General features: G+C 58.3%; 103 protein-coding genes (1 of these 103 running past the window's edge). 19 read left to right on the plus strand and 84 right to left on the minus strand.

Annotated features, from left to right (window positions below):
• Positions 1-76 precede the first annotated feature (76 nt).
• The 5 genes from HMPREF2651_RS01760 to HMPREF2651_RS01780 all read right to left on the minus strand — a co-directional run bounded on the left by HMPREF2651_RS01760 (position 77) and on the right by HMPREF2651_RS01780 (position 4,766).
• Positions 77-826, minus strand: a complete 750-nt coding sequence (locus tag HMPREF2651_RS01760; protein ID WP_224786671.1) for an Rv2732c family membrane protein — start codon at positions 824-826, stop codon at positions 77-79.
• The gene (miaB, locus tag HMPREF2651_RS01765; protein ID WP_049181215.1) at positions 819-2,366 is read right to left on the minus strand and encodes a tRNA (N6-isopentenyl adenosine(37)-C2)-methylthiotransferase MiaB; all 1,548 of its coding nucleotides are present in this window, start codon (positions 2,364-2,366) and stop codon (positions 819-821) included. The genes HMPREF2651_RS01760 and miaB overlap by 8 nt, the downstream gene beginning before the upstream one ends.
• Before the next feature lie 106 nt (positions 2,367-2,472).
• A complete protein-coding gene (locus HMPREF2651_RS01770) occupies positions 2,473-3,081 on the minus strand; it encodes a regulatory protein RecX (protein ID WP_038628760.1) in 609 nt (202 codons plus the stop codon).
• A 43-nt stretch (positions 3,082-3,124) separates the two neighbouring features.
• A complete protein-coding gene (gene recA / locus HMPREF2651_RS01775; RefSeq protein WP_038628758.1) occupies positions 3,125-4,228 on the minus strand; it encodes a recombinase RecA in 1,104 nt (367 codons plus the stop codon).
• A gap of 304 nt (positions 4,229-4,532) precedes the next feature.
• Complete coding sequence (locus HMPREF2651_RS01780; RefSeq protein ID WP_080972864.1) at positions 4,533-4,766, minus strand: DUF3046 domain-containing protein; 234 nt, start codon at positions 4,764-4,766, stop codon at positions 4,533-4,535.
• 79 nt (positions 4,767-4,845) lie between these two features.
• Here HMPREF2651_RS01780 and HMPREF2651_RS01785 point away from each other — a divergent pair, with 79 nt between their 5' ends.
• From HMPREF2651_RS01785 to HMPREF2651_RS01795, 3 genes are read left to right on the plus strand one after another with little or no spacing between them, the layout of a single operon-like run.
• Positions 4,846-5,463 (plus strand): biotin transporter BioY, encoded by a 618-nt coding sequence (locus HMPREF2651_RS01785; protein ID WP_038628756.1) that lies wholly within the window; start codon positions 4,846-4,848, stop codon positions 5,461-5,463.
• Between the two features lie 33 nt (positions 5,464-5,496).
• A complete protein-coding gene (locus tag HMPREF2651_RS01790) occupies positions 5,497-6,198 on the plus strand; it encodes an energy-coupling factor ABC transporter ATP-binding protein (RefSeq protein ID WP_049181214.1) in 702 nt (233 codons plus the stop codon).
• Positions 6,195-6,815 (plus strand): energy-coupling factor transporter transmembrane component T family protein, encoded by a 621-nt coding sequence (locus HMPREF2651_RS01795; protein ID WP_038628752.1) that lies wholly within the window; start codon positions 6,195-6,197, stop codon positions 6,813-6,815. The genes HMPREF2651_RS01790 and HMPREF2651_RS01795 overlap by 4 nt, the downstream gene beginning before the upstream one ends.
• A gap of 5 nt (positions 6,816-6,820) precedes the next feature.
• Here HMPREF2651_RS01795 and HMPREF2651_RS01800 read toward each other — a convergent pair whose 3' ends face one another.
• The 11 genes from HMPREF2651_RS01800 to dapB form a co-directional block, all read right to left on the minus strand.
• A complete protein-coding gene (locus HMPREF2651_RS01800; protein WP_038628750.1) occupies positions 6,821-7,648 on the minus strand; it encodes a PspA/IM30 family protein in 828 nt (275 codons plus the stop codon).
• A gap of 141 nt (positions 7,649-7,789) precedes the next feature.
• A complete protein-coding gene (locus HMPREF2651_RS01805) occupies positions 7,790-8,224 on the minus strand; it encodes a helix-turn-helix domain-containing protein (protein WP_049181213.1) in 435 nt (144 codons plus the stop codon).
• Between the two features lie 51 nt (positions 8,225-8,275).
• Entirely contained in the window at positions 8,276-8,818 is a 543-nt protein-coding gene (locus HMPREF2651_RS01810; RefSeq protein WP_049181212.1) for a CinA family protein, read from the minus strand.
• Positions 8,819-8,842: 24 nt separating this feature from the next.
• Entirely contained in the window at positions 8,843-9,409 is a 567-nt protein-coding gene (pgsA, locus tag HMPREF2651_RS01815; protein WP_016422605.1) for a CDP-diacylglycerol--glycerol-3-phosphate 3-phosphatidyltransferase, read from the minus strand.
• A gap of 31 nt (positions 9,410-9,440) precedes the next feature.
• Positions 9,441-10,574 carry a TerC family protein gene (locus HMPREF2651_RS01820; protein WP_070585958.1) on the minus strand — a complete coding sequence of 378 codons (1,134 nt, stop codon included), beginning with the start codon at positions 10,572-10,574 and terminating at the stop codon, positions 9,441-9,443.
• 236 nt (positions 10,575-10,810) lie between these two features.
• Positions 10,811-14,107 carry a DNA translocase FtsK gene (locus tag HMPREF2651_RS01825; protein WP_070585976.1) on the minus strand — a complete coding sequence of 1,099 codons (3,297 nt, stop codon included), beginning with the start codon at positions 14,105-14,107 and terminating at the stop codon, positions 10,811-10,813.
• Between the two features lie 105 nt (positions 14,108-14,212).
• Complete coding sequence (locus tag HMPREF2651_RS01830) at positions 14,213-14,830, minus strand: TIGR03085 family metal-binding protein (protein ID WP_049181211.1); 618 nt, start codon at positions 14,828-14,830, stop codon at positions 14,213-14,215.
• An 89-nt stretch (positions 14,831-14,919) separates the two neighbouring features.
• Complete coding sequence (locus HMPREF2651_RS01835) at positions 14,920-17,019, minus strand: ribonuclease J (protein ID WP_049181210.1); 2,100 nt, start codon at positions 17,017-17,019, stop codon at positions 14,920-14,922.
• Positions 17,019-17,924 carry a 4-hydroxy-tetrahydrodipicolinate synthase gene (gene dapA / locus HMPREF2651_RS01840; protein ID WP_038628744.1) on the minus strand — a complete coding sequence of 302 codons (906 nt, stop codon included), beginning with the start codon at positions 17,922-17,924 and terminating at the stop codon, positions 17,019-17,021. The genes HMPREF2651_RS01835 and dapA overlap by 1 nt, the downstream gene beginning before the upstream one ends.
• Positions 17,925-17,982: 58 nt before the next feature.
• A complete protein-coding gene (thyX, locus tag HMPREF2651_RS01845) occupies positions 17,983-18,735 on the minus strand; it encodes an FAD-dependent thymidylate synthase (protein WP_038628740.1) in 753 nt (250 codons plus the stop codon).
• Between the two features lie 20 nt (positions 18,736-18,755).
• Entirely contained in the window at positions 18,756-19,508 is a 753-nt protein-coding gene (gene dapB / locus HMPREF2651_RS01850) for a 4-hydroxy-tetrahydrodipicolinate reductase (RefSeq protein WP_080972862.1), read from the minus strand.
• Between the two features lie 266 nt (positions 19,509-19,774).
• Between dapB and HMPREF2651_RS01855 the strand changes: the two genes are divergently transcribed.
• Entirely contained in the window at positions 19,775-21,163 is a 1,389-nt protein-coding gene (locus HMPREF2651_RS01855; RefSeq protein ID WP_235191250.1) for a DHA2 family efflux MFS transporter permease subunit, read from the plus strand.
• Between the two features lie 27 nt (positions 21,164-21,190).
• Here the strand turns inward: HMPREF2651_RS01855 and galK are convergent, their stop codons facing one another.
• From galK to HMPREF2651_RS01890, 7 genes are all read right to left on the minus strand, one after another.
• Positions 21,191-23,602: a galactokinase gene (galK, locus tag HMPREF2651_RS11195; RefSeq protein ID WP_080972861.1), complete on the minus strand. Its 2,412-nt coding sequence runs from the start codon at positions 23,600-23,602 to the stop codon at positions 21,191-21,193.
• A gap of 9 nt (positions 23,603-23,611) precedes the next feature.
• Positions 23,612-23,893, minus strand: coding sequence for a hypothetical protein (locus HMPREF2651_RS01865; RefSeq protein ID WP_038628733.1), 282 nt, complete (start codon positions 23,891-23,893; stop codon positions 23,612-23,614).
• A gap of 16 nt (positions 23,894-23,909) precedes the next feature.
• Positions 23,910-25,571: a sodium:solute symporter family protein gene (locus HMPREF2651_RS01870; protein ID WP_187402601.1), complete on the minus strand. Its 1,662-nt coding sequence runs from the start codon at positions 25,569-25,571 to the stop codon at positions 23,910-23,912.
• A 281-nt stretch (positions 25,572-25,852) separates the two neighbouring features.
• Entirely contained in the window at positions 25,853-26,809 is a 957-nt protein-coding gene (locus tag HMPREF2651_RS01875) for an aldose 1-epimerase family protein (RefSeq protein WP_049181206.1), read from the minus strand.
• Positions 26,810-26,967: 158 nt separating this feature from the next.
• Positions 26,968-29,235: a polyribonucleotide nucleotidyltransferase gene (locus HMPREF2651_RS01880; protein ID WP_049181205.1), complete on the minus strand. Its 2,268-nt coding sequence runs from the start codon at positions 29,233-29,235 to the stop codon at positions 26,968-26,970.
• 505 nt (positions 29,236-29,740) lie between these two features.
• On the minus strand, positions 29,741-30,010 hold the full coding sequence (gene rpsO, locus HMPREF2651_RS01885) for a 30S ribosomal protein S15 (protein WP_016422594.1): 270 nt from the start codon (positions 30,008-30,010) through the stop codon (positions 29,741-29,743).
• A gap of 141 nt (positions 30,011-30,151) precedes the next feature.
• Entirely contained in the window at positions 30,152-31,147 is a 996-nt protein-coding gene (locus tag HMPREF2651_RS01890; RefSeq protein WP_038628719.1) for a bifunctional riboflavin kinase/FAD synthetase, read from the minus strand.
• 64 nt (positions 31,148-31,211) lie between these two features.
• On the opposite strand from HMPREF2651_RS01890, the gene truB reads away from it, so the two are divergent.
• Positions 31,212-32,198 (plus strand): tRNA pseudouridine(55) synthase TruB, encoded by a 987-nt coding sequence (truB, locus tag HMPREF2651_RS01895; RefSeq protein ID WP_049181204.1) that lies wholly within the window; start codon positions 31,212-31,214, stop codon positions 32,196-32,198.
• 16 nt (positions 32,199-32,214) lie between these two features.
• Here truB and HMPREF2651_RS01900 read toward each other — a convergent pair whose 3' ends face one another.
• The 9 genes from HMPREF2651_RS01900 to rimP all read right to left on the minus strand — a co-directional run bounded on the left by HMPREF2651_RS01900 (position 32,215) and on the right by rimP (position 41,994).
• Positions 32,215-32,928 carry a 4'-phosphopantetheinyl transferase family protein gene (locus HMPREF2651_RS01900; protein ID WP_038628715.1) on the minus strand — a complete coding sequence of 238 codons (714 nt, stop codon included), beginning with the start codon at positions 32,926-32,928 and terminating at the stop codon, positions 32,215-32,217.
• A complete protein-coding gene (locus tag HMPREF2651_RS01905) occupies positions 32,907-34,283 on the minus strand; it encodes an MATE family efflux transporter (protein ID WP_080972860.1) in 1,377 nt (458 codons plus the stop codon). Before HMPREF2651_RS01905 ends, HMPREF2651_RS01900 begins: the two co-directional genes overlap by 22 nt.
• Before the next feature lie 4 nt (positions 34,284-34,287).
• The gene (locus HMPREF2651_RS01910) at positions 34,288-35,349 is read right to left on the minus strand and encodes a DHH family phosphoesterase (protein ID WP_038628714.1); all 1,062 of its coding nucleotides are present in this window, start codon (positions 35,347-35,349) and stop codon (positions 34,288-34,290) included.
• A gap of 42 nt (positions 35,350-35,391) precedes the next feature.
• Positions 35,392-35,823, minus strand: coding sequence for a 30S ribosome-binding factor RbfA (rbfA, locus tag HMPREF2651_RS01915; protein WP_049181203.1), 432 nt, complete (start codon positions 35,821-35,823; stop codon positions 35,392-35,394).
• 455 nt (positions 35,824-36,278) lie between these two features.
• Positions 36,279-37,007, minus strand: coding sequence for a hypothetical protein (locus HMPREF2651_RS01920; protein ID WP_049181202.1), 729 nt, complete (start codon positions 37,005-37,007; stop codon positions 36,279-36,281).
• Positions 37,008-37,027: 20 nt separating this feature from the next.
• Positions 37,028-39,745 carry a translation initiation factor IF-2 gene (gene infB, locus HMPREF2651_RS01925; RefSeq protein ID WP_070560375.1) on the minus strand — a complete coding sequence of 906 codons (2,718 nt, stop codon included), beginning with the start codon at positions 39,743-39,745 and terminating at the stop codon, positions 37,028-37,030.
• A gap of 129 nt (positions 39,746-39,874) precedes the next feature.
• Complete coding sequence (locus HMPREF2651_RS01930) at positions 39,875-40,267, minus strand: YlxR family protein (RefSeq protein WP_038628710.1); 393 nt, start codon at positions 40,265-40,267, stop codon at positions 39,875-39,877.
• Between the two features lie 171 nt (positions 40,268-40,438).
• Positions 40,439-41,425 carry a transcription termination factor NusA gene (gene nusA / locus HMPREF2651_RS01935; RefSeq protein WP_049181451.1) on the minus strand — a complete coding sequence of 329 codons (987 nt, stop codon included), beginning with the start codon at positions 41,423-41,425 and terminating at the stop codon, positions 40,439-40,441.
• Entirely contained in the window at positions 41,422-41,994 is a 573-nt protein-coding gene (gene rimP / locus HMPREF2651_RS01940) for a ribosome maturation factor RimP (RefSeq protein WP_038628707.1), read from the minus strand. The genes nusA and rimP overlap by 4 nt, the downstream gene beginning before the upstream one ends.
• A 101-nt stretch (positions 41,995-42,095) precedes the next feature.
• On the opposite strand from rimP, the gene HMPREF2651_RS01945 reads away from it, so the two are divergent.
• Entirely contained in the window at positions 42,096-43,061 is a 966-nt protein-coding gene (locus HMPREF2651_RS01945; protein ID WP_049181505.1) for a DUF4439 domain-containing protein, read from the plus strand.
• On the opposite strand, the gene HMPREF2651_RS01950 is transcribed toward HMPREF2651_RS01945, so the two are convergent.
• Positions 43,058-44,830 carry a proline--tRNA ligase gene (locus HMPREF2651_RS01950; RefSeq protein ID WP_049181452.1) on the minus strand — a complete coding sequence of 591 codons (1,773 nt, stop codon included), beginning with the start codon at positions 44,828-44,830 and terminating at the stop codon, positions 43,058-43,060. The two genes, HMPREF2651_RS01945 and HMPREF2651_RS01950, sit on opposite strands and share 4 nt — an antisense overlap.
• 60 nt (positions 44,831-44,890) lie before the next feature.
• Between HMPREF2651_RS01950 and HMPREF2651_RS01955 the strand changes: the two genes are divergently transcribed.
• On the plus strand, positions 44,891-45,628 hold the full coding sequence (locus tag HMPREF2651_RS01955; RefSeq protein WP_070585977.1) for a YaaA family protein: 738 nt from the start codon (positions 44,891-44,893) through the stop codon (positions 45,626-45,628).
• Here the strand turns inward: HMPREF2651_RS01955 and HMPREF2651_RS01960 are convergent.
• The 7 genes from HMPREF2651_RS01960 to mqo form a co-directional block, all read right to left on the minus strand.
• Entirely contained in the window at positions 45,625-45,906 is a 282-nt protein-coding gene (locus tag HMPREF2651_RS01960; protein WP_224786668.1) for a hypothetical protein, read from the minus strand. The genes HMPREF2651_RS01955 and HMPREF2651_RS01960 overlap by 4 nt on opposite strands.
• The gene (cobA, locus tag HMPREF2651_RS01965; protein ID WP_049181454.1) at positions 45,899-46,990 is read right to left on the minus strand and encodes a uroporphyrinogen-III C-methyltransferase; all 1,092 of its coding nucleotides are present in this window, start codon (positions 46,988-46,990) and stop codon (positions 45,899-45,901) included. The genes HMPREF2651_RS01960 and cobA overlap by 8 nt, the downstream gene beginning before the upstream one ends.
• A gap of 10 nt (positions 46,991-47,000) precedes the next feature.
• Positions 47,001-48,377: a cobyrinic acid a,c-diamide synthase CobB gene (locus tag HMPREF2651_RS01970; protein WP_070585959.1), complete on the minus strand. Its 1,377-nt coding sequence runs from the start codon at positions 48,375-48,377 to the stop codon at positions 47,001-47,003.
• Positions 48,371-48,991, minus strand: a complete 621-nt coding sequence (gene cobO, locus HMPREF2651_RS01975) for a cob(I)yrinic acid a,c-diamide adenosyltransferase (protein ID WP_070585978.1) — start codon at positions 48,989-48,991, stop codon at positions 48,371-48,373. The genes HMPREF2651_RS01970 and cobO overlap by 7 nt, the downstream gene beginning before the upstream one ends.
• Positions 48,972-49,607, minus strand: a complete 636-nt coding sequence (locus HMPREF2651_RS01980) for a vWA domain-containing protein (protein WP_239663068.1) — start codon at positions 49,605-49,607, stop codon at positions 48,972-48,974. The genes cobO and HMPREF2651_RS01980 overlap by 20 nt, the downstream gene beginning before the upstream one ends.
• Positions 49,608-49,755: 148 nt before the next feature.
• Positions 49,756-50,907 (minus strand): magnesium chelatase ATPase subunit I, encoded by a 1,152-nt coding sequence (locus tag HMPREF2651_RS01985; RefSeq protein WP_049181457.1) that lies wholly within the window; start codon positions 50,905-50,907, stop codon positions 49,756-49,758.
• 93 nt (positions 50,908-51,000) lie between these two features.
• Positions 51,001-52,497 (minus strand): malate dehydrogenase (quinone), encoded by a 1,497-nt coding sequence (mqo, locus tag HMPREF2651_RS01990; RefSeq protein ID WP_049181460.1) that lies wholly within the window; start codon positions 52,495-52,497, stop codon positions 51,001-51,003.
• A 165-nt stretch (positions 52,498-52,662) separates the two neighbouring features.
• On the opposite strand from mqo, the gene HMPREF2651_RS01995 reads away from it, so the two are divergent.
• Together HMPREF2651_RS01995 and mtr are read left to right on the plus strand one after the other, a co-directional pair.
• On the plus strand, positions 52,663-53,703 hold the full coding sequence (locus HMPREF2651_RS01995; RefSeq protein WP_038628690.1) for an alpha/beta hydrolase: 1,041 nt from the start codon (positions 52,663-52,665) through the stop codon (positions 53,701-53,703).
• A gap of 54 nt (positions 53,704-53,757) precedes the next feature.
• The gene (gene mtr / locus HMPREF2651_RS02000; protein WP_049181461.1) at positions 53,758-55,197 is read left to right on the plus strand and encodes a mycothione reductase; all 1,440 of its coding nucleotides are present in this window, start codon (positions 53,758-53,760) and stop codon (positions 55,195-55,197) included.
• On the opposite strand, the gene HMPREF2651_RS02005 is transcribed toward mtr, so the two are convergent.
• The 4 genes from HMPREF2651_RS02005 to HMPREF2651_RS02020 all read right to left on the minus strand — a co-directional run bounded on the left by HMPREF2651_RS02005 (position 55,194) and on the right by HMPREF2651_RS02020 (position 60,783).
• Positions 55,194-56,660: a cobyric acid synthase gene (locus tag HMPREF2651_RS02005; RefSeq protein ID WP_049181462.1), complete on the minus strand. Its 1,467-nt coding sequence runs from the start codon at positions 56,658-56,660 to the stop codon at positions 55,194-55,196. The genes mtr and HMPREF2651_RS02005 overlap by 4 nt on opposite strands.
• A 3-nt stretch (positions 56,661-56,663) precedes the next feature.
• Positions 56,664-57,575 (minus strand): type I methionyl aminopeptidase, encoded by a 912-nt coding sequence (gene map, locus HMPREF2651_RS02010; RefSeq protein WP_049181464.1) that lies wholly within the window; start codon positions 57,573-57,575, stop codon positions 56,664-56,666.
• A 68-nt stretch (positions 57,576-57,643) separates the two neighbouring features.
• Positions 57,644-59,491: a penicillin-binding transpeptidase domain-containing protein gene (locus HMPREF2651_RS02015; RefSeq protein ID WP_049181465.1), complete on the minus strand. Its 1,848-nt coding sequence runs from the start codon at positions 59,489-59,491 to the stop codon at positions 57,644-57,646.
• A 59-nt stretch (positions 59,492-59,550) separates the two neighbouring features.
• On the minus strand, positions 59,551-60,783 hold the full coding sequence (locus tag HMPREF2651_RS02020; protein ID WP_049181467.1) for a M50 family metallopeptidase: 1,233 nt from the start codon (positions 60,781-60,783) through the stop codon (positions 59,551-59,553).
• 215 nt (positions 60,784-60,998) lie between these two features.
• Between HMPREF2651_RS02020 and HMPREF2651_RS02025 the strand changes: the two genes are divergently transcribed.
• Complete coding sequence (locus HMPREF2651_RS02025) at positions 60,999-61,400, plus strand: DUF2631 domain-containing protein (RefSeq protein WP_038628682.1); 402 nt, start codon at positions 60,999-61,001, stop codon at positions 61,398-61,400.
• A gap of 129 nt (positions 61,401-61,529) precedes the next feature.
• Here the strand turns inward: HMPREF2651_RS02025 and rlmN are convergent, their stop codons facing one another.
• Positions 61,530-62,627 (minus strand): dual-specificity RNA methyltransferase RlmN, encoded by a 1,098-nt coding sequence (rlmN, locus tag HMPREF2651_RS02030; RefSeq protein WP_038628681.1) that lies wholly within the window; start codon positions 62,625-62,627, stop codon positions 61,530-61,532.
• 117 nt (positions 62,628-62,744) lie between these two features.
• Here rlmN and HMPREF2651_RS02035 point away from each other — a divergent pair, with 117 nt between their 5' ends.
• Positions 62,745-63,173, plus strand: coding sequence for a lipopolysaccharide assembly protein LapA domain-containing protein (locus tag HMPREF2651_RS02035; RefSeq protein ID WP_038628679.1), 429 nt, complete (start codon positions 62,745-62,747; stop codon positions 63,171-63,173).
• Between the two features lie 21 nt (positions 63,174-63,194).
• On the opposite strand, the gene HMPREF2651_RS02040 is transcribed toward HMPREF2651_RS02035, so the two are convergent.
• From HMPREF2651_RS02040 to rpsB, 5 genes are all read right to left on the minus strand, one after another.
• Positions 63,195-64,100: a phosphatidate cytidylyltransferase gene (locus tag HMPREF2651_RS02040; RefSeq protein WP_038628677.1), complete on the minus strand. Its 906-nt coding sequence runs from the start codon at positions 64,098-64,100 to the stop codon at positions 63,195-63,197.
• 39 nt (positions 64,101-64,139) lie between these two features.
• On the minus strand, positions 64,140-64,697 hold the full coding sequence (gene frr / locus HMPREF2651_RS02045; protein ID WP_038628675.1) for a ribosome recycling factor: 558 nt from the start codon (positions 64,695-64,697) through the stop codon (positions 64,140-64,142).
• A gap of 83 nt (positions 64,698-64,780) precedes the next feature.
• Positions 64,781-65,506, minus strand: a complete 726-nt coding sequence (gene pyrH, locus HMPREF2651_RS02050; protein ID WP_005509726.1) for a UMP kinase — start codon at positions 65,504-65,506, stop codon at positions 64,781-64,783.
• A gap of 182 nt (positions 65,507-65,688) precedes the next feature.
• Entirely contained in the window at positions 65,689-66,516 is an 828-nt protein-coding gene (gene tsf, locus HMPREF2651_RS02055) for a translation elongation factor Ts (RefSeq protein WP_038628673.1), read from the minus strand.
• Positions 66,517-66,571: 55 nt separating this feature from the next.
• The gene (rpsB, locus tag HMPREF2651_RS02060; protein WP_038628671.1) at positions 66,572-67,393 is read right to left on the minus strand and encodes a 30S ribosomal protein S2; all 822 of its coding nucleotides are present in this window, start codon (positions 67,391-67,393) and stop codon (positions 66,572-66,574) included.
• Positions 67,394-67,769: 376 nt separating this feature from the next.
• On the opposite strand from rpsB, the gene HMPREF2651_RS02065 reads away from it, so the two are divergent.
• Positions 67,770-68,291 (plus strand): murein hydrolase activator EnvC family protein, encoded by a 522-nt coding sequence (locus HMPREF2651_RS02065; protein WP_038629559.1) that lies wholly within the window; start codon positions 67,770-67,772, stop codon positions 68,289-68,291.
• Here the strand turns inward: HMPREF2651_RS02065 and HMPREF2651_RS02070 are convergent.
• The 9 genes from HMPREF2651_RS02070 to HMPREF2651_RS02110 all read right to left on the minus strand — a co-directional run bounded on the left by HMPREF2651_RS02070 (position 68,288) and on the right by HMPREF2651_RS02110 (position 76,573).
• Positions 68,288-69,202 (minus strand): tyrosine recombinase XerC, encoded by a 915-nt coding sequence (locus tag HMPREF2651_RS02070; protein ID WP_038629556.1) that lies wholly within the window; start codon positions 69,200-69,202, stop codon positions 68,288-68,290. The two genes, HMPREF2651_RS02065 and HMPREF2651_RS02070, sit on opposite strands and share 4 nt — an antisense overlap.
• Before the next feature lie 230 nt (positions 69,203-69,432).
• The gene (dprA, locus tag HMPREF2651_RS02075; protein ID WP_038628669.1) at positions 69,433-70,569 is read right to left on the minus strand and encodes a DNA-processing protein DprA; all 1,137 of its coding nucleotides are present in this window, start codon (positions 70,567-70,569) and stop codon (positions 69,433-69,435) included.
• A gap of 30 nt (positions 70,570-70,599) precedes the next feature.
• On the minus strand, positions 70,600-72,132 hold the full coding sequence (locus HMPREF2651_RS02080) for a YifB family Mg chelatase-like AAA ATPase (RefSeq protein ID WP_038628667.1): 1,533 nt from the start codon (positions 72,130-72,132) through the stop codon (positions 70,600-70,602).
• Positions 72,133-72,555, minus strand: coding sequence for a YraN family protein (locus HMPREF2651_RS02085; protein ID WP_053088413.1), 423 nt, complete (start codon positions 72,553-72,555; stop codon positions 72,133-72,135).
• Between the two features lie 210 nt (positions 72,556-72,765).
• Entirely contained in the window at positions 72,766-73,068 is a 303-nt protein-coding gene (locus HMPREF2651_RS02090) for a DUF2469 domain-containing protein (RefSeq protein WP_005509529.1), read from the minus strand.
• A gap of 54 nt (positions 73,069-73,122) precedes the next feature.
• Positions 73,123-73,842, minus strand: a complete 720-nt coding sequence (locus HMPREF2651_RS02095) for a ribonuclease HII (RefSeq protein WP_080972877.1) — start codon at positions 73,840-73,842, stop codon at positions 73,123-73,125.
• On the minus strand, positions 73,817-74,614 hold the full coding sequence (lepB, locus tag HMPREF2651_RS02100) for a signal peptidase I (protein ID WP_038628662.1): 798 nt from the start codon (positions 74,612-74,614) through the stop codon (positions 73,817-73,819). The genes HMPREF2651_RS02095 and lepB overlap by 26 nt, the downstream gene beginning before the upstream one ends.
• A 74-nt stretch (positions 74,615-74,688) precedes the next feature.
• A complete protein-coding gene (rplS, locus tag HMPREF2651_RS02105; protein ID WP_038628660.1) occupies positions 74,689-75,030 on the minus strand; it encodes a 50S ribosomal protein L19 in 342 nt (113 codons plus the stop codon).
• A 139-nt stretch (positions 75,031-75,169) separates the two neighbouring features.
• Entirely contained in the window at positions 75,170-76,573 is a 1,404-nt protein-coding gene (locus HMPREF2651_RS02110; RefSeq protein ID WP_049181482.1) for an HNH endonuclease signature motif containing protein, read from the minus strand.
• A gap of 228 nt (positions 76,574-76,801) precedes the next feature.
• On the opposite strand from HMPREF2651_RS02110, the gene HMPREF2651_RS02115 reads away from it, so the two are divergent.
• The gene (locus tag HMPREF2651_RS02115; RefSeq protein ID WP_049181485.1) at positions 76,802-77,785 is read left to right on the plus strand and encodes a DUF1648 domain-containing protein; all 984 of its coding nucleotides are present in this window, start codon (positions 76,802-76,804) and stop codon (positions 77,783-77,785) included.
• A 23-nt stretch (positions 77,786-77,808) separates the two neighbouring features.
• On the opposite strand, the gene HMPREF2651_RS02120 is transcribed toward HMPREF2651_RS02115, so the two are convergent.
• Positions 77,809-80,127, minus strand: a complete 2,319-nt coding sequence (locus HMPREF2651_RS02120; RefSeq protein ID WP_049181488.1) for a Tex family protein — start codon at positions 80,125-80,127, stop codon at positions 77,809-77,811.
• Positions 80,128-80,209: 82 nt separating this feature from the next.
• Between HMPREF2651_RS02120 and HMPREF2651_RS02125 the strand changes: the two genes are divergently transcribed.
• Positions 80,210-80,704: a DUF1877 family protein gene (locus HMPREF2651_RS02125; RefSeq protein ID WP_049181492.1), complete on the plus strand. Its 495-nt coding sequence runs from the start codon at positions 80,210-80,212 to the stop codon at positions 80,702-80,704.
• On the opposite strand, the gene HMPREF2651_RS02130 is transcribed toward HMPREF2651_RS02125, so the two are convergent.
• The 4 genes from HMPREF2651_RS02130 to rpsP form a co-directional block, all read right to left on the minus strand.
• On the minus strand, positions 80,664-81,311 hold the full coding sequence (locus tag HMPREF2651_RS02130; RefSeq protein WP_049181494.1) for a phosphatase PAP2 family protein: 648 nt from the start codon (positions 81,309-81,311) through the stop codon (positions 80,664-80,666). The genes HMPREF2651_RS02125 and HMPREF2651_RS02130 overlap by 41 nt on opposite strands.
• Positions 81,311-82,198, minus strand: a complete 888-nt coding sequence (trmD, locus tag HMPREF2651_RS02135; RefSeq protein ID WP_038628650.1) for a tRNA (guanosine(37)-N1)-methyltransferase TrmD — start codon at positions 82,196-82,198, stop codon at positions 81,311-81,313. Before trmD ends, HMPREF2651_RS02130 begins: the two co-directional genes overlap by 1 nt.
• Positions 82,195-82,689, minus strand: coding sequence for a ribosome maturation factor RimM (gene rimM / locus HMPREF2651_RS02140; RefSeq protein ID WP_049181515.1), 495 nt, complete (start codon positions 82,687-82,689; stop codon positions 82,195-82,197). Before rimM ends, trmD begins: the two co-directional genes overlap by 4 nt.
• Before the next feature lie 144 nt (positions 82,690-82,833).
• Positions 82,834-83,316: a 30S ribosomal protein S16 gene (gene rpsP / locus HMPREF2651_RS02145; RefSeq protein ID WP_038628648.1), complete on the minus strand. Its 483-nt coding sequence runs from the start codon at positions 83,314-83,316 to the stop codon at positions 82,834-82,836.
• Positions 83,317-83,614: 298 nt separating this feature from the next.
• Here rpsP and HMPREF2651_RS02150 point away from each other — a divergent pair, with 298 nt between their 5' ends.
• Positions 83,615-85,765: an acyltransferase family protein gene (locus HMPREF2651_RS02150; protein ID WP_049181498.1), complete on the plus strand. Its 2,151-nt coding sequence runs from the start codon at positions 83,615-83,617 to the stop codon at positions 85,763-85,765.
• A 16-nt stretch (positions 85,766-85,781) separates the two neighbouring features.
• Here the strand turns inward: HMPREF2651_RS02150 and ffh are convergent, their stop codons facing one another.
• Positions 85,782-87,377: a signal recognition particle protein gene (gene ffh / locus HMPREF2651_RS02155; protein ID WP_070585960.1), complete on the minus strand. Its 1,596-nt coding sequence runs from the start codon at positions 87,375-87,377 to the stop codon at positions 85,782-85,784.
• A 605-nt stretch (positions 87,378-87,982) separates the two neighbouring features.
• Here ffh and HMPREF2651_RS02160 point away from each other — a divergent pair.
• A complete protein-coding gene (locus HMPREF2651_RS02160; protein ID WP_049181500.1) occupies positions 87,983-88,867 on the plus strand; it encodes a hypothetical protein in 885 nt (294 codons plus the stop codon).
• Between the two features lie 523 nt (positions 88,868-89,390).
• Positions 89,391-90,122 carry a hypothetical protein gene (locus tag HMPREF2651_RS02165; RefSeq protein WP_038628640.1) on the plus strand — a complete coding sequence of 244 codons (732 nt, stop codon included), beginning with the start codon at positions 89,391-89,393 and terminating at the stop codon, positions 90,120-90,122.
• Between the two features lie 172 nt (positions 90,123-90,294).
• Here HMPREF2651_RS02165 and ftsY read toward each other — a convergent pair whose 3' ends face one another.
• The 16 genes from ftsY to HMPREF2651_RS02240 form a co-directional block, all read right to left on the minus strand.
• A complete protein-coding gene (ftsY, locus tag HMPREF2651_RS02170; RefSeq protein WP_049181501.1) occupies positions 90,295-91,875 on the minus strand; it encodes a signal recognition particle-docking protein FtsY in 1,581 nt (526 codons plus the stop codon).
• A gap of 47 nt (positions 91,876-91,922) precedes the next feature.
• Positions 91,923-95,417 (minus strand): chromosome segregation protein SMC, encoded by a 3,495-nt coding sequence (gene smc / locus HMPREF2651_RS02175; protein WP_038628636.1) that lies wholly within the window; start codon positions 95,415-95,417, stop codon positions 91,923-91,925.
• Between the two features lie 107 nt (positions 95,418-95,524).
• A complete protein-coding gene (locus HMPREF2651_RS02180; RefSeq protein ID WP_049181503.1) occupies positions 95,525-96,841 on the minus strand; it encodes an ammonium transporter in 1,317 nt (438 codons plus the stop codon).
• A gap of 259 nt (positions 96,842-97,100) precedes the next feature.
• Positions 97,101-97,382 (minus strand): acylphosphatase, encoded by a 282-nt coding sequence (locus HMPREF2651_RS10745; RefSeq protein ID WP_080972868.1) that lies wholly within the window; start codon positions 97,380-97,382, stop codon positions 97,101-97,103.
• Complete coding sequence (locus HMPREF2651_RS02185; protein WP_049181285.1) at positions 97,372-98,832, minus strand: alanine/glycine:cation symporter family protein; 1,461 nt, start codon at positions 98,830-98,832, stop codon at positions 97,372-97,374. Before HMPREF2651_RS02185 ends, HMPREF2651_RS10745 begins: the two co-directional genes overlap by 11 nt.
• Before the next feature lie 18 nt (positions 98,833-98,850).
• Positions 98,851-99,714 (minus strand): bifunctional DNA-formamidopyrimidine glycosylase/DNA-(apurinic or apyrimidinic site) lyase, encoded by an 864-nt coding sequence (gene mutM, locus HMPREF2651_RS02190; RefSeq protein WP_038628632.1) that lies wholly within the window; start codon positions 99,712-99,714, stop codon positions 98,851-98,853.
• On the minus strand, positions 99,714-100,442 hold the full coding sequence (gene rnc / locus HMPREF2651_RS02195; RefSeq protein ID WP_038628630.1) for a ribonuclease III: 729 nt from the start codon (positions 100,440-100,442) through the stop codon (positions 99,714-99,716). Before rnc ends, mutM begins: the two co-directional genes overlap by 1 nt.
• Positions 100,443-100,484: 42 nt before the next feature.
• Positions 100,485-101,045, minus strand: a complete 561-nt coding sequence (locus tag HMPREF2651_RS02200) for a YceD family protein (protein ID WP_038628628.1) — start codon at positions 101,043-101,045, stop codon at positions 100,485-100,487.
• 29 nt (positions 101,046-101,074) lie between these two features.
• The gene (locus tag HMPREF2651_RS02205) at positions 101,075-101,836 is read right to left on the minus strand and encodes an SPFH domain-containing protein (RefSeq protein ID WP_038628626.1); all 762 of its coding nucleotides are present in this window, start codon (positions 101,834-101,836) and stop codon (positions 101,075-101,077) included.
• Positions 101,837-101,846: 10 nt separating this feature from the next.
• Complete coding sequence (gene coaD / locus HMPREF2651_RS02210) at positions 101,847-102,320, minus strand: pantetheine-phosphate adenylyltransferase (protein WP_049181283.1); 474 nt, start codon at positions 102,318-102,320, stop codon at positions 101,847-101,849.
• Positions 102,321-102,365: 45 nt separating this feature from the next.
• Positions 102,366-102,932, minus strand: a complete 567-nt coding sequence (gene rsmD / locus HMPREF2651_RS02215; protein WP_038628622.1) for a 16S rRNA (guanine(966)-N(2))-methyltransferase RsmD — start codon at positions 102,930-102,932, stop codon at positions 102,366-102,368.
• On the minus strand, positions 102,933-103,205 hold the full coding sequence (locus HMPREF2651_RS02220) for an acyl-CoA carboxylase biotin carboxyl carrier protein subunit (protein ID WP_005509454.1): 273 nt from the start codon (positions 103,203-103,205) through the stop codon (positions 102,933-102,935). It lies immediately after the preceding gene.
• 24 nt (positions 103,206-103,229) lie between these two features.
• The gene (locus HMPREF2651_RS02225; protein WP_070585961.1) at positions 103,230-105,380 is read right to left on the minus strand and encodes an ATP-dependent DNA helicase RecG; all 2,151 of its coding nucleotides are present in this window, start codon (positions 105,378-105,380) and stop codon (positions 103,230-103,232) included.
• 4 nt (positions 105,381-105,384) lie between these two features.
• A complete protein-coding gene (locus HMPREF2651_RS02230) occupies positions 105,385-106,911 on the minus strand; it encodes a DAK2 domain-containing protein (protein WP_049181278.1) in 1,527 nt (508 codons plus the stop codon).
• Positions 106,912-106,917: 6 nt separating this feature from the next.
• Positions 106,918-107,583: a uracil-DNA glycosylase gene (locus HMPREF2651_RS02235; protein WP_038628617.1), complete on the minus strand. Its 666-nt coding sequence runs from the start codon at positions 107,581-107,583 to the stop codon at positions 106,918-106,920.
• A gap of 37 nt (positions 107,584-107,620) precedes the next feature.
• On the minus strand, positions 107,621-108,577 hold the full coding sequence (locus tag HMPREF2651_RS02240) for a thiamine-phosphate kinase (protein ID WP_038628615.1): 957 nt from the start codon (positions 108,575-108,577) through the stop codon (positions 107,621-107,623).
• Between the two features lie 112 nt (positions 108,578-108,689).
• Here HMPREF2651_RS02240 and HMPREF2651_RS02245 point away from each other — a divergent pair, with 112 nt between their 5' ends.
• Positions 108,690-109,670, plus strand: coding sequence for a DUF3515 domain-containing protein (locus HMPREF2651_RS02245; RefSeq protein WP_049181277.1), 981 nt, complete (start codon positions 108,690-108,692; stop codon positions 109,668-109,670).
• Positions 109,671-109,680: 10 nt separating this feature from the next.
• Here the strand turns inward: HMPREF2651_RS02245 and HMPREF2651_RS02250 are convergent, their stop codons facing one another.
• Together HMPREF2651_RS02250 and HMPREF2651_RS02255 are read right to left on the minus strand one after the other, a co-directional pair.
• Positions 109,681-110,784 carry a D-alanine--D-alanine ligase family protein gene (locus tag HMPREF2651_RS02250; RefSeq protein WP_038628611.1) on the minus strand — a complete coding sequence of 368 codons (1,104 nt, stop codon included), beginning with the start codon at positions 110,782-110,784 and terminating at the stop codon, positions 109,681-109,683.
• Positions 110,785-110,819: 35 nt separating this feature from the next.
• Positions 110,820-111,818, minus strand: a complete 999-nt coding sequence (locus tag HMPREF2651_RS02255; RefSeq protein WP_038628610.1) for an NAD(P)H-dependent glycerol-3-phosphate dehydrogenase — start codon at positions 111,816-111,818, stop codon at positions 110,820-110,822.
• 112 nt (positions 111,819-111,930) lie between these two features.
• Here HMPREF2651_RS02255 and HMPREF2651_RS02260 point away from each other — a divergent pair, with 112 nt between their 5' ends.
• Positions 111,931-112,911: an NUDIX hydrolase gene (locus HMPREF2651_RS02260; protein WP_191622296.1), complete on the plus strand. Its 981-nt coding sequence runs from the start codon at positions 111,931-111,933 to the stop codon at positions 112,909-112,911.
• A 4-nt stretch (positions 112,912-112,915) separates the two neighbouring features.
• Here HMPREF2651_RS02260 and HMPREF2651_RS02265 read toward each other — a convergent pair whose 3' ends face one another.
• Positions 112,916-115,343, minus strand: the 3' portion of a protein-coding gene (locus tag HMPREF2651_RS02265) for a polynucleotide kinase-phosphatase (RefSeq protein WP_070585962.1). 41 nt of this gene lie beyond the right edge of the window; the window shows 2,428 of its 2,469 coding nt (coding positions 42-2,469); the start codon falls outside the window, past its right edge; it ends in the stop codon at positions 112,916-112,918.

The following is a 115,343-nucleotide window of genomic DNA, read 5'->3' on the forward strand; positions in this document are numbered from 1 at the left end:
TGATTTCTCAGTCCAACTAATGGGGAGCAGTTCAGGAAGAGAGCCCCTTTCTTACTGCGCTAGTTAAAGAATCTCACTACTCGTCGCTGATCTGCTCGTCCTGTTCGCCAGCCCGTTGAGAGACATTGTCCGCGCTACTGCCCTGCTGGCCACGATTGCGTCGGCGTGCGCGTTCACGGCGGTCGTCGACGACCTCTACATCAGTAGTTGTATTCGGTGTCAGGCCCGCACGCAGGTAAACCTGCTGCGCTCGCAGTACCGGATCGGTGTCAGCGTGCTTGCGACGTTTCGTCGCGATTGCGAGCTGCTCCTTACTGCGTCGGAAAGCGATGAAAGTCACGGAAATGGCCAGTAGAAAACTGCAGAAAATGCCGAGCATCAGGCCAAAGGAAATACCCTCGCCGGCCAGTTCCTGTGGACGAGACTGGCGCATCCAGCCAGCGAAGACTGAGTAGACCATCTGAATGCAGGCAAAAAACCAGGTGACAAACGCGAGAATCGTCGTCCGCGTAATCAGCGTGGCAATAGCCAGCAGTACGCCTACCACCACAAGAATGGAGTAAATTCGTTCCGGGCGCGTCGTGAAGTACTGATGTGCAACATCCGTATCCAGCAGCACATCAAAGCCCAAAACGACGCCCGAATGTGGAAGGAAGAAGCTCGTAATAAGGCCGATGACGGCAACCATCATCGGAATCACCGCACGGCCGAGATCCAGCTCGCCGGCGGCCTTGCGCTCCTGAACCCGCAATGCCTGCGCGGATTCCACGGACTGCTCGCTAGTAGATTCCATATCACTTTCCGGCGAAGCCTTGTCACTACTCACAACCGCATCCCTCACTTACCTTCGTTTTCTCCGGGCGCCCAATCTTTGGCAAGCCCAGACCAACTCCAATCGGAGCGGTCGTCGGAATCTGACCGACCTCCACATTATCCCCCGCTTTAGTGCGACGGTGCGTCAGCACGCCGGAGTCGGCAATCAGGAAGTGGGGTGCAGAGTCGGTCACGCACACTGTCACGTAGTCACCTGGGCGAATCTTTCGGTCAACGACACCAGGTTCGCTTTCCGACGGGCTGAAGTGCACCAGGCGACCATCCCGACTCCGACCTGACATGCGATGAGTCTCCGCATTCTTACGGCCATCGGACTGGCTGACCAGCAGCTCGACTTCCCGGCCGACTAGCTTGGCGTTTTCTTCCTCGGAAATACGCTCCTGAAGCGCTAGCAGCCGACCATAGCGTTCCTTCACTACCTCTGGTGGAACCTGCTCAGTCATGGTCGCCGCCGGAGTTCCCGGGCGGGGCGAGTATTGGAAGGTGAAAGCCGAGCTAAAGCGAGCCTTTTCCACCACGTCGAGAGTTTGCTGGAAGTCCTCTTCAGTCTCGCCAGGGAAACCGACAATGATGTCAGTGGTAATAGCCGCATCCGGCATTTTTTCCCTAACCTTCTCCAGAATTCCCAGGAATTTCTTGGTGCGGTAGGAACGGCGCATGTCTTTCAGCACTCGGTCGGAACCGGACTGTAGCGGCATGTGCAACTGATGAACCACGTTCGGTGTCTCCGCCATGGCGTCGATGACATCATCGGTGAACTCAGCTGGGTGCGGAGATGTAAAGCGCACCCGCTCCAGCCCCTCAATCTGGCCGCAGGCGCGCAGCAACTTGGAAAAAGCCGAGCGGTCGCGTTCCATGTCAGGGTCGGCGAAGTTAACACCATAGGCGTTGACATTCTGGCCGAGGAGGGTGACGTCAGTAACGCCCTGCTCCACGAGTGCCTGGACCTCAGCGAGAATCTCGCCTGGCCGACGATCGCGTTCCTTACCCCGCAAACTGGGGACGATGCAGAAGGTGCACGTGTTGTTGCAGCCTACGGAGATACTCACCCAACCTGCGTAAGTGGATTCACGCTTGGCCGGCAGCACCGAGGGAAATTCTTCCAGCGCGTCCTTAATCTCGACTTCAGCCCGGTCATTATGAGCGGCGCGTTCCAACAATGCTGGCAACGAACCCAAGTTATGCGTACCGAAGACGACGTCCACCCATGGGGCTTTCTTTACAACGACGTCCTTATCCTTCTGGGCCAAGCAGCCACCGACGGCAATCTGCATGCCTGGGTGAGCATCCTTGACCGGTTTGAGCTGTCCCAATGTGCCATAGAGTCGGTTGTCCGCATTCTCTCGAACGGCACAGGTGTTGAAAACGACCAGATCGGGATTCTCGCCTTCTGCAGCCGCTACATAACCGTTTTCTTCCAGCAAGCCAGACAGTCGTTCCGAGTCATGGACGTTCATCTGACAACCGAACGTACGCACCTCATATGTGCGAGGCGAAGACTGCTGCTGAGGGTTCAAAGAAGGGGTAGTCACGGCAGTTTAGGTTAGCTGTTTATGGCCCATTTCCCCAATCAGCGATTCCTTTAAACCTGACCGGTCCGCAGCCGGCGTGCTAATCCAGCGTGAAATGGTACCGGCGCTAATCTGTGTCCTCTTCGAGTTTCCGGTATCGCTCTTCTAACTGATCCCGAGCAATGCTCATGGACAATTCAGAGGGGAAACCGCGCCGCGCCAGCACACCGACAACTTTGCGTAAATCCTTTTGCTTGGAGTTGAAGTCAGGCGCTACTGATTTAATAGTGGCCGCCTTCTTCGCCGCTAGCTTCCGTGCGACTTCTTCTTCCGCGTTGTGCGTGATCTGCTCCAACGCATCAGCACGAAGCGAAGCATCAATACCCTTTTCCTGCAGCTCCCGGTTCAAAACCATCTTCGACTTGCCGCGACTGGCAAAGCGCTGCCGCACCCATTCGGATGCGAAAAGCTCGTCATTAACCAAACCACTTCGGGTCAGGTCATCAACGACTTCTTCAATCATCGAGGTTGGAAACTCCTCGACTGCCTCGAGCCTTTCTACGAGTTCCTTGCGGGAGCGCATTCGCTGATCGAGCAAGCGCAGCGCCTTAGCACGAATCGGAGCCTTGGATTCCTCACGACCCGCATCGTAGAGCGAACTACCGTCAGCTTCCGCAATCTGCTGAGCAAGCTTTTCGATAGTCTCCCGCACATCGCGGCCGTTACGATCCTCCACGGTCCTCACTTTTCATGTGTCCCGGCACTACGCCTCGAGCCAGCTAGTCTTCCAAATCATCGAAGTCGATGTCCGGCACGACATCGACAGGGGCATCGATATCGGTCTCGTCCTCGACCTCAGCGAATTCCCCGACCCCGAGTTTCTTCTTAATCTTGACTTCGATTTCCTGGGCAATTTCTGGATTCTCGCGCAGGTGCATACGAGCCTTTTCCTTGCCCTGGCCCAACTGATCGCCCTCGTAGGTAAACCACGAACCCGACTTCTTGACGATGCCGTTATCAACGCCCATGTCAATCAACGAGCCCTCACGCGAAATGCCCTCGCCGTAGATGATGTCAAACTCTGCCTGCTTGAACGGCGGCGACACCTTGTTCTTGACTACCTTCAAGCGCGTGCGGTTACCCACGGCATCCTGGCCGTCCTTCAACGTCTGAATTCGGCGTACGTCGCAGCGAACGGAAGCGTAGAACTTCAGTGCTTTACCACCCGTGGTGGTCTCAGGAGAGCCGAACATGACGCCAATCTTTTCACGCAGCTGGTTAATGAAGATGGCAGTGGTGCCGGTGTTAGACAGGGCGCCCGTCATCTTTCGCAGCGCCTGACTCATCAACCGCGCCTGCAGACCAACGTGGGAATCGCCCATTTCACCGTCGATTTCAGCCTTCGGAGTCAACGCGGCCACCGAGTCAACCACAATGATGTCAATAGCACCGGAACGCACCAACATATCTGTGATCTCAAGTGCCTGCTCACCGGTATCTGGTTGGGATACCAGAAGGTTGTCCGTATCTACTCCAAGCTTGCGCGCATAAACCGGATCCAGCGCATGCTCCGCATCAATAAATGCGGCAATACCGCCCTGCCGCTGTGCCTCTGCAATAGCATGCAGTGCGACTGTGGTCTTACCTGAGGATTCTGGACCATAGATCTCTACGATACGACCACGTGGGAACCCACCCAGGCCCAAAGCCACGTCGATAGCGATATTGCCGGAGGGAATAACCTGAATTGGAGGACGATTGTCATCCCCCAGGCGCATAACTGCACCTTTACCAAAGTCCTTCTCAATATTCGCCAGAGCTACATCGAGCGCCTTCAGGCGATCATTGCCCTGGTTCGAAGCCGTAGCCTTCTTACGAGCCATAGTTCGTTGTTCTTCCTCATTGTCATTGTCGCGTACGGTATCGGGTTCTGGAGCCGTACTCAGAGAATGTGTGTCCCGATTTTCATCCAAAACAGAAACTTCGCTCACACTTAATTAGGCGCGAAACTAGCCGTTCCGGTTCCAAATTGGTCCGCGACATCTCTACTGCCGGTTACACCCGGAAGTTATACCGAATCAGACGGATTGACTTCATCAGCACTTTCGATAATATGCGAAACCCTGTTCGAATGGCAACGACACGCAAGTGCCGTCGGCAAGCATTCGCCGTTGTCTACGCCGGAACCTATTCGTCAGGGCCGTACCAGCGGTCTTCAGGAATATCGTGTTCCCTACACAGCGCCCACCAGATATCTCGAGGTTCGACCCCGTCCTCAAGCAATTCCGCGGGAGTCTTTCCATATTCCATCAGCACGTGGGAATGCAACAGCCACGGGCCGTGCTGAGGCCCAAATTCGTAATTGACGAAGTTGTGAAAATCGGCCAATCGCATGAGACCAACGTACAAGATACCTGTCACTGATACCTACCTGGCCCCCTCTGTTCATAACCTAATCCCCGCTCCCCTGCCTGAACAGTGCTCAACCCAGGGGATTAAGATGAGAGCTGTGAATAATTCCAAGGTGTATGACCTCACTATTATCGCTGCTTTCGCAGCACTGATCATCGTACTCGGCGGGATTGCCATTCCCGTTGGCGGTCTCGGCGTGCCAATCGTGCTACAGAACATGGGCATCGCACTGGCAGGGATGATTCTCGGATTCAAACGCGGCGGCCTCGCCACTACCCTGTTCCTGGCTGTTGGGCTCGTGGGTGTCCCAAACATGGCGGGCTGGAAACCACTTCTCGCCGCACTCCCCGGCCCTACCGTGGGTTACATTGTCGGCTACTTAATTGCCGGTTTCGCAATCGGCGCGATTGCCCAGCAAGCACCGCGGGCGAAGGTTTCACGAATCAGCGTCTTCATCGGCGCGGGCCTCGTCGGAGTTCTACTGCAGTACTTCTTCGGATCTGTCGGCTTGGCATGGCGTATGGGACTTAGCTTCACCGACGCACTGATTACCAACGTCCCGTTTATCCCGGGCGACGTTGCAAAGGTTGTCGTAGCCGCGCTTATTGCTACTGCCGTACTGCAGGCTTTCCCTGATTTGCTTCCCGACGCTGCCAACCGTAAGCAAAGTCGTTTGGTTAAGGAAGCAGCCACCTCGGGCAATTAACCCACAGACTTAGAAAGGTCCTCGAGTCGCACTATGCCCACCATCGCTTTTGACCGCGCTTCCGCAACCTATTCGGGACGCCAGATATTGAGGCCAACCACGCTAACTCTCACAGAGAACCGTATCGGCATTATCGGCGAAAACGGTGGCGGTAAGTCCACGCTGGTGCGACTTATTAACGGCCTGGGCCCGGTCACTGGCGGCACGGTCACGTATGAGGGCATGAATGTCGCAAAGCAGGCAAAGGCAATTCGCAAGAAGGTCGGCTTCATCTTTTCTGATGCGGATAACCAAATTGTGATGCCGACAGTCGCAGAGGACATTGCCTTTTCACTACGCAAGCGAAAGCTAACAAAGGATGAGCGCAACCAGCTGGTGCAGGAAGCCCTCGAGCGATTTGGGCTCGCCGATCATGCTGACGCCTCGCCGCACGTGCTCTCGGGTGGACAAAAACAGCTTCTGGCGCTGGCGGCAGTGTTAATTCTTAATCCCACGACCATTATTGCCGATGAGCCCACTACGCTCCTCGACTTGCGTAATCGTCTCCACATTCGGAAAATTTTCGCCCAGCTTGAGCAGCAAATTATCGTGGTCACTCATGATCTGGATTTTCTTATGGACTTCGACCGGGTTATCCGTGTAAGCACAGGAGAAATCGTCGACGACGGTGCGCCCAAGGAAGTTATTGACCGATACGTCAGCGATATGACTCGTGCGGGAGAAGGCCGCTCATGATTCATCCAGCCGATGTCCCGTTAGGGCTTTACCTCAACCATAAGTCGCCTGCGCACAGGCTCCCGACGGCCCCCAAGCTCATCATTGTCATCGCATTTCTATTGCTCACCGGGATCCTCGTGGATACCTGGCTAGGCGGGGCGATTGCCCTGGCAATTGTCACCCTCGCTTATGCGGTGGCCAAGGTGCCACCCATGGTTGCTTTCCGACAGCTCCGTGGAGCCGTAATCATTTTGGCGCTGCTTTCGCTTCTCCTATGGTGGCGCGCCGGGGGTGAGCAAGCGCTGACGACCTTCCTCGCGCTTCTCGCCGCAATCGCAGCGGCAATATTGCTAACGCTGACGACCCGCGTCAGCGACATCATGGATACTTTGACCACCGCGATGCAACCGTTCGCTCGTTTCGGCCTACCAGTCGACACCATCGCGCTCGCACTATCGCTGACGCTGCGTATGATTCCGCTTCAAGTTATGGCCGCTGCCGAGGTACTGGAGGCTCGAAAAGCCCGAGGGGCTGCCGGCTCAATCATCGCCTTCGGCGTACCTGTGGTCATCCGAACCATTAACCGCTCGAAGGCAATGGGTGATTCGCTAATCGCACGTGGCGAAGGGGAGTAGCAGAATTAATTGCCCTCACGCAGCTGGCGCATGCGCTCAGCAACAGCAGGGTCAACGTTGGAGGCAGCATTTCCCTCGATGGACTTCTGAGCCTCGCCACCAGAGAGCTCGTTGCCGCCGTTCATTTCTGCGCGAATCTGCTCCAGGCGAGAGTGCCCAGCAAGCTGAACGCCTGCGGCCTCTACCTCAGCCATACGCCCCTGAACCGAGTTCTGAGCCAGCTCAGCCTGGCCAAGAGCGTTAGCGTAACGACGCTCAATCTTGTCACGAACCTGATCCAGGTTAGGTGTAGCCCCCGAAGAAATCTGATTCATCGACTGCAAGGACTCAGAGACCTTCTCCTGCATCTTTGCTTGCTCCAGCTGGCTGAGGAGCTTTGCGCGCTCCGCGACCTTCTGCTGCAACTGCATGGAATTACGCTCGACGGCCTTCTTAGCCTGAGTTGCCTGCTGCAGCGACTGATCGTGCAGAGCCTTCAAATCTTCTACCGACTGCTCAGCAGTAACCAACTGAGCTGCGAAAGCCTCAGCTGCGTTCTCATACTCCGTAGCCTTGGCGGTATCCCCCTCAGCACGAGCCTTGTCAGCGAGCTGCAATGCCTGACGAGTGTTCCCCTGCAGCTTTTCAATTTCAGCGAGCTGGCGGTTAAGGCGCATTTCCAGCTGGCGCTGATTACCAATCACCGCCGCTGCCTGCTGCGATAGTTCCTGGTGCTGCCGCTGGGCATCCTCGATAGCCTGCTGAATCTGCACCTTCGGATCAGCGTTTTCCTCAATCTTGGAATCAAAAGCGGCCATCAAGTAATTCCACAGCTTTACAAATGGATTAGCCATAGCGTCCCATACACCTTTCTTATTGCAACTACCCCAAAGCAGGTCTGTGCTTATCGCGCACCCAATCTTAACTAAAGCCAAGCATCTTCGGGTGCTAAGTGCCGGAGCAGTGGAGTGAAATTCCACCGCCGCAACCAATTTCTACATCGCTGCCAATTCCGGGCTCGCCGAATGCAGAGCCATCGCTGTGGCCGCCTCCATCATCAAATCTGACACCGTCACACCAAGCGCCGCACATACGGACGCCAGCAGCTCAGATGAGACTTCTTTCCGTCCACGCTCAAGCTCGGACAAATAACCAGGGCTAATAGCCGCATTTTCAGAAAGCTCACGCAGCGTCTGTCCACTGCGCGAACGAATATCACGCAGCGTTTCCCCCAGTGCCTCTCGCAGGAGTGGCTCACGAGATTCTCCCCGTTCCGCCAAATCCTGTGCCGTTAACTTTGCAACCGATTCAGGCTGCTCCGCTACAGCCACCCGTGCCGACGGCGCTGTGGCATCCATGGAAGCCTGCAAAGCAGCAGCGCTATCTACCTCTGGGTAGCGAATGGTCATAAGTGCAGTATTGTTGGTCATCACTTTCTCTAACGCTTTAGAGGGCCGACCTGTTCCCAATTTTCAAAAATTCTACTCACCCTCGAGATTCTGCAACAACAGTTCTAACGCCAATACCACTGCTTGACGACGAATCTCCGCGCGCGCCCCCTCTTTATTCACCGGCAACCTAACAGCAGTTACCCCATCAAGGTACGAAACTCCCGGCGGTTTCAGACCACACCAGACTTCACCTACTGGGTGCCCATCCTGCATCGCTGGACCAGCAACGCCAGTTAGCGAAATCCCCCAGTCCGCCACTGCTTTATTTGCCACTCCAAGTGCCATATACCGGGCCGTCAACTCGGACACGGGGCCATATGCGGCCAAAGCATCCTTTGGCACGTCGGCAAGCAACGCCTTCGTGTCAGTGGCGTAAGTGACCACGCCACCGCGGAGAACGGCGGAGGCTCCCGGTACGGAGGCAACTGTAGCGCAGAGAAGACCTGCGGTAAGTGATTCTGCGGCTGCAAAAGTCTCGCCACGAGCCGTAAGCGTTTGGACGAGTTGAAGCGAAACGCCATCGACACCGTCAGCGTTTTCGTCGCTCTGGGCGAGGCGTTCGACTGTGTTCACAGCTTTACCCTCCACTTAATTTCTCTACGAGACCTTTCGCGCATCCACAATGTACTGGATACCGGTACCGACGGTGACGACAATGGCGGCAACCATCACAATCCAGGACGGCCAGAACAACCAGTCCACTGGCATCAGGAAGAGCCCCACTGCTACAGACTGCAGGACCGTCTTTATCTTGCCGCCCCGAGAAGCCGGAACAACACGCCCCTGACGCAGGGCGAACATACGCCAGATGGTGATGCCACCTTCGCGAATCACGATGATGACAGTCACCCACCACGGCAGAATGTCGATGATGTTCATACCAATCAGCGCAGCCAGCATTAGAGCCTTATCGGCAATCGGATCGGCAATCTTGCCAAAGTCGGTAATGAGGTTACGGCTACGTGCGAGGTGCCCGTCCAACTTGTCAGTCGCCATCAGAAGCGCGAATACGACAAACGACCACCAGCGCCAATTGGTGGCTTCGCCGCCCTCCTGAAGAAGTACCCACAGGAACACCGGTACTCCGAGGATGCGAAGCACGGTCAGGAAATTGGGCAAGTTCCAGTTGGAAACACGGCTTGTATCAGCACTTGGAGCAGTCACAGTTGTTACCTTATCTCACAATCGTGTTCGATTAACGCCCAGGCTCGTTCTTACCGGTGTGTGAACCGTTAGTTTCGCTTCCGGCCGACGTTGACCCCTCACTGACAGAAGTAGAGGAGGCGTGAGAGCCGAGGCCATCGCGGCTTCCATCATCATCGTGGTGAACACGCGGAAGGGCAATCGCACCTATGTTTTCATCACGCTTGCTCTTGAGCCACGATGCCAGGACAGTCACCACCAGAACGATGACGATGACCGCCAGCGACGCCCAGGTCGATACTTCAGGCACCGACACGTTCTCACCGCTGTTGATAAACGGCAGGTTGTTTTCATGCAGTGCGTGCAACAGCAACTTCACACCAATAAAGGCCAGGATGACACCCAGGCCATAAGCCAGGTACACCAAGCGATCCAGCAGACCGTCGAGCAGGAAGTACATCTGTCGCAAACCCATGAGAGCAAGGGCATTTGCAGTAAAGACGATGTATGCCTCATCCGTCAGACCGTAGATAGCCGGGATAGAGTCAAACGCAAACATCACATCGATAAAACCGATGGACACCAGCGCGATGGCAAGTGGAGTCAAGTAACGCTTGCCGTTTTCCTTAACGGTCAACTTGTCCTTGTTGTAATGGTCCGAAATTGGGACGATTCGACGCAGCCATTGAATCAGCTTCATATCCGACGGATCGGGTTCCGGCTTATCGACGGCTTCGTCGTACACCGTCTTGATAGCCGTGTAAATCAGGAAGATTGCAAACAGGTAGAAAACGTCAGACCACTTGGCAATAACTGCCGCACCAGCCCAAATGAACAGGCCTCGGAATACCAGCGCCATCGCAATACCAAACAGCAAAACCTTTTGTTGGTACTGGCGCGGAATCTTGAATGCGCCGATGATGAGTGCAAAGACAAATAGGTTGTCTACGCTGAGCGCCTTTTCGGTGATATAGCCCGATAGAAACTCAATGCCTCGGTGGTGATCCCATAACAACCACACCATTCCGCCGAAAATTAATGCCAAGACTACGTAGAAAGCGGTCCAGATGCCGGCTTCCTTCATAGTTGGGTTATGCGGCGTGCGAACGTGTGCATAGAAGTCAAAGGCGATAAAACCCATGACGACCACAATGGTGATAATCCATACCAATGCGGGGACATGCATATTAAAAAAAGACCTCCGGTCGTGCGAACATGAACCGGAGGTCTCTCCTGCTTCTGCCATAGTGGCAAAAGTGACGGTACCGGGATTCGATGTGCACAAGACGAGTCTGTGCGTCCAATCCGTGCTGACGATAACCGTCACGGGCTAGCGGAAAACATCCGCTTTTACCGGGGATACTCCCCTCCACGTGTGCCGACTATACACGCAATCAGAAACGGCGGTAAGGCTGGGTCGTCCTACGCCATAGATTGATTCGGATCCGCGTCGACTACGTTTACTTCTTCCTTAGGAGCATCCTCCGGGTTTGCGCCCTTGAGCATCCACTTAATGGTTTCGAGCTCCTCTGGCTTGACCAGCACCTCACGTGCCTTAGATCCCTCTGACGGTCCAACCACTCCGCGAGTTTCCATCAGATCCATCAGTCGACCGGCCTTGGCGAAACCGACTCGCATCTTGCGCTGCAACATCGAGGTCGACCCGTGCTGTGCGGTGACCACCAGCTCGACTGCCTGAAGCAAATCTTCCAGGTCATCTCCGATATCAGGGTCAATGTTGCGCTCAGCCTCAGCGCTCTTATCCTCCGTGACTCCCTCGGTGTAATCCGGCTCGGCCTGCGCCTTAGCTGCATCGACTACTGCCTGAATCTCTTCGTCTGTGACGAAGGCGCCCTGAAGACGTCGCGGCTTGCCTGCACCCTGTGGGATGAACAGGCCATCGCCCATACCAATGAGCTTTTCAGCACCGCCCTGGTCAAGAATGACGCGGGAGTCCGTGAGCGACGAGGTAGCGAATGCCAGTCTCGATGGCACGTTCGTCTTAATCAAGCCGGTGACCACATCCACAGACGGACGCTGCGTAGCCAGCACCAAGTGGATACCGGCGGCACGGGCCTTTTGCGTGATGCGCACAATCGCATCTTCGATATCGCGGGGTGCGGTCATCATCAGGTCTGCCAACTCGTCAACGACACAGACAATGTACGGGTACGGACGGTACTCGCGCTCCGAGCCAAGTGGGGTCGTAATCTCACCGGACTTGACCTTACGGTTGAAGTCCTTGATGTGACGGACGCGGGCGGCCTTCATGTCCATGTAGCGCTGTTCCATCTCTTCAACCAGCCACTGCAGAGCCGCCGCGGCCTTCTTCGGCTGAGTAATGATTGGCGTAATGAGGTGAGGAATCCCCTCATATGGAGTCAGCTCGACCATCTTCGGGTCCACCAGAATCAGGCGGACATCCTCCGGGGTCGCACGAGTCAGCAGTGACACCAACATCGAGTTTACGAATGCGGACTTACCCGAACCGGTCGAACCGGCAACGAGAAGGTGCGGCATTTTCTGGATGGAGTGCGAGATAAACTCGCCCTCAATATCCTTACCGAGACCAATCAGCATCGGGTCATCGTTCGCAACGGTCTTGGGCGCGTTGAGTACGTCGGCAAGCCGAACCATCTCACGGTCGTTGTTCGGCACCTCGATACCAACGGCCGACTTCCCCGGAATCGGAGTCAGTAAGCGGACATTGTCGGTCGCTACCGCGTAGGCAATGTTGGACTGCAGGTTCGTGATCTTCGAGACCTTCACGCCCGGGCCAAGCTCGACCTCGTAGCGAGTCACCGTCGGACCGCGAGAGAAACCAGTCACCGCAGCATCGACCTTGAATTCTGCGAATACTTCAGTAATCGCCTCGATCATGCGGTCGTTCGTCGCCGTACGTGTCTTGGGACGCTCACCTGGAATCAACAAGTTAGTCGATGGCAGGTGATAGTCAGATTCCGGCGTGCGTGCCGACGAACCGGAAGTACCCTCGGCATCCTTTTCCAATTCAGACTTCGGAGTTGTGGCCGGAATCTTAGAGGCATCGATACCAGAACGAGCGGCAATGGCATCCATTGTGCGGCGGGTAGCCTCAGACACTGCATCCCGCGAATCATCGACAGACGACTCGCCCTGCGGCGCGCTCGCCGGCTCTACGACCTCAGGTTGAACAGCGGGCTGTTTCGGAGCTCGGGAATCGGAAACACAATTCCGTTCGCTGTTACTAGCTGCAGCAGCCTCCTGCGTCGGGTACTCGGAGTACTCGTCATAATCCTCGTCGACAGCGTGGTAGTTCGTGCCCCCGACAGCTGGAATAGTCGATTCTGTCTCAGCGGTGTCGCGATGTACTGCATCCGACTGAGTTTCCTCCACGTACTCAGCTGCCGGAAACGCCGGCTCCACTGGGGAAACTCGATTGGAGTGCGGTGCCCCATTCCGGACATCGAACACTGTGGTCTTTGCCGAGTCGTAGTCGACATCCTCAACCTGACGGGCACGTCGCGGAGCCTGTCGGTTCCTCTGCGGCTCTTCGTTCAAAAGATCGTAGAGGTTACCGTCAGTATCCGGTTCGTCGTAAGGCGCGGGTTCGGGTGCGGACATACGGCTATCCGCGCCACGACGAGGCGCTCGGTAAGCAGAGCGATCGGTCGAACGAGACGAGGAATGTTGCGTGCGGCTGCTGTGGCTTGGCCGACGCTCAATTAGCTGCGTCGGCTGGTCAAAGTCCTCATCGGCATATGCGGTATCGGAATCCCAGCTCGCACGACGTTCCAGCATGTCATCGACATTGCCGTAAGGATCGTCCGATTCCGCCTCGTCGCCGGCACGACGCGAAGACCATTCGGAAAAATTGAAGTATTCCTTAGTGGCATCGATAAGCTGGCGCACCGTCGCGCCAGAGAGCACCAGAGCGCCGTAAAAAACGATACCCAGCAACAAAACCACGGCGACCCACGAGGTAAACCCGGCTGCTAGCGGCGAACCGATATAGCCACCAATTGCGCCACCGGCTGCACGTCGCCCCTGCCAGTCCGCAGGACGACCCGAGCCGATATGCACAATTGCGAGCAGCCCCACCACGATCAGCGAAGCTCCAGTGATGGTAGGTGTCAGACGTTCACGGCGTGGCATAGCATCCAGCATCATTAATACGGAAACAACACCGAGCAGCACCGGAAGTACAAAAGCGCCGATACCAATGAGCGTGCGCACTGCCGTTTCAATGAACTCCCCCACTGGCCCTGCCAGGTGGAACCATGTCGAGCCAGCGAGCACAATCGCCAACGCCAGCACGAGTAGTGCGAGGCCATCCTTCGATCCCGGATCGCCACCCTCATCGAAGTCTGCGTCGAACTCGTCAGCTGGCACGGAGGCCTGTGCCGGCGGTTCAATTACATCGTCATAGCCGCTAGCAGCTTTACGACGCTTCCTACGGGGCTTCGTCGAAAAATCGGCGTCACTTTCGCGCCGCGACATATTCTCCTCTTCATCTCGCTTATTTTTGCGACCGCCTACCCGACGGGCAAGACCGGCCACGCCGCGGGCAGTTTCAGTCCAGGCGCTGGCCAAGCTATTGCCCACGAACGACATGGCGCTAGGAGTGCGCTCGAATTCCTCCGTGGCACTGTGCACGGGGTATCGCCGCGTGGCATCTGTCTCCGCAGAGCGGGAAGATCCACGACGATTGTCAGTTCTGGTTCGGCTGGTCGCAGACATGACCATTACCTTACAGCTAACACCGGATCGTTTTCACATTAGTCACACGCATGTCATTGTTTAACAGGTGGGCTGCCACGACCGTCCAGAACTGAGAACGCGATCTTAAAGGCTGTTGCGCTTGATGCCCGATTCGTCGCCGTCGATGGTGACGCGTACCTCGTCACGGCCATAGAGCCACAACACCAGTTCCCCGACGCTACCGCGGACAGTCACAACCGGAGCACCTTTAGCGCTGTTGTCGATTAGGGTCACCGCAACCCCGTCGTCGCGCATTAGCACCACGGTCGAGGTCGACCCGCGCAACATCATACGGCCGGCAGTAGTGACCAGGCGCCACAGGTCTGAAACTCCGGAGGGTGGTAGCTGACGAACGGTCCAACCTTCCTGGGCACGACGGACATCCTCGTGGTGAACGAAGTTCTCCGCAGTGTTGACGTAGCGGTCTGCCCAGTTCATTGGATTCCATCGCGGAGCACCACTGCCCCACTTCCCCACCACTTCGACGTAGGGCATTCGATTGACCTCAGCGGTAACAGCATCGAGGCGTTCCGAAAGCACCTTGACGAACATCCCGCCAGCGGCATCCAGACGGTTTTCGCGAATGTAAAGGTGGTTGGCCAAATCCCGGGTTGTCCAGCCCTCGCACAAGGTCGGTGCGTCGGGACCGACGCTGAGCAGTAGATTAGCTAGGTCTTCACGTTCCCGTTCAGCAAAAGTCATAGCTCCAGACTAGACCAGGCACGGAGAAGCCCGCATCCACACGGCTTTAGGTGGATGCGGGCTCTTACGCTAAAAGACCCTCTAGAAACTTAGATGCTTTCGCGCGACTCCTTGATTTCCTCATCGGTGACCTCTTCGGCTGCCTCTGAGGACATCGGCACGATGGTCGGAACAACCATCGGGCTGCGACGCCATTTCTGGTTAATGACGCGCTCGGTGCGGCGACGAACTTCCTGAGCCATACGGTATGGATTGTTCTCGCCACTGCCAGCCAGGTCAAAGAGAGTATCGTCAACTACCTGCTCGACGGTTGCGAGCACTTCCTTGGCGTCGTCCGAGTAACCGCGAGCCTGAGCCCGTGGCTTCTCCAACGGACGACCAGTGCGGTTATCAATGACGGCTGTGACGGTGATAAGACCACCTTCACGCATTTCAGCACGGTCTGCCAGCACGTCAGCGTCGACGTCACCCATGGTGACGCCATCAACGTAGAGGTTACCAACCGGAACCTGGCCAACTACACGAGCGCGGCCGTCAACGAGGTCGACAACCACACCGTTCTGAGCGAGGACAACGTTTTCTGGCTTCACACCAGTGGACACAGCCAGTTCCTTGTTGGCACGAATGTGGCGCCACTCACCGTGAATTGGCATGACATTCGACGGACGGGCTGCGTTGTAGAGGAACAGCAGCTCGCCGGCAAACCCGTGACCGGAGGTGTGAACCTTGGCATCCTTGCCAGTGATAACCGTGGCACCAATCTGGGCCAACATGTTAATAACGCCGAAGACCGCCTCTTCATTACCCGGTACCAGCGAAGAACTGAGGATAATCAGGTCGCCATCACGGACGGTAATCTGACGGTGCTCACGACGGGCCATGCGAGACAGCGCAGCCATTGGCTCACCCTGCGTACCGGTAGTCACCAGCACGACCTTGTGGGGCGCCATGCGAGCGGCCTCGTTCATCTCCACGATGGTGTTCTCTGGCGCGGTCAGCAGACCCAACTCCTGCGCGATACGCATGTTGCGAATCATGGAGCGGCCGTTGAACGCGACCTTTCGTCCAGACTGGACAGCTGCATCGATAACAGCCTGAACGCGGTAGACATTCGACGCGAAGGCCGCGACGATAACGCGCTGCTTTGCGTCCATAATCAGACGACGCAGGGTCGGAGCCAACTCCGCCTCGGAACCGGAGAAGCCCGGGATTGTGGCGTTGGTGGACTCACACAAGAAGAGGTCGATTCCCTCATCACCGTAGCGGCTCAGCGCCGGCAGGTCAGTCGGCTTTCCGTCCGGCGGGGTCTGGTCCATCTTCACGTCACCGGTGTGGACAACCATGCCAGCTCCGGTCTTAATGACGATGCCAAGGCACTCCGGAATCGAGTGGTTGACATTGAAGAAACGCAGATCGAACGGACCACGCTGAATGTGGCTGGTATCGTTGACCTCGATGACCTTCGGGCGCTGACGGTGCTCCTGTGTCTTGGCCTGAATCAGTGCCAAGGTAAAGCGGGAAGCAATAATCGGGATGTCCGCGCGCTGCTTGAGCAACCAAGGGATAGCACCGATGTGATCCTCGTGACCGTGGGTGACCACGAGAGCTTCCACGCGATCCCACTTGTCTTCCATGTAGGAGAAGTCAGGCAGAATCAGGTCAACACCCGGCTCATCCGAGCTCGGGAACAGCACGCCACAGTCGACGATAATCAGTCGGTTTTTGTACTCCAACACGGTCATATTGCGACCGATTTCGGAAATACCACCCAGCGCGACCACGCGCAGACCGTCCTTGGGGGCCTTTGGCGGCGCGGGCAGACGTTGCGTCAAGTCTGCACCCTGCATCGACTGCACTACGTTACGACGGTTACCGCCACGCCCGCCACGGCCACCCCGCGAATTATTTCCGCGGTTACCGCCACGGCCACCGCGACCACCACGAGAACCGCGGTTGGAAGAATTCGACGAACCTTGGGACTTCTTAGCGTTGCCGGCGTTCTTACGATCACCGGAACGCTCAGAGCGCTCGGAACGCTGCGAGGACTTCGAGCCGTTGGAATTAGCTCCACCCTTGTCGGAGCCCTTGGATGCAGAGTTCTTGGACTGCTCTGCTGCAGCCACGTCAGACTCGGAAGGCGGACCGGCCTTACGAGTTACCTTGCGGGCGCGATTGCGTCCTTCAGCCACTACAGAACACCTGCCTTCCGCATAGCTTCTTCAAGCACCTCAAGCTGCTGGTCATTTGCTGCAATTTGCGGCAAGCGTGGATCTCCTATCTCAATGCCCTGCAGACGCAGAGCGGACTTAGCAAAACTTACACCGCCAAGTGCAGCCTGAGCGGCAAACAGCGGAGTCATCTTCGCGTGGGCAGCCTGCGCACCAGCAAGGTCTCCCTTGTCAAAGCAAGAGCGCACCTCAGCCAGCAGCTGCGGGGCTGCATGTCCAATAACGGAAATGAACCCGGTGGCGCCAATCGACAGCCACGGAAGGTTCAGCACATCGTCACCGGAGTACCACGCCAAATCAGTATTAGCGATAATGCCGGCGGCAGCTCCCAAGTCCCCCTTGGCGTCCTTAACAGCCTGGATTCTCGGGTGCTCCGCCAACCGGTAAATGGTATCAACTTCAATCGGAATAACCGAACGCGGCGGAATGTCATACAGGCACACCGGAGCCTCGGTTGCGTCGGCCACCGCCGTAAAGTGGCGGTACAGGCCCTCCTGGGACGGCTTGGAGTAATACGGCGTGACGACGAGCAGCGCATCCGCGCCCGCCTCCACAGAAGCCTTTGCCAGCTCAATGGACCCGGCCGTGTCATTGGTGCCGGCACCGGCCACAAGCTTGACCTTATCGCCCATCTCTGCGCGGACAGCTCGGAGAAGCTCAAGCTTTTCCTCAACGGTCGTAGTAGGCGACTCGCCAGTAGTACCGGCCAGAATGAGTGCATCGCAGCCGCCGTCTACAAGATGCCCAGCGAGCTGCACACCTGCCTTGACATCGAGGTTTCCGTCCTTATCAAAAGGGGTCACCATAGCTACGGCGACAGTGCCGAAAATGTCAGCACCGCGAGTTGACGCAATTCCTGTGCTCATTGTTGACTACCTTTTCTTAAAAATCTCAATCGACTATATCTTCACACTGTACGTGCGATTACCCCTCGAAGGCGTAAGGACTCGACGCGACGACCGACCCATCCTTCAGAGTGTTGATCTCAAAATCCCCAAAAGCAACAGGAGCGCAGCGCTGCAGCTCCCGCAGACAAGCCACCGCCAACTCCCGAATTTCAGCATCGGCATGCTCGGTCGCACGCATCGAAATGAAGTGGCGCCAAGACCGGAAATTACCAGTAATCACGATTCGAGTTTCGGTGGCATTGGGCAAAACCGCCCGGGCTGCCTGGCGTGCCTGCTTTCGCCGCAAGATAGCGTTGGGCTCATCGGCCCACTTCTCTTCCAGTGCGTCTAATAACTCACCATAGGCGAAACGGGACTGATCAACCGCGCTTTCGAAAACTCGCAATAGATCCGGGTCCTCCGCAATTGCGGGAGGAACCACAACATTGTTGGAACTAGCCGGCACAAACCGCTGCGACAACTGCGAAAAGGAAAAGTGACGGTGCCGTGTGAGTTCATGTGCACACGAGCGCGACAGCCCACGGACATAGATGCTTGCACTTGCGTGTTCAAAAAGTGAGGTGTGGCCTACCTCGAGCACATGCCGCAGATATCCCCTATTCGTCGCAGTTCGCGGATTGGGCTTGTCCCACGTTTCATAACAAGCCCGGCCAGAGAACTCAATTAATGCTTCCCCACCGTCGGCATCGGTATCAAAGTCGATGTCCTCAGGTGGGAAGAAATTGGTCGAGGCAATCAGTTGCGCCTTGAGAGTGACGTTTTCAGACATTTTCAGTGAACTCCTGGCAATTACAGTCCCAGGAACGGCTCCAGCCCCACAGTCAGGCCCGGAAAATCCTCAATTTTACGCACGCCCAGCAGCACACCCGGCACAAAGCTGGTGCGCGAGTAGGAGTCCTGCTTGATCGTGAGCGACTGTCCTTCAGCGCCGAAGATAACGGTCTCGTGAGCCACCGAACCGGTCATGCGTACTGCGTGTACCGGAATGCCCTCCACATCAGAACCGCGAGCGCCCTCGAGCGTCTGTTCAGTGGCATCGGGCTGCTCCCCCATGCCTGCTTCCTTGCGAGCACGGGCAATAGCCTCAGCAGTGTGGATAGCGGTGCCCGAGGGGGCATCCTTTTTAAAAGGATGGTGCATTTCGATAACTTCAGCGGACTCGAAGTACGGAGCGGCTAGCTCTGCCATCTTCATGGTCAATACTGCAGAGATTGCGAAGTTCGGTGCAACAAGGACATTGGCGGCACCGTCGGCGTCGTCAAGCCAGCGCTGCACCTGATCGAGGCGCTCCTTGGTAAAGCCCGTGGTACCCACGACGGCGTTGATGCCATTCTTAATACAGAACTCAAGATTGCCCATCACAGCGTCGGGCTGAGTAAAGTCAACAATGGTCTGCACACCAGCGGTGACAAGTTCATTCAGGTCATCGCCCGAGTCGAGACCCGCTGCCAGCTCCAAATCTTCGGCGGCATCAACTGCCTCGCAGATGGTGGACCCTACCTTGCCCTTGGCGCCAAGTACGCCGACCTTGATATTGCTCACAGCTCTCTTGTCCTTTCCCAACGGGTTCATCTCTATCCCTTACCTTAGAATGTGTTGGGCAACATGTGTGCCAATGCCCCCCGTCGGCTTTGCCGTTTTGTCGGCTTACGATGGGGATTTTCTTGCGCTAAGCCGCAACATCTTTGAAAATTACTTTTTCAGTACCTATATCTAGAAAGTGACTTCTCTTGGTTTCTGAATCTGAAGATTCCGAATTGAGCCCAAGTTCGGAAGCAGCACAGGCCAAAGCGCCGAAAAACGCTTACATGGCCATTTATGTGCTACTAGCTGCGGCATTTATGGCTATCTTGAACGAGACGGTCATGAGTGTCGCAATTCCCGTCGTTAAGGCGGACCTTAACATCAGCGCAGCGACTGCCGGATGGCTGACAACGGCATTCCTGCTGACCATGGCTGTTGTCATTCCAGTCACTGGATTTCTCATTGCCTCAGTGCGCTTCCGCACTCTTTTCGCCATCAGCCAGGGGCTATTTGTCGTAGGCACTCTCATTGGTGCCTTCGCGCCAGGTTTTGCAATCGTGCTGCTCGCACGCGTTGTTCAAGCCTCCGGCACCGCAGTGTTGCTGCCACTACTGATGACCACGGTTCTCAATGTGGTACCGGAACATGAGCGCGGTCGCATGATGGGACGCATGAGCATAGTCATCGCCGTCGCACCTGCTATCGGCCCCACTTTCTCCGGTTTAATTCTGGAGATTGCAAACAACAATTGGCATGCGCTCTTCGACACGATGCTGCCGCTCGGCCTGATTGTGCTCGTGGTCGGTGTCATCCTCGTGCCCAACATCGAGGAAAACTCCGCCAAGCCCATCGATATTCTCTCGGTGTTCCTCAGCGCAGGCGCATTCGGTCCGCTCGTGTATGCGCTCAGCCGTGTGGGTGCCGAATTTTCGCTTATCGACGGAATCCTCTGCGCAGCCGGAATCGTGCTACTGGTGCTCTTCATCATGCGTCAGCGCCGCTTGGCACCACGAAACCGAGCTCTGCTGGACCTTCGGACCTTCCGTACCAAGAGCTTCACACTGTCCACAACCATCCTGACTTTCGGCTTTATGCTGATGTTCGGTGTGATCATCATTCTGCCGCTCTACCTCAACCTGCGCGGTGTTGATGTCAAGACCATTGGACTAATTGTGATGCCCGGCCCGCTGATTATGGGGCTTATGGGTCCGACTGTTGGCCGCCTTTTCGACACCTACGGTCCGCGTCCGCTGGCAATCCCTGGTTCTATTGTTCTCGCCCTCGGTCTCTTCGGGCTCGGCTTTATCTCGGCGTCCACTCCGCTGTGGTGGATTGTCGCCTGCCACATCGTCTTTGAGATCGGTCTGGGCCTGCTGTTTACTCCACTGTTCACATTCGGCCTTGGCGATCTTCCCAAGAACCTCTACCCGGATGGCTCAGCGATCCTGAACACGCTGCAGCAGGTTGCAGGCGCGGTTGGTACTGCACTTTTTGTCGCACTGTCGACTGTCATTGCCGCGGGTCTTTCCGGCGCTGGTGCAGCAGCTCCTGCAACCGCCGACCTGATTCGTGGCTATAGCATTGCGATGTTTACCGCCGCGGGGCTTGGCGTGGTGCTGATATTCCTGACCACGCTGCTCAAGCCGCAGCGGAAGAAGATCGCATTGCAGTAGCCCCCCCGAGACCGGGAGTAATACCGCCTAGACTAGGCGGCTTGCTCCCGGCCCCGGATTTCCAACGAAAAACTCCGGTTCCGGCATTCCTCGGTCACGGAAAGCCGACGCAACTGCATTCGCTGCAGCATTGACACGGTCGTGTGGCAGCAGCGCAATGGCACTGCCACCAAAGCCACCGCCAGTCATTCGGGCACCGAGCGCGCCCTGCTCAAGCGCTACGTCTACAGCAATATCCAGCTCTGGACAGGAAACTTCGTAGTCATCCCTCAGCGAAAGATGGCTTGCCACCATCAAAGTGCCAAAAGCCTCGAAGTCCCCCTCGGAAAGCTTTTCAATCGCCTGTGCCGTCCGGTCAATTTCGGTAACAACGTGACGCACTCGGCGCGCCACCGTATCAACCCACTGATCCCTATCTGCCTCAGCTGGGACGTTCTCCTTCGCCCAATTGATAGCAGCACCAACTGCATCATCCAGGCCGCGGAAATCAGATGCCCCAACACCATTTTTCACGGCATCAATGATTCCGCGACGCGTCGCATACTGACCATCCGAGAGACTATGTCGAACATTGGTGTTGATCACCAAAATTTCTAGATCCTCGTCTGCGAAAGCAGCCTTGACAAGCTGGTCAGAACTCTTCGCAAAGTCAATGGCCAGTGCATGTTTTTCCTTGCCCTTGATGGATATACGCTGATCCAGACCGCCGGTAGAGGCACCAACGACCTCATTTTCTGCGCGGATAGCCGCCTCAACAATTCCCTGCTGCTCTTCATCGTTTGGTGCACGACCGTGGACGAGTTCAAAGGCTGCAACGCCGACAGAACACTCCAGAGCGGCGGAGCTAGACAACCCAGAGCCGACCGGCACATCGGAAGAAATCGCAATGTCAAGGCTTGGGCAAATTGCAGGCAACAGCCCTGCCTCACGCATAGCCCAGATAGTGCCAACTGCGTATCCCGTCCAATTTGCAGGAGAGTTCGGACCGACATCGGACATTGCGATATTAACCGGCCTGTCACCGTCTGCGGCATCGTCCTTGTCCATCAAGTCCGAAACGATTCGCACTGTCCACGAGTCCCTGGCATTCTGAGCACCCACCGCTGCAAAAGTACTCTGCGCCAACGCGAATGGCAGACAGATGCCATCGGCATAATCGACATGTTCGCCAACTAGGTTGACTCTGCCTGGGGCGCGAAAGACACCCTGTGGTTCCGAACCGAAGCTGCGCCGAAATTGCTCTGTTACATCAGATACGGCCTGCTTATGGGGACGAGTGCGCAGCCAGCGAGTCTGGCCAAGCTCCCGGAAGCGGTCAGCGATTGCCTCTGGTGTTGTATCCGAAATCCAGGCTCCTTGCCCGGACTCTGAACCAGCGAGGAATTTCATGCGTCCTGCAGAGCGCATCATGGAATAGAGCTGCAAATGGAGGCGCCCAAACTGGTGATCCTCGCCTACCGGAGCTTGGTTCCAGGCAGCGATGTACGGCGTTTTATCGATGCCGGGGAAGAATCGGTCAATACGTCGCAGCAGGTCAAGATACATTGCTGCCAGTTCGTCCTTTTCCGCATCGGTCAGCTCCTGGAAGTCACCGACAGCGCGATTTGCCATCAGCATGACTTCGACTGGCCACTTAGCTGCAGCTGGGACGAATGCGGTGAAGTACTCCCCTTCTGCGATGATTCGTCGACCTGAAGCCTTTTCGGCCTCCAGGACATCATCAAAAAGGTCGCGGCCGGTGGTTTCAAAGTGAGCCTTCGCGCGTGCAGCGATGGCCGCCGCACGAGATGGCAGATAGGGGTAGGAGTAAATCTGCCCATGGGGATGCTGCAGTGTTACCCCAATTTCCTTGCCCCTGTTTTCAAAGGGGAACACCAACCGCACACCTTCGAGCTTGCTGAGTTCCGCAGTGCGGTGCGCCCACGCTTCAATAACGGTGCGAGCACGAGTGAAAGTCAGATCCCGGAAGGAGTCCGAAACATTCGGGGTAAAGCAGACAACCTCACACCGAGCCAAGGCCGGCTTCCGCGGGAAAATCTCGGCGCCGTCGACAGTCTGAGCAAAGTCATCCGGAACTTCCATGTGCATAGAAAGCGATGGGAATCGGTTTTCAAAAACCACCACGTCGTAGTCGCTGGCAGGCACCTCTGTGGGAAGTTGTCCCGGCAGCGTCGGAGCTAAGGGGTTCTCGCCAGCAGGAGGCATAAAGGTGCGGTTCATGCGGTGTGCCGCGTAGCAGTACCAATCACCTGTCAGCGGATCTTGGCGCAGCTCCGACTCTGTAATCGCCTGTGGCAAATCACGTTCGTCGGTTAATTTTCGGGTCTTCTTGCCCGAGACATAGTCCGGTTCATCGTCGAAGTAGATTAGCTCGCGACCGTCGGCAAGCGTAGTGCGCGTTACCGAAAAAGCGTGAGAGTGCTGGTCGTCGGTTGTCATTTATCCTCCTTATGATTCTTCGACAACCGTTGGGCGTAGTTTTGCCCAGGCATAGAAAACGATTGCAAAGAGGAGCAGGGCTATTCCGCTGTACAGGTTATACGTCGGCTCTTTGGCAACATTGGTCTCAGGGTTGACCCCAGGATCGAGGAACAACCACGATAGCAGCAAAATGATGCCGTAAAGACCAAGCATCGCCCCAATGACGTTGCGAATGTCAAAGGCACCTGCTTTCTTTTTACCGGCGCTGACAGTCGCTTTTACAGTTGAGTTGTTTTGCGTCCGTGACATGATTTCTCACTAGCTCCTATGCGAAAACGATGTTGAGAACTACGGCCATCACCAGGCACAAGATACCCAGCGGAACAGTTCGCTGTAGCAATGGCAGCTCTGCCTCAGCAGCGTCTGTGAAGTGAGCCTTTGGGGTGACGGATTTGACGAAACCGACCAGCTCCTCATCGGGTTTCGGCCTTGTCATGAGAGAAACGACGACGGCCACCACAATATCGACGACGAATGCCACGGAGGCGGCAGCGAACGCAGTGCCCTGCCCCGGTAGCTCAAAGATAGTTGCGCTTGCCGACGTGAACTCGGAGATGTACCAGTACAAGATTGCAGCGCCCGTTCCTGCAAGCAGAGACGTCCAACCTGCTGTCGGCGTCATGCGCTTCCAGAACATACCGATAAGGAAGGTAGCGAACAACGGTGCGTTGAAGAAGCCGAATAGAGTCTGCAAGTAGTCCATGACATTGCCGAAATTATCGGCAATCAGTGCGGTGAACACTGCGATGCCGGTCGCGCCAATGGTAGCGATACGGCCAACCTTGAGGTAGTAATCATCTGCTCGATTCTTCACGACGTAGGTCTGCCAAATGTCGTAGCTAAAGACTGTATTGAACGCGGAAATATTCGCCGCCATACCTGCCATAAAAGCTGCTAGCAGCCCTGCAATAGCGATGCCCAGCAGGCCGTTGGGAAGCAGATCTCTCATTAGGTACAGAATTGCGTCGTTAGGCTTGGCGGTCTGATCCATGATTGGTGCGACGGTGGCGCCGGCGATCATGCCCGGCAGCACGACGATGAACGGGATGAACATCTTCGGGAAAGCACCGATGATTGGAGTCTTGCGGGCGGCCGACAGTGAGTCGGCGGCCATGGAGCGCTGAACTTCCACGAAGTTGGTTGTCCAGTAGCCAAACGACAGCACGAAGCCGAGGCCAAAGACCAGTCCAATGACGGAAATCACGGGGTTATCAAAACCGGAAATATCCGTGCCCGGCCAAGTGTGGAAGTGCGATTCAGTGGCAACTTTTTCCTTCAGCCCGGACCATCCGCCGACGCTGTGCAGGCCGATCAGAGTCAGTGGCAACAGAGCTGCGACAATCACGAAGAACTGAAGTACCTCGTTGTAGATTGCCGCGGACAGTCCGCCCAGCGTGATGTAGGACAGCACGATGACTGCGGCGACTACCAACGTCAGCCACAGCGGCCAGCCGAGTAGCGCATTGACCACTTTGGCCAGAAGCAGAAGGTTAATGCCTGCAATCAGCAGCTGCGCGATAGCGAAAGAGATTGCATTGACCAGGTGTGCACCGGGACCAAAACGACGCAGCATGAACTCCGGAACTGAGCGAACCTTGGAGCCATAGTAGAAGGGCATCATGACAATGCCCAAAAACACCATGGCTGGGACGGCACCAATCCAGAAGTAGTGCATGGTCTGGAAACCGTATTGCACACCATTTGCGGACATGCCCACGATTTCCACGGCACCGAGATTGGCTGAGATGAACGCCAACCCCGTCACCCAAGCCGGCAGTGAGCGCCCCGAGAGGAAAAAGTCAATGGAGCTGGACACTTTGGCTCGTGCAGCCCAGCCAATACCGAGGACGAATAGGAAGTACAGAGCAACGATGGAGTAATCCACCCATGTCGCGTCGAGTCTTAAGGCTGATTGCGCCACTATCACGACGGCCTCCTTGCGGTTAGGCGGTTGATACGTATTCAGAAAATGCACGAATAGGGATTTCCCTTAATTCGGCACCTGATATGGCGCACGCCCAACAATAGTCGTGAAAGTGGCTAGACCTACCGCAAACCGTAGGGGCAAATCGCCACTACCCTGCACAAAGGAAGACCTATTCTTTTACATTCGTCCCCTAGTGTAGTTTCCTTTCTTAATTCAAGGTGAATTAATTAAGAAGGATTTAACCCAGTTGAGGGGGCTGCAGTCCTCTGAGCTGAGTAAAACTATTTTCCGCCCGTCTCCGCGCGCAGTCCCATGGCAAGAGTTTTTGTCTCTCCAGCCTGAAGTCGCAGCAACCCGGTTCCGGAGCGGAGCGCATCTGGCGGACATGTCATTGGTTCCACCGCAATCGCATTCCCGTGCCCAGGGAATCCTTCTCGTCGTCCAGCGTCGGCAACATAGACCTGGAAGAACCGGAATTCATCATCGGCCCAGAGCACAGCACCCTTGCCATTTGGTCCAACCAAATGCGCTTCACGACGGCGCGGTGAGCCATTCTCGGCTGTTTCCTCGGCAGCAAGGAAGCAGTGATCCAGCCACAGTCCATCCAGAGATACTCCCTCTCGAAGGCTGGGAATCACTGTCTCCGCTGGCACCGCTGGGCCAGCGGGCAGGTTTCGAATTGGTTCCAGTGGCAGGTTTTTATCAACGGGCAACCGAAGTGTGCAACTGTCGAAATCAGCGCCCAAAGCGCTTAGGTAAGGATGCCAGCCCAGACCAAACGGGCACTCCCTATCGCTGCGATTATGCACTGTGAACTCAGCCGATAGGCCGTCTGTAGCGGTGACTTGCCAACGCACGGTCATACCGAGTTCCCAAGGCCAGCCCGACTGCGGCTCAACTTCCACATGCAAGGTGACGCTGCTGTCATCAGCATCGACCACGGTCCAAATGCGATCTGCAACAAACCCGTGAATAGCATTCGCCCGGGACGGCTCCGAAATATCTAACCGATGGACTTCCCCACCGAAGATAAACACTCCGTCAGCGACCCTGTTCGGCCACGGAGCCAGGAGCGTACCTGCGGACAACGGTGGATTGAATCCCTTGGGATAGTCTGTCAGCAGTGGCAGACCACAGTACTCCAGTGATCTCGGGCCACCACCGAACTGGGAAATACTTGCGACGTAGTCACCGGCGGAAATGTCGATGAATTCATGATCGTGCGCGACAAGTTGCATGCGCAAATCACCTTCCACGTGGGTTCGAAAATTAATCCCTTCGAAACCCGAGATTAACCCAAAACAAAAAGCGCGGTTAGGTCAATTTGTGACCTAACCGCGCCATCGCTACTCGCGTTGTCGGAGGCTACATACAGCACATCCTCCGTCGCCAAGCATTAGTCGTCCTCGACTGGAACCAACGAAATCTTGCCGCGGTTGTCGATATCAGCGATTTCGACCTGAATCTTGTCGCCGACATTGATGACATCCTCAACCTTCTCGATGCGCTTGTCGCCACCGAGCTTGGAAATGTGAATCAGACCGTCACGGCCCGGAGTCAGGGAGACGAAAGCACCGAAAGCGACAGTCTTCACGACAGTTCCCAGGTAGCGCTCGCCCACCTTCGGCAGTTGCGGGTTAGCGATTGCATTAATCTGCTCAATTGCAGCGTCCGCAGCCTTACCGGAAGTTGCCGAGACAAATACGGTGCCATCGTCCTCGATGGAGATATCAGCACCGGTTTCCTCGGTGATGCCGTTGATTGTCTTGCCCTTCGGGCCGATGAGCTCACCGATCTTGGACGCCGGAACCTTAACGGTGGTGATCTTCGGAGCAAGACCGCTCATCTCGTCCGGAGACTCGATGACCTCGGCCATGGTGGACAGGATGGCCAGACGTGCGTCACGAGCCTGGGACAGGGCATCGGCCAGAACCTTCGACGGAATACCGTCGAGCTTGGTGTCCAGCTGCAGTGCGGTAATGAAGTCCGCAGTACCAGCGACCTTGAAGTCCATGTCACCGAATGCGTCCTCGGCACCGAGGATATCGGTCAGCGCGACGAAGCGGTTCTCACCGTCAACCTCGCCGGAAACCAGGCCCATGGCGATACCGGCAACCGGAGCCTTCAGCGGCACACCGGCGTTGTACAGCGACAGAGTCGAAGCACAGACCGAACCCATGGACGTCGAACCATTAGATCCAAGGGCCTCGGAGACCTGGCGAATGGTATACGGGAACTCCTCACGGGACGGCACGACCGGCAGCAGAGCGCGCTCAGCCAGTGCCCCGTGACCAATCTCGCGGCGCTTCGGAGAGCCAACACGACCGGTCTCGCCGGTGGAGTACGGCGGGAAGTTGTAGTGATGGATGTAGCGCTTGGAAGTAACCGGGGTCAGCGAGTCAATCTGCTGTTCCATCTTCAGCATGTCCAAAGTGGTGACACCCAGAATCTGGGTCTCGCCGCGCTCAAACAGCGAAGAGCCGTGGGCACGCGGAATCAAGCCGACCTCAACGCCCAGGTCACGAATGTCGGTAACACCGCGACCATCGATGCGGAAGCCCTCAGCCAGAATCTTCTCACGGACAATCTGCTTCATCACTGCGTTGTATGCAGCGCGAATCTGCTTAGATGCAGCCTGCTCGTCGACATCATCGGAGACGAAGCGCTCCAGCAGCTGCCCCTCGACGTCCTCCATGTACTCGTTGGTGGCGTCATCTCGATCCTGCTTACCCGGGATGGTGAGCAGCTTGGCCAGCTTCTTAGCAGACTTCTTCTCGACTGCATCAAAAATCTCATCGCTGTATGCCGGGAACAGCGGGAACTCCTGCGTTTCCTTCGCTGCGCGCTCACCCAGCCCCTTCTGTGCCTCACACAGAACCTTGATGTGCGGCTTTGCAGCCTCGAGGCCCGCGGCGACGATGTCCTCAGTCGGTGCCGGTGCGCCGTCAGAAATACGCTTGACGACGGTCTCCCCTGCTCCGGCCTCCACCATCATGATGGCGACATCTTCGACGTTCTTACCGCGACGCTTACGGGTGACGATGCGGCCAGCGACGACCATCTCGAACAGAGCCTGCTCGTGCTGCTCCTCGGTCGGGAAAGCGACCCATGCACCCTCCGGATGCTTGTCATCGGCGACAAGCGCGATGCGGACACCACCGACAGCGCCGGAAACCGGCAGCCCGGAAAGCTGAGTTGCAGCTGACGCGCCGTTGATTGCGACGACGTCGTAGCGATCCTTCGGATCCCAGGACATGACGGTGACGACAACCTGTACCTCGTTGCGCAGGCCCTTGACGAAGGTCGGGCGCAGCGGACGGTCAATCAGACGACATGCCAGGATGGCGTCGGTGGACGGGCGGCCCTCACGGCGGAAGAACGAACCCGGAATCTTGCCCGCAGCGTACATACGCTCTTCAACGTCGACGGTCAGCGGGAAGAAGTCAAAGCCCTCGCGGGGCTGGTTGGAAGCGGTGACGGTGGACAGGAGCATGGTCTCCTCGTCCAGGTAGGTGGTCACCGAACCATCGGCCTGACGAGCCAGCTGACCCGTTTCAAAGCGAATGGTGCGGGTGCCGAAATCACCATTGTCGATGGTAGCAACGGCCTCGGTAATACCGAAATCCTCATCAAAGAAAAATTCAACAGCCTTGCTGTTGGCCATAGGTTTCTTACTCCTAGAAATAGCGGCGATCATCGATGTCGCCTGTAAAAGATCGAATGAACTTCGTTTGCGTCACGCATTCTACCAGCTAACGCAGAAAGTTCTCGTATTGGACGGATCGGAGATCTCTCACTGCCATCTGGGTTCTTGCACCTACGCGGGGTTCTAGGAGTTTGCGGAGCGGGGGCACTTATCGATGACTTCTCTTCACTCATCGATGGATTACCGTGTCTTGTCGACGAATTACCGTGTCTTATCGATGGTGCCCCGACACTTATGCGCACGCTGTCGATCAGCCCCCTCCACATGTCGATGAGGTATTCACTTGTGGCCACGCTACAGCGCATCGATGAGTGAATACCACAACGACAAGTGACCAAAAAGACCCGCCGTGAGCTTCCATTCAATGGAAATCCAAACGGCGGGTCTAAAAGCTTAAAAGCCTTGAATTAACAGAGCAACTTACACCAATGACGCTCTGACAAACAGGACCTTAAGGGAAACCTTAGCGGCGCAGACCAAGGCGCTCGATCAGCTTACGGTAGCGCTCAACGTCATTGTCCTGCAGGTACTGCAGCAGGCCCTTGCGGCGACCGACCAGCAGCAGCAGACCACGACGAGAGTGGTGATCGTGCTTGTGGAACTTCAGGTGCTCGGTCAGCTGACGAATACGAGCGGTCAGCAGTGCAACCTGAGCCTCCGGGGAACCGGTGTCGGTCTCGTGCAGGCCGAACTCCTTGAGAATCTCAGCCTTTTCTGCAGTGTTCAAAGCCATGTAAATCTAACTCCTTGAATCAAATTATGGTCGTTTTTTCAGTCCACATTCTCGGCTTTCCCGGAACCAAACAGCGTCTGGCAGCTGGTTCCTCGCAACTGCTTGTGGACCGCAGTCACAGCCGACGTTTTACTTTAACAGCTAATCGGTCTTTGCCAAAATGGCCTCGGTGTCTACTACGTCCTGGTTCATCCGGTCAATGAGCTCCTCGACCGAGTCGAACTTCTCCATTCCGCGAATCCGATCGACAAACTCAACCTGCCCGGCGATGCCGTAGAGGTCCGCGTGACGGTCAATCACGTAGGCCTCGACCGTTCGATCAGTGTCTCCAAAGGTCACATTAGTGCCCACCGACACGGCTGCTGGGTAGCGCACCCCAAACTCGATATCGCCCTTCGGGTCCGGCTCCGGGCGGGCTGCCGTCGGCTGAGCCGTAAACCATGCCGCGTAGACACCATCAGCCGGGACTGCCAAGCCCTCAGCGAAGTCAATATTGGCGGTCGGAAAACCCAGCTGCGCTCCCCCACGCCCCTGACCGGGAATAACGTCACCATCGACACGGTAGAAGTACCCGAGACACGAGGCGGCTGCGGACACCGCTCCGTCGGCAAGCAAACCGCGAATACGTGTCGACGAAACGCGTTCGGTCGAATCCGCGGCAGTGACGTCGAGGAGGTCGACGATGGTGACGTCGACCCCACACTTACGGCCGTGCTCCGGCATAGTCTCGGCAGTACCTGCGGCCTTCTGCCCATAGGTGAAGTTCTGGCCAACAAAGACGGCCTGTGCATTCAGCTTGTCGCGGATAACGGTGCGTACAAAGTCTTCTGGGGGGATGCTGGAGAAGTTCTTGTCGAAGGGCACGACGAGCATGGCATCAATTCCCTCCGCTTCTGCCAGCTCGGCACGACGGGACACGGTGGACAGTGCCGGCGGCACCTTATCCGGGGCAAACAGCGCTACGGGGTTGGGGTCGAAAGTCATCAACAGCGACTTCACGCCACGAGCGCGAGCGTCACTGACCGCAGCAGCTATCAGGCGCTTATGCCCTAGATGAATACCATCGAACACTCCGATGGTTACGACCGTGTCCCCCAGGTCTTCGGGTGCATTGTCCAAGCCATACCAAATCTCCACAAAGAGCTAGTGTAACTGGTCACCGTTTAACACACCGCATATAGCGCAACATAGGATTGCGTCTATGACCGACTTCGATCCGATTGCAGACTCCGGCATTGTCATCGTCGACAAGCCCCAAGGCTGGACAAGCCACGATGTAGTGGGCAAACTCCGTCGAATCTTCCGCACCAAGAAGGTCGGCCACTCCGGCACCCTCGACCCAATGGCCACCGGTGTGCTCGTCCTCGGCATCGGCCGCGGCACGCGTTTCCTACCCCATGTCCACGCGGACACGAAGTCCTACCAAGCCACCATTCGGCTCGGCGCTGCCACACTTACCGACGACGCCGAAGGCGAGTTGCTCTCCGAATCGTCAGCGGCATCGGTGACCGATGAAATGGTTCGAGAGGAAATTGCGAAGTTCACCGGCACGATCATGCAAAAACCTGCGGCGGTATCCGCAGTGAAGATTGACGGTGTCCGCGCCTACGAGCGCATCCGCCGTGGCGAGAAGGTCGATATCCCAGCGCGCCCGGTGACAATCACCCGCTATGAGGTTCTGGACATCCGCCACGACTCCGATCCTTCCCGTCCCGGGGAGTGCATCGATATCGACGTGGAGGTCGACTGCTCTGCTGGCACTTTCATCCGCGCCTTAGCTCGTGACTTGGGGGATGCACTGGGAGTCGGTGGTCATCTCACCGCTCTGCGACGTACTGCCGCCGGCGTTTTCACTATTGAAGAAGCATTGACTATCGACGAGCTCACAGCGAAAGCCGAGCAATTCGACACCGCCAATCCAGAAATTGCTGAGATGCGACGCCCCCTTCCGGAGCGCGCCGCTTCCTTGCTGCCGATGAGTCTGGACGCGGCCTGCCTGCGTTGCTTTGATTCCCGCGAAATAACTGAACAGCAGGCGGCTGATTTGGCTCAGGGCAAGTGGCTGGAGCCAATCGGAAAACCTGGAGTCTATGCGGCGGTGTCTCCGACGGGAAAGGTCCCGGCGCTGCTCACAGAATCCGGCAAACGGGCCAAGACGGTCTTCGTGGTACGCCCGGCCACGCTGTAACTACTTCTCAAGGCTTTTAACACTGCTCGAGCCACACCGCGGTGGCAACGACGCCTGCGCCGCGGGCCCAGAAGCCCTTTACTCCGCGGAAGGCGTCGGGAATCTCACGGTGAAATGTTAGCTGTAGAGGTCCGCCTGCGAGTCCTCGGGAAAAACCTCGCGCTGCTATCCGTCTCTTCCTCGGTTGCACGGAAACTTCGTCGAAGTCTAGCCACTGCCCGACTATCGGCTCCCAGAGTTTGTACACTGATTCCTTGGCGCTAAATTGCACCAGCGGATCCAGGCGAGCTTCGTCAGTGCGCAAGACTGCATCGATGATTCCTAACTCTAGAGTCTGCTCGACCTCGACATCGATGCCAATCCCCTGCAGCTGTTCAGCGCTCGCGGACACAGCTGCCACGGCCCCGTCGCAGTGGCTAATTGACCCCACGACTCCTCGCGGCCACAGCGGCGCTCCAGTGGTCGACACGCCAATCCCACCTGGGGCAGACTCTCCTAGCCGTTGCAACGCCTCATGTGCAGCGAGGCGTCCTCGGGTGAAATCACGGATTCGAGCAGGTGCTGCACTATCAGACAGCCTCAATTCAGCACTACGGAGCTGCTGCAATTCCGCATCACTAAAAGGACGCTCGGCATTGGAGTCAATGACCAGCCGGCTACCGGCGGGTAAATGCCCGGCCAGGTACTCCTGAACGTCGGCAAGCACACTCATGCGCTGATGCCGTACCATTTCTCTCCACGGAAACGGGTAGCGACAAAGATGAGTCGCAGAATCATGAATGCCAAGAGACCACACCATACGCCGGTCAGCCCCCAACCAAATGCCTGAGCCAGCCAGACCGGCGGGAGGAATCCGCACAGGACCGCGCTAACGGTGGCGTTACGGAGGAAGGCTGCATCGCCGGCACCGAGCAACACGCCATCGAGCGCGAAGACGACACCGCCGATAGGAATCATTGCGACAAGAATCCACCATGGTCCGGCGGTGACTGCGTCAATCACGCCTATGGAGTCGGTAAAAATGCGGACGATATTGGCATTACCCACTGCGAAGACGGCCGCTAGGCCGAGAGCAATGACGCTTGACCAGACAGTAACTCGCTTGCCAGTCCAGCGGGCAACGGCCGTGGAGCTACCGCCCAACGCTGCACCGACGAGCGTCTGTGCAGCAATCGCTAGCGAGTCGAGCACCAACGAGATCAGATTCCACAGTTGCAGCATGACCTGGTGCCCACCTAGCGTGGTCGGCCCAACGCGGCCAGCAACCGCGGCGGCAGAGAGGAACGCTACCTGGAAGGACAAGGAGCGAACGATGAGATCGCGACCGAGGACCAGCTGGCTTTTGATAATGGCGCCATTCGGGCGCATGGAGAGCTTGCGGTTAGAGCACTCCTTGAAAAGACTGCGGAGGAACAGCCCGCCGGTAATCAATTCGCCGAAAAGGACGGCCATTGCAGAGCCCTCGAGACCGAAGGCGCGGACTAGAGGCACAATCACAATGGCGGCCGGAACAAGGCCTGAGAGCACAAATAGCAGCGGCGAGCGGGTGTTTTGGATACCTCGTAACCAACCATTTCCAGCCTGCGCAATCAACGTCAGCGGAATGGCGAAAGCAGCAACTCGCAACCATTGCCCGGCATCATGAGCGACCTCCGGATGAGGAGCTAACCAACCGGTAAATACCGGTGCCAACCCCACGATGATGGCAAAGAGGCTAAGGCCCACAAAGATGGCGACCCACGTCGCTTGCACCCCCTCTTCGACCGCCTCGTCCACGTTGCCCCTGCCAAAGGCTCGCGCTGATCGGGCAGTCGTGCCGTAAGCCAAGAAAGTAAGCTGCGTAGTTACCACGGAAAATACCGTCGAACCAGCAGCAAGCGCCGCAAGCTGGACGGCTCCGAGCCGACCGATGACAGCCGTATCCAGCAGCACATAGAGTGCGGGCGCAGCAAGAACGCCCAACGCTGGCAGCGCCAGCGAAACGATTGCGCGAAGGCTGACATCTGACTTCGCACTGTGCCCGGTTCGCTCTATGCCAGTTTGCTCAATCTCAGTGCGCTCCTGAGTTTCTCGCGAGTCCGACAATCCCCTAGGCCTCGCTTGTGCCTCGGCGTGCCTGGGCTGCGACATCGCTGGTGTCCAGGATGGCTTGCAACAGCTCATCCTTGCTGCACTCGCGAGTCAGGCCGGCTGCGCGCTCGTGGCCACCGCCGCCAATTTCCAGGGCGACCTGGGAGACATCGACAAGCTCGCGAGAACGCAGCGAGACCGCCCACTGGCCTGGCTCATACTCCTTAAGTACCGCACAGACATCGGCCGCATTGGTCGTACGCACAATGTCCACGACGGATTCAATCTCATCGTGGCCAACTTCGGCGGTCTGGTCGTACTCAATGACGACGTGGATTAGGCCTGCGCCGTCGCCCCACTCGGGCACCAATGTCGCGGTGGAAAGCACCGTGCCCAGGAACGGCAGGTAGGCAAACGGATGCTCTTCCAGCAGCTGTGCACCAATCGTGCGCGGATCGAGCCCCTTATCCAGCAGGCGCGCCGCTGCAGTGTGCATGCGAGAACGGCCGAACTGGAACGACGCGGTATCCGTCAACAGCCCGGCGTAGAGAGCATGAGCCATCGGCGTGGTCAGCTTGATACCCCAGACCCCAAAGAAGTCCAGGAGCACCATGGTCGAGGACTCTGCGAGTTCATCAATCATGTTGACGGACCCAAAGCGAGTGTTGGTCGCGTGATGGTCAACATTGATAACGCGATCGGAGGCCATCACGCGATCTTCGAGCGCACCGAGACGCCCCGGGCTTGCGCAGTCGACAGTCACCCACGTGTCAATGTCTTCATCCAGGTCCGTGTACTCGACGAAGCGTTCCCATCCGGGGATGGTCAGCAGCGACTTGGCAGGCAAATCGCTCTCACCGTAGCTGGCGACAGCCGAAATGCCACGCTGTACAAGTGCCATGACCATCGCAGATGCGGCACCAATCGCATCCGCATCAGGGTGAACATGGGCAATGACGCCGACTTTCTTAGCGTCGGCAAGCATATCCTGCATCTGCTGAATCGGCTTGGACATGCGGCGATTAATCGCCTGGGAAAGCTGGTGAGCTGCCTGCTCCTGAGCCTGCGGAGAAGTGGTCACGTGGGTGCCCCTTTCATCGATAGATGTGGCCGGTGGAGAGTTTTACTCCTCGCCGCGGTATGGGTTGGCATCGCCTGCGGGCTTTGCGTTTCTGGCCTGCTCAGCCAATTCCGCGTCGCGCGCGCGAGTCTTATCAAGCAGCTCCTCAAGGTGCGCGGAGATCTCCGGCACCGTGTCAACCTCAAAAGCCAGCGTCGGTGTGTAGCGCACACCGGTGCCACGACCGACTAGGGAACGCAGCTGCCCCTTTGCCTTTTCCAGCGCTGCTGCTGCCGACTCGTAGTCCGGTTCCTCGTCGAGTGTACGTCCGCGCACAGTGTAAAAGACTGTGGCGTCGTGCAAATCGCCGGTGACGCGGCAGTCGGTGATAGTCACAAACTCCAGACGCCGGTCCTTAATCTCACGCTCGATTGCGCTGGCGACAATCTCCTGAATACGCTTGGACAGCCTGCGCGCGCGTGCTGGATCTGCCATTTTCGGCTACTCCCTATCTATCTATATCTGTGCGCAACCATTCGTAGCTAGACCCCATATAGCGTGAGGCCTGAAGTGCCCCTTCGCTGACAAAGACCCATTTGGGATCCGGCAAAAACGGTTCAATACAAAGGACTGCTAATACTAACACGCAAAACACTACTCAACTTCGAACCGCATTTTTCGCGACTTCGCCTAAGCCCGTCTACCGGGTGCAGCCACTTGCTTCGCCGCACGCTCGCCCTTTGTTAATAGCCTATTAATCATCACGACAACACTGCCGCCATCATCGATGTCATCGACGGCTTGGGGTCGCTACCACGGAATTGCGCAGCTGAAACGTGGTCTCCTCAAAAGCAAAGCCCGCTGCCCCACACCAATTCAACGGTCGGAAAAGTCACGCCAGGGAGCAGCTCAGAATCTTTGCCTACAGCTAACGGCCTACCCGTATGCTCTTAACGGCGCTCCACGAAGTTGTACATCGGTAACCCATTAACATGAGAACAGTCAGGCAGTGAATCCATCACGCTGTCCTGCAATGGTGTTTCTCCCTCGATACCGAAAATCCATTTAACCGCAGCATTACCTAGCTCCAGCGGATGAAAAAGATAACTTACCTCACCGTTTTTATCCTTGGGCGCTACGCTGCCATGGGTTTGTTCCCATTCAGCCACATCCGTCGGATGTAGTACCTCGACGTGTTCACCGTTAGCGAACGGTACCTCGAAATCCAACAATCTTCCCGAGCTGAAAAACCGCTGCATGTCAAAATCATAGTCTTCGCAGCTTGCCCCTAATTCTCTGGTGGGAGTCGTATAGTGGCACGAATCGACAACACTATTGATGCATAGTGACCAACTTGCACGCGGATCATTCGCCAACGCTGCGTCCTCAATTAGGTCGTATACGTCGTCGGTCCCGAAAAGCAGCGTTGGCCCAAACGCTACCGCGTGGAAGTACCAATTATGACCATCCTCAATGGTTACTTCGGAATCAAAGGCGAACTTCCCTGGCCAAATCTTGTCCAATTGCGCAAGAGTCTCCTCTGCGCTCGCAGGAGGATAACTCAAAATATTCGTTCGCGGCAGCTCATCCGAGAGCGCAAAGAGATTAGTTTTTAAGCCCATAACGAGCACCATACGCAAAAAGGCGCTCCCCGAAGGGAGCGCCTTATCAAAGTTCACGCAGTGTTTAGCCTACGTTGCTACGTGCGCGGAACCTCGACCATCTCGTAGACCTCGATAACGTCGTCCACCTGGATGTCCGGGTAAGACAGCACCATACCGCACTCGTAACCGGCTGCCACCTCGGTAGCATCGTCCTTCTCTCGCTTCAGCGACTCGATAGTCGCCGAATCCGTAATGACGTTGCCGTCACGAACCAGGCGAGCCTTCGCGTTGCGGCGGACCTTGCCGGACTCGACCATACAGCCGGCGATGAGGCCAACTGCGGAGGACTTGAAGATGGCGCGAATCTCTGCACGACCAATCTCCTTCTCCTCGTAGACCGGCTTGAGCATGCCCTTCAGAGCAGCCTCGACATCCTCGATAGCACGGTAAATCACCGTGTAGTAGCGGATGTCAACGCCCTCAGCGTTGGCAACCTCGGTGGCCTTGCCCTCGGAGCGAACGTTGAAGCCGATGATGACGGCGTCAGACGCAGCAGCCAGCGTGACGTTGGTCTGAGTAACAGCACCGACACCACGGTCGATGATGTTCAGTGCGACCTCGTCGTCGACCTCAATCTTGAGCAAGGCTTCTTCCAGTGCCTCGACGGTACCGGCGTTGTCGCCCTTCAGGATCAGGTTGAGGGTGTTGGTCTCCTTCAGGATCTCGTCCAGGTTCTCCAGGGAGACGCGCTTGCGACGACGTGCCTGCAGTGCATTACGACGACGTGCGTCGCGGCGGTCTGCAATCTGGCGGGCCGTACGATCCTCGTCAACAACCAGGAGGTTGTCACCAGCACCCGGCACGGAGGTCAGGCCGAGCACCTGAACCGGACGGGAGGGACCGGCCTCATCGACGTCGTTGCCGTACTCATCGACCATGCGGCGAACACGACCATATGCGTCACCGACAACGATGGAGTCACCGACGCGCAACGTACCGCGCTGAACGATAACGGTTGCCACCGGACCACGGCCGCGGTCAAGGTGAGCCTCGATGGCGACACCCTGAGCGTCCATATCCGGGTTGGCGCGCAAATCCAACGAAGCGTCGGCAGTCAACAGCACTGCTTCGAGAAGCTGATCGATGTTGAGGCCCTGCTTAGCGGAAATATCGACGAACATAGTGTCGCCGCCCCACTCTTCGTCAGTGAGACCGTATTCAGTCAGCTGACCACGAATCTTCTGCGGATCTGCAGTTTCCTTATCAATCTTGTTGACTGCAACGACAATCGGCACATCAGCGGCCTTGGCGTGGTTAATAGCCTCAACCGTCTGCGGCATGACGCCGTCATCAGCTGCAACAACCAGAATCGCGATATCGGTCGACTTGGCACCACGAGCACGCATGGCGGTAAACGCCTCGTGACCAGGGGTATCCAAGAAGGTAACCTTGCGCTTCTCGCCGTCGAGCTCCACCGGCACCTGGTAGGCACCGATGTGCTGGGTAATACCACCGGACTCGTGGCCACCAACGTTGGCCTTACGAATCGTGTCCAACAGGCGCGTCTTACCGTGGTCGACGTGACCCATCACAGTTACCACTGGCGGGCGTTGTTCCAGGTCCTCATCGTCGCCTTCATCCTCACCGAATTGGAGGTCGAAGGATTCAAGCAGTTCGCGGTCCTCATCCTCTGGCGAAACAACCTGGACCTTGTAGTCCATCTCGTCGCCGAGCAGCTGCAGGGTCTCGTCGGATACCGATGCAGTTGCCGTAACCATTTCACCGAGGTTGAACAATGCCTGAACCAGTGCTGCGGCATCGGCATTGATCTTCTCAGCGAAGTCAGACAACGATGCGCCGCGTGCGAGGCGAATGGTCTTGCCCTTACCGTTAGGCAGCTTGACGCCACCCACCACGGATGGTGCCTGCATCGCCTCGTACTCGTTGCGCTTCTGACGCTTCGACTTGCGTCCGCGACGCGGGGCGCCTCCTGGCCGCCCGAATGCACCTGCAGTTCCACCGCGACGTCCGCCGCGACCACCGCGCGGTCCACCACCCGGACCACCCGGGCCGCGACCACGGCCGCCGAAGCCGCCGCCGCCACCGCGGCTTGCCTTTGCAGGCATCTGTCCCGGGTTCGGGTGCGAAGGCATCATCGCCGGAGTCGGGCGATTGCCGCCCGGCTTATTACCGCGGCCCTGTCCACCTTGTGGACGCGGGCCACCCTGACGTGCTCCTGGCTTCGGCCCCGGACGGCCGTTTCCGCCCTGCGGGCGAGGACCACCCTGGCGTCCACCCGGCTTCGGCCCCGGACGGCCAGGACCGCCCTGCGGACGCGGCATGTTGGACGGCCGCGGTGCCGGACGGGAAGATCCGCCGGTCGAGAATGGGTTGTTCGCCACACGCGGTGCGCGTGCGCCTGGCTTCGGCCCCGGCTTCGGGCCAGCAGGCTTCGGCGGGCGTGGCATTTCCTGTCCCGGCTTCGGCGAACGGGACGGTGCTGCTGGCTTGGCACCTGGCTTTGCCGCCGCTGGTGCAGCCGGCTTAGCGCCTGGCTTAGCTGCTGGCTTGGCACCCGACTTAGCAGCAGGCTTAGCTGCAGCCTTCGTAGCTGGGGTCTGTGCAGACGCGTCAGCACCTGCACCAGCATTCTTCTCTTCGTAGACCTTCTTCATCTTCCTGACGACGGGTGGTTCCACCGTCGAAGAAGCGGTCTTAACAAACTCGCCCTGAGCCTTCAGCTCGGCGAGTAGTTCCTTGCTGGTGACCCCGAGCTGCTTAGCGAGCTCATGGACACGTAGCTTTCCGGACACTGCTCTCCTCACTAGTGGGGGCCGAGCAGCGCCCGATGGCGGATTCGTCCACGCACCGAGAGCGCCTGCAGGGCTCCCTCTTATCTATTGCCGTTCATCGCTGATGCTTCATCGTGTGCTCATCAGTGTTCAGGTCTTTCTGTTGTCATTTTTCCTGCCTCCCTGCTTAGCGACACGCACATCGCCAGCGGGGGCGAAAACCTCCGCCGCTTCGTAGTGCGTGGCGATAAACTGTTTAACCGGAAACGCATCTACCTGCGTAGATACCTTCAGTGCGCGGCCAAATGCACGGCGCTTGTCGGCGATCTCCCAAGCTTTTAGTGTTGGGGTAATCCAGGCACCTCGTCCCTGCATCCGACGACGCGGATCAGCAACGACGGCTACTGAGCCATCTGAACGGGTGGTAGCGACAATGCGCAGCAGCTCCGAGCAATTGCGACGCTGCTTAGTTGCAATACAGGTACGTGTGGGTGCAGGTGTATGAGTTGTCGAATTCGGGTTTGTCACCCGCGAAGCCGTCATACTCCTGACGCACCCACCTTCCTGCTAAGAAATTCAGCGCGAAAATTCGCATAGAAAAATCACGCCTTGTCGTTTGGCCACTTCCCAGCATAACCCGAAAAGGCGGAAAAGTGCCAACCCCCTAGGCACTTTCCCGCCACTTTCGCAACCGCTGGGACGCTGACGTTGCGTCTACTCCGCGTCGGAGTGGATATCGATTCGCCAGCCGGTCAGACGAGCCGCCAGACGGGCATTCTGTCCCTCCTTGCCGATAGCAAGCGAGAGCTGGTAGTCGGGCACCACAACATGTGCACGGCGCTCATCCATGTCTAAAATCTTGACACTAACGACCTTGGATGGCGCCAGCGAGTTACCAACGAACTTCGCCGGATCCTCGTCGTAGTCGATGATGTCAATCTTCTCGCCCTTGAGCTCATTCATAATCGAGCTCACACGCTGACCGCGCGGCCCAATGCAGGCGCCCTTAGCGTTGAGCCCCTTGACCGTGGGACGTACAGCAACCTTGGTGCGGTGACCAGCCTCGCGTGCAATCGAAATCAATTCCACTGCCCCATCGGCAACTTCCGGAACTTCAAGTTCGAAGAGCTTACGAATGAGCTCCGGGTGCGTGCGTGACAGGTGAATCGCAACACCCCGCGGTGTCTTGTTCACACCGACGACGTAGCACTTGATGCGGTCACCGTGCTTGAGTTCCTCACCTGGCAGCTGCTCAGCCGGCATCAGAATACCGTCGCGACCATTGGCCTCCGAACCGATGTGGACGACGACAATGCCCTTTTCATTGGCATAGACATCGCGCTGGACCACGCCGGAAATGACCTGGTTAGACAGGTCTGCGTATTCGTCGAGAACCTTGTCGCTTTCCGCATCCCGCAGACGCGAAAGGATGGTCTGACGAACAGCGAATGCAGCGGTACGCTCAAAGTCCTCCGGAGTATCGTCCCATTCGGAGATGAGATTGCCCTCGTCGTCTCGCTCCTGAGCAAAGACTATGACGTCACCGGTCTCACGGTCGATTTCGACGCGCGCATACTGTGCCGGTGCGGTGGTATTACGGTAACTTTCACGCAATGCCCGGGCGACCAGTCCCAGCATTTCGTCGACAGGAATACCCTTTTCCCTTTCCAAGGTTCGCAGGGCAGCTAATTCAATCTTCACTTGTTATCCTCCAGCCTGGTCAAGGCATCGTCATAGTCTAGTCCCGCAAAATCTTTCTCGGCTGCGGGCGGATTAGAGAATTCAACTTGTACCACTGCACGGGCCACATTGGTTAATTGGACACGCTGACCAACAGCCTTCAACCGCCCCTTTGGCCCTTTAGAGGTAACGAGAATGATGGATTCTTCATCCGGCGACAGCGCACCAATGCGGGCTGCAATCGCGGAACCGTCGGCAAGCGAAATTTCCGCAATGCGACCACGGTTACGGCGCCAGTGTCGTGGCTGCGTCAGCGGTGCGTCAATACCAGGAGTGGAAACTTCCAAGGTGTAGCCCTGAGCGCCGAAGTCGGCTTCGCCACGTGCCTCCGCGGCATCCAGAGCGGAAGATACTTCATGCGTGGCCTGTTCCAGAACATCGAGGTCAGGACGCTCATCTGCGTCAACCAACACAATGACCTGTGACTTTGCGCCGGCGCGAACGACCTTGACATCTTCCACAGCCAGGCCGATTTGTGCGAGCGCCGGGCTCACAAACTGTTCAATTTTCTCGGGTGCGGGTATCGCCATAGTCGTAGAGTCTACAGGTCAAGTGCTAGGAATTGCGCACCTGGGCACTTGCCACGCACCGCATTGATACAAAGTGCCGCCCGCCGTGGCACCATAGTGAGGTGATTGTTGAACCTCCCGCCCCCAGTTCTGCTTCCGCATCGCGTCGCACTCGCACTCTCTCGCGCCGTGGCTTCCTCGCTGCTGCCCTCGCCGTGGGATCACTTCCCGCGCTCTCCGCGTGCTCGCATCTGGTGGCACCACGCCCGGATTACGCCATTGAGGTTCTCCACGCACTGGCGGCGCGCGATGCACATTCGCTTACCGACGCCGATCCTGACCTCGCAGCTGTGCGCTCCGCGCAGGTCACCGAACTGGATAAGGAAATCACACGCGCCTGCGGTACCCGCAAGGACGGTAAACCTGTCGATGAATGCGGCTCGGACGTCGCAGTCCCAGGATCCCTGGCTGCCGGTGTCGATGCGAAGTTACTGCTCACGGACTCGCGAAATAGTCCAGTACTGACGAAGGCTCTGGATTCACGCACTGCATTGCGGGAGGAGCACACTGCGCGCCTTGCCACGGCTGTCGATGGCGGTATAGTCCTCGCTCTGCGTGCTGCGGGCGCTAAGTGGGAGGAGATTGTCCCATTGATTCCCAGTGACAGGGATGAAATCTCGGGTGCCGGAGAACAGATGACTAAGGCACTGCAAGCCGAATACATGATGATTTACGGTGTTGGCGTCGCCGCACCACGTGTCGGAGGCGATACCACTACTGCTCTTTTGGCTCGTGGCGAGCGCCACCGTATTTTGCGCGATCGTGCCCGGCTAATTTTGGAGGATTCCGACGTTGAGGTGCCGAAGAGCGCACCTGGCTATATGCCGGAAGATGCTCCTTCACCGGATACGGCACCCGTCGATTACATGATTGCGTTGGAGCGCTATTGCGCCCAGGCGTGGGAAGACGTATTGCTCGCTGCCAATAACCCTCGGATACGTATGTTCGCACTGCAGGCAGCTGGCGTGGCTGCCGCCGGAGTGGCAGCGCTAGGTGGCAACAACTTGGAGCCATTGCCCGGGCTCTAAGCCTTGCGAACCAACTCTGCGACGTGATCTGCAATGCCGTCAGCGGCGACCTCGTCGGTCTCGTTGGTCAGGCGGTTACGCAGCTCCACCTTGCCGTCCGCGTAGCCACGGCCAAAGATGACCACAAACGGCGTACCCAGCAACTCAGCGTCCTTGAACTTCACACCGGGGCTGACCTTCGGACGGTCGTCGAAAAGCACCTCAATGCCCTGCTGACTGAGGTCTTCCGCCAGACGTTCAGCGGCCTCAGCTGCTTCGGCGTTCTTACCGGCCACAGCGATGTGAACCTTGTACGGTGCTGCGGCAACTGGCCACTTGAGGCCCTTTTCATCCAACTGCTGTTCTGCGAGGACAGCGACCAGACGGGACACACCAATGCCGTAGGACCCCATCGTCGGACGAGCACGCTTACCGTTGACATCGAGGATGTCAATTTCAAAGGCGTTGGTGTACTTGCGGCCCAACTGGAAGATGTGGCCAATCTCAATGCCTCGCTCAATCTTCAGCGTGCCGTGTCCCTCCGGTGCCGGATCGCCGTCGCGAACCTCGGCGACATCGCAAATGCCGTCGATCTGGAAGTCGCGACCGGCGACCACACCGACGATGTGCTTACCCTCCTCGTTGGCGCCCACAATCCAATTCGTGCCCTCCGCTACGCGTGGGTCAGCCAGGACCTTCACGCCGTGATCAGCGAGCCCCTGCGGGCCGACGTAGCCCTTAATCAGGAAGTCATTGGCTGCGAAGTCCTTGTCCTCCAGCAAGCGCACCTCACCCGGTTCAAATGCGACTTCGAGACGCTTTTCATCGACCTCACGGTCACCGGGAACCAGGATTGCGGTGAGCTGTTCTGGCAGGGCGTTGCCCTCCTTATCGACCTTCTTCGGGTCGACGGCGACGAGAACGCACTTCAAAGTATCGGCAGCGGTGACCTCGCATCCGAGGTCCGCGCCATTGGCCCAATCAACAAGCGCTGCAATGGTGGTGCAGTTCGGAGACTCGTAAACCTTCGCCTCCGGCTGCCCCTCAATCGGCTGCGGTTCGACTGCCGGGATTCTCACGGCTTCAACGTTGGCGGCGTACTCACCGTCGGTGGAGACTACGAAGGAGTCTTCGCCATTTTCGCTAACAGCCAGGAACTCCTCGGAGGCCGAACCGCCCATAGCGCCGGAGGTGGCGTGGCAGATTTCGTACTTAATGCCCAGCCGGTCAAAAATTCGCTGGTACGCACCGCGGTGCAGCTGATAAGAATTCGCCAGCCCCTCGTCGTCCATGTCGAAGGAGTAGGAGTCCTTCATCACGAACTCGCGGCCACGCAGAATACCCGCGCGCGGGCGGGCCTCGTCGCGGTACTTGGTCTGAATCTGGAACAGCGTTGTCGGGAAATCCTTGTAGGAGCTGAAAAGATCCTTGACAGCCAGCGCGAACATCTCTTCGTGCGTCGGCCCCAGCAGGTAGTCCGCGCCCTTGCGATCCTTCAGACGGAACAGCTCGGGGCCATATTCGGTCCACCGATTCGTCGCCTCGTACGGTTCACGTGGGAGCAGTGCAGGGAATGCCAGCTCCTGTGCGCCAATGCCTTCCATCTCCTCGCGCACAACCTTCTCTACGTTGCGCAGAACCTTCAAGCCCAGGGGCAGCCAGGAGTACACACCAGGGGCAGTTCGCCGGATGTAGCCGGCACGGACGAGCAGCTTGTGGCTAGGGACCTCGGCGTCAGCAGGATCCTCGCGCAGTGTGCGTAGGAACAGCTGGGACATTCGCGTAATCATGAATGCTGATTTTACCCGTCGATCATTCTTCGCAACATGCGGGGCATTACTATGGTGCCCATGCTCGTAGTCCTACCCCCATCTGAAACCAAAGCCACTGGTGGCAGCCATCCCGCAGTGGACTTTTCCTCGCTGAGCTTCGGCTCTCTCAACTCCATCCGCGAGCGCATTGCAGCCGATCTCGTGGCGTTAAGTGCGAACAGGGAAGCCGCGATGGAAACACTGAAACTGGGGCCACGTCTCGCTGACGAAGTCACAGCTAATGCTGCACTCCTAGAGTCGCCGACCATGCCGGCTCTCGAGCGCTATACGGGGGTTCTCTACGACGCACTCTCCCCCAGCGACCTGCCGGAAACCGGCCGTGCTCGACTCGCCATCGGGTCAGCGCTCTTCGGCGTCATTGGCGGGGACGACCTCATCCCCCGCTACCGTCTCTCTGGCACGGTCAAGCTCCCCTTCGCGGATCAGCCTGCCGACGCAGCTCCCACGATGAAGCGCCGCTGGGGCACCGCCATCACCGAGGCTCTCAATGATGTCGACTTCCTCATCGACCTTCGTTCCGGCACCTACGCCAATTTGGGCAAAGTCAAGACCGCGACAACGATGACCGTGCTCACCGCCGAGGGCAAAATCGTCAGCCACTTCAACAAGCACTACAAGGGCCTATTTGCCCGTGCCATCGCCCTTTCCGACACAGCACCGACCGCCCCCGCAGAGGCCGTCGACATCGCGCGCGCCGCAGGATACAACGTCTCGCTTGACGACGGCGCCCTCATCTTCCGCGTCCCGGAAAACTAAATGTCGTCGTTGTAGCGCTTCCGGCCTGCCACAATGGCAGCAATGAGCGCAATGACGGCGATGAAAATGCTGTCGTATCGCGAGCCTTCTCCGCCGAGGAGAAGGAGGCGGAAGATGATCATGGCTCCGAGGTAGAACACGAGGAAGGTCGCAGCGCCCATCCAGATGGCGCTACGCAGCTGGTCGTCGGCAAGCAGTCGGGTAACAAGCCCTGCCTTTTGCTGCTCTGGCTCACGCTTCTTCGACTTGTTGTTGCTCGACTTGTTGCTCTTACTCATCGCCCTCATCCAGACCGGCGACTTCACCGATGACGATAACTGCGGGCGGCTTGATTCCTTCTTCGACCATTTTCTCGCCAAGCTCGCCGAGCGTGCAGCGTAGGGATCGCTGATTCGGCAGCGTGCCGTCCTGGATGACTGCAGCCGGAGTCTTCGGGCTACGGCCGGCCTTCATCAGAGCCTCGGCAATCTTCGGCCCGTTCTTAACTCCCATAATGATGGCAATAGTGCCGTGCATGCGGCCAAGCGCATCCCAATTGACTAGCGAAGTCTTGTGCCCCGGTGGGACGTGACCGGACACGACAGTGAATTCGTGGTTGACGCCACGCATGGTAACTGGGATGCCAATCGTCCCCGGTACCGCCAGTGCCGAGGTGATACCCGGCACAACTCGAACCGGTACCCCTGCCTTCTGCAGCTCGTGAAGCTCTTCAAAACCGCGGCCGAAGATGTACGGATCGCCACCTTTGAGCCGGACCACAAAGTAGCCCTCGCGGGCACGATGAACTAGCAGTTCATTGATGCGCTCCTGAGCCATGGCGCGACCGTAAGGAAGCTTGCCGGCATCAATGATCTCGACATCCGGCTCCAAGTCACCGAGCAGCGACAGTGGACCGAGGTGGTCTGCGACGACGACGTCGGCAAGCCGGAGCAGGCGACGCCCCTCAACGGTAATCAGACCAGGATCGCCCGGGCCACCGCCTACGAGTGCGACCTGACCTGCCAGGTCACCTGCGCGCGACGCGCGACGGCCGGTCAGCGCCGCAGGAGTAAGCGGGCTGGATGTCCCGGTTTCATCGTCGACGAGAATACCTCGGCGGTGTCCCTCGAGTGTCACCTCACGCAGCAACGACTCGTCACAGCAGACCATGAGAGCCTTGCCCCAGCTCATCGCCTCGGTAAAACCAGTGCGGGTCAAAGTAATACGGCCGTCTGCAGCCCAGGCCTCAATCGCAGTTGTTACTTCCCCACCCTCACACACAGTGACGTCAGCGCCAGAGTCCAACAACCGAGGAATCACGCGCTCTGCAGCCGTGGAACCGCCAATCACCAACACACCGTAGTCTTTGAGAAGCAAACTCATAGCTAATACTTTACCCGGCGCACGAAGCAACAAAGCGACTGACGTTGCCCGGCGCACCCGCCGGATGAGCATGCAGGTAACCGGCATGAATCCGCCCAGACTCGGAAACGAAGCCGTCGCGAACTGTCTCGCCTTGATATCCACGCCAACCCCAGGCGGGTTGCCACCCGGCCGCAGCAGCGACATTTGCGGTGTCATCAGTGAGCGCTGTCTTGTGGAACTCGTGACCGCGTACGCGGGTACCTACCGGGTACAATGCAGAATCAGTCAGAGCCACAGCCTCGCGGTACCCCAACTTCAACCGTGCCATGTGCGCTCGCCCCGGGATGATGCCGCACATACGGCGCCAACCGAGATCTTCAAGCAGCCAGAGCAGCCCCGCGCATTCGCCGTGAATCAGCGCACCATCGTCGGCAGCCTGACGTAAATCGCGGCGAATGTCATCACGAATAGATAGCGCGTCGGCATGCTCTTCCGGGAATCCACCGGGCACGATGTAGCCTTCGGCTTCCGGCAGTTCGTCAACCAATGGGTCAAAATCCACGACCTCGGCTCCAGCAGCCCGCAATAGCTCACGGTGCTCTGCATAGGTAAACGAGAACGCAGGACCCGCCGCGACCGCCACGCGCACGCGGCGCTGAGTAGCCAGCGGTGCAACGAACTGTGCGGGGTCCCATGGCTCAGCTGGATAGGGCTGCCGGGCAAGCTGGACAATCCGGTCGATGTCGATGTACGTCTCCACCAAGTTGGCCATCGATTCAATGACCGCTTCTAGCTGCTCACCCTGCTCGACTGCAGTGACCAGCCCCAAATGCCTGCTGGGAACCTCAATATCAGTCACTCGCGGAATCGCGCCGAGCACCTCGACACCCATGGCCTCCACAGAACGGGTAATGATGTCCGCATGCCGCGGGCTGCCCACCTGATTAATAATCACGCCACTGACACGGACGTCAGTGCGAAGCGTGGAGAAACCGTGAACAACAGCCGCCGCCGACTGCGACATATGCCGGGCATCAATAACCAACACCACCGGCAGTCCCAGCAGCGAGGCAATCTCGGCCGTCGACCCCTCCACCGATAGCGGGTCGTCACCAATGCGGCCGTCGAACAGCCCCATAACACCTTCGACCACCGCAATATCGCTGTCGGCAGCTCCGTGTGCGTAGAGCGGCCCAATCATCTCAGGCGAGCACATGAAGGAATCCAGATTTCGGCCGGGGCGACCAGCCGCTACCCCGTGATAGCCGGGGTCAATATAATCCGGCCCGACTTTGAATGGTGCCACCGCGTGGCGGCGCGACAGTGCACGCATAAGACCAGTGGAAATTGTGGTCTTGCCCGTGCCCGAGGCCGTCGCCGCAACGACAATTCCAGGCGCTACCACTCGATGCCCTTTTGTCCCTTACGCCCGACATCCATCGGATGCTTAATCTTGGTCATCTCCGTCAGCAGATCCGCGACCTCCACCAGCTTCGAATCCGCATCGCGGCCAGTCATCACCACATGCTGGCGGCCGGGACGATTCCTCAATGTCTCCACCACATCGTCGACATCAATCCAACCCCACTTGATTGGGTAGGTGAACTCGTCGAGGACGTAGAAATCGTGCACCTCATTTTCCAGGCGCCGCTTGATCTCCTGCCATCCCTCGGCAGCAGCTGCGGCATGATCCTCCTCGGTGCCCTGCTTACGCGACCAGGACCAGCCTTCGCCCATCTTGTGCCATTCGACCGGGCCGCCCTCCCCCGTGTCGTCGTGCAGCTCGCCGAGCCGACGCATGACAGCTTCCTCGCCAACCTTCCACTTTGCCGATTTCACAAACTGGAAGACACCAATATTCATCCCCTGATTCCACGCGCGCATCGCCATCCCGAATGCCGCGGTGGACTTGCCTTTACCTGGGCCCGTATGCACGGCGGTAATCGGAATCATGCGACGCTGCCTGGTGGTCAGTCCATCATTGGGAATTGATTTGGGGTCAAGCTTTCCTTGTGCCATGGTCTCGATGATAGGCATGGACCACACCCGCCACGGCTTCGGCATTGAGTTCTGAGAGGTTTATGCAGGTGGCACCCAACTCCACACTCATTTCCTGTGCCAACCCCAGCCGCACGCGAGCGCGCTCACAGTCGATAACCACCGTCGCCGCCAACGCTTGACGACGGATCTTTGCGGCCACGGCCCTCGCCTGCTGCAGCCCATTTTTACCTGTTGCTCGGCCATCGGAGAGCAACACCATAATTGCGCGGCGCGTGGGCTCCCGGTGCGCTTCCCGCACCACCACTTCGTGTGCCTTCAGCAATCCTTCGGCCAATGGGGTTCGGCCCCCAGTGCGGACATCTGCGAGGCGACGTACTGCGGTGTCAATAGACTTGGTCGGTGGTAAAACCAATTCGGCACTGTTCCCGCGGAAAGTAATGACAGCGACTTTGTCGCGGCTCTGGTAGGCATCACGCAGCAGCGAAGTGACGGCGCCGGTGACGGCTGCCAGACGGTCGCGCGCGGCCATAGAACCCGAGGTGTCCACAACGAAGACGACCAGATTGGACTCAGTTCCCTGTCGGATGGCGCCGTGAACGTCTTCCGGTTTCAGAGGGATCATGGAGTTGCCCATGCGGGCACCACGATTGGCCGCGGCCAGCACTGTCGCCGGAACGTGGAGACCATGACCGCCACGTTCGGCGCCAATGGTGCTGCCCCGGGGACCAATGGCCTTGGAGCGACGGCCGGAATCTCCTTGGCCGACGCCGTCGACACTGATTTTACGAACGGCGAAAGGGGGCGCCTTCAGCGGCGCGACCTCCCTTCGATCCCGCGGAATTCGACTGTTGTGGCTCCTGAGGTTCGGAGTTGGAGTCGAACTGGGAGACCTGATCAGCCTCGGGCTCTGGATACGATTCCGGATCCGACTCTGACTGATTCTGGTCATCTCGGAACTGCTCCTCTGCATCCTGCAGAGCATCATCGAGCTGCTCCTGGTCCAATCCTGGTTCATCAAAGGGGTCACGGCGACGACGGTGCGGCAGTGCCATTTCTGCAGCTACCTTAATGTCTTCCGCAGTGATCTCAATTGGATTGCCCGGTTGTGGCTGCGCTGACTCGTCCCCAGCTACTCGCCATGCAGCGTGAGCGCGGGCGGTACGTGCAATGACGATGTCGGCTCGCATCCCGTCCACATCAAAAGCAGCGCACACGGTGGCAATTTGACCGAGAATGCTGGGAGTCAATTCGACGTCGTCAAGCAGTGTGCGTGCGCGATCGATGCGAGCGTGTAGTGCCTCGTCGTCGGTGGCGAACCGCGTGACAAAGCTCTCCGGATTGGCGTCAAAGTCGAGTCGACGGGCGACGATCTCCGCGCGGACGGCCGGATCCTTGGAGGCGGTGACGTCGATGGCGAGACCAAAGCGGTCGAGAAGTTGGGGACGCAATTCGCCCTCTTCCGGGTTCATCGTGCCGACCAACACGAACCTGGAGGTGGCGGAGTGCGAGATGCCGTCGCGTTCAACAACCACGCGACCGGTGGCTGCGGCATCGAGCACTGAGTCAACGAGGTGATCCGGCAGCAGATTAATCTCGTCGACATAGAGAATGCCACCGTCAGCAGCGCTGAGTAGGCCCGGATTGAACTGCGCGTGTCCGGTCGTCAGGACGGTCTCCACATCGATGGAGCCCACGACTCGATCTTCCGTAGCGCCGAGTGGCAGGTTCACCAACGATCCGCTGAGAAATGGTGCCAACGCGCGGACCGTAGTGGTCTTGGCTGTGCCCTTCTCACCGCGGATTACCACGCCACCTATCTCCGGGGATAGAGCGGTCAGAATCAACGCAAGCTGTAGTCGCTGCTGCCCGACAATCGCAGTAAAAGGAAAAGTGGGCTCTGTTTGTGCAGTGGTAGCTGACGTGATTTTTTCCATAAACACAGTTCTACCCCACTGCGAGCGGATGGCTCACAGCGGGGTAGAAAATGTTGGCTTAATTGAACTCTTTGAAGCTCTTCAGCGGAGTGCTTAGCGCTCCAACTTCAGGGTCTTCTGGGAAGCCTCCCAGACCTCCTTGAACAGAGCCGGGTCATCAGCCAGGTGCGTGCCGTAGGACGGGACGAGCTCCTTTAGCTTCGGAGCCCACTTGCCCATGTGGCGACCGAAGCAGCGCTCAATCAGGCTGATCATCACGGCCGGGGCGATGGACGCACCCGGGGAGGCACCCATCAGGCCGGCAATGGTGCCGTCCCACGAGTTGATGACCGCGGTACCGAACTCGAGGGTACCGAAGACCGGAGCCTTCATCGGCTTAATGACCTGAACTCGCTGACCAGCGACAATCAGCTCCCAGTCCTCTGGGCGAGCGTTCGGGACGTACTCACGCAGGGACTCGATACGTGCGTCGAAGTCCTTCAGAACCTCAGTAATCAGGTACTTGGTCAGCCCCATCTCCTGGACACCAACACCCATCATGGACGGCAGGTTGGCCGGACGCAGAGACTTAATCAGGTCCAGGTTGTTACCGTTCTTCAGGAACTTCATGTTCCAACCGGCGTACGGACCAAAGAGCAGGCCACGCTTGCCGTCGATAACACGGGTGTCCAGGTGCGGAACCGACATCGGCGGCGTGCCGACGGAAGCCTTACCGTAGACCTTGGCGTCATGCTGGGCAATAACTTCCTCGTTGGTGCAGCGCAGCCACTGGCCGGAGACTGGGAAGCCACCGAAACCACGAATCTCGTTAATACGAGCCTTCTGCAGCAGCGGCAGCGCGTCACCGCCGGCACCGACGAAGACGAAGTTGGCAACCAGGGTGCGAACGTCCTTGGTGTGCAGGTTCTTCACGGTGACAATCCACTTGGAACCGTCGCGCTTCAGACCGGTGACCTCGTGTCCGTAGCGAATCTCAGTACCCATATCGGACAGTGCGGCCAGGTACTGCTTGGTCAGTGCACCGAAGTTAACGTCCGTACCATTCGGGTTACGAATAGCGGAAACCGGCTTGGAGAAGTCACGCCCCTCCGACATCAGCGGAAGGTACTCAGCGAAACGGTCCGGATCCTCAATGAGCTCCTGACGGTGGAACAACGGCTCCTTCTCAAGTGCCTCGTAGCGACGACGCATGAACGCCATCTGCTCCGGTCCCTGAGCGAAGGTGGTGTGGTCAACCGGGTTGATGAACTCCTTCGGGTCAGTCAGGGTGCCGTTTTCAATCAGCGAGGTCCACAGCTGGCGGGAAACCTGGAACTGCTCATTAATGGTCTTAGCCTTGGTGACATCGACCTTGCCGTTCTTCTCCGGCGTGTAGTTCAGCTCGCACAGAGCAGAGTGGCCGGTACCAGCGTTGTTCCACGGGGAGGAAGACTCCTTGGCGGGCTGATCGAGACGCTCGAACAGAACCTGTGACCAGGATGGCTCGAGCTCCTTGAGCAGCACACCCAGCGTCGCACTCATTACACCTGCACCGATGAGGACGACATCTACCTCGTCGCCACTGGAAGCAGGAAGCTTGTTATCAGCCATTTTGCTGTCAACATCCTTACTAACTTGATTAGTGATTCAAACTAGCGCTCGCTCACATGCGCGCACACACAACTAAAGACGCAAAAGAGAGCTACCGTCTCAGTCCATAATCTATTGTGGCACACATTCCCACTACCCCCGGTAATCGGCGCTAGGCTTGACCCTGTGACTACCGATATTCCCGATTTCACTACCCCCGCCTTTAACCCCGATAACCTAGGCGAGGGCTACAGCCAACATGTCATCGAACTCGGCCAGGACCCCGACGGCGAGGGGTCGATACGCGCGGTTTTGGTGCGCTACTGCCCCGACTCGTCGGCAAGCGACTTCCAAGCGCGTCCGGCAGTTCTTTGGATCCACGGGATGTCGGACTACTTCTTCCAAAGGCACGTGGCAGAGCGTTACCACTCCGAAGGGTACGCATTTTACGCCATTGACCTGCGCAAGTGCGGGCGCGCTCACCAACCGGGGCAGACTTGGCATGGCTGCAGCGATTTAACGAATTACTTCGAGGATCTCAACGGCGCACTCGCGGTGTTAGACCACGCTGGTCATACAACTGTCACTGTTAATGCGCACTCCACCGGCGGTCTCATTGCCGTTCTCTGGCTCGATTGGCTACGAAGCACAGGCGGCCATTGCTCGCAAGCACTCAATATTTCCGTCACGGCTGCCGTCTTGAACTCACCGTGGCTGACTCTGCACGTTTCCCGGGCAAAGGCTCCCGTGTACTCGCTAGTGGCTCGCGTTATGTCGCGGATTCGCCCCAACAATCTTATTCCGGTGCAGTCTGCGGGCGGCTATGGCAAATCCATTAGCGCCGACCACCAGGGACGCTGGGAGTACAACCGCACTTTCAAGCCGCTGGCTGGCCATGACAAGAACTGGCGTTGGCTCAATGCCATCATCGTCGGCCAGCAACGTGTTAGCCGCGGTATCGACACCGGCGTGCCGACGCTCGTCCTCCACTCGGACAACTACCTTCTCGGTTCCGACTACATCCCGGAGCTCAGTCGCGTTGACTCTGTTCTCAACACTGAACAAATTGCCGATGCCACTGCCCACCTGGGCCCGCAGGCTCGCAACGTCGCGATTCCGGGTGCGCTCCATGACGTGTATCTCTCGGAACCCGAAGCACTAGATCGCGCTTTTGATGAGACCTTCCAGTTCCTCGCCACGGTCAAGCCGGGAGGCAGCTCAAAATAGGAGCTCGGAATAAATCAGCATTCAGTACGGTTGAACCAAACTAGTTTGACCAGAATGCTAGGAGTGCTTGTGACCACTGAGAATTCGCCTGAGACTACCCCACGCCACTACGACGTCATCATTATCGGAACAGGGTCCGGCAATTCCATTCCAGCCCCGGACTACGACAATGTCCGTATCGCTCTGGTGGAGGAAGGACGTTTCGGCGGTACTTGCCTCAACGTTGGGTGCATTCCCACCAAGATGTTCGTTCTGGCCGCTGATGCCGCCCGCAACATCCGCGAGGCCAGCCGCCTGGGCGTGCACGGCACCTTCAGCTCCGTTGATCTCAAGCAAATCCAGGATCGCGTTTTCGCCCAGCGAGTCGACCAGATTGCCGACGGCGGCGAGGCATACCGCCGCGGGGACGAGACTCCCAATATCGATGTCTACGACCGCCACGCAACGTTCGTCGGCCCCCGCACTATTCGCACTGGCATCGGCGAGGAAATTGTCGACATCACAGCCGACAACATCATCATCGCTGCAGGATCCCGCCCGCATGTCCCGAGCCTCATCACACAGTCCGGGGTGGATTACTACACCAACGAGAACATCATGCGCGTCGACAAGCTTCCGCGCGAAATGATTGTCGTCGGCGGTGGCTACATCGCTAGCGAGTTCGCGCACGTCTTCGCATCCTTCGGTACGAAGGTGCACATGCTGGTGCGCTCCGATGTCATGCTGCGTGGCTCCGATGCCGCTATCTCCGAGCGTTTCCACGAGGTTGCCGCCCGCGACATTGACATCCGTATGAACACCTCCATCACTGAACTCTCCCAGGAGGGCGAGATCGTCACGGCCACGCTTGACGACGGCACGGAGCTCGCAGCCGATGCCCTGCTAGTGGCAACCGGACGCATCCCCAACGGTGACCGTATGGATCTTGCAGCCGGTGGTGTGGAGATGCACGACGATGGTCGCATCAAGGTTGACCAGTACGGTCGCACCTCAGCCGAAGGTGTGTGGGCGCTGGGCGATGTCTCTAGCCCGTACCAGCTGAAGCATATCGCCAACCATGAGGCCAAGGTGGTCTTCCACAACGTGCTGAACCCGTCCGACCTGCGTGAATTTGACCACCGCTACATTCCGTCGGCAGTCTTCTCACATCCGCAGATCGGTCAGGTCGGTATGACCGAGGACGAAGCTTGCGCCTGGGCTGCGGAAAATGGCACGGACATTACCGTGAAGGTACAGAATTACGGCGACGTTGCCTACGGCTGGGCACTGGAGGATCGCGACGGCTTTGCCAAACTGATTGCGGACCGCGCCACCGGCCGCCTGCTGGGTGCGCACTTCATCGGCGAGCAGGCTGCCACTCTAGTGCAGCAGTGCATCCAGATGATGAGCTTCGAGATGGATGTGCGCGAAGTTGTCACAGGCCAGCACTGGATTCACCCAGCGCTGCCCGAGCTGATTGAAAACGCGATTCTGGGCCTGGAGTTCGATAACTAGCCCAGCTGCTCAATACCTGTGGCCTGGGCCAATGCCGGCCCAGCCAGGTACTCCTCGACTGCATCGGCCAACATGTCGACCTGCCACAGCCGTTCTGCGGCAAACGAAGTAGTAGAGCTGACCTCGAAGCCGTCCCGACCGACGGCAACTGCCACTTCCATCAGCAACTCACGGCGCGCCTGATCATTTTCCAGGTAGCCGTGGCGGTGCGTACCCATCACCATGCCACGCCGCGCCCCTTCTTCTTCAGGCTCAGTGATAAAAGGATGTTCACTGCTTCGCACAACCTGTCCATTGTGCACTTCGTACGAGCCATCCGGGTGACTCACCAGTGTCTTCGTCCCCGCGAATTCAATGTCGGTATCGAACACGCCAAGCCCGTTCACGGTCCCGGCTGCCGACTCCACCGAGTCAGTGATGGTGGTGCAGAGCATTTGGAACCCACCGCAGATGCCAATCAGCGGTAGCCCCCGGGCGGCTCGGTTCTCCAGTACGTCGTCAAGCCCACGCTCGCGCAACCACTTGAGATCGGCGACCGTCGACTTCGTCCCGGGCAACACGACCAGGTCGGCGCGAGCAACGACCGACGGATCGACCGTCCACTGCACGTGTACCCCTGGTTCACAGGCAAGCGCCTCGATATCGGTGGCGTTGGACACGCGCGGCAAGCGAATGGCGGCCACGGACAACGTTTCCGTGCCCAGCGGTGCGTTCGCCGGCCCTACCGACGCACCAGCGACTGTGCCGAGCGAATCCTCCGCATCGATCCACAGCCCCGGAATAAACGGCACCACGCCGAGTACGGGCACACCGGTGTACTCACGCACTACGTCCAATCCCGGCGTCAACAGCGAAACATCGCCCCGGAACTTGTTGACAATAAAACCGGTAATTCGCGCGCGGTCTTCGGGGCTCAAAATTGCATGCGTGCCGACGAAATGTGCAAGCACCCCACCGCGGTCAATGTCACCGGCGACCACAACCGGCAAATCAGCGAGCTCTGCCAACCCCATGTTGGCAATGTCTGACTCCCGCAGATTGACCTCGGCAGGACTACCAGCGCCTTCACACAGGACGACATCGAACTGCCCCCGCAGCTCTTCCAATGTCTCCGCAACTACTCCGCGCAGCGCTTTTCTCCGCGACCGGTACGTCAGGGCGCTCGCATGCCCATCAGCCTTGCCCTTCACCACCACCTGACTGGTGTGGTCCGAGCCCGGCTTGAGAAGCACCGGGTTAAAGGAGACATCCGGCTCCAGCCCACAGGCCAACGCCTGCAGAGCCTGCGCGCGCCCAATCTCGCCGCCGTCGAGCGTGACAGCGCAATTGTTGGACATGTTTTGCGCCTTGAAGGGCGCGACGCGCACTCCGCGTCGCGCGAGCAACCGACACATGCCGGCGACCAGAACCGACTTACCGGCATCTGAGGTGCAGCCGGCAATCAGAGCTGCAGGAGCCTGCACTGCTTAGGCCTCGGGCTTCCAACCAGTCTGGAACTGGCCTGGCACGTTCTGCTCATCCGGCAGGGTGAGGATTTCATAGCCGTCGGAGGTCACCAGCACCGTGTGCTCGAACTGAGCGGTGAACTTGAAGTCATCATTCTGCACAGTCCAGCCGTTATCCCAGATGTGGTAAGGCAGCTCACCGAGGTTAATCATCGGCTCGACAGTCAAGGTCATGCCCGGCTCGAAAATGGTATCCTGGCTCGGCTCATCGTAGTGCAACACAATCAAACCATTATGGAACGTGGTCCCGACACCGTGACCGGTGAAGTCCCGAACAGTGTTGTATCCAAAACGCTTAGCGTAGGACTCAATCACGCGGCCGATGACATTAATCTCACGGCCCGGCTTGATAACCTTAATGCCGCGCATGGTGGCATTGTAAGTGCGCTCCACCAGCTGGCTGTGCTCCTCCGAGACATTGCCCGCGAGGAAAGTCGCGTTGGTGTCGCCGTGGACGCCGTGCTTGTATCCGGTGACGTCGACATTGACGATATCGCCGTCTTCAATAACCTGAGTATCCGGAATACCGTGGCAGACAATCTCATTGAGAGACACGCAGCACGACTTCTCAAAACCGCGGTACCCCAGCGTGGACGGGTAGGTGTCGTGATCCAACAGGTACTCGTGCACCACCCGGTCAATCTCATCCGTGGTCACGCCCGGAGCTACGGCCTTGCCGGCCTCCACCAACGCGTTGGCAGCAATGCGAGAGACCTCTCGCATATTTTCAATATCTTCCGGAGTCTGTACCAGCGGCTCGCCGACGCCTTCCTGAACCTCGTCCTTCCAGGCGTACTCCGGCCGTTCAATATGTGCCGGAACGGTACGAATTGGAGTGGATTTTTGCTGAGTAAGTGGAGAACGCTGAGTCATGGAACATACTCTACCCCTACCCCCGGATTAGCCTTTCGGCCTGTGCCGGTTTCAAAGCCAGAAATGCTCTAGCCCTCGTCCCCCGAACCTTCATCGATATTGGCGAAGAAGGCATCGGTAATCGCCACGGCATGCTCCGAACCACCACCGCCAACGATAAGCGTGGCAAAGGCCAAATCATCGCGGTAGCCAGTAAACCAAGCGTGGGAGCCGCCAGCGTACTCGGCCTCACCGGTCTTTGCATAGACTTCACCTCGACCGGCAATGGCCGAACCAGTACCAGAGGTGACCACCGCCCGCATGAGTGTGCGAACCTCATTCAAAACCTCAGGCGGCAGTGGCTTTGATACCTGCGACTGCCAGGTTCCCGCGCTTGGCACGAGTGACGGTGTCGGAGTGCGTCCGGCCGCCACCGTCGCGGAAACCAGCGCCATGCCAAACGGGCTGGCCAAGTCATTGCCCTGCCCATAGCCCGCATCGATACGCTCGACTTCATCACTGCCATCAGACACGCTGCCGGTAATAGTGTCGAGGCCCGCGATGTGATAGTTGATGCCGATGCCGAAGTTCTTGGACTCCTCCTTGAACTGCCCTGGCTCCAACTTGTGAGAGATGTTGCCAAACGTGGTGTTACAAGACCGCGCGAACGCATCGCTCAGCGAGGTATTCCCGACGCCACTTCCGTTGTAGTTGGTGACAATACGCGGCCCGATCTCCATCGAACCTGGGCACGGCACAGTCGATCCCGCATTTAGCCCCTCGTGCTGCACACCTGCGGCGGCAGTGACAATCTTGTACGTCGATCCCGGCGGGAACTGTCCCATCAGCGCAAGGTCGCCGTCCTTATCTGCTTCCGCCGTCTGGGCTACCGCCAGAATCTTGCCGGTCGACGGCTGCACAGCCACCAGCATTGCCTTAGCATCTTGCCGAGTATCGACGGCCTTTTGCGCTGCGTCCTGCACCTTTTTACTAATTGATGCCTGCACCGCCGGCGCTACATCCGGAGACACCTCATAGAGGGTGTCGACGACGGCTCCGCCCTCGTTGGCCGCCACGATATTCCAGCCATCGGCACCGTGATCACCGGTGTCCACTAGTCTTTCCACGCGACTCATCAAATCGGGCGCGAACCCCGGGTCGGGTCGCACCATAGCGGCTTCATCGTTAACCGAAATTCCATCAATGTCAGCGAGATCATCTTTGACACGCTGTGGCGTGGATGCCGGCAACACGATCAGCGAAAAATTACCCTTTCCGCCGCTCGCCTGCTCCCCCACAGCGCGTGCGTCAAGCTTCGGACCGTCTTCCGGCATTTCATTATTGATGACCGTCGCCGCCCGATTAATCGACGACTGCACATTCTCCGCCCCATCACGATGGAGAATTACCCGGTGCACAGTCCCTGGCTCGAGCAAGGCCGCACCGTCCGAGCCAACCACAGACGGACGTGGAGCTGCGATAGTGCGCAATTCTGGGTGTTGGTTACGCCCCAGCTGTGGATGCAGGGATGCTGGCGACCAGCGCAATGCCCAATCCCGTTGCCCAGTCTCAGTCTTGGTCAATGTGAAAGTGGTGTCATATCCCCAGCGTCGCTGATGCGGTAGCTGCCAATTCATGGCGACTTCCGCCGAGGACTGGTTCGAGCTGGAATCGATACCCGCAATCTCATACTCAAGCCCCTCCGGCTGGAGTCCGGCAGTGGCCGCCTTCAGATCTCCTTCAGCGGAGTCCGGGTGATCAGTCAGTGCCGCAGCCTTAGCAATGTCCCCTCCCGCCAGCGCCCCCAGGAATTCCTCTAGCACCTCGCGCCCGGTGTCAGGCCGCGGCGTACACGCGGCGGATGACAACACCAGACCCGTAATTGCCACAGCCGAGATACTGCGAAGCAGGGGCTTGCGGCGCGAAGTTTGTTCCATGTGGGCTGACGTTAGCACCGCTTTGCTTTACGACGATGCTGGCACGCCGCAACCTGCTATCAGCGGTTCAGCACAATTGGATTGACCACGTCAGCGGCCATGACCAGAACGCCGAAGACCAGCAAAACCGCGGTAAAGGCCATAGTAATTGGCATGAGTTTGGTGTAATCGGCAGGCCCAAGCGATGGCTTACCGAATGCCTTGCGAATCACGTCCCGAATGCGTTCATAAATAACAACGGCGATGTGGCCACCGTCGAGTGGCGGCAACGGCACGAGGTTGAACACGGCCAGGAAGTAATTGAGGTTGGCCAGCAATAGGAAAAATGAAGGCCACTGGTTCATCTCCACCAATTCACCGCCGGCACGCGAAGCACCGACGACGCTCATTGGGCTGGCCGGGTCACGCTGAGCACCGAAGATGGACGCAACCACACCGGGAACCTTCTCCGGGATGGAGAGCAGCCCGTTCCAAACCGCCCCAAAAAGACTGCCTGTGAAGCTGGCCGCACCGCCGATGGCGGTCACTGCGTTGTACTCGTGGAGGATAGTCTCTGGTCGCTGGAAGGCGATACCAATCGCTGGCTGGTCGATGTCCTGGCCGTCGTTAGTCTTGCGTTTGACGACTTCCGGGGTGACCGTGACCGTCTGGGTGCTGCCATTGCGGTCGATGGTCATTTTGATGTCGCCACCTGCAGAGCTGCCGATAAGAGACACAGCCTCGGGGTAGGACGTAATCTTGGTGCCATTGATCTTCTCAATCACATCTCCGGCACGTAGCCCTGCGCGCTCTGCAGGACCGGAACCAGTGCAGGGTTCCAGAGTGCCGTCGGCCCGCTGTGCCGGCGAGACGCACTGTACCGCCTGAATGCGCGGGGCCATTTCCTTACCCATGTTGGGCAAACCCCACGTCACTGCGATGAAGTAAAGAATGATGAATCCCACGATGAGGTTCATCGCCACCCCACCGAGCATCACGATAATGCGCTGCCACCACGGCTTCTTGTACATAGCGTAGGGCTCTTCGGCAGGATCGATTGGCTCCATAGCGGTCATACCTGCGATGTCGCAGAATCCGCCAAACGGAACTGCCTTTACTCCATACTCGGTGTCATGCCCTCCTGCCGCAGCGTGATGCCGCTTGAAGGAAAACAGCGTTGGGCCGAAGCCAATGAAGTACCGACGCACTTGCATTCCACACAGTCGAGCTGCGGTGAGATGGCCCCATTCGTGAAGGGCGATTGTCACCGCGATGCCGATTGCGAAGAGTAAAACTCCAAGAAGAAATGTCACGAGTGCTCACCCTACCCCCACTTTGGGCAAACCAGAACACCGCCGGAGAGTTTCCAGCCGGGCGAAGTCCCAATTTCAGCAAGTTCTAAGGTATCCTTACACCCGATACTCAAGATTGTCTGAAAATGCGCTCAGTCGCTTTCAGCAAAATCGCAGATAGACTGAAGTGCATATAGAGTGCAATTCGCCGAAAGTGTTAACAGGAGGACTTTCAAGTGAGCAACCACGAGCCAAAGGAAGAGATTTACCGCGGCGTCAGCACCCTCGACGAGCCGTCGGCGAAGTGGGGCTGGCACGGCATTAGCAAGAGCGCTATGCAGAAGGCCGGCTGGATTTCTGTGATCTTCCTGCTGGGCATGACCATCGGTAACCACAAGGGCAACGTCGAGAACTGGTGGCTGGTCGCCATTGCTGCTCTTATTGCCATTGGGCTGCTGCTGCAGCTGTTCGCCCCGCAGGGTTCCCAGGTCCGCACCGTTACCGGTCACAACAAGCCGGAAGGCCACATTGAGCCGGAGTGGGCACGTGACCAGGTTAACGGCACTGGTGTCTACGCTAACCTGACCGACTCCCAGCTGCGCTCCTGGAACCGCCTGCCGGAAGGACAGAACCAGTAGAGTTAGCCACTTTTGCAGTAAGTCTGGCCTAACAGCTCTATAGCGACAGCTCTATAGCGACAGCTCTATAGCGACAGCGCACAAAAAGATCCGCACCGAATTCGGTGCGGATCTTTTGCTATTCAGCGACTAAACCTCTTCAGCCGCCAGCTGACCACACGCTGCCGCAATCTCGTTGCCACGGGTATCGCGGACCGTGCACGGCACCCCCTGCGCCTGCACGCGACGGACGAATTCCTCCTGCTGCTTCTTCGGGGAGGCATCCCACTTCGAACCCGGAGTTGGGTTAAGCGGAATGAGGTTGACGTGGACACGTGAGCCCAGAGCGTTGTGAAGCTTCTTGCCCAACAGGTCTGCACGCCAGTCCTGGTCATTAATATCGCGAATCAAAGCGTACTCAATAGATACGCGACGGCCAGTCTTGTCTGCGTAGTAGCGAGCTGCATCAAGTACCTCCGCCACTGTAAAGCGATTGTTAATCGGTACCAGCTCATCGCGAAGCTCATCGTCCGGAGTGTGCAGAGACACCGCGAGGGTCACTGACAGGTCCTCGTCGGCAAGCCGTCGGATGTTCGGCGCGAAACCGACCGTAGAAACAGTGACATTGCGCATCGAGATGCCGAATCCCTGCGGCGACGGCCGCGTGATGCGATGGACCGCGGCGAGAACGCGATTGTAGTTCGCGAGCGGCTCGCCCATGCCCATAAATACGATGTTGGTCAGACGACCGCCCTCAGCTGCCATAGTAGCAGCGGCCTCACGAACCTGGTCGACAATCTCCGCGGTGGAAAGATTACGCTGCAGACCGCCTTGACCCGTCGCACAGAATGGGCATGCCATACCGCAACCGGCCTGTGAGGAGATACAGAGGGTCGCACGCCCCGGATACTTCATCAGCACGGATTCCAGCAGCGTACCGTCACCTGCACGCCACAGAGTCTTACGGGTCTCGCCGTCGTCACAGGTGATGTGGCGAACGGGAGTCAACAGAGGTGGGAAGAGACTGTCCTTGACCTTTTGACGATCTGCTTCCGGCAGATCAGTCATCGTCATAGGGTCAGCCTCGAGCCGACCGTAATAGTGCCGGGCAATCTGATCGGCACGGAAGGCCGGCAGGCCCAGTTCCTTGACCGCAGCTTTCCGTTCCTCAACATCGAGGTCCGCAAAATGGGTCGCGGGCATGCCGCGACGTGGAGCTTTAAGAACGATTGGAAGTGAAGATGCCATGATAGCACCCATTTTCGCATGTAATGACGGTTTTGGCCTAATGAGTGACTCGGCAGCCGCAACTAAGTGGACCTTTATAAGTGGTACATACCTGCCAAAACGTGTTGAATGATAGGTATGACTAACGCTAATCAGCCGAATAACGACAGTCCGCTTTTCGATGATGCTCCGTCGCACTCCCCAAATGATTCCGTGGCTCCTGCACCTGAGCAGGACAACCTTCCAGAGCCAGTCGTTGACGCACCGACAGAGAAGGACTCCGCACCGGAGCCAGCGCCCGCCCCTGGCCGGCGCAAGGTGAAAAAGACTACCGCGGGCTCGATGTGGGTTGGCCTGGTCATCAGTGCAGTTTTGCTGATCGTACTGCTGGTGTTCATTCTGCAGAATCAGCAGGAGACCGCACTAAACCTGTTCGGCTGGACCTGGAACTTCCCAGTCGGCGTCGGAATGCTGTTCGCTGCCATCCTCGGCGCCCTCATCACCGCACTCATCGGTGGCTGGCGAATGTTTGATCTGCGCCGCCAGATTCGTAAGGGCGGCAACTAAAGGCCGATTGAACCAGCCAAATTAAACTAGGCTGAATAGCTGCAATATCAGCCACGTCATCGCGGCTGATGGCAGCATGCCATCCAGGCGGTCCATCAGACCGCCGTGGCCCGGCAAAATCGAGGACATATCTTTAATCCCCAGATCTCGTTTGAACTGGGACTCCATCAGGTCACCAAGCGTAGCCGAGATAACCAGGGCGATGCCCAGCACAATGCCCTGCCACCACGGCGCGTGCAACATAAAGATCGCACAGAGCGCTCCAGTAATGGTGGCGAGTACAAGAGAGCCGCCGAACCCTTCCCAGGATTTTTTAGGGCTTACCTTTGGGGCCATCGGATGCTTTCCGAACATTACACCAGCGGCATAGCCTCCGACGTCATTTGAAATAACGCCAATCATGAAGGTCACAATGACCAGACGCGGATCAACCCCCCAGGGATTGTCCATGCGTACCAGCTGCACAGCTAGCGCGGCAAAGAACGGAATCCACATCACCACGAAAACTCCGACTGCGACATCTCGCAGCCAGTTCCGTGGTGCTTCGGCCATCCCGTGTAAGAACAGGCGGACGACCAGCAAGAGCATCAGGGTCGCGGCCAGGCCCATCACCAAACCGTCAATCCCCCAGTAGGCGGACAACCACACCATCAGCTGTCCGCCGAGAATCAGAACCGGGCGAGGGACCTGCCAATCGGACTCACGGAGCCGCTCGCAGACCTCCCAGGTTGCGAGACCAACCGCCCCGGCGACCAGAACGGTCCATGCGAGCGACCCCAGCAACAAGCTGATGATGACGACTGCACCAAGTGCTACGCCCACCGTGATTGCAACCGACAGGTTCCGGCCTGCTGAGTTGCGTGGCTTAATAAGCCGTAGTTCGTCTAGAACACGTTCCTTATTGGACGCTGGCTTCGACGTTGGCATTGGCGCCTCAAATCCCCTCTCCCGGTTGAATATGAAGGCCTAAACCTCCATCAGTTCCGCTTCCTTGCGTTCAACCAAGGAGTCCACCTGCTCGACGTAGTTCTTGGTGACCTGGTCCAGCTCCTTTTCGCCTGCCTGCACCTCATCCTCGCCAGCATCGCCGTCCTTCTGAATCTTCTTCAGAGTTTCCATGCCCTTACGACGGACATTGCGAATCGCGATCTTGGCGTCTTCGCCCTTCGAGCGGGCAACTTTAACCATCTCACGACGGCGCTCCTCGGTCAGCTGCGGGATAGTTACGCGCAGGACCTGGCCATCATTAGTCGGGTTCACACCCAGGTCGGAGTTGCGAATCGCGTTTTCGATGTCGCCCATGACGCTCAGCTCATACGGCTTAATCAGCAGCATGCGCGGCTCTGGAACCGAAATGGTAGCCATCTGGGTAATCGGAGTCGGAACACCGTAGTACTCCGCAATAACGCCGTTGAACATCGCCGGGTTCGCACGGCCAGTGCGAATGTGGGTCAGCTCCTCGCGGCAGTGTTCTACGGAGCTACCGTACTTTTCTTCACAGTCAAGCAGGACTTCATCAATCATTGTGTTTTTAACCTCGGGTTTCTACGCGGGTTCTAGATAGTTCTAGAGCGCTCTGTGGAAAGAACGTATTACGAACAAATTTATCAGCTGTGGACGAGAGTACCGATTTGCTCACCGGCTACCGCGCGCGCAATGTTTCCGTCGGTAAGCAGATTAAACACGAGAATCGGCATGTTGTTGTCCATGCACAGGGAGAAAGCGGTGGCATCCGCAACGCGCAGGTCGCGTTCCAGAACCTCACGGTGGGTGATGTCGTCGAACAGCTCTGCGTCCGGCACCTCACGTGGGTCGGCCGAGTAGACACCGTCAACGGCCTTGGCCATCAGCAGCACCTCGCAGCCGATCTCCAGGGCGCGCTGGGCGGCGGTGGTGTCGGTGGAGAAGTACGGCATACCCATACCTGCACCAAAGATGACCACGCGGCCCTTCTCCAGGTGGCGCTTAGCACGCAACGGCAGGTACGGCTCCGAGACCTGTGCCATATTGATTGCAGTTTGAACGCGGCAGTCCACGCCCTCCTGCTCGAGGAAGTCCTGCAGAGCCAGGCAGTTCATGACCGTGCCCAGCATGCCCATGTAGTCAGAGCGTGCGCGGTCCATGCCGCGCTGCTGAAGCTGTGCGCCACGGAAGAAGTTACCTCCGCCGATGACGACACAGACCTCGACGCCCTTTCGGGAAACTTCCGCAATCTGTCGGGCAACGTTTTGCACCACGTCCGGGTCAACGCCAACCTTGCCGCCACCGAACATTTCACCACCCAGCTTGAGCATCACACGTTTGAAGCCATTGCGCTCGACAGATTCTGCCATGACCATGCACCTTTCTCACACCGTTTAAAAAGTCGCAGACGAGTCTACCCGGTCACGACAGCAAGGCACACTTGACGCTCCGCATTGTCTGCAACATGGCAGCAAAATGCCCCACCCGAAGCAATCGGATGGGGCATTCACACTAGCTAGCAGCTAGAGGTTAGAGCACAAATTACAGCGAATTAGTGCTGACCAACCTCGAAGCGGACGAAACCGGTCAGGGTAACGCCAGCCTCTTCCATGAGCTGCTTAACGGTCTTCTTGCTGTCAGCGACGGAAGGCTGCTCCAGCAGAACAACGTCCTTGTAGAAGCCGTTCAGACGGCCCTCGACGATCTTGGCGATAGCCTGCTCCGGCTTGCCCTCTTCGCGAGTAATCTTCTCGTAGACAGCGCGCTCTGCCTCGACGCGGTCAGCCGGGACATCCTCGCGGGACAGGTACTGAGCCTTCAGAGCGGCAACCTGCATAGCTGCTGCGTGAGCAGTCTCTGCAGCGCCCTCTCCCTCACCGGTGTAAGCAACCAGAACACCGACAGCTGCCGGCAGGTCTGCTGCACGGCGGTGCAGGTAGACAGCGATGTTGTCGCCCTCGAGAGTAGCAGCGCGACGCAGCTCCAGCTTCTCACCGATCTTTGCGGAGAGCTCCTGGGTAGCCTCAGCTGCGGTCTGACCGTCGAGGTCAGCTGCTGCGAGCTCTTCCGGGGAGTTTGCCTTGACTGCTGCGGCAGCGTCGGCGACCTTGTTGGCGAAGTCGATGAACTCCTGGTTCTTGGCAACGAAGTCGGTCTCGGAGTTGACCTCGACCATGGTGCTACCAGAAACAGCAATCAGGCCCTCGGCAGCGGTGCGCTCTGCACGCTTGCCGACGTCCTTTGCGCCCTTAATGCGCAGGATCTCGACAGCCTTGTCGAAATCGCCGTCGGTCTCGACGAGTGCGTCCTTACAAGCCTTCATGCCGGAGCCGGTCAGCTCACGGAGCTTCTTGACGTCAGCAGCAGTGAAATTCGCCATGCTGGGCGTTCCTCCTTGTGGTGGTTAGAACTTGTGGTGGTTAGAAAGTTCAGCTTTACTCAGCGGATGCCGTCTCAGTTGCAGCGGAGCCCTCGGCGTCCATCTCTGCAGCCTGGTCGGTGTTCTCAGCGGCGGACTCAATCGGAGCGTCGCCTGCTGCTTCGCGAGCAGCGTTGGCCTCGCGCTCAGCGCGAGCCTTGCGGCCCTCTTCAACAGCGGTGGAGATGATGCGGGTCAGCACGGAAGCAGCGCGGATTGCGTCGTCGTTGCCCGGGATCGGGAAATCAACGTCATCCGGGTCGCAGTTGGTGTCCAGGATGGCAACAACCGGAATGCCCAGCTTCTTAGCCTCGGAGACAGCGATGTGCTCCTTGTTGGTGTCAACAATCCACAGTGCGGACGGAACCTTGGACATGTCGCGAATGCCACCCAGGGTGCGCTCCAGCTTGGTGCGCTCACGGGTCAGCATCAGGATTTCCTTCTTGCCGCGACCCTCGTAGCCGTTTTCAGCAGCGTCCATTGCCTGAAGCTCCTTCAGGCGAGCCAGGCGCTTGGAAACGGTGGCGAAGTTGGTCAACATACCGCCGAGCCAGCGGTGGTTGACGTACGGCATGTCAACGCGCTCCGCCTCGTTCTGAACGGCTTCCTGAGCCTGCTTCTTGGTACCGACGAACAGGATGTTGCCACCGTGAGCGACAGTCTCCTTGACGAACTCGAAAGCCTCGTCGATGTAGGTCAGGGTCTGCTGCAGGTCGATGATGTAGATACCATTGCGCTCGGTGAAGATGAAACGCTTCATCTTCGGGTTCCAACGACGGGTCTGGTGACCGAAGTGGACACCTGCATCGAGCAGTTCTCGCATGGATACAACAGCCATGTCATATTCAGGGAAGATTCTCACGTCCAGCCTGACTAGGGCTGCGGCTGCTTCCCTTCCTTTCTTATCCGATATAGGTGGTTACAGTTCACGCACAGGCTTTCCCTGTGCCCTAGCGCTCCCCCGCTGCCTCACACCCGACAGATATCCTGCCGAGCACCCGTGAACCAGCCGGAATGGGTCGCGCGCGTAGTCTTTGTGCTAATGACCGCCCATTAAGGCAGACACCGCGAGCGTAATCTTATCTGATACATCGCGCAGGTCGCAATATCTGACACACCCTACTATCCACAGGGCAAAAAGTCATCCACAGCTAGAACCGTTTGCAATGCACTGCCGCTTGTCGACGAGTGCAGCGTCCGCCACACTATCGCGCATGACGACCAAGCAGAGTTTCAGGCGCTCGCTAATGCGCACATTAGCGCTATTCGTGCTCGCTGTCGCGCTAACAACACCCCCAAGCCCACCTGCAGCTACCGGCGAACCAATATCCACTATTGCACATACCTTCCCTGTCCACGGCAAAGTTCTACGCGACTACGCCCCACCGGAAAAACGCTGGCAGCCTGGACACCGCGGAGTTGACCTGAACGCCTCCCCGGGCCAGCCAATCCGCGCCTCAGCGCCCGGTGTGGTGCATTTCGCCGGTTCTATTGCCGGAATGACTTCCGTGTCGATCATGCACGCCGATGGCATCCGCACAACCTATCAGCCCATAGATACCGCACTAGAAAAGGGAGACCGCGTGGCCGCAGGCCAGGTGATTGGCCATCTTGTGGTCAGCGCCAATCATCCCGAACCGGGCCTGCATTGGGGTGCGCTGCGCGGCAAGGACTATCTCAATCCGCTGGATTTGATACAGCGGAGGCCAATCGTGCTCAAGTCCGTGCGCAGTTAAGCGCGCGGATGTGCCCGCTTATGTACTTCACGGAGGCGGTCCGCTGAGACGTGGGTATAAATCTGTGTGGTCGCCAGACTCGAATGGCCGAGCATCTCCTGCACCACACGCAAGTCAGCGCCACCTTCCACCATGGCCGTGGCCGCAGAGTGCCGAAGCGCATGCGGTGAAACATCAGCCCATTTATGAATAACTCGGCGCGCCTGCCGCGGATTCAACCTACCTCCACGCACACCGAGAAAAAGCGCATGTTCAGCCTGTGCGGAAGCATGAAAGTTTCCACGCACCTGGAGCCAGCCTTTGAGCACCGCCTCCGCTGGCATCCCAAAGGGCACGATGCGCTGCTTGTTACCCTTACCCACTACCGAGATGATGTGGCGGGAGAAGTCCACATCAGAGACGTCGGCCTTGCACAGCTCCTCTACACGCATCCCAGTGGCATACAACAATTCCACGATGGCCAAGTCGCGTGCCGCTACTGCACTGTCCTCAGAAGAGACTTTCTCGATTGCTGCCTCAACCTTCTCCGGCGAGAGCACTTCCGGGAGATGCTGATGCTTCTTCGGTGTTGACAGCCGCAGCGACGGATCAGCATCGAGAAGTTTCCGAGCTACAAGCCAACTACAGAACTGCCGAATAGACGTCGTTAAGCGAGCCAGCGATGACCGCGCAGCCCCCTCCGCATGCTTCGCGCCGAGGTGCGCACGGATGACCGGGGTGGAGAGTTCACTGATGTGGTTCAGGCCGGCGAGGAGGGGGATGAGATCGGCTCGATAGGCGCGGACGGTTGCACCGGAGAGCCTGCGGGAATAAGTCAGCTCATCGAGAAAATCCATGAGTACGGCCTCAATATTGGCGGATAGCCCGAAATCCGGATCAGCCGTGTCGTCTTTATCGGTTGCGCGCTTCACGGTTCTGACCTTAGTCGATGCACGCCGCAAGGCCTCACCAGACAGCGAAAAAGGCAGTGACTCCGACTTTCGCCAGAGCCACTGCCCTATTGCCTCACCCATGTCACAAGCCCGTTTCCGTAACAGTTACTTAGGCTTGCCTTGCCTATATTACTGAGTGTACAGAGAATTGCAATACCTAATTCAAGATTTTTTCGAGATTCTTTGCAGAAGGTTTTACTAATACTTCACTAACGCCTCTGTTCCTGGCGCAACCACCCACCCTCCACTCGATTGGTCAGCCCCTGTCCCTGCAGCTCTAACAACAAATGTGTCGTAAGCGCTATGGCTAATCCCGCCTGTGCCGCGACTTTTCCCACTGGTGTTGGCTCCGCAGAATTCAGGGAGTCGTAGACAGCGAGCTCGTTTCGAGAAAGCTTCTGCACCGCCGACTTTTCCCACAACAATTCGAGCTGAGCATCCTCATTCACTGTGCCAACTGACCGATACAGCGACCGCACATTGTCGGCACTACACACCAGTACAGCCTCGCCACTGCGGATTAGGTCATGACAGCCAGAGGTTGTTTGCAGCGTCACCGGTCCCGGCACTGCTCCCAAGGGCTTGTTTAGCCTCACTGCCCAGTTCGCTGTGTTGCGCGCCCCTGAACGCCAGCCCGCCTCGACGATTGTGGTTGCTCGTGATAGGGCCGCTACCAGCCGATTCCTAGTCAAGAACCGATGTCGCGCAGGTCGCACTCCCGGTGGATACTCCGTGACCAGCGCACCCCGCTCTGCAATCCGGTCGAAGAGTTCTGCATGCGCCCGCGGATAGTCAACCCCTACACCACCCGCTCCGACCACAACCGTAGTGCCGCCAGCGTCGAGCGCAGCACGATGCGCCGCGGCATCAATCCCCAACGCACCACCACTGATGACACTAACTCCCGCATTCGCGAACTGCCCCGCGAATTGGGCCGCCACTTGTGTCCCGTAGCTGCTGGCCATCCGCGTTCCGACAATCGCCACCGCTTCACTGAGCATCTCCCGCAAGTCACGGCCACGAACCCACAGCGCAAGTGGTGGCGCATCGGCGCGGTCACGGACTTCGAGCGTCGTAAAGCAGGACAGCAGCTCCCCCGGCCACTCTGGGTGTCGCGGATAAATAAGGCGCCAACCCATCGCTGCCGCCAGCTCTAGATCGTGGCCACTCTGGTCAACCTCGGCTCGTGCCTGCGTCGTATTGAGTAGACCTTCCGGCAGCCCGGCGCGAACCTTGATCCTCTCCGCTACCTCTACCGGCCCAAACTCCGTCACGAGTCGCACAATCTGCGGATGCGTCGCCTCTACCACACGATTCAGATAGGCCCACGCGTGAATTTCGTCCATTTTCTCCCCCTTGATAATGGTTCGGTTGTATTAGCCGCCCTCGCGGTCGTGCAGCTTGCAGGCACGTTGCACGTGCTCGAAGGTAAACGCGTCTATCCCCTCGAGATCTGCAAGTGTCCACGCCACTGCGATTACTTTGTCCACTCCCCGCTGGGTAATCTCTCCTTTTCTCAGTTGGAAGTCCAATAGCGCCATCGCCTCCTCGTCCAGGCCCGCGTGACGACGGAGAAGCGAACGTGGCACGCTCGCGTTGGTGACGGCCACTTCGTCGGCAAGACCCAAGCCCTGCCATCGGCGGCAGGCACGGTCACGTGCGGCCTGTACCCGCTCACGAACGGCCGCCGAGGGCTCATTGTCTGCTTTGTTTCTGATGCCCAGATTGGCCCCGGCAGGACTCAGCGTCACGTTGAGATCCATGCGATCGCGAAGCGGCCCCGATAATGCACGACCGTGTTTGGCTCGCTCAGCACTAGAACAGGTGCATTCGCTGGCATATGCCGCCCCACACCGACATGGATTAGTCGCCATGACTAGCTGCGCTCTAGCCGGAAAGGTCATTCGATGGTGCGTACGCAGGTGGACGACCACCCCGTTTTCCAGCGGCATCCGCAACGCATCCAATACTGCCGGGCGCATGAGAGTAATTTCATCCAAAAAGAGCACCCCATGGTGGGCAAGGCTAAGCGCGCCGGGCTTGGGCACGGCACCACCTCCGACTAGCGCTGCCACAGTGGCGCTGTGATGTGGAGCCACAAAAGGCGGATGCTGGACAAGCGTGTCCCTATTATCGAGCGCTCCGGCCACCGAATGCAGCGCGGTAACCTCCAGCTGCTGCCACTTCTGCAATGGTGGCAGAATTGTGGGCAAACGCTCAGCAAGCATGGACTTGCCAGTTCCCGGAGAACCCTGCATGAACAGATTGTGCCCACCTGCTGCGGCTACCTCGAGAGCGAAGCGCGCTTCAGATTGACCATCGACATCGGCTAGGTCTACCGAAAAGGTTTGTTCGCTGGGGTCGTCGTTAAGCGCGGTCCTCAAACCCGATCCGGTGAGCACCCAACCCCATAGCTGTGTGAGGTCAGCTGCGGTACAGACTGCGATGCCGTCGACAAGCGCGGCTTCGGCGGCGTTGGCGGCGGGGACGATAACCCAACGGGCTCCAGCTTCGCGGGCGGCAAGGACCTGCGGTAGCACCCCTAGCACCGGCCGAATGGAACCGTCGAGCCCGAGTTCGCCAATGAGAACCGTCTGACGGAGGCGACCGCGTGCCTCCATGTCATCGTTGGTTGCGATAAGGATGGCGCAGACGATGGCGAGATCAAAGCTGGTGCCGTGCTTGCGGATATGCGCCGGCGACAAACTCACAACGACTTTTGTCTTCGGCCAGAGCAGTTGTGAGTTGGCAACTGCCGTGCGCACGCGATGCTTGGCTTCTCCGACGGCGGCATCGCCGAGCCCACCGATATACATTCCTGGCAAGCCACGCCCAACGTCAGCTTCGACCTGCACAATTGTTCCCTCAATGCCACTGAGGCTGACCGCAAGGGCTGTACCGACAGTCATCTAGCAGTCCCACATGATTCCGTCGCAGATTGCGGGAATGTACGTAACCGCTACGACCGGAGGACTGGATGAAGGGCTGGATACGGTGACTTCTGCGCAGTCGATAATTACGGCATCTAACCAGTAGGTGGAGCTTTCTGACAGCCACCGTGCCGCTGCTTTGCGCAAATGACGAATCTTGGCTGCTGTGATTGCCTCTCTGCCGTCCCCAAACTGACTACTTCGCGAACTGCGCCGCGTTTTTACTTCCACAAAATGCAGCCGGCCGTCGACGTCTTCAGCAATAAGATCGAGCTCATAGCGCCCGACGCGTTCATTCCGAGCAATAACTTCCCACCCCTGATCCTCCAACATCTCAGCGACGAAATCCTCCCCGAACTCGCCGAGCTGTCTTGTAGTCAGTTCTTCGAAGTCCTGTGTCATAGCCCCGGTCCCCCTGGTTCCCCATTGAATTCTTCTTTGGCTATTTGCTGCCTAGACTTTTGCCGCCTTGGCGGTTCGGAAACACTCTTGCACAGCGGGCATGACAAAGGCCTTCCGATAGATGCTCGGAAGGCCCTAACTGTGGATAATTTTTCGACTGTGGATAACTGTTAGCAGCTAGCTATACCAAGAGATGAGAAGCTATAAAAGCTACGGCAGTCGTAGGTCAGGCTTATCCAGTTCCTCGATATTGACGTCCTTGAAAGTGATGACGCGCACGTAGCGGACAAATCGTGCCGGGCGGTGGACATCCCACACCCAGGCGTCCGACATCCGCAGCTCGAAGTAGACCTCGTTTTCGCTGTTGTGCGGGATTAGCTCCACAGCGTTGGCAAGGTAGAACCTACGCTCCGTCTCAACAACGTAGGAAAACTGACTAACGACATCGCGGAACTCCTTGTACAGAGATAGTTCAACGTCGGCCTCGTAGTTTTCTAGATCTTCTGCGCTCACGACCGCGACGGCTCCTTCGAGTGTTTACATGTTGCTCTTTTTGTACATGTTGGTCTATTCGGGGTGCTCAAGATACTCCGCGTGCGCCAAGCGCACATTGCGGTATGACCACCGATGTTCCGGGGTCGCGCCATGGCGCGAAATCGCTTCCATATGCGATGCCGTGCCGTAGCCCTTATGCCCCGCCAGACCATAGTCCGGATACTTCTCCGATAGGTCAACCATAATGCGGTCGCGGGTGACTTTGGCTAAGACACTCGCAGCAGCAATACATCGGCAAGCGGAATCACCGCCAATCACGGGCAAATAGGGTGCCGTGAAGCCGGACACCTTGAGTGCGTCGGTAAGCACGTAGCCAGGACGCTGCCCCAACCCGGCTACCGCGCGGCGCATTCCAGTGACATTCGCGTCCTGGATGCCGAATTGGTCGATGTAGGACGCGGGGATCGTCGTCACGCAAAAAGCGGTGGCGAAGCGTTGGATGAGCGGAAAGAGCCGTTCGCGTGCGGCCGGCGTGAGCTTTTTAGAATCGGTGAGCTTATCCAGTTCTGCGATAGGGCGTTCGGGAAGGCAGCAGGCGGCGATAACTATCGGGCCTGCACAGGCGCCGCGGCCAGCTTCGTCGACCCCAGCTACAGGTCCAAAGCCGCGCTTTGCCAGCGCGACTTCCATCGTGCGCGCCTGCTTCAACCTCCGTAGTTTCGGCGCCGGCAGCGCCAGCAGACTGGGCAGGCTAGTTGTGCTGGATTTAGTTGTGCTGGATGTCCGGATCATCGACGCCACCGATTCGGTTAAACGGCAGAATGATTGCCTGCACCTTGCCGACGACGTTATCCAGCGGCACAGTACCCTGCAGCTCGTCACCCATGTGATAGCGAGAGTCCGCAGAGTTGGTGCGGTTGTCGCCCATGACCCACAGATGCCCCTCCGGCACTGTTATCGGCCCGAAGTACGGGCCACCACACTGCTCTGAGCCAAGATTATCCACCACCGGCTTGTCTGCCGGAGTTTTAATGAAATCCTGGTCTGTCATCTTGCCGTCTACCATGATGCCGGGATCTCCTGGGCGGCACTGCACAGTCTGACCACCCGTGGCAATCACACGCTTGACCAACGCATTTTCATCCGGTGCAACAAGGCCAATCCAGGACCCAACCGTCTGCAGCGAGTTCGCCACCAGGTTAGTTGAACGCTGTGACACGTAGTTACTATTCCAGGACTCCGGGCCATTAAAGACAACAACATCGCCGGGCTTGGGATCTGAGAACTGGTAGGAAACCTTATCCACCCAAATGCGGTCACCAGTGCACCCCGCACAACCGTTGAGCGTCGGCTGCATCGACTCAGATGGGATCACGTAGACGCGGCCGATAAAGGACTGCACACCGGCACTGATGAGCAGGGCAATCACGATAATGATTGGAATCTCGATGTACCACGGAGTGTGCTTTTCAGGCTCCTCGCCAAGTTTCCGGAAGCCTTTCAAGCCATCAGTACGGTCTTCTTTTTGGCCGTCAGCCTGTTCGCGCGAATCGTCGTCGGTCATGGAAAAAGACTATACGCGATAGAAAAATCCCCACCGAGCTCAACACTCGATGGGGATTATTTTGCGCCAAAAGACTAGCGGCGCTCCTTGATGCGTGCAGCCTTACCGCGCAGGTTGCGCAGGTAGTACAGCTTCGCACGGCGAACGTCGCCCTTGAAGACAACGCGAATCTCATCGATATTCGGGGAGTGCACCGGGAAGGTACGCTCAACGCCGATACCGAAGGACATCTTGCGGACGGTGAAGGTCTCACGGATGCCGCCGCCCTGGCGACGGATAACGACGCCCTTGAAGACCTGAATACGCTCGGTCTTACCTTCAACAATCTTTACGTCGACCTCGACGGTGTCACCAGCGCGGAACTCCGGAATGTCGTCGCGCAGGTATGCTGCATCAACCTTGTCAAGAATGTTCATGGAAACTTATTCCTTTACTTTTTGCATAGACAGAGGACCCTGGCGGCGCTTTCCCACAGAGGGACGCTCGGCCGGTTCATGCCCGAAACAGGTAAAGCTGCCTATAAAGACAACTTGGGGATTATTACACACCCCCTGGTCAGAAACCAAATTCATCCATGTTCGGCGGGTCTTCGGTGTCGGGTGAATCAGTGTCGGGCGAGTCAGTGTCGGGCGAGTCAGTGTCTTCGCCCTTGCGTGCTTCCTCGACCAATTTCTGTGATTGCTCAATCAGCTCTTGGCGGTACTGGTTATATTCTTCCAGTGCCTGCGTCATCCGCAGACCGCGCTTGTCAAAGGTGTAGCGCCCATGTCCGGCGAGCGGCCCATCTTCCATGCTCACCGTCTTTTTGCCCGTGCTTGACGACGTCCACAGTTCCACTCCATCTCGATCACGTGCAACATTCCACAGCCCAGCTGTTTTCATGTTGTGGTGTCGGCGACAGAGGCAGTGGAGGTTAGGAGTTTCTGTTGCCCCACCCTCGGCTGGGTTTTCCTTGTTGTAGGGCTCGATATGGTCAATGTCGCAGAATTCCGCTGGGACATCGCAGCCGGGGAAGCGGCATGTCCCGTCACGGCCTTGGATGTACGCCCGCTGACTTTCGGTTGGGGTGTAGCCCTCCGCAGATTCGTCGGCAAGCAAGCGGATATGCGTAACCTTGTCAATCCACGCCTGCGTTGCCAACTGCGAAATCCACCCCACACCACCAAGCCAAGCCGTGCGCGGGCGTTCCTCGGTGGCGGGACAGTACAGGTTGAGAACGACCTTCGCCTCCGCGGTGCCACGGATGAGATGCGTTAGAGCTTCGACACGGGTACAGCCCGCCGAGGTTGAGATAGCTTGGAGAGTGGTCTTGAATTCGAGAGCGCGGGTCTTTTCCAGCTCCATGAAAACTTCCGCGAAGTTGTCGCCTTCTTCAAAACCGATGCTCTCCCCCACTATCTCGCGCTCACCGGCGGGAAGTAGCGGGTCAACGTCCCCCGGAAGATTTTTCGGACGCAGCTGGGGTTCAATTTGCTCGATTACCTGTTGCAAGAACTTGTGCAGACTACGAATTCCTCGGAGAACTTCACCTTGTCTGCGAGGAATAACAAAGCGCGCAATCTCTTCCTCTACGACCTCGCGCACCTCTGGGTTTTGCAGCGGCGCCGTTGCGCGGGCGATGGTGAGCAGATGCCGAAAAGGCAAGTGAGCACGAGCCTTGACGAAAGCACCCAGGCGAGGCATGAGGGCTAGCTGGATGCCGACCTCCACATACTCCAACGCTTTACCGCGGGCAATCCCCAGCTCAGGTGCAATCTCAGCAATGTAGGCATCCACATCTATTTCAAGCGACTGAGGCGCACAGCTCAAAGAAATATCCAGCTCTAGGCGATTGCGTTGAATCCCCGCTACGGCCAACGGATTAGTGGATGCCTCATGGAAAAACTGCGGCGCTTCAGGCAGCAAAGCCGCTTCGTACACATCGGACGGTCGGTTGGCTGGACTAATTTGATTAGACATTGTTCCCCCAAAAGCCCCAACACCGAGAAAACATGCTCAAACACTTCATGTTCTTGCTACCCCTATTTTAGCACTCCCGTTCGATTACGCAACCCTTTTTTTGACAACCTTTATCGCACTTCTTTTCGGCCTTATTGTTCGAGGCGAACCATGCATTACCAAGGCGCACGAGCAACGTGCATCACCAACGTGCAATACCGCCCCACCTCAACTGCTAAAATTGTCTCCATGCCGCAGATTCCACGCTTTGACCCCTGGATTGTTCGAGGAACAATCATCGCCCCGTGTGTACTGGCCATTGCACAGCTTCTGTGGGTGATTGCTATTTCCGAGCGACTACCGGAACAAATAGCAACGCATTGGAGCGGTAACGACGCTCCCGACGGTTTCATGCCGCCAATTCAAAGCACCTTGATTACGGCCATCATCGTCATCGCATGTGCACAGATCGGTTGGCTCGGTGCCAAGACCAGTACGCCGCTTGTCGTACGCAAGCCAATTGCAATAACCAATCTCGCCCTCTGCGGCTTCTTAATCGGTGTTGAATTCGCGATTATCATCCCGCAAATCGGCACGACGGACCCTATGACCGCCCGAATCGGCTGGTTTTATGCAATCGCCGGTGTCGTCATCGGTCTAGCAGCTGCCCTGTTCGTGGCGCGCCGCCTCAAGGACTACTCTTCGCTTACCGACGCCACGGTCACCGAACCTGCATCGCCAGAGTTGCCCCATCGAGAAGGAGACCCGACTCCCATCGATGTCAGCGTGACTATCTCTAATGGCGTCAAGGCTGCCCTCGCAGTCTGGTGCACAGTGTCTATAGTGCTCGCAATATTCCTTCCGATCCTTGGCATCATTTTTCTCCTGTGCACGCCGCTATTCCTCATTGCATATGAGACCGGCATGACACTAGATACCGACCCAAAGACAGATTCCATCACTATTTTTAACGGTTGCGGACCATTGAAGATGAAGCACCGCATCGAGCTTCGAACCGTTAAGTACGCGGCACCGGCGAAATATAACTGGGCCGACGGTGGCGGTATTGGGCTTCGACTTGGCAATGATGGCCGCATCACCGTGGCGGCACGGTCAGGCGAGGCAGTCAAGATTGAGACCTCAGGGTCCGATTACACCATCGTTGTACCTGATGGAATGGCTGGGGCTGTCGCGGGTGAGATCAACAGCCGCATCGACGCTATGCGCCAATAGGCTATGCGCTAACAGCTCAAGCGCTAAAAGCCTGCCCTGCGCAGCGCATCGGCCATGGAACCGCCCTGCTTCTTGTTCTGGGAACCGCGCTTGCGCCCCTTACCGTGACCATCACCACGACGACCATCTCCATGACCTTCACGGCGACCGTCGCCACGCTTTGGCTTGGCATCCGAGGTGTCGTCGTCAAGCCTGAGCGATAGACCGATACGGTTGCGTTCAACGTCAACGTCGAGAACCTTCACTTTGACCACCTCGCCCGAGCGGACGACCTCATGTGGGTCGGAGACGAAACCGCGCGCCATGTTGGAGACGTGAACGAGGCCGTCCTGATGGACTCCGACGTCGACGAAGGCGCCGAAGGCCGCGACGTTGGTGACCGTGCCCTCGAGGATCATGCCGGGCTTAAGGTCGGAGACCTTCTCCACGCCCTCCTTAAAGGTGGCGGTGACAAACTCGGGACGTGGATCGCGGCCAGGCTTGTCCAACTCAGCCAAGATGTCCTGGACGGTGGGCAGACCGATGCCGGCGGAGTCGTCGACGAAGTCTTCGGCACGCAGCTTGGACAGGACGCGGGAGTTGCCGATGAGCTCCTGGACGCTGACGCCAGCCGACGCTGCGATAGCGTCGACGACGCGGTAGGACTCGGGGTGAACTGCAGAGGCATCCAGCGGGTTGGTAGCGCCGTGAATGCGCAGGAAGCCGGCGCATTGTTCGAAGGCCTTGGGGCCGAGACGCGGAACCTTCAACAGTTCCTTTCGGGAGGTAAAGGCGCCGTTTTCGTCTCGGTATGCGACGATATTGTCCGCAACGGTCGAGGACACGCCAGCAACGCGACCGAGGAGCGGCGCGGAGGCGGTATTGACCTCCACGCCGACAGCATTCACGGCATCTTCAACCACGGCATCGAGAGAGTGCTCGAGCTTGGTCTGGGAAACGTCGTGCTGGTACTGACCGACACCGATGGACTTCGGATCGATTTTGACGAGCTCGGCAAGCGGATCCTGCAGGCGGCGGGCAATCGACACGGCACCGCGGAGCGAGACATCCATGTCCGGGAACTCGGCTGCTGCCAGGGACGATGCGGAGTACACGGAAGCACCGGCCTCAGAGACCACCACTGGGGTCGGCTTCTTGCCGCCGGCCTGAGCGATCAGGTCGGCGATTTCGCGGGCCAGGGTTTCGGTCTCGCGGGAAGCGGTGCCGTTGCCGATGGCCATGAGCTCCACGCGGTGAGTGGCGCAGACAGTGGCCAGCTGCTCCTTGGCGCCAGACCAGTCATTGCGCGGCTGGTGCGGGTAGACGATGGCAGTGTCGAGCACCTTGCCGGTGGAGTCGACAACGGCGCACTTCACACCATTGCGGTATCCCGGATCCAGGCCGAGAGTGGCGCGCTGACCAGCAGGGGCAGCCAGCAGCAGGTCGCGCAGGTTACGGGCGAAGACATCCACAGCTTCAGCCTCGGCGCGCTCCTTCAGTCGAGTGCGGGCATCGAGGGCAGCGGAAACCTCCAACTTGGTACGCCAGCCGAAACGAACGGCCTGGTCAATCCACTTGGAGGCACCGCCGTCGGGAAGCTCAAAGGCCTCACGAATCATGTGTTCGTAGGTCTCATCTTCACCCGCATCGATGTTGAGAGTCAGGATGCCCTCGGCCTCTCCACGCAGCACGGCCAGCACACGGTGGCTGGGCATGGTCTCCAGCGGTTCGTTGTGCTCGAAGTAGTCGCGGTACTTCGCGCCCGCAGTCTCCTTGCCCTCCACCACGGCAGCGGCGGCGGAACCGGAAGACCACACCTGCTCACGGACAGAGCCCACCAAATCAGCATCAGTAGCGAAGCGATCGACCAAAATGGCACGGGCACCGGTCAGAGCGTCCTTCGTATCCTTACCAGCTGCCTCGCCATATTTAGTGGCCAGAGCCTCAGGGTCCGCGGCGGGGTCGGCCAGTAGCTCCTCCACCAGCGGTTCGTACCCGGCCTCACGCGCAATATCGGCCTTGGTCTTGCGCTTCTTCTTGTACGGCAGGTAGAGATCCTCCAACCGTGCCTTGGTGTCGCAGGCGAGGATGGCGGCCTTGAGGTCGTCGTTAAGCTTTCCCTGCTCTTCGATGGCGGCGAGAATCGTCTGCTTGCGCTCTTCTAGTTCGCGCAGGTAGACGACGCGTTCCTCGATGAAACGCAGCTGTGTGTCATCGAGCCCGCCGGTTACTTCTTTGCGATAGCGGGCGATGAAAGGCACGGTGTTGCCTTCGTCGAGAAGCTTGATAGCGGCGGCGACGGCACTTTCGGCAATGTCCGCACCAGTGGCGGCGAGTTCTCGGGCAATTACTGATGAAATCACCCGGGCAACTTTACTATCGTGGAAGTACCAATTGGCGAACGCCCCACAGAAGGCTCGCAGTTAACACCGGAAAAGGAGCCCCATGAAGCAGAAACTCTGTGCCGAATACCTGCGCATTTCCGATGAGGAGGCAGCACGGTTAGTTGAGGTCGCCGCACCTGCGGCGACCAGCGACGGCGGCACGGCGGGGCTTGTTAACGACGGCGCGGAGAAGATTATCCTGCAGCACTTCGTCGACGTTCCGGACGAAGATGCCCTGGATATCGACACCGACTGGGAGTCCTTGCTGCGCACCCTGACCGGCAATCCCATCGACGGCCAGGCGCTCGGCGACCCGCTGGCGGAGGCCATCCTCGGCGCCGACCGCGTCTGCCGCCAGCCGCTGTCCGCGGTCATCCGCGCCGATCGCGTCGGCGACGTACACCAGACGCTGGCAAGCATCGACTTAGACGCCCGTATCACGGACAATGGTTCGCTTATCGACGAAGCCACTGCGACGCAGCGCTACCGCGAACTCTTAGCTTTCTATGAGGAGACTAAAGCAGCGCGTAGCGCCGTGCTCGTGGCCATCTCCTAAGAACCAACAACGCAACTGCCAAGCCGATAACTCCGGCGATAAGTCCGCCGATAACATCGGTGAGCCAGTGCGCCCCGACCCACACGCGTGATAGTGCCACGGCACCGATAAGCGCGACGATGGCCAGGTCAAGCAGCTTGCGGGCTGTGCGCCGCAATACGGGGATGGCAAGCTGCATCGCGGCCATGCCGCTGGAGGTAGCCGCTGCCACATGTGCAGAAGGAAACGCTGCATCGTGCAGGTTGACCAGCGAGAACTCCTCGCCCGGTCGGTCGCGGTCCAAAAACCACTTCATGGCATAAGTCACCGCAATCGACGAACCGAATGACGCTGGCAGTAGCAACGCCCACGCACGGAAGCGGAACCACAGGAGTGCCGCAGCAACAAGCGTGACCGGCGCGACGTAAATCGGCCGGATAATCTCGCTCAAAGTCAGCATCAAACTATCGACGCGGCCATTCCGTGCCCCATGCAGGTCACTGACCCAGCCTGCAAACGACTGATCTACGCTCCCCGCCAGCTGCGTTTGAGTGAACCACGCCAGTGCCCCTAGGACAGCTAACCAACCAATGACGTGCCGGGGTCGCGCAATTCGAACACGTGCCACTAGCAGTTCTCCTCGGTTACTTCCCCAATGACCTCTTGAATTATTTCCTGGTCACGGACGCTGAGGTCGACGTCGGCAAGCAAATCCGGACGACGTTCGGCCGTACGAATGAGTGACTGATCGCGCCGCCAACGGTCCACCAGCGCGTGATTGCCGCTGAGGAGAACGTCCGGCACTTCTAGTCCACGCCACTCGCGCGGCTTTGTGTAGGACGGCCCTTCGAGCAGACCGTCAGAGAAAGAGTCCTCCTCGTGGCTCTTGCGGTTGCCCAACACACCTGGGATTAACCGCACGACGGACTCCGCAATCACCAGCACCGCCACCTCCCCGCCGATCAGCACATAGTCCCCAATAGAGACCTCACGCACGCGATAACGATTAGCGGCATCATCAATAACGCGCTGGTCAATGCCCTCGTAGCGCCCGCACGCGAACACAATGTGCTCCTCGTGTGAGAACTCCTGCGCCATCTGCTGCGTAAACGGCTCGCCCGCCGGGGTCGGGACAATCAGCAGGGGCTTCGCTGAATCTTCTTCACTTAACGACGGCACTTCCGCTGCAGCATAGGAAGATTCCTCGGCCAAACCCAGTTTCTGATCATGGCGAACATTGTCCGAATGCGGCACAGCGGATGTCAACGACTGCTCCACTTTCAGCGTCGCGATCTCGTCGAGGGCGGGACCCCAGACATCCGGCTTCATAACCATGCCGGGGCCACCGCCGTAGGGCGAGTCATCCACGGCTTGGTGTACACCTGGCGCCCAGTCGCGCAGGTTGTGCACTCCGACGCTCAAAATGCCCTGTTCGATTGCCTTACCCAGCAGCGCATGACGCAGTGGCTCGAGGTATTCCGGGAAGATTGTGACTACATCGAGACGTAAGCTCACAGCTCCAACAGTCCTTCCGGTGGCGTGATGGTGACGGTAGAATTCTCAAGGTCTACTTCCGGAACGATTTCCTCTACCAGAGGGATAAGAACCTCTCGGCCGCCTCCGTCAAGCGTGACTTCAAGGAGACGGTGAGCGGGAGCACGGACGATAGAAGTGACCTCGCCGATATCGGTGCCGTTGTGGACAACGCGCAGGCCTTCGAGTTCAAAGTCATAAAAATCCTCGTCTTCGAAGACGGGTTCGGCATAAAACTTCATGCCCCGATAGCGCTCGGCCTCATTGCGGCCCGGAATCTCCTCGAAGCGAACCAGCAGACGGCCCTGGTGCGGACGCGCCGTTTTCACAGTCAGCTGTTCTTCACGGCCCGCCTGTACACCCAACAGCGTGGTTCCGACTGCGAAACGCCCTTCCGGGTCATCCGTTGTTGCATCAACGACGACTTCCCCGCGCACACCGTGGGGCTTAATCACTCGGCCAATAAGCACCATGTCAGCTACCGACACGCGCACACTCCCTCTCTTATAAAGGCTCTGTAAAACACCCGCATAAAGCAAAAAAGGCGCCACCCAACACTTCGTCTTGAAGTATAAGGTAGCGCCCGGATTAGCTAAGCGGCGTACTCAGCGTCCTTATTACTCGGCGTCCTCGGAAGCCTCGGACTCAGCAGCCTCAGCCTCGGCAGCCTTTGCGGCCTCCTCAGCTTCCTTAGCAGCCTTAGCTGCTTCCTTGGCCTCGCGGCGCTTAGCGGTGATGGCCTCCGCGGACGGGCCGTTGTTGGCCTCTTCCAGAGCCTTGTTGAACAGCTCGAGCTTGGTCGGCTTCGGCTCAGCAACCTTCAGAGTGCCCTCTGCACCCTCGAGGCCCTTGAACTTCTGCCAGTCGCCGGTGACCTTCAGCAGAGCCAGAACCGGCTCGGTCGGCTGTGCGCCGACGCCCAGCCAGTACTGAACGCGCTCGGAGTCAATCTTGATAATCGACGGCTCTTCCTTCGGCTGGTAGATGCCCAGGTTCTCAATGACCGCACCGTTGCGACGGGTACGAGCATCAGCAACGACAACGCGGTACTGAGCAGTACGAATCTTACCCAGGCGCTGCAGCTTAATCTTGACTGCCATGAGGAGTTCCTCTTTCTTCTATGTCACTGGACAATACTTATGCATCCAAGCTCACCAGTAATTACTGACGAGGTGCCTTGAACCGGTTTTGCCCTTGGGATATTTACACTGCGCGTGACCACCGGGCGGCCGTGGCCGGATCCGATGAATTCGCAGTCGTGCCTCAGCTGAGGATTCTCATTGAGACAACTCGAGGTATGTTACCAGCAGTTTTTGGAAATTAACAAAACTGCGCACTCGAAACTCTGCATACCCACTAAAGCTGAACGTCGTTGACAGTGCGGTAACGTAACATTCTATGAAAACCACCGGCACCCAGTATAGGTATGACTTGGACGGACTACGGGGCATTTCAATTGCCCTCGTAGTCCTTTTCCACGTTTACGTCGGTCGCGTTTCCGGTGGTGTGGACGTATTCCTCTTGCTCTCCGGGTTTTTCTTCTTCGGCGCGCAGTACCGCAATGCCATCAATCCCCGGCAGTCCATCAATCCGTGGTGGAGCATCTGGCGCACGCTGCGTCGCCTAATCCCGACACTGGTGCTGGTCCTCTTCGCGACAACCCTGTTTGTCATTTACTTCATTCCATCGCTTCGCACCATTGACATTGCCCAGCAACTCCGCGCCAGCCTGCTCTACTACCAAAATTATGAACTGGCACTCCAGGGCTCGGACTACGCTGCCGCAGAGAGCGAAACTTCCCCACTGCAGCACCTGTGGTCAATGTCGGTGCAGGGTCAGTTTTACCTCGGCTCAATCTTGCTCATCTCCCTACTCGCCTGGATGACGCGCTCATCCCGGATTGTCGGGACTGTCACCTCACCAGTGGAGGCGAAGCGTACCGACGCTACTGGCGGTAGACTCCGCCGAATCCTCACTCCGTTGCTGGCAGTTATCACTCTCGGCTCGCTTGCCTATGCCTTCTATATGCACTCCGAGAACCAGGGGTGGAACTACTACTCCACTGTCAGCCGCCTCTGGGAACTCTGCCTCGGCGCACTACTCGGACTGATTCTTGTCCGGGGCTCCATCCCCATGCCCACGCCTCTACGAGTGCTGTTAGCAGGCATCGGCCTCGCACTGGTGGTCTCCACCGGTTTCATCTTCGACGGTGCCGCACAGTTCCCAGGCCCTTGGACACTATGGCCCCTCGGAGGTGCTGCGCTGATTATTATCGCTGGCCCCGAGGCGGGTTGGATCTCCAAGTTCCTGGCCAGCCGCCCAATGCGCGAGATAGGCCAGAGCGCCTACGCGCTCTACCTGTGGCACTGGCCTCTTCTCATCCTGGCCATAAACTACCTCAACCGCGATACTCCGGGGTTGAAGCTTGGCACCGCAGCGATTGTCGTTTCCTTCATTTTGGCCAAGCTCACCAACAAGTATGTCGAGCTGCCACTGGCTCAATCGACTCGCCGACCGACCCGGACTCAGCCCGTCGTCGGCGATGCAATCCACGCAATTAAGCATCGTCACCCGGCTCGTCGCCAAGCGGTAGTCGGCGCTGTTGTAATCATTGCGTTGGTTGGCATGACCAGCCTTGTCAACGTGCAGCAGCTGCGCGTCAATCGTGCCTCTGCCACCAGCCTAGATCCAATGGTCTATCCAGGTGCGCTCGCGCTTACCGACGGGTACGAGGTGCCGAAGGCAGCCACAAAGCCGAATACCGATTTCATCACTGACCTCTGGCCGGAACCCGCCCTCGATGGTTGCCTTGTGACAGGCGGCGAAGACGTCGGGTATTTCCCGCCGAATCGCCGTTGGCGCGATGAGACCCAGCCGTGTGTTTACGGTGACCCGGATGCTAGTGAATCGATTGTCATCATCGGGGGCTCGCACATGGAACACTGGTTCGCCCCAATTGATGCCTACGGCAAGAAGCACGGTTACCGAGTGGTCGTTCTCCTTCGACAGGGCTGTCCAGCGACTTTAGAACCAATCCACGGAGTCGGCGACATCTGCGTGCCCTGGACTTTCGAGGCACTGCAGAAAATTGACGAGGTTCAGCCAGAGATGGTTTTCACCACCTCGACCAGGCCCTTATTCCAGGCGGACCCACCGCAGCCCGGCGACTATACGCCGGATGGCTATGTCTCGTTTTTCACTGCTCTACAAGAACGCGAAATTGATTTCTTCGCAATCCGCGATAACCCGTGGGCGCTACGGGAGGACTTGAGTCAGTTCTCCCCAAGCGTGTGCGACGAAGCGAACGAAGATTGCACCATCCACCGCAAAACTGCTCTAAATGCAGAAAATCCCGCTGAGGAAATTCTTGCAAACTTCCCCAACGGGCACAGTCTAGATTTTTCCGACATCTTCTGTGGCCCGACTACCTGCCGCAATGTTATCGGTAATATCTACGTCTACCGCGACAGCAATCACATCACTGATGAACTAGCGGCCACCTTCAGTGCCGAAATGGGCCGCCAGATCCAGGAGAGCCTGCGGGGCTAGCTACTTCTTGCCCCAGCTACTTCTTGCCCTGCCCGAAGTCGAGATTATTGAGGTCAAAGCCCTCCATGCCTTCTGGCAGCTGGTTGCCCATCTGCTTCTGTAGCTTCTGCAGCTCGGCCATGCTAGGCATCCCCGGCATGCCCTGCATACCGGGCATTCCGCCACCGCGCATTGCCTTCGGCGGCGTCGGGCCGCGGTTAGCGCCCTTGCGCTTATTCTTGCCCTTGCCCTTTCGGCCACGCTTGGCCTTGCGGTTCGATGGGCGGCCACCGCCCATACCGAAACGACCGGCCATCTGAGCCATCATCTTGCGTGCCTCATTGAAGCGCTCGATGAGCTGGTTAACCTCCGAAACAGACACACCGGAACCGTTGGCGATACGACGACGTCGTGAAGCGTTCAGAATCTTCGGATTCTCGCGCTCTTCCGGAGTCATACCGCGGATAATCGCCTCGATGCGGTCAAGCTGCTTTTCATCGACCATTTCCGCGGCCTTGGACATTTCCGCGCCGCCGGGGAGCATCTTGAGGATGTTGCCGATTGGGCCCATCTTGCGGACCATCATCATCTGCTCGAGGAAGTCCTCGAGAGTCAACTCGCCCGAACCAATCTTCTGGGCAGACTTTGCAGCCTGCTCATGATCAATTTCCTTGGAAGCGACCTCAACCAACGTCTTCAGGTCACCCATGCCCAGGATGCGGCTGGCCATGCGGTCTGGGTGGAAGACGTCAAAGTCCTCCAACTTCTCGCCCGTGGAGGCGAACAGAATCGGCTTACCTGTGACCTCACGGATAGACAGTGCAGCGCCACCGCGCGCGTCGCCATCGAGCTTGGTCAGTACAACACCGGTGAAGTCAACGCCATCTCGGAAGGCCTTGGCGGTCTCTACCGCGTCCTGACCAATCATGGAGTCCATGACAAACAGAACTTCATGCGGGTTGATGGCATCGCGAATATCGCGGGCTTGCTTCATCAGAACCTCATCGATACCCAGGCGACCTGCGGTATCGATAATCACCACATCGTGGCGATGCTGGCGAGCATAAGCGAGGCCACGGAACGCGGCGTCAACTGGGTTGTCCTCGCTGGTGCCCATTTCATGGGTGGAATCGAGGCTGGTGCCCGGGAACGGTGCGAAGCACGGCACGCCTGCACGCTCAGCCACGATTTCCAGCTGCTGCACCGCACCTGGGCGCTGCAGGTCGCAGGCGACGAGAACTGGGGTGTGCCCCTGATCCGTGAGGTACCTGGCCAATTTACCGGCCAAGGTGGTCTTACCAGCACCCTGCAGACCGGCCAGCATGATAACCGTTGGCGGCTGCTTCGACATATTGAGACGTCGAGTCTCGCCACCGAGGATGTTGATCAGTTCCTCATTGACAACCTCAATGATTTGGTTGGCCGGGTTGACCGTCTGGCTGCCAATAATTTCGTTAGCGCGTTCCTTGATGCGCTTGATGAAGGTACGGACAACCTCAAGGGAGACATCGGCTTCCAGAAGAGCCAGCCGAATCTCGCGGGCGGTGGCGTTAATATCCGCCTCAGTCAGGCGACCCTTCCCGCCCAGCCCCCGCAGGGCACCCGTCAAACGATCGGAAAGAGACTCAAACAAGTTTCCAGCTCCCCTTTTGCCTTATCTTTTCTTAACTGTTCTACCGTACCCGCTGGCTACTCCGTTTGGCACATATCTACAGCTTCGCCTATCGACAACAATTGCATCCCCTCCACCCTAAACACCCCGATTCGGGTGTAACCAATAGGAAGTAGAAATCGGCAATAGAGTGAAGCTCTTTTATTCTCGGGAACGTTAAATTACTATTCGTTATTTTAACGTGACAATTAAACACGACCTAAGACAGGGTTGTCCCACTGCATAAAGAACGTTTACACAACCTATCTACCGCCAGGTAGATAACAGACAAGTAACGCCAATAGCCAACTTTTACTAAGGACGATCCTAGTGCACGCCTCCCCCGAAATGGTGCAAACTAAATTGCAAACCGGCAGCATTACAGCAGGTCAAAGTGTGCCACTACACACCTAGAGTTATCCCTATAACTACTTCCAATGCCATGCATATATCAACCAGTTTATGGTTAGCCATGAACCTAGTTAACCGCAGTTGGCCTGGTTTTATTTTCCGCCGTGCACGATGAGGGATGAACGGCGAAATCATATTCATCGGTCTCTGACCGTTTGACTCCTTGGGAGGTTTTCATGAAGAAGTTCACTACGGCTATCGCCGCCACCTTCTCCGCCAGCATGATTGCAAGCGCAGGCATCGCTACTGCACAGATTCCGGCCCCAATGCCGACCGAGTGCCCCGCCGGCCAGCACTTTGAAAACGTCGACGGCACTTTCCAGTGCGTTGCAGACCAGCCTGAGCAGGATTCCGCTGACGGAATTCCGGCCCCAATGCCGGACAAGTGCCCAGACGGCCAGCACTTTGAAAACGTCGGCGGAACCTTCCAGTGCGTCGCGGACAAGGAAGCCCCTAAGCCTGAAACGCCGGGCAACAATGAGTCCCAGCCCGGCAACCTCGGAAACCCAGGTATTTCTGATAAGCAGTGCCCGGAGGGCGAGCACTTCGACATGAGCAAGCCAGTTCCGGGCAACCCGAACGTCTTCGGTGCCTGCGTCAAGGACGAGACGAAGCCGGATACTGACAAGCCAGGCAAGGACAAGCCGGATACTGACAAGCCAGGCAAGGACGGCAAACCGGGCAAAGACGGCAAGGACGGTAAGCCAGGTAAGGACGGCAAACCGGGCAAGGACGGCAAGGATGTCAAGGTAAACGTTGACATCAAGATCTCTGCTGAGTGCAAGAACGAAAACAAGTGCACGAAGGAAGAGAAGAAGGCCAAGGAAAAGGCTGAGAAGAAGGCGTCCGAGTCCAAGAAGACGACCTCTTCCGAGAACGTAAAGAAGGTTTCAGACTCCAAGAAGTCTGAGCAGAATAACTCTGAGTCCAAGAAGGCTTCTTCCACTCAGAGCACTGGCCTAGCAGCCACCGGCGTTGACGCCACCACCCTGGGCGGAGCCGCTCTGGTTCTTCTGGTCGGCGGTGTCGCTGCTACCCGCATCGCCCGCAAGAACCGCTAAGAAGCTTAGGGTTCTACCCCGCTAGCGAAACGTAAACTGCTCCTGATGCCAATTCAGCATCGGGAGCATTTTTGCGTGTCATATCTTCGAAACGTTATAACTCCTATAGCTCGAACCATAAACCGCACAGATACCGATTTTTTACCAAACCGCTACGCCCCACCCGCCTTTCGCCACCCCGACACGATTAGGAAGCACCATTCGCCAGCAAAGATGAGCGAAAGCTATAAGACATTAGAAGACTCGGCTCCATTAGCGAAGACAGAAAAGCCCTATGCCGAGTCGACAGTGGCAAGTTCTATAAACGCTCCAACCACAACGGGTGTACACACTCAGCGTTGTAAATATAAGTTCCCACTTTCCTCTACTGGGGTTTGGACGAGTCAACAATTTTGCTTTACCCCCTCCCCAAACCCATGCCACTAAAGACTTTAATTAGTTATTAGAATCAAATGTGTGAACAGTGTTCCCCCTTAAGCCCATTGATTGCAGGGCTTTCCTATAGACATTGTGAGGTTTCCAAATGAAGAAGCTCTCTTCGACCATGGTGGCCGCTGCCGCTTCAGCCGGCATGCTCATCGGCGTTGGCGCCGCCACCGCACAGATTCCTGACCCCGCCCCATCGGAATGCCCCGCCGGTCAACATTTTGAAAATGTTGGCGGTACTTTCCAGTGTGTAGATGACGCGGCAAACCCGGATCCAGGAGGTTCATCGAACGATGGCATCCCACCGGGCGTTGAGGACACCCAGACCTGTCCCGACGGTTCCCCGCGGGATATGAGCAAGATTGACCCGGCAACCGGAGCTTACGGCGCGTGTGGCACTTCAGATGATTCCGGCCCAACTCCGGAGCCTGACGAAGATGCCCCAGAGAATGACGGAATTCCGCCGGGAGTCGATGACACCGCAACGTGCCCCGATGGTTCCCCGCGGGATATGAGCAAGATCGACCCGGCAACCGGAGTCTACGGCTACTGTCCAACTTCCGACGATGAAAACCCAGACGATGACGCACCGGGGGATGATGAAAACCCAGGTGACGAACGGCCTGGGGACGACAAGAATCCTGGGGAGGAAAATCCAGGAGACAAGCCCGACAACCCTAAGAATGACGGTAAGCAAACCGGGACCAAGAACACTGGTCTAGCAGTCACTGGTGTTCAGGCGACTGCCCTCGGCGGTGCGGCTCTCGCACTCCTGGTCGGTGGCGTGGCAGCTACCCGCCTCGCACGCAAGAATTCTAAGGATTCCTAGCACAACTCTCCGCTAGATTCCTAGCCCCTCAACAGTAAAAGCCCCGGAGCCCCGCGTATCCTCTACAGAAATCTACGCGGTGGCTCCGAGGCCTTTACTTTTTGCCGGGAGGGGGCAACGACCGACGCTGTACTCACCAATCAATGGAAAATTCACTCATCGATGTTAGTTACTATTTGCGGCCGCCGAGCAGTGCGTCTACAAAGCTCTCCGGCTCAAACGGCGCCAGGTGGTCAGCACCTTCACCAAGGCCAACCAACTTCACCGGTACACCGAGCTCGTTTTGCACCTGGAATACAATGCCGCCCTTCGCGGTACCGTCCAGCTTGGTCAGAGCAACGCCGGTGATGTCTACAACATCCCGGAAAGTACGAGCCTGCAGCAGACCATTTTGGCCAACCGTCGCGTCCAAAACCAGGATGACTTCATCAACCTGAGCCTTCTTCTCCACCACGCGCTTAATCTTGTCCAGTTGGTCCATCAGGCCGACCTTGGTGTGCAGGCGGCCGGCGGTGTCGATGAGCACCACATCAGCGCCGGACTCGATACCGTGAGCAACTGCCTCAAATGCAATAGAAGCAGGATCCGCGCCTTCAGCGCCACGAACGGTCTCGGCACCGACACGACGGCCCCAGGTTTCCAGCTGATCTGCAGCAGCGGCACGGAAAGTGTCCGCTGCACCGAGAACAACATGGTGGCCACCGGCCACCAGCACACGAGCCAGTTTGCCCGTCGTCGTGGTCTTACCAGTGCCGTTGACACCGACCACCAGAATCACTGCGGGCTTGCCCTCGTGCGGAAGTGCGCGAATAGAGCGATCCATCTCAGGCTTGCACTCCTCAATCAGCACCTCACGCAGCAGGGCGCGTGCCTGTTCTTCCGTGCTCACCTTCTGGCTGGCAATACGCTCACGCAGCTTATCGACGACACGCTGCGTCGCAGCCGCACCGAGGTCAGCCATCACCAGGATGTCCTCGACCTCTTCCCACGCGTCCTCATCAAGGTCACCCGCGCCCAAGATGCCGAGCACAGACTGGCCAATTGCATTCTGCGACCGGGACAGACGACCGCGCAGGCGACCCAGACGTCCCTCAGCCGGGTCAATGGAGTCAATCTGCTGTTCCGCTTCTGGCTCCGGCGTCGGCTCCGGCTCTGGCGTCGGTTCTGGCGTCGGCTCTGGCGTCGGCTCTGGCGTCGGTTCTGGTTCGGGAGTCGGCTCCGGCTCCGGCACCGGTTCAGGAGCAGAAACTACCTCTACCTCAGGCTCTGCTTGGGGCTCTGGTTGTGGTTCCGGCTCGGGCTCTGATTCCTCTTCTCCGGCCGTAGGCAAATCGATTGGGATTTCCCGCATTACGCGGTCGTGATCCCCCTCCATTTCGGTGGGGTTATCGGGAATAGGCAGTTGGCCTTCCGGCTTCAGCAGGGAGCCATCCGTCGACTTATCAACGGGCTCATCTGCCCGCTTTTCAACTGGTTCCGGGACCTGCTTTTCAATGGGCTTTTCCACCGGCTTGGGCATCGGTTTTTCAACCGGCTGCTTCTCACGGGTATCAGTTCCACTACCGGCCGGAGCGAAGTTAAAACCACTAGTGGCCTGGTAATTTCCAGACTTCTCCTGCTGGGTGAGTTCCTTAGTATCTTCCTTCGCAAAGGAAATGCGCTGGTTTTTCCTGCGGACATAGCCCACAACAAAAAGCAGCGCGATAATAACGACAATCGCGACGACAAGGAGTATCCACTGAGTTGGAGTCATAACTCTCATTATGCAGTATCAACGACTCTTCCTCACTTACTCCGCGCCTACTCCGCTCCTGTCGACGGAGTTGCGGATGCCGGTGACATTCGCTGCGAGATTACTCGAGTCACACCATCGCCCCGCATGGTCACACCGTAGAGCACATTCGCAACGTCCATTGTTGGCTTCTGGTGCGTAATGACAATCAGCTGACTGGTCGCGCGGAGTTCCTCGAGCAACGCAATAAGGCGACGCAGGTTAACGTCGTCAAGCGCTGCCTCCACCTCGTCGAGCACGTAAAACGGACTCGGGCGAGCGCGGAAAATAGCAACGAGCATTGCCAGCGCCGTCAGCGACTTCTCGCCGCCGGAGAGCAACGAGAGTCGCTTGACCTTTTTGCCCGGTGGGCGAGCTTCAACCTCGATACCTGTGGTTAGCAGGTTGTCAGGCTCAGTGAGAACCAGTCGTCCGTCACCGCCCGGGAAAAGCGTTTGGAAGACCGCGGGGAATTCTGCCTCGACATCGTTCCACGCGTCTGTGAAGAGCTGCAGAATCGTGGCATCGACTTCCTCGACAACATCGGTGAGGTCCTGGCGGGCCTTGAGGACATCATCGAGCTGCGTGGATAGGAAAGAGTAGCGCTCCTCCATCGCCTTATACTCCTCCAGCGCCAACGGGTTGACGCGGCCGAGCACACGCAGATCCTTCTCCGCCTGTTTGAGCTGCTTCGTCACGGCTGCGCGGTCAAAGTTCTCATCAGGAGCAAAGTCCGCGAGCAGGTCATCGACAGACAGCCCCAACTGGTCGACGATGCGCTCTGCAGCCTCGGTCACGCGGACCTGCGCCTGTGCACGGGCGATGTCTCCCTGGTGCGCGGAATCCGTTAGCTGTGCCAGCTCACGTTGCGCCCCATTTGCCTCCGTCCGTGCCGCCGATAGTGCCTGCGACACCGTCTTCTTCTGCGCCTCGGCATCGTCGCGATCGGCCTCTGCCCGCGCCAACGACACGTTGACCTTCGCATGCAAATCCTCAGCCAGCTCCGCGACGACTTCTGCCAATTCGCGCTGGGCAACCTTAGCCATCTGCGCCTGCTCATGGCGCGCCTTCGCTACGCGCTCCGACGCAGCCTGGCGACGAAGCCGCTCGGCCTTACCTCGTACACTCGACAGCCTCTCCTCTGCCGTACGCAGCGACAGACGCGCCTCTGTCTCCATGGCGCGCACTGCCGTCAGAGCCTCCGAGGCACGGTCACGTTCGCTTGTCGACGGTTCCCCCTCCTCGGGGTCACGGTCAACGCGAGCCAAGCGGTCCGCAACCTCCGCCAATTCCTTCTGGAGCTTCGTTACTCGGTCCACGGCTTCGGCTCCGCGCTGCTCAGCACGTTCGGCATCATGCACCACGCCGGACAGCTGCGCCGTGGCCCGAGTTCGGGCATCCGTGAGGACCTTCATACGACTCTGATGCTCACGCAGCGCAGCACGGGCGGCCGCAGCGTCAGTGCGGCGGTCCTCTTCTTCGGCCTGTGCACCGGAGAGCACACCACCGAGGTCACTCAAACGCACCTGCGCCTCCGCCAGCTCTTCGCGGGCCTTGGCAATGTCGGCGGCGATTTCCACACCTGATGCAGTGCCACCAGCACCGCCAGCTACCCAACCAGAGCCACGCAGCACACCATCGCGGTCAACAACGCGCAGTCGAGTATCCTGCGTCACCAGCTCACGGGCAACGAGTTCGTCGTCGCAGGCCACGACATCAACGAGCAGAGAGGTCAACGAACCCGAAAGCTTCGCGGGCACTGTCACATGGTCGAGCAGCCAGGATGCCTGTGCGGGCAAAGTGATGTCCAAGCGCCAGGAGTCGGATGCATCCGCAGAACTGATAACGACGGCACTGCCTTTGCCTGCAGCCACCAGCTCGTCGATAAGCGAATCTCCACTGCCCTCGCTGACTAGTGCTTCGGCGGCCGCGCCGAGGGCTGCGGTGAGCGCTTTTTCCCAGCCAGCGTCGACATCGATGACTTCAGAGAGAACGCCGAGCTCGTGCTTTTCGCGTAGCCACGCGGTGCCGTCGTTGGCAGCAGCGGTGCGGGCGGTCTCTAGAGCTTCGATGCGAGCGGACAAACCTGAGACGCTGCGCTCGAGGTCGCGCTCGTCAGCACGGAGTTCTTTCAACCGTGTAGAGGCCAGCTCTGCTTCCCGGTTAGCCTGTTCATAAACGCTCTGCAGCTCGGGACCTTCGAATTCGGCCTCGGCTAGTTCCTGTGCGGCGTTTTCCACGGCTTCGGTGGCATCGGCCCGGCGTTCGTCGGCCTCATTGGTTTGCTCGGCAAGGCGTGCAGCTTCGGCTTCGGCGGCTTCCAAGCGAGTGCGCAGAGATTCTTCGGCGGAAATGAGGCGAACCACTCCTTCGCGACGGTCGGCGATTGCGCGAACGGCCGCGAGGTGCTCGGCCTCTGCTTCGCGGAACGTTTCCTCGGCATCGAAAAGCGTTTCGCCGATTTCCTCCAGCTTTTCGCGAGCCTCTGCCTCTGCCTCTGCAAGCGTGGCTTCTTCGGTGGCGGCATCGTCGGCACGCTGCTCCAGGAAGTCCGGGTCCGGGCCTACCCACGGAGCGACGGAATGGTCGGCCGCGCGATCGGCGGCGATGCGGGCCGTCGCTTGAATACGCTCACCGAGTGCGGAGAGACGGAACCATAGGTCACGGGCAGCATCGGCAGCTGGAGTAATGTCCTCCAATTCGGCTTCGAGTTCTGCAGTGCGCTCAGCGGCAATCTCAGCACGCTCCGTGGCAGCTTCTACTTTTTCCTCAATGAGCTTGGCTTGACCAGCAATGTCATTGAGGCTGTCCTGCAAGTCCACGAAGTCCGCGGCAGCCAAACGCAACTTGGCATCGCGCAGGTCTGCCTGCACAGTCTGAGCGCGAGAGGCAGCCTCAGCCTGACGTTTTAGCGGCTTGAGTTGACGGGAAAGCTCACCTGTCAGGTCCTGCAGCCGGTCGAGATTGGCCTGCATCGACTGCAGTTTACGCTGCGCCTTTTCTTTGCGACGACGGTGTTTGAGCACGCCTGCGGCTTCTTCAATAAACGCACGACGCTCCTCTGGCCGAGACTCCAGAATCTGAGAAAGCCGGCCCTGGCCGACGATGATGTGCATCTCACGGCCAATGCCGGTGTCGCTGAGGAGTTCTTGGACGTCCATGAGGCGGACGCGAGAACCGTTGATTTCGTATTCGCTGGCGCCGTCGCGGTACATGCGACGCGTGACAGAGACTTCTTTATATTGAATGGGAAGTGCCCCATCGGAATTGTCGATGGTAAGAGTAACCTCCGCGCGCCCCAAGGGCTTTCGCCCGGAAGTACCCGCGAAGATGACATCTTCCATTTTGCCGCCACGGAGGGTCTTGGCGGAGTGCTCGCCCATAACCCACGCGAGGGCGTCGACAACATTCGACTTACCAGATCCATTCGGGCCGACAACTGCGCAGATGCCGGGCTCGAATTTCATCGTCGTCGCCGAAGCGAAGGATTTAAAGCCCTTCAGAGTCAGCGATTTCAAATACATGGGGCAATATCTTACCTGCAGTTGTGGACTGGAGCTGAATTAACCCAAGGACCCACTTGTTTTCACAGCCTCATTTACTTTTCACAGCCTCATTTACACAGCCTGGATTACACAGCCGCCTGCTTGGCCGACGTGTAGGCCGACTCACCGTGCTGAGCAACGTCGATACCAGAATGTTCCTGCTCGCCGTGGATACGCCAGCCGACGGTTACCTTCAGAACTCGGGCAATGATGTACGTCAGCACGCCCGAGAACACCGCTGCGATGACCGCAATAATGATCTGGATGGCGAACAATTTCAGGCCGTCGATGCCACCGCCGGTAAGCAGTCCGCGGTCGTTAGCCAGCAGGCCAACACCAATCGTTCCCCACATGGCTGCAACCAGATGCAGACCAACCACATCCAGGGTGTCATCGAAGTTGAACTTGTACTTTAAACCAACGCCCCAGCAAGCCAGCACACCGCCGATATAGCCCAGAATGATTGAAGTCACCGGGTTCATATCTCCTGCGGCCGGAGTAATAGTCACAAGCCCTGCGATGACCCCCGAAGCAGCACCCAGCGAGGTGGGATGTCCATCACGAAAACGCTCGAGTGAAATCCAGCCGAGCATGCCTAGGCACGCTGCCACGGTCGTATTTAGCCATGCCAGACCAGCGACACCGTCGGCAGCAAATGCCGAACCGCCGTTGAAGCCGAACCAGCCGAACCACAGCAGTGCAGCACCCAGCATGACGAGTGGCAGGTTATGCGGGCGATGCTGGCTGCCATCGATAGACTTGCGCTTGCCGACGATAATCGCCAGCACCAAAGCGGCGGTACCAGCAGCAATGTGCACAACCGTACCGCCAGCGAAGTCAATTGGAGCGATGGCAGCCTCGCCGTCAGCGGCCCCAAACAGTTTTGCCGAAAGGCTCTCTGCAGAGTGGCTCAGCAGACCACCACCCCAGACCATGTATGCCATTGGGAAGTACACCAGCGTTGTCCAGATACCGACGAAAATCAACCAGGTGGAGAACTTCACGCGTTCGGCCAGCGCGCCAGAAATCAGCGCTACAGAAATAGAGCAGAACGTGAGCTGAAATCCGATGTCGATGATGTTCGGGTAACCGTTTGCACCCGTAATATAGTTGCCGTCATCGTCCGTGATTGAGTTACGCAGTCCAAAGAACTCGAACGGGTTGGCAAATACACCACCGATTGGCTGCGACCCGTAGGACATCGACCAGCCCCACAGGACGTAAATGGCACCGACAACGCCAACAGCGCCAAAGCTCATCATCATCATGTTGAGCACCGACTTCTGTCGCGACATGCCGCCATAGAACAGCGCGAGCGCCGGTGTCATGAGCAAGACCAACGAAGCCGAGATCAGCATCCACGCTGAGTTTCCCGACTGTGCAATCACTTCTTCAGGCGTCATTTGTGCCTCCCCTGTCTGTCAGTAGGTAGTTATTAACTTAAACCACCCTGATTCCGTATTTGCGTAGTCTTTTTCTCACTTGCGTATTTTTCTAGCGCTCCGGGAGCTCTTTAGCGCCCCAATCAACTACCCCAAGACACGAAAAAATCCCCCGCCAACTGCGCAAAATCAATCACACAGAGCGAGGGATAAAACGTATTCGAATTTTTCGGTTTCCTACACCGACATGGGGGGGGGGAGGAAGACAGTTAGCACCCGCTTAACGACGGTCAAACGTGCTAAATGCCCCCTTCGGTTCCTGCCATAGGGGCACCACCGCCGTCACATTGCCTGGAGTATTCGGCCCCTCCAGCCAAGCGAGCAAACTCTCACAGTCTGCCCGTGACCCTTCGGCAACAACTAACACCCGACCATCCGAATAGTTCTGGGCGTAACCAACCAACCCCAACTCCAGTGCCGTCGCGCGGGTGTACCAGCGAAAACCGACACCTTGAACGCGTCCGTGTACCCATGCGGTGAGGCGGACGTCGTTAAGCGGCATCGGACTCACGCACCGTCATCGGGTCGGAACCATCCCAGCACTCGATCTTGTCGTGACCGCGGAGGTTAGGCAGATCATCGCGGTGGAATACTGGATTAAGTCCCTTGGCCTTCTGCTCGGAATAGTTCTTCAACAGGGCGACTGCGACACCGCCTAGCGGCAGAATCGCGATGATATTGATGGTGGCCATGAGTGCGGAGAACGTATCTGCAAGCGACCAGACTAGCGGCACGGAACCGACAGCTCCGCCAATCACGCACAGGATAACCAGGACGCGCACGGTGTTCAAGACAGCCTTGCTCTTTGACAGGAACGGGATATTCGCCTCGGCGTAGTAGTAGTTACCCACCAGCGAGGAGAACGCGAGGAAGAAGATGATAACCGTGACCGCGTGGATGGCCCACGTACCCACCTGCGCCGACAGCGCAGCCTGAGTCAACGCGGTGCCCTCCGCATCGCCGCCGAAGGTCGGATCGGACAACAGGATGATAACTGCGGTGATGGTACAGACGACCCAGGTGTCGAAGTAGACACCCATCGTCTGGATTAGGCCCTGTTTGACCGGGTGCGACACCGACGCCGTAGCCGCCGCATTTGGTGTGGAACCCATACCGGCCTCGTTGGAGAACAGACCACGGCGAATACCCTGCATCATGGCGGTACCGACAGCGGCACCAGCGATCTCACGGATACCGAAGGCGTGCTCAAAAATCAGCTTGATCATGCCCGGCACCTCGGTGATGTTGAGAGCCAAGACAATCAGGCCGAGGATAATGTAAGCCACGGCCATAATCGGCACGATGATCTGTGTCACCGCCGAAATACGCTGCACACCACCGAAGATGATGACGCCGGCCAAGATTGCCAGCACAATGCCGACGCAGAATTTAAAGATCGGCGTTTCCTGACCAGTCGACTCAGCCACAGCCGCCGTGATTGAGTTGGACTGCACCGCATTGAACACAAAACCGTAGGTCACCGTGATCGCGATGACGAACAGCGACGCCATCCAGCGCCAGTTCTCTCCCAGCCCCTTGGTGATGTAGTACGCGGGCCCTCCTCGGTAAGAGTCCTTATCCCGCACCTTGTACAGCTGCGCCAGCGTCGACTCCACGAAGCTGGTAGCACCGCCAATCGCAGCGAGTAGCCACATCCAAAACACGGCACCTGGCCCACCCGTAGTGATTGCCACCGCCACACCTGCGACGTTACCGGTACCGACACGCGAGGCAGCAGAGATTGTGAAGGCCTTAAAGGCCGAGATGCCCTTGACCCCCTCGGAGATGTCAGACGGCTTTTCGGTAATTGCCTTGAACATCTCCGGGATGTACCGGAGCTGCACCACAATGGTCCGCCAACAGAAGTACAGGCCTGCACCGCTGAGTAGCAGAATCATGAACAGCCAGTACTTGTCATTCCAGGCGTTGACCCAATCGGTCGCTTGTTCCATGAAGCTCATAAGGAAATTCTAGCGCTGACAGGTGGGACACAGATAACTCGATCTATTCCCAAATGGCAGACGTACAATTGCGCGCCCACACCTCGAGCACGGCTCCCCCGCTTGGCCATAGGCGTTCAAGCTCCGCTCGAAATAGCCACTTTCGCCGTTGACATGTACATATAGTGCGTCAAAGCTCGTGCCGCCGGCCGCTAGCGCCCGCTGAAGTACCGCTTGGCCCTCCCGCAGAAGTTTCGCTAATCGACGGACCGAAAGGTCGCACGCCGGCACGCGACCATCAACCTTCGCCGCCCAAAGCATTTCGTCGGCATAAATGTTGCCGATGCCGGACACGATGTTCTGATTGAGCAATACCGCCTTGATTGGCGAACGCGACTTCATCATGCGGTGTGCAAGTGCAACCACATCGACAGTTGGCTCCAATAGATCGGGCGCGATCTTGGCTGCGGGTTCCGGAACAAAGCGACCGTGGTATTCGACCATTTCACAGGCCCAGACCCAACCAAAGGTGCGCTGATCGTTGAAGTTGATAAGGTGCCGAGCGCCGTCCGGCAGGGCTATGTCAAATGCGGCCCTGGTGTGGCGTCCGGGCAGCGTATCGGGCGTGTACGGAGCTTCCACACGCAATTGGCCGCTCATACCCAGGTGGATGGCAATTGCGGAGTCGTCGTCAAGCGTGAGCCACATGAACTTGCCGCGGCGATCCGTAGCGATAACCGTGCGCCCGCGCGTACGACCGATAAACTCTGCGGCACCACCGGGTTGGCGCCGCACGGCACGAGCGTTGTAGACGAAAGTATCCTCGATGCGGCCACCGACGACGTAAGCGTCGAGACCGCGGCGTACGGACTCGACTTCAGGAAGCTCGGGCATTATGCAAGTGCAGTATGCGCCTGATGCGCGGCGTGCATCTCGGCTTCCTTCTTCGTGGCGCCGGTACCGCTGCCCTTAACCACGCCGTCAACCAGCACGTCGACGTAGAAAGTTAGGTCATGGTCGGGGCCGGTGGTGCGCACGGTGTACTCAGCAGCCGGTAGTTGCTTGGCTGCCAGGCGCTCCTGCAACAGCGTCTTCCAGTCACGACCGCGAGACTCCGTCGGGGCATCGTCAATCATCTGGTTAAACAGGCGAAGAACGGTCTCGCGGGCAACCTCAAAGCCATGCTGCAGGTAAATGGCACCCAGCAGTGCCTCGGTGGTGTCAGCGAGAATTGAGTGCTTATCCGCGCCACCGGTGGCCTTCTCACCGCGACCGAGGAGAATGTGCTCCCCCAATCCGATACTGCGGGCCAGGTCAGCCAGCGCGTACATGTTCACGACACCTGCGCGCATCTTGGAAATATCCTGCTCAGCACGGTCCGGGAAGCGACGGTAGAGTTCTTCAGCAACGCACATGCCCAGCACGGCGTCGCCCAGGAACTCTAGACGCTCGTTATTGGTCAGCATGCCATTTTCATTTGCGAAACTGCGGTGGGTCAGAGCGAGCTTCAGGGACTCCTCTGGTAGTTCAACACCGAGTTTTTCCAGCAGCGGGGCGTGATCGACGGCCTCAAAGGCCGCCTTTCTAGCCGCTTCACCGGTTAGCCGACGCTTGCGGCTCATCCGTTATATCTCCTTTAAAGTCTTCGTCTAAGTCGTCGTCGATTACTTATCGTCCCCGAGCGAGCCAAACTTTTCCGCCAGGCCAGCCCAACGCGGATCAATACGCTCCTCTTCACCCGAGATGCCGTCTGGTTCCGGCACTTCCGAGTCCGACTCAGCACAGCTGGAATCGAAATCCAGACAGGTCGGATTGAAGGGCAGATTCAAGCCCGCCTCATCGATGACGGCTTGAGTGATATCCACCGTATTGTCGACGATCTGACCAACTTCGTCCTCAACGTCTTCTTCCTCGGCATCGTCGCCTGTGATGAAGTCCTCGTTGTTGGAAAAGACAGCCGAAATATGGAAGCTGAGCTCCGGATTCAGCGGGGCTAGGCAGCGCACGCACTCGCCGGTGGCCTTGGCAGTCACAGTCGCGTCAACCATGACACCACTGCCGAGGTTCGTGACAATGCCGTCAACGACAACCTCCTCGCCAGCGGCGATGCCAATCATCTCGACACCAACGCGGACTGGGCTATCGCCTACCTTGCGGAACTGCTCGGGCATGCCGCCCTGCAGACATGTCGAAACGTCCAGAACAAATGGGGATGAGTCAGTCATGATAGACCTCAGTCTACCCCGAAGATGCGCTAACGCTCGTACCGGCGGCGTTCCTGCCCCTCGGAGAAGGAAGACGGCGCGTTCTGCGCCCCTGCACCACCGCCGACGGCACCGGCCCCTGAACGCAGTACAGAGCGATTGCGACCGACATTGCGCAGGGTCTCCTGGAGGGTCTGCTCAAACTCGGCGAGCTTGGAGTCAACGTAACGGTCACACTCTTCGCGGAGGCGAGAGGAATCCGCGTGTGCGTCGGACAGCAGACGATTCGCTTCGTCGTTGGCCTCGCGGACGACCGTCGACTCAGCGACCAGGCGAGCCTGCTCCTCACGGCCTTCCGCAACGGAACGCTCGTAGGATTCGTTACCAGCGTGAATCAGGCGATCGGACTCGGCAGAAGCACGATCCACAATGTTGTCGTACTCGTGCTGAGCATCCTCGCGGAGACGACGAGCGTCGTCCTCAGCGGCCGCAACGGTGCCAGCCGCGTGAGCATTGGCATTCTCAACGGTGTGGTTAGCGCGGGCCTCTGCCTCGTCGACAATACGATGGGCTTCTTCATCCGCAGACGAAATGGTGTTGTTCGCCCGGGCTTCAGCATCGTTGATAATCTCATCCCGCTGGTCCAAGACATCCTGCGCGTCATCGAGCTCAGCCGGGAAAGCATCCCTCAGTTCATCGAGCAACTCGAGAACACGCTGGCGCGGGACCATACAATTGGCCGACAGTGGCACGCCGTGTGCCTCTTCTAGGATCTGGACCAGTTCATCAAGAGATTCGAAGACGCGAAACATGACTTACATGCTACTTCAGTCTGAGCTGCAGGGCGTGCAAGACAGGCTCAGGAACTAGGCCTTCCACCGAACCGCCGTACCGAACAACTTCCTTCATCAGTGTCGACGACACGTGACCGTACTTCGGATCAGCCTCCACAAAGAGAGTTTCAATGCCAGTCATGCGCCGATTCATCTGTGCCATAGGAGCCTCATACTCGTAGTCTGCTGCCGAGCGCAGTCCCTTGACCAGGCAGGTAATCCCCTTCGCGGAGGTGTAGTCCACCAACAGCTTCGACCAGGAGTCCACCCGCACATTGTCCAGGTGCTGCGTGCACTGCCGAATGAGGTCCATGCGCTCTTCGACGTTGAACATGCCCTGCTTATTCGGGTTGTGGGTAACCAACACGGTCAACTGACCGAATTGGCGCGCGGCACGCTCAATCACATCGAGGTGACCACAGGTCATGGGATCGTAGGAACCGGGGCAGCATGCGTGAGTCATAGAGGTCAAACCACCTTTGGTCGTCGTAAAGCGTAAAGAAGAACGTTAAGCGTTGTGGATAGCGGTGTCGAAGCGCGCCAATCCATGAATGCGGCGCTTCAGCTTCTGCTGGAGCTGCTCATAGCCCTCCGGCCACTGCGTCTCGTCGTCATCGCGGTGACGCTCCACAGTCACTACCGCGCCCGGCGCGAGGAAGCTGCGCAGAGCCTCCAACATCTCTGTAACGGCCTCCCCCGCCAGCTCGTAGGGAGGATCAGCGATGACGCGGTCAAAAGGCTCGCCCGGCGCGCCCGCAAGGTACGATGACACTTTCATCGGAGACACGGCCACATCGGGATGCCCCACGGTGCGAATGTTCTTTTCAATGGCGGCAATGGCGTTCGGATCGTTTTCCACCAATACGACGGAACGCGCGCCACGGGAAGCCGCTTCCAAACCGAGCGCACCTGAGCCCGCGAACAAGTCGAGAACGCGAGTTCCCTCTAACCCAAAGCGTGTGGACCAGGATGAAAAGATGGCTTCTTTCGCGCGGTCACTGGTTGGCCGAGTGGTCTCTCCCTTGGGTGCGACTAGTCTGCGACCGCGCGCCTCACCTGCAATAATGCGGGTCATCTACTTCCCTTCGTGCGATGTGTTCTCGTTGCCGTTGTTCTGTGCCATCGTGCTGTGAGTTGCTGGCGTAATTCGTGCCAGCAGCTGACCACCTTCGACATCCACAAATTGATCTGCCGCCACCTCCGCGACCGTACCCGGGCAGGGCGCTAAAACCGGCGCTTCTAGCTTGACGGCCTCCACGACCGCAATGACCTGGCCAGTCGTCACCGAGTCTTTCTCGGCGACCTCCCAGCGGACTACTCCTGCAAAAGGTGCACAGACATTTACCATGCCCAACAGTCTACTTAGGTCTAACTAGGAGCGGTCCAAGTAGTTCGACTGCTCTTCATCAATATCGGAGATGAGCTCCCCCACAAGTCTCTCATCACTGTCGAGGAGAGCCGTGGCGTCGTGCCGGGTGCGCTCGATGATCTCGCCGTCGGTGGTGAGGTCCACCAGACCGAGGCCAGTTGCCAGTCCCGATTGGTCATCACCGAGTAGATCACCAAAACTACGCGTGGCCAGGTCTAACTCCGCCAGTTGAATACCATCGGTGGTGGTGGCAATGCGTTCCAACCGGGTACGCTCCGGTGTCTGAGAATGCGTGTGTGTACACAGGAAACACAGTCCACCCCGGTCACCGCGGCCGACGCGACCGCGCAGCTGGTGAATCTGCGAGATACCGTAGCTCTCGGCGCGGCGAATCATCATGATCGTGGCCTCTGGTACATCCACGCCGACTTCGATAACTGTGGTGGACACCAGCACATCCAGCTGACCTCCGGCAAAAGCCTGCATCACGCGGTCTTTGTCCTCCGGTGCCATATTGCCGTGCAACTGACTGATACGTACACCGGGCAGTTTCTTCCTCGCTCGGTCGAACACCGCTTCCACAGACTCGTCGAGGAACTGTTCCTCATCGCGGGTAATACGAGGACAGACAATGAAGGCGCGGTTGCCCTTGGCCACTTCTTCCCCAATGCGCTCCCAGGTTCGTGCCTCCCAGCGGGGTTTCTCCAGCGTCGGTACGACAAAGGATTGGATCTCCTGACGTCCCCGTGGCAATTCCGTCAACTGCGAAACTGCAAGGTCGCCAAAAATGGTCATCGCTACCGTGCGCGGAATCGGGGTTGCCGACATCACCAACAGATGCGGTGTCATTCCGCCCCGTCCCCTGCTGCGCAATTGATCGCGCTGGCGCACACCAAAGCGGTGCTGCTCATCGACGACCACCAACCCGAGATCGAAGAACTCCACGCCCTCACTGAGCAGGGCATGCGTGCCGACGACAATGTCCGCCTCCCCGTTGACTGCCTCCAACAGGGTTGCCCGGCGCTCCTTCGTCGACATCGAACCCGTCAGCAGTCGCACAGTCACTGCTACTCCGGCTTGCTCCAGCATCGCTGTCAGCGATCGGTAGTGCTGTTGGGCCAGGACTTCCGTCGGCGCCAGCATCGCGCACTGTCGGCTGGCATCGACTGCCTGCAGCATTCCCAGCAGGGCCACCACGGTCTTACCCGAGCCGACTTCACCTGCCAGCAGGCGGTTCATAGGGCTGGTCTGCGACATGTCGTGCGCAATATCGGCCGCGACCGCGACCTGACCGTCGGTAAGCGAAAACGGCAGTCGTCGGCGTAGCTCGTCGCGAAGCCCTCCGGTGACCTCCGTGCAGGCCGGAGCGGTGAGGCTCTCTTGAGTGCGTTTACGTGCACCAACGGCGAGTTGGAGCTCAAGCGCTTCGTCGTACTTCAGCCGGGTGAGCGCAATGTCGGGGCCCGCGATGGAGGGAAAGTGTGCGCCACGCAGTGCGGAGTCGAAATCGGTAAGTCCCTCCGGTGTGGCGGGCAACGGGTCTGGCTGCAGCGGTAACCATTCGAGGATGCGCTGCATGAACAGGGCCAGGTGAATACCCGCTACTCCTTTGCGGCCACGGTACATGGGCAGGTAAGGGCGAGTGAGAAGCCGCTGCATCTCCGCAATCCCCTTGGCCGTTTTCGTCAGTGTGGCCAGCTTGCCAGTGGCTGCGCCTACCGAACCATCGGCTTTGAGCACCATGCAGTCAACATTTTTCAGCTGCAGCTCATTGCGGAACTCGCTGAGTGTGCCAACAATGAGCAGACGCACACCGGGGTGCAGCATATTGCGCAGCCATTCGGCACCAAAAATCGCGGCCGGAAGAATGCGCACGCCGTCGCTGACATAGATTTTCAGTGGCTTGCGTCGGTCGGCGAAGGCGGGCGCTGGCGAGATGCTGTGCACCTCCACGACTGTGGTGATGGTGTCGCCAATGTCGGAAAATGACACATCTAAGCTCTTACCCTGCGCCACGTAGCGCTTTGGGAAATTCGTCAGTGCATCCGAGACGGTCTCCATACCGAAACCTGTGTGAAGTTTCTTCGCAATCTTTGGACCCACCACGATATTCAGGGGCGTGCGCGCATAATCCGAGCCGAGCCATCCGAGCATCGTGCTACTCGATTCCTATCTGCACCGGCTCATCGATGCCAGTTGCATCATAGGCTACGACCTCCACAGGCTTGTCCAGCCGCGCCCGCACTTGCTCTATGTCCACGTCCTCAGCTCCGCGCCCGAGCAGCAGAGTCACTAGTTCCCCGCCGCCAGCCAACAGGTCTGAGACGATCTCTGTGAGCGCGTCAGTCAAAGGCTTATCGACGTCCGCAGCGATTACAGCCGTTCGCGTGCCATTGGCAGCCTCGCCCATCGCGTACGCGGCAACCGCCAGCGGCAGCTCAGCCGAATGCACGGCCAAGGCCGCGAGGCCAGCCGGAATGGAGTCTGTAGAAACTACCGCGAGTGTCGGATTAGCCGCGGCAGCAGCGAATTCGATATCCGCCAATTCCTGGTCGCTGACTAGACCATTTGGCAGCAGGATTACCTCATCCGCACCCCGCATGGCAGTCAGTGCCTTGGTGACCACATTGTCAGCGAACTCCTGGTCGGCGATGGCTGCGCGATCTGTTGGAGTGGATGTGGGAGTCGGAGCGGGGGTCGGGCTGATAGCAATCGCTCCAGAGGAAGTGATGAGATCTTTCAGCGGACCGTCCGGCACTACCGCAATGAGGATGCGAGTGGACTCAGGTGTTGTCTCCGGTTCATCGAGCACCTCGATGCGGATGCCCTCCGGACGACCGAAGTCAAGTGCCGCTTCGATAACTGCGCCCGGCTCCACTGTGTGGATATGCACCATGTACTGTGCGGTCTCCGCATTACCAGCGTCACCTGCGATGATGAGCGAGTTTCCCAGCGGGTTTAACCGCTCTCGCAGTGTCTCCACCGCCTGGGTATCCGCCAAGGAAATCAGGTACATGACCTCCATCTCAACGGTGGCTACGTGCGGCGCGTCGACATGTAAATCGACCGGTGCGGCTGCGCGGCCGCTGACTTCGTCGGCAAGCGCGTCGAGCAGAATAACCAACCCCGCGCCGCCGGCGTCGACTACACCCGCCTGCTGCAGTGCCGGGAGCTGGCTGGGGGTTTTCGCCAGCGCATCGCGAGCGGCATCTGCAATCGTGTCGGCGAGCTCCTCAATCGAGTCGCCCTCAAATTCCTCCGCGACAATCGCGGCGTGACGCAGGACTGTCAGAATCGTGCCCTCCACCGGATTGGCAATCGCCTGGGAGACATGTTGTACAGCTAGCTTTAGCGAGTGCTGCACCGACTCAACACCAATGCCGCTACCGGAAGCTGCCTCAGCCACCGCACGAAAAACCTGCGAGAGCACAGTGCCCGAATTACCGCGGGCACCACGCACCGCACCGGCAGCCAGCGCCGCGGTGACTGCGCAAACATCGGAAGCGTCTGCCTTCTGCGCTTCCTCATACGCCGAACTCAACGTCGCGAGCATATTCGACCCGGTATCGGAATCCGGTACTGGGAAGACATTGAGACTGTTGATCTCATCGCGGCGGGATTGAAGCGCATCAATACCCCGGGCAACCCAGCCGACAATCGCGGCAGAACCAATCTGCGAAGACATGAATTCCTATTCTAGCGTCCAGTCGATAGGGGTAGCTCCCTGACGAATCAGCGACTCATTGGCCCGGCTGAACGGGCGCGACCCGAAGAACCCACGGGATGCCGACAGCGGTGACGGGTGCGGCGAACAGATGCAGTCCACGCCCGGGAGCCAACGCTGCAAACTCTGCGCATCGCGTCCCCACAGAATTGCCACGAGAGGCTTGTCCCGAGCGACCAATGCTTTGATGGCATGCTCCGTGATTGCCTCCCAACCCTTACCGCGGTGCGAGGCAGCAGCACCCGGGCGCACGGTCAGCACACGGTTGAACAGAGCTACGCCCTGCCTACTCCACGGAGTGAGGTCACCGTTGGAGGGAGTCGGGAGCCCCAGGTCGGAGGAGTACTCCTTAAAAATATTCGCCAACGACCGCGGCACCGGCTTCACATCCGGTTGGACCGAGAAGCTGAGCCCCATCGCGTGCCCCGGGGTCGGATACGGGTCCTGGCCGATGATGAGCACCTTGACCTCATCGAATGGGTAAGTGAAGGCGCGCAGCACATCGGTGCCCGCGGGCAGGTAGCCGTAGCCGGCCGCGTTTTCCTCGCGCAGGAACTGCCCCATCCGGTGGATATCATCGGCCACTGGCTCCAGCGCTTTCTGCCACCCTTCTTCGACCGGCAACGGATCCATGTCATGCAGCCTTTCTTCTCAAAACCTCGTCGAACTCTTAAAAGGAAACCCAACCGGCATCGCGGGCAGGGGGTTTGCCGTCGATAAGCACCGAATCGAACTTTTCCTTCGACACCGTGCCGATAGCGCGGAATCCCGTCGGAGGCTCCCCCGGTGTCGAACCAATCAGTGTGTGGTCCTCCCCGCCGGTGAGCACCCACTCCCATGGATCGACGGCGAGGTATTCGCCAGCGGCAATCTGCAACTCATCGGGCGCAATCGCACTGCTGTCAACTTCCAAAGTAACCCTGGAGGCCTGCGCAATAGCGCGGAGATCCACCACCAGTCCATCGGAATTGTCCGTCAGTGAACGCACTCCTGTGGCTCGCGCCGTGGCCCCCCTGCGGTATTCAAATTCGGGCGTACAGTGTGCTGCCACCAGCTGCGCAAACTCACTTGGAACCTTTGCCGGGCTTCCGCAGTGCTGCAGCAGCGCAAGGCCCGCTGCAGAGTAGCCGATGCGCCCCGACGCAATCACCGTATCCCCCGCGCGTGCCGCTGAGCGCAGCAGCGGCCGCCCCAGCCCACCGAGTTCGCCCATCGCAGTGATGGAAATCACCAGAGAATCTCCGCTGACCATGTCACCACCGACGAGCTCCGCGGGACATTGCTTGCCTTCCTGCCACAACCCCTCGGCGATACCGGTGACCACGCTCACCGGAGTATGCAACGGTGCTGAGATGGCGAAAAGCATTGCCGTTGGACGTGCACCCATCGATTCGATGTCGGCGAAATTCTGTACCGCGGCCTTAGCTCCAACTTGCTGAGGTGTCGACCAGTCCAGGCGGAAGTGGCGCCCTTCCACCAGCATGTCAGTGGAGGTGACAAAGCGGGCGTTGGGGGTTGTCTGCGTCAAGACGGCGGCATCGTCGCCATTGCGTGCCGACGGGGCGATAGCCCGAATAGCCTCAATGACCCCAAACTCGCCAATATCGCCAATGGTCAATTCAGTCACAGTGTCGAGTCACATTCCTAATAGTCGATGGTTAACCGTTAATAACGGAACCCGTCTCGGCATTGCCCCCCAACCAATTGGAGTTGGTACCGGACAACGTAGAATCAGGCCCATGGTAGACGCACCCCGATCGGGAGAAACAGTTCAGTCCAAGGGTAGCCGGACACGCGCGGGCATCGCACTCGCTATCGCCATTATCTCTATCCTCGGCATCATTTTTGCCGCAAAGATTTACCAGGATAGTCAGGCGGCGAAACCAGTCGCGATTTCCAACCCGGAGCTCCCCGCCAATGACTCGCCTGAGTGTGCGGAACTGCTCGACCGACTGCCAGAACGCGCCGCAGGTCTGGTTCGCGCCGAAATTGCAGAGCCGGCTCCAGAAGGTGCCGCTGTGTACCGAAACTTGGAACAAGACCGCATCACGCTGCGCTGTGGCGCGAACGTACCTAGCCAGTACAACGAACTGGCCAAGACCGAAGAGGTCAAGGGCATTTCGTGGCTGCGCGTTGTCGACAGTACCGACGAATCTTTGGCGACTTGGTTCACCGTCGGCCGTGAGCCAGTGGTTGCGATTACCGCCGAAGGAAATGCAAAGGCGGACGACGCACTGCGTGATCTCGCCGAGGCGCTGCGCCCGGATTCCGAGTACAAGAACAAACCGGAGCGCGGCGGTGTCCCGCTGGCAGAATTGGCAGCTCCGGAAGCTGATAAGCGCTGTAGCGGCTTGGAAGCTGCCCTCCCCCGCGATCTCGGCAACCGTCACCGTCTGAGCGCAGCGGAAATGCCGACTGACATGCCGAAGGACATGGTCATTTGGGGCGGTACCCCAGCCGATCCGGTGGTGCTGCGCTGTGGTGTCGACGAGCCGGCTGGCTACAGCACCACCACGCAGCAGCTAACACAGGTTGGTGACATTGTCTGGTTCAACGAACCAACGCTGTCCTCCGGTACCTCCGCCACCTGGTACGCCATGGGGCGTGAACGCTTCGTCGCCGTTGAAATGCCAATGTCGGAGGCCAGCTCTCTGATGCCGGTGCTCTCCTCGGTCATCGCTGACAACCTGGAGAACATCTCGCCGAGCGAAGAGAAGTAAGAACCAGCTTTTATCGACGAGCTACCAGCGCCCGCTCAATCAGGGCGCTGAGCAGCTCCTCGTAGGCAACACCTGAGGCCGCAAACATCTGCGGGTACATCGAAATCGGGGTGAAACCCGGCATGGTGTTGACCTCATTGATAATCGGGCCATTATCCGTGACAAAGAAGTCCACGCGAGTCAGACCATCAGAGCCCAGTGCCCTGAACGCCCGACGAGCATCCTTCTCCAGCGCCTTCAAAACATCCTCTGGCAGCTCAGCCGGAATCTGCGCCGAAACGATGTCATCCAAGTACTTGGTCTCAAAACCGTAGAAGCCCTCGTCGGAGTCCTCCGTGCCACGCAGCAAGGACGGAACCGATACCTGCAGGCTGCCGTCAGCGCGCTGCAACACGCCAATCTCCACCTCGGCACCGTCTACACCGGCCTCTACGATGACCTTCCAGTCATGCTCTCGGGCCAGCTCTACCGCCGCATCCAGATTCGCCCAATCATCGACGCGGGAGATACCAATCGACGATCCTCCACGGGCAGGTTTGACGAACACCGGCAGGCCAAGGGTCTCCTTGTCCTCGTCGGAAAGCGACTCGCCAACGTGCAAAACGACCTGCTTGCCGATAGGAAGCCCCGCTGCCTGCAGGAGATTCTTCGTGCGTTCCTTATCCATACCCGCCGCGGAAGCGAGCACGCCCGGGCCGACGTAAGCAATGCCGGAAAGCTCAAAGAGCCCCTGGATTGTGCCATCCTCGCCGTGCGGACCGTGGAGAACAGGGAAGATGACGTCGACAGTGTCGAAAACCTCGCCGGCGCGATCACCGGTGACATAGCGGAACTCACCGCGGCGTGACGGCGAGGTGCTCAGCGCAACTTCCTCGCCTGGGATGACCTCCGGCATCGTACGCCCCTGCGTGCGCAGCGTGTCCGTCTCACGCGTGCCGACGGTCCAGACACCATCCTTGGTAATACCAATGGGAACCACTCGGAAGCGGTTCTCATCCAGGTGATCCATAATTGCGCCAGCTGAGACACAGGAGACACTGTGTTCAGGGCTTGCGCCGCCGTAGATAACGGCGACGGAAATGCGATCTGCAGACGAGCTATTCGACGAAGTCATGGTGACTAAGTTTAGCCCCGCCCCTGCATTATTGGTTATTCCGACTTGCGGCTGCGCCCCATCAGCTTACGAATTGTCTCATCGACCTTCGCGCCTTCGTGGCAGACAGCGTAAACGGCCTCAGTAATTGGCATTTCCACGCCATTGCGGCGAGCGAGGTCACGGACCGAGATTGAAGAAATCACACCCTCAGCCACCTGACCACGCGTAGCGTGCTGCGCCTGCTCCATCGTGTCACCGCGACCGAGACGGTCACCGAAGGTGCGGTTACGCGACAGTGGTGAGGAACAGGTGGCCACCAAGTCGCCGAGACCGGCTAGACCCGCGAAGGTCTTATCCTCTGCGCCAACCGCGTCGCCCAAACGTGTGATTTCCGCCAGACCACGGGTGATGATGGTTGCCAACGTGTTCTCACCCAAGCCCTGCCCAGAGGCCATACCGCAGGCCAACGCAATGACGTTTTTGCAGGCACCGCCGATTTCGCAGCCAATCACATCGGTGTTGGTGTAGGGACGGAAGTAATTAGTGGCGACTGCCGCCTGAATCATCTTGGCGTTGTTCTCATCAGCGCAAGCAATGACCGTTGCCGCTGGCTGCTCCATCGCAACTTCGCGGGCGAGGTTCGGGCCCGATAGCACCGCAATACGCTCTGCTGGCAGGTCTGTGACCTCAGCGATGACCTCACTCATGCGCAGATGTGTCTCACGCTCCACGCCCTTCGCCAGGCTGAGCAGAATCGTCTCCGGTCCGATGAAGTCCTTCCAGACCTTGAGATTGTCACGCAGGGTCTGCGAGGGCACGCCCAGCACCACCACATCCGCGCCCTTCAGCGCGGCCTCTGCATCCGAGGTGGCTTCAATGTTTCGCGGCAGTCCCAGCCCAGGTAGGTAGTCGTGGTTTTCGCGGCTGATCTGAATACGCTGTGCCTGCTCTGCACGTCGCGACCACAGCCGTACAGGATTGCCCGCATCAGCAAAAACCTTGGCGAGCGTCGTGCCCCACGACCCCGCGCCCATCACTGAAACCTGCACCATCGCCGCGACCTTCCTCCGTTAGTCTCTAATCTCCAACAAGTCTAGCGAGACGTTCTCACACTGCGATACTAAACTAGGTCGGCGACAAAGGATTGAAAGGGAATTCACGATGATGCACGAAGAGGACAAGGACCTCAAGGGCGATACCTCCGTGACCGGTCGCCTGCGCCAGATTCCGACGAAGCCAGGTCAGGATGTCACCAAGCCGACCTTTGCGGCCGGCGCGGTTCTGTGGCGAGGCGATGTCCACAACCCTGAAATCTGCGTAATTCACCGTCCTTCTTACGACGACTGGTCGCTGCCGAAGGGAAAGCTCGACGCCGGTGAGAACCTGATTGCCACCGCTGTCCGCGAGATCTGGGAAGAAACAGGCTACCGAGTCCGGTTGGGCAAGCTGGTCGGCAACGTCTCCTACCCTGTCGCTGGACGCACGAAGTTGGTCTGGTACTGGACCGCTGAGGTGCTCGACGGCGACTTCGAGCAGAACTCCGAGGTCAATGAGCTTCGCTGGGTCTCCTGGGACGAAGCCGAGGAGCTGCTGTCCTACGATCTCGACCGCGACGTGCTGGTCAAGGCCCGCAAGCGCATGAACAAGGAACCGGACACCCGTCTCATTCTGGTTCGCCATGGGCGTGCGCACCGCCGCACCAACTGGAACGGCAATGATGCACTGCGGCCGCTGGATAAGAAGGGACGTCGTCAAGCGGAACTGCTCGTCTCTGCGCTGGAGGGTTTCCGCCCCGAGCGCGTCTACTCCGCCGAGCCCGTGCGTTGCCAGGACACCGTCGCGCCACTCGCCGCAGAGCTGGGCATGCAGGTCACAGTCGACGAACGGCTTGGCGACGAACACTGGATTGCCAACCAGGTCGAGTCCAAGAAGGCCTTCGAGGACATTGTCGCGCTAGGCGGAGTCAGCGTGGTCTGCTCTCAGGGCATCACCATCCCTGACCTGTTGGCCGCTTGGTCCGCCGAGGGCACCCTGCCCTTCGACGAGGAAATCCTGTGCAAGAAGGGCTCGGCCTGGGTACTCGGCTTCAACGACGGTGTGATGACCACGGCTGATTACTACGCCTCGGCGCTGCCGGTGAAGTAACCCCCTACAACCTCGGATCCATCGGTTCTGACTCCAGCGCCAACACGCCGAAGACAGGAACATGGATCCGATGCAGAGGCTCGCCCGCCGCTAGTCGCTCCAGCGACTCGATGCCGAGGGCATATTCGCGTAGCGCCGATGACTGCTTGTGCTGCAGATTTCGCCGCTTCAACCGCTCTTGACGCTGCGGGTGCAGGTAGTCATGCCCATAAATCATGCGCAGATACTTCCGTCCCCGCACCTTTATGCCGGGCTGTACCTGCCGGTCCACTGCGGCGTTTTCCATCGGCTTGACGACGGCCCCTTCCCCGCCCGACTCTGTCAGCTGCAACCACCACTGCGATGCGGCCTCCACCTGTTCCGGGTCACTGGGGTCGAGGACAAAGCAGCGCGTCAGCCGGTAGATCTCACTGTCAGCTGCTACTAGCTGGTTCGCGATATCCAAGTGCCATGAGTGGGGCTTGTGGTGCCAGGTGGCATCCTCACTTGCCAGCACTTGGAAAGGTGCGAACTGAATCTTCTTGTCACTGTCGACATACCGGTTGTAGGCAGCACGGAACTTCTCGAGCTCGTCCAGAATCTGCTCTGGCGCAGGACCACCGACCTCTACTCCCCTGTCGGTTGCCGCCTGCAGCGCTGCCGCGAGGTGTGTCGCTGCACCGATACCAGCGGCAGCAGTGGGTGCATAGATCTCGTCGATAAGCCCCTGTGCCTTGAGATTCCAGGGCAGCATTTCGCCGTCGAGCAGGATCCAATTGCCGAATTGGTCAAAAAGCCCGGCGCGAACTGCCGCCTTGGTCATTTCGTCGAGTGCGGGATTCTTACCGTCGAAGAAGGCGCGGCCCGTCCGGGTGTAGGCGTACGAGTGAGCACCGAAACGAGTCTTTGTCCCGGGTCGAATCAAGCACAGCACAGCTCGGGAACCCATGTGCTTTTCCTGACAAATGACCTGGTCAGTGTGCACTGCGTAGTAGCGGAATGCCTCCTCCGGGTGTTCCAGGAATCCCTCTCGCTGCGAGGTCGGCGCCGGTGACATTGTCGGTGGCAGGTACGGAATTTTCTCCGGTGCGAGCGTGAAACGGCTGATAGTTTCCAGCGCTGCAGCCGCGCGGTCACTATCAATGCGGATGCGGCCATGCCGGCCGGTCTGGATACCATCGACGTCTAACACGTCAGTGATGCGCAGTTCGGACTCCGGGCGATTGTTGGTGCTGCGAGATGGGGCCTCCCACCAGGTTTGCTTCGCATCAACCTGCACGGTCTCTAGCTCGGGATAGCGCAGCGCAGAGAGCTTACCGCCGAATACACAACCGGTGTCGATGCACATGGTGTTATTGATCCAGCGCAGACGGTCCGCTTCCATGTGGCCATAGACAACACGGGTGGCACCGCGGTAGTCCGCTGCCCAATCCAGACGTTCTGGCAGGCCATTTTCATCGAGCTTGCCAGTAGTCGCACCGTAGAGCGCGAACTCACGGACCTTTCCGGAGGCTCTGCCATGGAGGTGCTCAGGCAGTCCCGCGTGGGCTACGACCAGGGCGCCGTCATCAAGCACGTAGTGCACGGGCAGGTGGTCGATGAATTCACGGACGTCCTTCCGGAACTCCTCACTTTCGTCGGCGAGCTGAGTGAGCGTTTCGGCCAGCCCATGTCCAGTGGTGACGTTGTGACCGTCGAGGGCGCGCACCAACTTAGAGTCATGGTTTCCGGGCACGCAGAGGGCATTACCGGCAGCGACCATTCCCATGACCAGTTTCAAGACGGCTGGACTATTAGGGCCGCGATCGACAAGGTCACCAACAAAAATGGCCGTGCGACCATCGGGGTGATGAGCATCGCTTCCATCTGCCGAGAGCTGATAGCCAAGTTTTGCCAGCAGTTCGGTCAACTCATCGAAGCAGCCGTGGACGTCGCCGATGATGTCGAACGGACCGTGGAGGTCGCTGCGGTTGACCTTGAGCGGAACACGTTCAATGGTGACCTCTTCAATTTCCGTCGCGGAATTCAAGATGAAAACGTTGTGAATCTTCTCGCGCCTCAGGTGCTTGAGTCCTCGGCGCAGATCACGGTGCTGGCGCTCCAACACCTCTACTCCGAAATTGCGGTCAGTGCGCTGCCTGTGCCGCTCCTTCACCTCCGCCAGCGGAAGGTTCAAAACGATGGCAGCACTCAGAGCATGGTGGCTGCGCGCCAGCTTCACCAACCGGGCACGGTCCTGCGGTTTCACATTCGTCGCATCAACAACAGTAAGCAATCCGGCTTCCAGGCGCGTGCCGACGATTGTCTCCAGCAGTTCAAAAGCAGGCGCCGTCGCCGCCTGGTTATTCGGATCGTTGGAAACAATGCCGCGACAGGTATCCGAGGATACGACTTCAAATGGGCCGAAGTGTCGTGCCGCAAAAGTCGACTTTCCGGCGCCAGAGACACCGACC

This window comes from Corynebacterium sp. HMSC063A05, from assembly GCF_001809695.1.
GTDB classification, from domain to species: domain Bacteria; phylum Actinomycetota; class Actinomycetes; order Mycobacteriales; family Mycobacteriaceae; genus Corynebacterium; species Corynebacterium amycolatum.

Excerpts from the sequence above, each read along its gene's own strand:
- frr (WP_038628675.1), bottom strand. The coding sequence starts at position 64,697 with ATGATTGATGAAGTCCTGCTTGACTGTGAAGAAAAGTACGGTAGCTCC.
- recA (WP_038628758.1), bottom strand. The coding sequence starts at position 4,228 with ATGGCTCGTAAGAAGGCTACGGCTTCGAACCAGGGCAATGATCGCCTG.
- HMPREF2651_RS02220 (WP_005509454.1), bottom strand. The coding sequence starts at position 103,205 with ATGGTAAATGTCTGTGCACCTTTTGCAGGAGTAGTCCGCTGGGAGGTC.
- HMPREF2651_RS02065 (WP_038629559.1), top strand. The coding sequence starts at position 67,770 with ATGACGACCAAGCAGAGTTTCAGGCGCTCGCTAATGCGCACATTAGCG.
- HMPREF2651_RS02260 (WP_191622296.1), top strand. The coding sequence starts at position 111,931 with ATGCACGAAGAGGACAAGGACCTCAAGGGCGATACCTCCGTGACCGGT.
- HMPREF2651_RS10745 (WP_080972868.1), bottom strand. The coding sequence starts at position 97,382 with ATGCCGCTTAACGACGTCCGCCTCACCGCATGGGTACACGGACGCGTT.
- HMPREF2651_RS02230 (WP_049181278.1), bottom strand. The coding sequence starts at position 106,911 with ATGTCTTCGCAGATTGGTTCTGCCGCGATTGTCGGCTGGGTTGCCCGG.
- rbfA (WP_049181203.1), bottom strand. The coding sequence starts at position 35,823 with ATGGCAGATCCAGCACGCGCGCGCAGGCTGTCCAAGCGTATTCAGGAG.
- HMPREF2651_RS01985 (WP_049181457.1), bottom strand. The coding sequence starts at position 50,907 with ATGGAAAAAATCACGTCAGCTACCACTGCACAAACAGAGCCCACTTTT.
- mtr (WP_049181461.1), top strand. The coding sequence starts at position 53,758 with ATGCTAGGAGTGCTTGTGACCACTGAGAATTCGCCTGAGACTACCCCA.
- HMPREF2651_RS01980 (WP_239663068.1), bottom strand. The coding sequence starts at position 49,607 with ATGGGCAACTCCATGATCCCTCTGAAACCGGAAGACGTTCACGGCGCC.
- map (WP_049181464.1), bottom strand. The coding sequence starts at position 57,575 with ATGACTCAGCGTTCTCCACTTACTCAGCAAAAATCCACTCCAATTCGT.
- rpsP (WP_038628648.1), bottom strand. The coding sequence starts at position 83,316 with ATGGCAGTCAAGATTAAGCTGCAGCGCCTGGGTAAGATTCGTACTGCT.
- rplS (WP_038628660.1), bottom strand. The coding sequence starts at position 75,030 with ATGAACATTCTTGACAAGGTTGATGCAGCATACCTGCGCGACGACATT.
- lepB (WP_038628662.1), bottom strand. The coding sequence starts at position 74,614 with ATGACCGACGACGATTCGCGCGAACAGGCTGACGGCCAAAAAGAAGAC.
- HMPREF2651_RS02200 (WP_038628628.1), bottom strand. The coding sequence starts at position 101,045 with ATGACTGACTCATCCCCATTTGTTCTGGACGTTTCGACATGTCTGCAG.
- HMPREF2651_RS02185 (WP_049181285.1), bottom strand. The coding sequence starts at position 98,832 with ATGGAACAAGCGACCGATTGGGTCAACGCCTGGAATGACAAGTACTGG.
- rsmD (WP_038628622.1), bottom strand. The coding sequence starts at position 102,932 with ATGACCCGCATTATTGCAGGTGAGGCGCGCGGTCGCAGACTAGTCGCA.
- HMPREF2651_RS02250 (WP_038628611.1), bottom strand. The coding sequence starts at position 110,784 with ATGACTTCGTCGAATAGCTCGTCTGCAGATCGCATTTCCGTCGCCGTT.
- rnc (WP_038628630.1), bottom strand. The coding sequence starts at position 100,442 with ATGAGCCGCAAGCGTCGGCTAACCGGTGAAGCGGCTAGAAAGGCGGCC.
- cobO (WP_070585978.1), bottom strand. The coding sequence starts at position 48,991 with ATGGCACAAGGAAAGCTTGACCCCAAATCAATTCCCAATGATGGACTG.
- tsf (WP_038628673.1), bottom strand. The coding sequence starts at position 66,516 with ATGGCGAATTTCACTGCTGCTGACGTCAAGAAGCTCCGTGAGCTGACC.
- HMPREF2651_RS02015 (WP_049181465.1), bottom strand. The coding sequence starts at position 59,491 with ATGGAACAAACTTCGCGCCGCAAGCCCCTGCTTCGCAGTATCTCGGCT.
- HMPREF2651_RS02180 (WP_049181503.1), bottom strand. The coding sequence starts at position 96,841 with ATGACGCCTGAAGAAGTGATTGCACAGTCGGGAAACTCAGCGTGGATG.
- rlmN (WP_038628681.1), bottom strand. The coding sequence starts at position 62,627 with ATGGCATCTTCACTTCCAATCGTTCTTAAAGCTCCACGTCGCGGCATG.
- rimM (WP_049181515.1), bottom strand. The coding sequence starts at position 82,689 with ATGGTGCTTATTGGCCGAGTGATTAAGCCCCACGGTGTGCGCGGGGAA.
- rpsO (WP_016422594.1), bottom strand. The coding sequence starts at position 30,010 with ATGGCTTTGAACACTGCAGAAAAGGCTGAGATTCTCAAGGAGTTCGGC.
- HMPREF2651_RS02235 (WP_038628617.1), bottom strand. The coding sequence starts at position 107,583 with ATGGATCCGTTGCCGGTCGAAGAAGGGTGGCAGAAAGCGCTGGAGCCA.
- HMPREF2651_RS02160 (WP_049181500.1), top strand. The coding sequence starts at position 87,983 with ATGAAGAAGTTCACTACGGCTATCGCCGCCACCTTCTCCGCCAGCATG.
- HMPREF2651_RS02125 (WP_049181492.1), top strand. The coding sequence starts at position 80,210 with ATGAAGCAGAAACTCTGTGCCGAATACCTGCGCATTTCCGATGAGGAG.
- HMPREF2651_RS01825 (WP_070585976.1), bottom strand. The coding sequence starts at position 14,107 with ATGTCTGCGACCAGCCGAACCAGAACTGACAATCGTCGTGGATCTTCC.
- rimP (WP_038628707.1), bottom strand. The coding sequence starts at position 41,994 with ATGGCGATACCCGCACCCGAGAAAATTGAACAGTTTGTGAGCCCGGCG.
- HMPREF2651_RS02245 (WP_049181277.1), top strand. The coding sequence starts at position 108,690 with ATGGTAGACGCACCCCGATCGGGAGAAACAGTTCAGTCCAAGGGTAGC.
- thyX (WP_038628740.1), bottom strand. The coding sequence starts at position 18,735 with ATGTCTGAAAACGTCACTCTCAAGGCGCAACTGATTGCCTCGACCAAT.
- mutM (WP_038628632.1), bottom strand. The coding sequence starts at position 99,714 with ATGCCCGAGCTTCCTGAAGTCGAGTCCGTACGCCGCGGTCTCGACGCT.
- HMPREF2651_RS02225 (WP_070585961.1), bottom strand. The coding sequence starts at position 105,380 with ATGCTCGGATGGCTCGGCTCGGATTATGCGCGCACGCCCCTGAATATC.
- HMPREF2651_RS02205 (WP_038628626.1), bottom strand. The coding sequence starts at position 101,836 with ATGTTTCGCGTCTTCGAATCTCTTGATGAACTGGTCCAGATCCTAGAA.
- HMPREF2651_RS02080 (WP_038628667.1), bottom strand. The coding sequence starts at position 72,132 with ATGACTGTCGGTACAGCCCTTGCGGTCAGCCTCAGTGGCATTGAGGGA.
- rpsB (WP_038628671.1), bottom strand. The coding sequence starts at position 67,393 with ATGGCTGTTGTATCCATGCGAGAACTGCTCGATGCAGGTGTCCACTTC.
- mqo (WP_049181460.1), bottom strand. The coding sequence starts at position 52,497 with ATGGCTGATAACAAGCTTCCTGCTTCCAGTGGCGACGAGGTAGATGTC.
- HMPREF2651_RS01795 (WP_038628752.1), top strand. The coding sequence starts at position 6,195 with ATGATTCATCCAGCCGATGTCCCGTTAGGGCTTTACCTCAACCATAAG.
- cobA (WP_049181454.1), bottom strand. The coding sequence starts at position 46,990 with ATGAGTTTGCTTCTCAAAGACTACGGTGTGTTGGTGATTGGCGGTTCC.
- HMPREF2651_RS02165 (WP_038628640.1), top strand. The coding sequence starts at position 89,391 with ATGAAGAAGCTCTCTTCGACCATGGTGGCCGCTGCCGCTTCAGCCGGC.
- HMPREF2651_RS02115 (WP_049181485.1), top strand. The coding sequence starts at position 76,802 with ATGCCGCAGATTCCACGCTTTGACCCCTGGATTGTTCGAGGAACAATC.
- HMPREF2651_RS01790 (WP_049181214.1), top strand. The coding sequence starts at position 5,497 with ATGCCCACCATCGCTTTTGACCGCGCTTCCGCAACCTATTCGGGACGC.
- dprA (WP_038628669.1), bottom strand. The coding sequence starts at position 70,569 with ATGGACGAAATTCACGCGTGGGCCTATCTGAATCGTGTGGTAGAGGCG.
- HMPREF2651_RS02040 (WP_038628677.1), bottom strand. The coding sequence starts at position 64,100 with ATGCCAACGTCGAAGCCAGCGTCCAATAAGGAACGTGTTCTAGACGAA.
- HMPREF2651_RS01960 (WP_224786668.1), bottom strand. The coding sequence starts at position 45,906 with ATGAGTAAGAGCAACAAGTCGAGCAACAACAAGTCGAAGAAGCGTGAG.
- smc (WP_038628636.1), bottom strand. The coding sequence starts at position 95,417 with ATGTATTTGAAATCGCTGACTCTGAAGGGCTTTAAATCCTTCGCTTCG.
- galK (WP_080972861.1), bottom strand. The coding sequence starts at position 23,602 with ATGACAACCGACGACCAGCACTCTCACGCTTTTTCGGTAACGCGCACT.
- HMPREF2651_RS02110 (WP_049181482.1), bottom strand. The coding sequence starts at position 76,573 with ATGTCTAATCAAATTAGTCCAGCCAACCGACCGTCCGATGTGTACGAA.
- HMPREF2651_RS01930 (WP_038628710.1), bottom strand. The coding sequence starts at position 40,267 with ATGACGGCTTCGCGGGTGACAAACCCGAATTCGACAACTCATACACCT.
- HMPREF2651_RS01855 (WP_235191250.1), top strand. The coding sequence starts at position 19,775 with ATGGCCATTTATGTGCTACTAGCTGCGGCATTTATGGCTATCTTGAAC.
- HMPREF2651_RS01800 (WP_038628750.1), bottom strand. The coding sequence starts at position 7,648 with ATGGCTAATCCATTTGTAAAGCTGTGGAATTACTTGATGGCCGCTTTT.
- HMPREF2651_RS02095 (WP_080972877.1), bottom strand. The coding sequence starts at position 73,842 with ATGATCCGGACATCCAGCACAACTAAATCCAGCACAACTAGCCTGCCC.
- HMPREF2651_RS02255 (WP_038628610.1), bottom strand. The coding sequence starts at position 111,818 with ATGGTGCAGGTTTCAGTGATGGGCGCGGGGTCGTGGGGCACGACGCTC.
- HMPREF2651_RS02150 (WP_049181498.1), top strand. The coding sequence starts at position 83,615 with ATGAAAACCACCGGCACCCAGTATAGGTATGACTTGGACGGACTACGG.
- HMPREF2651_RS01785 (WP_038628756.1), top strand. The coding sequence starts at position 4,846 with ATGAGAGCTGTGAATAATTCCAAGGTGTATGACCTCACTATTATCGCT.
- HMPREF2651_RS02035 (WP_038628679.1), top strand. The coding sequence starts at position 62,745 with ATGACTAACGCTAATCAGCCGAATAACGACAGTCCGCTTTTCGATGAT.
- HMPREF2651_RS01805 (WP_049181213.1), bottom strand. The coding sequence starts at position 8,224 with ATGACCAACAATACTGCACTTATGACCATTCGCTACCCAGAGGTAGAT.
- HMPREF2651_RS01955 (WP_070585977.1), top strand. The coding sequence starts at position 44,891 with ATGCTCGTAGTCCTACCCCCATCTGAAACCAAAGCCACTGGTGGCAGC.
- HMPREF2651_RS01875 (WP_049181206.1), bottom strand. The coding sequence starts at position 26,809 with ATGCAACTTGTCGCGCACGATCATGAATTCATCGACATTTCCGCCGGT.
- HMPREF2651_RS01865 (WP_038628733.1), bottom strand. The coding sequence starts at position 23,893 with ATGTCACGGACGCAAAACAACTCAACTGTAAAAGCGACTGTCAGCGCC.
- HMPREF2651_RS02085 (WP_053088413.1), bottom strand. The coding sequence starts at position 72,555 with ATGACACAGGACTTCGAAGAACTGACTACAAGACAGCTCGGCGAGTTC.
- HMPREF2651_RS01820 (WP_070585958.1), bottom strand. The coding sequence starts at position 10,574 with ATGCATGTCCCCGCATTGGTATGGATTATCACCATTGTGGTCGTCATG.
- HMPREF2651_RS01880 (WP_049181205.1), bottom strand. The coding sequence starts at position 29,235 with ATGGCCAACAGCAAGGCTGTTGAATTTTTCTTTGATGAGGATTTCGGT.
- truB (WP_049181204.1), top strand. The coding sequence starts at position 31,212 with ATGACCGACTTCGATCCGATTGCAGACTCCGGCATTGTCATCGTCGAC.
- coaD (WP_049181283.1), bottom strand. The coding sequence starts at position 102,320 with ATGACTCACGCATGCTGCCCCGGTTCCTACGATCCCATGACCTGTGGT.
- HMPREF2651_RS01950 (WP_049181452.1), bottom strand. The coding sequence starts at position 44,830 with ATGATTACGCGAATGTCCCAGCTGTTCCTACGCACACTGCGCGAGGAT.
- pyrH (WP_005509726.1), bottom strand. The coding sequence starts at position 65,506 with ATGGCAGAATCTGTCGAGCGCAATGGCTTCAAACGTGTGATGCTCAAG.
- ftsY (WP_049181501.1), bottom strand. The coding sequence starts at position 91,875 with ATGACTCCAACTCAGTGGATACTCCTTGTCGTCGCGATTGTCGTTATT.
- HMPREF2651_RS01900 (WP_038628715.1), bottom strand. The coding sequence starts at position 32,928 with ATGGTACGGCATCAGCGCATGAGTGTGCTTGCCGACGTTCAGGAGTAC.
- dapA (WP_038628744.1), bottom strand. The coding sequence starts at position 17,924 with ATGAGCACAGGAATTGCGTCAACTCGCGGTGCTGACATTTTCGGCACT.
- HMPREF2651_RS01830 (WP_049181211.1), bottom strand. The coding sequence starts at position 14,830 with ATGACTTTTGCTGAACGGGAACGTGAAGACCTAGCTAATCTACTGCTC.